At 56.5% G+C, this 115,343-nt stretch carries 97 protein-coding genes, 1 tRNA gene and 3 rRNA genes (2 of these 101 running past the window's edge); 29 read left to right on the top strand and 72 right to left on the bottom strand.

Annotated elements, in window-relative coordinates; genetic code table 11:
• Positions 1-1,493 carry the 5' portion of a CoA-acylating methylmalonate-semialdehyde dehydrogenase gene (locus tag MOQ06_RS05170; RefSeq protein WP_242171652.1) on the bottom strand. It extends 13 nt beyond the left edge of the window, so only the first 1,493 of its 1,506 coding nucleotides appear in the window; it begins with the start codon at positions 1,491-1,493; its stop codon lies off the left edge, out of view.
• A gap of 291 nt (positions 1,494-1,784) precedes the next feature.
• Here MOQ06_RS05170 and MOQ06_RS05165 point away from each other — a divergent pair, with 291 nt between their 5' ends.
• On the top strand, positions 1,785-2,615 hold the full coding sequence (locus tag MOQ06_RS05165; RefSeq protein ID WP_242171650.1) for a MurR/RpiR family transcriptional regulator: 831 nt from the start codon (positions 1,785-1,787) through the stop codon (positions 2,613-2,615).
• Positions 2,616-2,643: 28 nt separating this feature from the next.
• Here the strand turns inward: MOQ06_RS05165 and MOQ06_RS05160 are convergent, their stop codons facing one another.
• Positions 2,644-3,480 (bottom strand): MipA/OmpV family protein, encoded by an 837-nt coding sequence (locus MOQ06_RS05160; protein WP_242171648.1) that lies wholly within the window; start codon positions 3,478-3,480, stop codon positions 2,644-2,646.
• 205 nt (positions 3,481-3,685) lie between these two features.
• Here MOQ06_RS05160 and MOQ06_RS05155 point away from each other — a divergent pair, with 205 nt between their 5' ends.
• The 3 genes from MOQ06_RS05155 to MOQ06_RS05145 all read left to right on the top strand — a co-directional run bounded on the left by MOQ06_RS05155 (position 3,686) and on the right by MOQ06_RS05145 (position 6,401).
• Positions 3,686-4,363 carry a response regulator transcription factor gene (locus tag MOQ06_RS05155; protein WP_242171646.1) on the top strand — a complete coding sequence of 226 codons (678 nt, stop codon included), beginning with the start codon at positions 3,686-3,688 and terminating at the stop codon, positions 4,361-4,363.
• Positions 4,363-5,751: an ATP-binding protein gene (locus MOQ06_RS05150; protein ID WP_242171644.1), complete on the top strand. Its 1,389-nt coding sequence runs from the start codon at positions 4,363-4,365 to the stop codon at positions 5,749-5,751. The genes MOQ06_RS05155 and MOQ06_RS05150 overlap by 1 nt, the downstream gene beginning before the upstream one ends.
• Positions 5,752-5,921: 170 nt before the next feature.
• Positions 5,922-6,401 carry an Rrf2 family transcriptional regulator gene (locus MOQ06_RS05145; RefSeq protein WP_148420680.1) on the top strand — a complete coding sequence of 160 codons (480 nt, stop codon included), beginning with the start codon at positions 5,922-5,924 and terminating at the stop codon, positions 6,399-6,401.
• Positions 6,402-6,466: 65 nt separating this feature from the next.
• Here MOQ06_RS05145 and oqxB read toward each other — a convergent pair whose 3' ends face one another.
• Positions 6,467-9,619 (bottom strand): multidrug efflux RND transporter permease subunit OqxB, encoded by a 3,153-nt coding sequence (oqxB, locus tag MOQ06_RS05140; RefSeq protein WP_242171642.1) that lies wholly within the window; start codon positions 9,617-9,619, stop codon positions 6,467-6,469.
• A gap of 23 nt (positions 9,620-9,642) precedes the next feature.
• A complete protein-coding gene (locus tag MOQ06_RS05135) occupies positions 9,643-10,818 on the bottom strand; it encodes an efflux RND transporter periplasmic adaptor subunit (RefSeq protein ID WP_242171633.1) in 1,176 nt (391 codons plus the stop codon).
• 335 nt (positions 10,819-11,153) lie between these two features.
• Here MOQ06_RS05135 and MOQ06_RS05130 point away from each other — a divergent pair, with 335 nt between their 5' ends.
• Entirely contained in the window at positions 11,154-11,507 is a 354-nt protein-coding gene (locus MOQ06_RS05130) for a helix-turn-helix domain-containing protein (RefSeq protein ID WP_148420677.1), read from the top strand.
• Positions 11,508-12,003: 496 nt separating this feature from the next.
• Here the strand turns inward: MOQ06_RS05130 and MOQ06_RS05125 are convergent, their stop codons facing one another.
• Positions 12,004-12,210: a hypothetical protein gene (locus MOQ06_RS05125; RefSeq protein WP_242171630.1), complete on the bottom strand. Its 207-nt coding sequence runs from the start codon at positions 12,208-12,210 to the stop codon at positions 12,004-12,006.
• Positions 12,211-12,574: 364 nt separating this feature from the next.
• Between MOQ06_RS05125 and MOQ06_RS05120 the strand changes: the two genes are divergently transcribed.
• Positions 12,575-13,090 (top strand): DUF2778 domain-containing protein, encoded by a 516-nt coding sequence (locus tag MOQ06_RS05120; protein WP_242171628.1) that lies wholly within the window; start codon positions 12,575-12,577, stop codon positions 13,088-13,090.
• Positions 13,091-13,341: 251 nt separating this feature from the next.
• A complete protein-coding gene (tssD, locus tag MOQ06_RS05115) occupies positions 13,342-13,833 on the top strand; it encodes a type VI secretion system tube protein TssD (RefSeq protein ID WP_242171626.1) in 492 nt (163 codons plus the stop codon).
• Positions 13,834-13,986: 153 nt separating this feature from the next.
• On the opposite strand, the gene guaA is transcribed toward tssD, so the two are convergent.
• Together guaA and guaB are read right to left on the bottom strand one after the other, a co-directional pair.
• Positions 13,987-15,564 (bottom strand): glutamine-hydrolyzing GMP synthase, encoded by a 1,578-nt coding sequence (gene guaA, locus MOQ06_RS05110; protein WP_006811514.1) that lies wholly within the window; start codon positions 15,562-15,564, stop codon positions 13,987-13,989.
• Positions 15,565-15,632: 68 nt separating this feature from the next.
• A complete protein-coding gene (gene guaB / locus MOQ06_RS05105; RefSeq protein ID WP_148420675.1) occupies positions 15,633-17,099 on the bottom strand; it encodes an IMP dehydrogenase in 1,467 nt (488 codons plus the stop codon).
• A 159-nt stretch (positions 17,100-17,258) separates the two neighbouring features.
• Here guaB and xseA point away from each other — a divergent pair, with 159 nt between their 5' ends.
• Positions 17,259-18,632, top strand: coding sequence for an exodeoxyribonuclease VII large subunit (gene xseA / locus MOQ06_RS05100; RefSeq protein ID WP_148420674.1), 1,374 nt, complete (start codon positions 17,259-17,261; stop codon positions 18,630-18,632).
• Here xseA and MOQ06_RS05095 read toward each other — a convergent pair whose 3' ends face one another.
• The gene (locus MOQ06_RS05095) at positions 18,633-19,766 is read right to left on the bottom strand and encodes an MFS transporter (RefSeq protein WP_148420673.1); all 1,134 of its coding nucleotides are present in this window, start codon (positions 19,764-19,766) and stop codon (positions 18,633-18,635) included.
• Between the two features lie 162 nt (positions 19,767-19,928).
• Here MOQ06_RS05095 and MOQ06_RS05090 point away from each other — a divergent pair, with 162 nt between their 5' ends.
• The gene (locus tag MOQ06_RS05090) at positions 19,929-20,948 is read left to right on the top strand and encodes a M4 family metallopeptidase (RefSeq protein ID WP_148420672.1); all 1,020 of its coding nucleotides are present in this window, start codon (positions 19,929-19,931) and stop codon (positions 20,946-20,948) included.
• Positions 20,948-21,298: a protealysin inhibitor emfourin gene (locus MOQ06_RS05085; RefSeq protein WP_242171624.1), complete on the top strand. Its 351-nt coding sequence runs from the start codon at positions 20,948-20,950 to the stop codon at positions 21,296-21,298. The genes MOQ06_RS05090 and MOQ06_RS05085 overlap by 1 nt, the downstream gene beginning before the upstream one ends.
• On the opposite strand, the gene MOQ06_RS05080 is transcribed toward MOQ06_RS05085, so the two are convergent.
• The 16 genes from MOQ06_RS05080 to MOQ06_RS05005 form a co-directional block, all read right to left on the bottom strand.
• Positions 21,295-21,516: a zinc ribbon domain-containing protein gene (locus MOQ06_RS05080; RefSeq protein WP_148420670.1), complete on the bottom strand. Its 222-nt coding sequence runs from the start codon at positions 21,514-21,516 to the stop codon at positions 21,295-21,297. The genes MOQ06_RS05085 and MOQ06_RS05080 overlap by 4 nt on opposite strands.
• A gap of 58 nt (positions 21,517-21,574) precedes the next feature.
• Complete coding sequence (locus MOQ06_RS05075) at positions 21,575-23,116, bottom strand: peptide MFS transporter (RefSeq protein WP_148420669.1); 1,542 nt, start codon at positions 23,114-23,116, stop codon at positions 21,575-21,577.
• Between the two features lie 300 nt (positions 23,117-23,416).
• Positions 23,417-24,889, bottom strand: a complete 1,473-nt coding sequence (gene der, locus MOQ06_RS05070) for a ribosome biogenesis GTPase Der (protein WP_022648998.1) — start codon at positions 24,887-24,889, stop codon at positions 23,417-23,419.
• A gap of 112 nt (positions 24,890-25,001) precedes the next feature.
• Complete coding sequence (gene bamB / locus MOQ06_RS05065; protein WP_148420668.1) at positions 25,002-26,180, bottom strand: outer membrane protein assembly factor BamB; 1,179 nt, start codon at positions 26,178-26,180, stop codon at positions 25,002-25,004.
• A gap of 10 nt (positions 26,181-26,190) precedes the next feature.
• Positions 26,191-26,811 (bottom strand): YfgM family protein, encoded by a 621-nt coding sequence (locus MOQ06_RS05060; protein WP_148420667.1) that lies wholly within the window; start codon positions 26,809-26,811, stop codon positions 26,191-26,193.
• Positions 26,812-26,824: 13 nt separating this feature from the next.
• Positions 26,825-28,099 (bottom strand): histidine--tRNA ligase, encoded by a 1,275-nt coding sequence (gene hisS, locus MOQ06_RS05055; RefSeq protein WP_148420666.1) that lies wholly within the window; start codon positions 28,097-28,099, stop codon positions 26,825-26,827.
• 81 nt (positions 28,100-28,180) lie between these two features.
• Complete coding sequence (gene ispG / locus MOQ06_RS05050) at positions 28,181-29,299, bottom strand: flavodoxin-dependent (E)-4-hydroxy-3-methylbut-2-enyl-diphosphate synthase (protein WP_148420665.1); 1,119 nt, start codon at positions 29,297-29,299, stop codon at positions 28,181-28,183.
• A gap of 26 nt (positions 29,300-29,325) precedes the next feature.
• Positions 29,326-30,330, bottom strand: coding sequence for a cytoskeleton protein RodZ (gene rodZ / locus MOQ06_RS05045; protein WP_242171614.1), 1,005 nt, complete (start codon positions 30,328-30,330; stop codon positions 29,326-29,328).
• A gap of 291 nt (positions 30,331-30,621) precedes the next feature.
• On the bottom strand, positions 30,622-31,788 hold the full coding sequence (locus MOQ06_RS05040) for a bifunctional tRNA (adenosine(37)-C2)-methyltransferase TrmG/ribosomal RNA large subunit methyltransferase RlmN (protein WP_003860623.1): 1,167 nt from the start codon (positions 31,786-31,788) through the stop codon (positions 30,622-30,624).
• Positions 31,789-31,935: 147 nt separating this feature from the next.
• The gene (ndk, locus tag MOQ06_RS05035; protein ID WP_045326029.1) at positions 31,936-32,367 is read right to left on the bottom strand and encodes a nucleoside-diphosphate kinase; all 432 of its coding nucleotides are present in this window, start codon (positions 32,365-32,367) and stop codon (positions 31,936-31,938) included.
• Between the two features lie 124 nt (positions 32,368-32,491).
• On the bottom strand, positions 32,492-33,367 hold the full coding sequence (locus MOQ06_RS05030; protein ID WP_242171612.1) for a 4Fe-4S binding protein: 876 nt from the start codon (positions 33,365-33,367) through the stop codon (positions 32,492-32,494).
• Complete coding sequence (locus MOQ06_RS05025; protein ID WP_242171603.1) at positions 33,367-34,155, bottom strand: DmsC/YnfH family molybdoenzyme membrane anchor subunit; 789 nt, start codon at positions 34,153-34,155, stop codon at positions 33,367-33,369. The genes MOQ06_RS05030 and MOQ06_RS05025 overlap by 1 nt, the downstream gene beginning before the upstream one ends.
• A complete protein-coding gene (locus tag MOQ06_RS05020) occupies positions 34,148-34,777 on the bottom strand; it encodes a DMSO/selenate family reductase complex B subunit (RefSeq protein WP_148420661.1) in 630 nt (209 codons plus the stop codon). Before MOQ06_RS05020 ends, MOQ06_RS05025 begins: the two co-directional genes overlap by 8 nt.
• Positions 34,774-37,152, bottom strand: coding sequence for a DMSO/selenate family reductase complex A subunit (locus MOQ06_RS05015; RefSeq protein ID WP_242171601.1), 2,379 nt, complete (start codon positions 37,150-37,152; stop codon positions 34,774-34,776). Before MOQ06_RS05015 ends, MOQ06_RS05020 begins: the two co-directional genes overlap by 4 nt.
• Before the next feature lie 88 nt (positions 37,153-37,240).
• Positions 37,241-39,568 (bottom strand): peptidoglycan glycosyltransferase PbpC, encoded by a 2,328-nt coding sequence (gene pbpC / locus MOQ06_RS05010; RefSeq protein ID WP_242171593.1) that lies wholly within the window; start codon positions 39,566-39,568, stop codon positions 37,241-37,243.
• A 1-nt stretch (position 39,569) separates the two neighbouring features.
• Positions 39,570-44,522: an alpha-2-macroglobulin gene (locus tag MOQ06_RS05005; RefSeq protein WP_242171591.1), complete on the bottom strand. Its 4,953-nt coding sequence runs from the start codon at positions 44,520-44,522 to the stop codon at positions 39,570-39,572.
• A gap of 286 nt (positions 44,523-44,808) precedes the next feature.
• Here MOQ06_RS05005 and MOQ06_RS05000 point away from each other — a divergent pair, with 286 nt between their 5' ends.
• From MOQ06_RS05000 to MOQ06_RS04985, 4 genes are all read left to right on the top strand, one after another.
• Positions 44,809-46,353 carry a PTS transporter subunit EIIC gene (locus MOQ06_RS05000; protein WP_242171589.1) on the top strand — a complete coding sequence of 515 codons (1,545 nt, stop codon included), beginning with the start codon at positions 44,809-44,811 and terminating at the stop codon, positions 46,351-46,353.
• A 12-nt stretch (positions 46,354-46,365) separates the two neighbouring features.
• Positions 46,366-47,733, top strand: coding sequence for a 6-phospho-alpha-glucosidase (locus tag MOQ06_RS04995; RefSeq protein ID WP_242171587.1), 1,368 nt, complete (start codon positions 46,366-46,368; stop codon positions 47,731-47,733).
• Between the two features lie 90 nt (positions 47,734-47,823).
• Positions 47,824-48,669, top strand: a complete 846-nt coding sequence (sseA, locus tag MOQ06_RS04990; RefSeq protein WP_148420655.1) for a 3-mercaptopyruvate sulfurtransferase — start codon at positions 47,824-47,826, stop codon at positions 48,667-48,669.
• Positions 48,669-49,448, top strand: a complete 780-nt coding sequence (locus tag MOQ06_RS04985; protein ID WP_242171585.1) for a MurR/RpiR family transcriptional regulator — start codon at positions 48,669-48,671, stop codon at positions 49,446-49,448. Before sseA ends, MOQ06_RS04985 begins: the two co-directional genes overlap by 1 nt.
• A gap of 17 nt (positions 49,449-49,465) precedes the next feature.
• Here MOQ06_RS04985 and sseB read toward each other — a convergent pair whose 3' ends face one another.
• From sseB to trmJ, 11 genes are all read right to left on the bottom strand, one after another.
• Positions 49,466-50,242: an enhanced serine sensitivity protein SseB gene (sseB, locus tag MOQ06_RS04980; protein WP_148420653.1), complete on the bottom strand. Its 777-nt coding sequence runs from the start codon at positions 50,240-50,242 to the stop codon at positions 49,466-49,468.
• Positions 50,243-50,353: 111 nt separating this feature from the next.
• A complete protein-coding gene (pepB, locus tag MOQ06_RS04975) occupies positions 50,354-51,640 on the bottom strand; it encodes an aminopeptidase PepB (RefSeq protein WP_242171583.1) in 1,287 nt (428 codons plus the stop codon).
• A 53-nt stretch (positions 51,641-51,693) separates the two neighbouring features.
• The gene (iscX, locus tag MOQ06_RS04970; protein WP_003860650.1) at positions 51,694-51,894 is read right to left on the bottom strand and encodes a Fe-S cluster assembly protein IscX; all 201 of its coding nucleotides are present in this window, start codon (positions 51,892-51,894) and stop codon (positions 51,694-51,696) included.
• 1 nt (position 51,895) lies between these two features.
• Complete coding sequence (gene fdx / locus MOQ06_RS04965; RefSeq protein ID WP_061709977.1) at positions 51,896-52,231, bottom strand: ISC system 2Fe-2S type ferredoxin; 336 nt, start codon at positions 52,229-52,231, stop codon at positions 51,896-51,898.
• 1 nt (position 52,232) lies between these two features.
• Positions 52,233-54,083, bottom strand: coding sequence for a Fe-S protein assembly chaperone HscA (gene hscA / locus MOQ06_RS04960; protein WP_193355485.1), 1,851 nt, complete (start codon positions 54,081-54,083; stop codon positions 52,233-52,235).
• A 14-nt stretch (positions 54,084-54,097) separates the two neighbouring features.
• Positions 54,098-54,613 carry a co-chaperone HscB gene (gene hscB, locus MOQ06_RS04955; protein WP_148420650.1) on the bottom strand — a complete coding sequence of 172 codons (516 nt, stop codon included), beginning with the start codon at positions 54,611-54,613 and terminating at the stop codon, positions 54,098-54,100.
• Between the two features lie 76 nt (positions 54,614-54,689).
• Positions 54,690-55,013, bottom strand: a complete 324-nt coding sequence (gene iscA, locus MOQ06_RS04950; protein ID WP_003860659.1) for an iron-sulfur cluster assembly protein IscA — start codon at positions 55,011-55,013, stop codon at positions 54,690-54,692.
• A gap of 13 nt (positions 55,014-55,026) precedes the next feature.
• Complete coding sequence (gene iscU / locus MOQ06_RS04945; protein WP_003860661.1) at positions 55,027-55,413, bottom strand: Fe-S cluster assembly scaffold IscU; 387 nt, start codon at positions 55,411-55,413, stop codon at positions 55,027-55,029.
• Positions 55,414-55,437: 24 nt separating this feature from the next.
• Positions 55,438-56,652: a cysteine desulfurase gene (gene iscS / locus MOQ06_RS04940; RefSeq protein WP_176609740.1), complete on the bottom strand. Its 1,215-nt coding sequence runs from the start codon at positions 56,650-56,652 to the stop codon at positions 55,438-55,440.
• A 117-nt stretch (positions 56,653-56,769) separates the two neighbouring features.
• Positions 56,770-57,261: a Fe-S cluster assembly transcriptional regulator IscR gene (gene iscR / locus MOQ06_RS04935; protein ID WP_022649018.1), complete on the bottom strand. Its 492-nt coding sequence runs from the start codon at positions 57,259-57,261 to the stop codon at positions 56,770-56,772.
• A 220-nt stretch (positions 57,262-57,481) separates the two neighbouring features.
• Positions 57,482-58,207: a tRNA (cytosine(32)/uridine(32)-2'-O)-methyltransferase TrmJ gene (gene trmJ, locus MOQ06_RS04930; protein WP_242171581.1), complete on the bottom strand. Its 726-nt coding sequence runs from the start codon at positions 58,205-58,207 to the stop codon at positions 57,482-57,484.
• 132 nt (positions 58,208-58,339) lie between these two features.
• On the opposite strand from trmJ, the gene suhB reads away from it, so the two are divergent.
• Positions 58,340-59,143, top strand: a complete 804-nt coding sequence (gene suhB, locus MOQ06_RS04925) for an inositol-1-monophosphatase (protein ID WP_028014077.1) — start codon at positions 58,340-58,342, stop codon at positions 59,141-59,143.
• A gap of 4 nt (positions 59,144-59,147) precedes the next feature.
• Here the strand turns inward: suhB and MOQ06_RS04920 are convergent, their stop codons facing one another.
• Complete coding sequence (locus MOQ06_RS04920; RefSeq protein WP_148420648.1) at positions 59,148-60,140, bottom strand: nickel/cobalt transporter; 993 nt, start codon at positions 60,138-60,140, stop codon at positions 59,148-59,150.
• Positions 60,131-60,769 (bottom strand): DUF1007 family protein, encoded by a 639-nt coding sequence (locus MOQ06_RS04915; RefSeq protein ID WP_242171579.1) that lies wholly within the window; start codon positions 60,767-60,769, stop codon positions 60,131-60,133. Before MOQ06_RS04915 ends, MOQ06_RS04920 begins: the two co-directional genes overlap by 10 nt.
• A 125-nt stretch (positions 60,770-60,894) precedes the next feature.
• On the opposite strand from MOQ06_RS04915, the gene csiE reads away from it, so the two are divergent.
• Complete coding sequence (gene csiE / locus MOQ06_RS04910; protein ID WP_148420646.1) at positions 60,895-62,172, top strand: stationary phase inducible protein CsiE; 1,278 nt, start codon at positions 60,895-60,897, stop codon at positions 62,170-62,172.
• Here the strand turns inward: csiE and MOQ06_RS04905 are convergent, their stop codons facing one another.
• Complete coding sequence (locus MOQ06_RS04905) at positions 62,173-63,312, bottom strand: 3-phenylpropionate MFS transporter (protein WP_242171577.1); 1,140 nt, start codon at positions 63,310-63,312, stop codon at positions 62,173-62,175. It abuts the gene before it with no gap.
• A 172-nt stretch (positions 63,313-63,484) separates the two neighbouring features.
• Between MOQ06_RS04905 and MOQ06_RS04900 the strand changes: the two genes are divergently transcribed.
• Positions 63,485-63,907 (top strand): DoxX family protein, encoded by a 423-nt coding sequence (locus tag MOQ06_RS04900; RefSeq protein WP_242171575.1) that lies wholly within the window; start codon positions 63,485-63,487, stop codon positions 63,905-63,907.
• Positions 63,908-63,961: 54 nt separating this feature from the next.
• Here MOQ06_RS04900 and glyA read toward each other — a convergent pair whose 3' ends face one another.
• Positions 63,962-65,215 (bottom strand): serine hydroxymethyltransferase, encoded by a 1,254-nt coding sequence (gene glyA, locus MOQ06_RS04895; protein ID WP_119915341.1) that lies wholly within the window; start codon positions 65,213-65,215, stop codon positions 63,962-63,964.
• A 303-nt stretch (positions 65,216-65,518) separates the two neighbouring features.
• Here glyA and hmpA point away from each other — a divergent pair, with 303 nt between their 5' ends.
• Positions 65,519-66,709 (top strand): NO-inducible flavohemoprotein, encoded by a 1,191-nt coding sequence (gene hmpA / locus MOQ06_RS04890; protein WP_242171573.1) that lies wholly within the window; start codon positions 65,519-65,521, stop codon positions 66,707-66,709.
• Positions 66,710-66,782: 73 nt separating this feature from the next.
• Here hmpA and glnB read toward each other — a convergent pair whose 3' ends face one another.
• The 5 genes from glnB to purL all read right to left on the bottom strand — a co-directional run bounded on the left by glnB (position 66,783) and on the right by purL (position 75,134).
• Positions 66,783-67,121, bottom strand: coding sequence for a nitrogen regulatory protein P-II (gene glnB / locus MOQ06_RS04885; RefSeq protein ID WP_003860685.1), 339 nt, complete (start codon positions 67,119-67,121; stop codon positions 66,783-66,785).
• An 80-nt stretch (positions 67,122-67,201) separates the two neighbouring features.
• Positions 67,202-68,539, bottom strand: coding sequence for a two-component system response regulator GlrR (glrR, locus tag MOQ06_RS04880; RefSeq protein ID WP_242171563.1), 1,338 nt, complete (start codon positions 68,537-68,539; stop codon positions 67,202-67,204).
• On the bottom strand, positions 68,526-69,287 hold the full coding sequence (gene qseG / locus MOQ06_RS04875; RefSeq protein ID WP_148420641.1) for a two-component system QseEF-associated lipoprotein QseG: 762 nt from the start codon (positions 69,285-69,287) through the stop codon (positions 68,526-68,528). Before qseG ends, glrR begins: the two co-directional genes overlap by 14 nt.
• Positions 69,284-70,717: a two component system sensor histidine kinase QseE/GlrK gene (gene qseE, locus MOQ06_RS04870; RefSeq protein WP_242173212.1), complete on the bottom strand. Its 1,434-nt coding sequence runs from the start codon at positions 70,715-70,717 to the stop codon at positions 69,284-69,286. Before qseE ends, qseG begins: the two co-directional genes overlap by 4 nt.
• A 529-nt stretch (positions 70,718-71,246) precedes the next feature.
• A complete protein-coding gene (gene purL, locus MOQ06_RS04865; protein ID WP_242171550.1) occupies positions 71,247-75,134 on the bottom strand; it encodes a phosphoribosylformylglycinamidine synthase in 3,888 nt (1,295 codons plus the stop codon).
• Between the two features lie 267 nt (positions 75,135-75,401).
• Between purL and mltF the strand changes: the two genes are divergently transcribed.
• Positions 75,402-76,952 carry a membrane-bound lytic murein transglycosylase MltF gene (mltF, locus tag MOQ06_RS04860; RefSeq protein WP_242171547.1) on the top strand — a complete coding sequence of 517 codons (1,551 nt, stop codon included), beginning with the start codon at positions 75,402-75,404 and terminating at the stop codon, positions 76,950-76,952.
• On the opposite strand, the gene tadA is transcribed toward mltF, so the two are convergent.
• From tadA to murQ, 4 genes are read right to left on the bottom strand one after another with little or no spacing between them, the layout of a single operon-like run.
• The gene (tadA, locus tag MOQ06_RS04855) at positions 76,840-77,346 is read right to left on the bottom strand and encodes a tRNA adenosine(34) deaminase TadA (protein ID WP_047050325.1); all 507 of its coding nucleotides are present in this window, start codon (positions 77,344-77,346) and stop codon (positions 76,840-76,842) included. The two genes, mltF and tadA, sit on opposite strands and share 113 nt — an antisense overlap.
• Positions 77,347-77,403: 57 nt before the next feature.
• On the bottom strand, positions 77,404-78,039 hold the full coding sequence (gene yfhb, locus MOQ06_RS04850; RefSeq protein ID WP_176609728.1) for a phosphatidylglycerophosphatase C: 636 nt from the start codon (positions 78,037-78,039) through the stop codon (positions 77,404-77,406).
• A 3-nt stretch (positions 78,040-78,042) separates the two neighbouring features.
• Positions 78,043-79,407 (bottom strand): PTS transporter subunit EIIC, encoded by a 1,365-nt coding sequence (locus MOQ06_RS04845; protein WP_242171545.1) that lies wholly within the window; start codon positions 79,405-79,407, stop codon positions 78,043-78,045.
• A 9-nt stretch (positions 79,408-79,416) separates the two neighbouring features.
• Positions 79,417-80,313: an N-acetylmuramic acid 6-phosphate etherase gene (murQ, locus tag MOQ06_RS04840; protein WP_176609727.1), complete on the bottom strand. Its 897-nt coding sequence runs from the start codon at positions 80,311-80,313 to the stop codon at positions 79,417-79,419.
• A gap of 118 nt (positions 80,314-80,431) precedes the next feature.
• Here murQ and MOQ06_RS04835 point away from each other — a divergent pair, with 118 nt between their 5' ends.
• Both MOQ06_RS04835 and MOQ06_RS04830 read left to right on the top strand, forming a co-directional pair.
• Complete coding sequence (locus tag MOQ06_RS04835; RefSeq protein ID WP_148420634.1) at positions 80,432-81,280, top strand: MurR/RpiR family transcriptional regulator; 849 nt, start codon at positions 80,432-80,434, stop codon at positions 81,278-81,280.
• Between the two features lie 56 nt (positions 81,281-81,336).
• A complete protein-coding gene (locus MOQ06_RS04830; protein WP_148420633.1) occupies positions 81,337-81,597 on the top strand; it encodes a YfhL family 4Fe-4S dicluster ferredoxin in 261 nt (86 codons plus the stop codon).
• Here the strand turns inward: MOQ06_RS04830 and acpS are convergent.
• From acpS to rseD, 12 genes are all read right to left on the bottom strand, one after another.
• Complete coding sequence (acpS, locus tag MOQ06_RS04825; protein WP_148420632.1) at positions 81,594-81,974, bottom strand: holo-ACP synthase; 381 nt, start codon at positions 81,972-81,974, stop codon at positions 81,594-81,596. The genes MOQ06_RS04830 and acpS overlap by 4 nt on opposite strands.
• A complete protein-coding gene (gene pdxJ, locus MOQ06_RS04820) occupies positions 81,974-82,705 on the bottom strand; it encodes a pyridoxine 5'-phosphate synthase (protein WP_242171524.1) in 732 nt (243 codons plus the stop codon). Before pdxJ ends, acpS begins: the two co-directional genes overlap by 1 nt.
• Before the next feature lie 75 nt (positions 82,706-82,780).
• Complete coding sequence (recO, locus tag MOQ06_RS04815) at positions 82,781-83,488, bottom strand: DNA repair protein RecO (RefSeq protein ID WP_148420630.1); 708 nt, start codon at positions 83,486-83,488, stop codon at positions 82,781-82,783.
• A gap of 17 nt (positions 83,489-83,505) precedes the next feature.
• Positions 83,506-84,411, bottom strand: a complete 906-nt coding sequence (era, locus tag MOQ06_RS04810) for a GTPase Era (protein ID WP_148420629.1) — start codon at positions 84,409-84,411, stop codon at positions 83,506-83,508.
• Entirely contained in the window at positions 84,408-85,088 is a 681-nt protein-coding gene (gene rnc, locus MOQ06_RS04805) for a ribonuclease III (protein WP_003860711.1), read from the bottom strand. Before rnc ends, era begins: the two co-directional genes overlap by 4 nt.
• A 223-nt stretch (positions 85,089-85,311) precedes the next feature.
• On the bottom strand, positions 85,312-86,286 hold the full coding sequence (gene lepB, locus MOQ06_RS04800; protein ID WP_148420628.1) for a signal peptidase I: 975 nt from the start codon (positions 86,284-86,286) through the stop codon (positions 85,312-85,314).
• A gap of 15 nt (positions 86,287-86,301) precedes the next feature.
• Positions 86,302-88,107: a translation elongation factor 4 gene (lepA, locus tag MOQ06_RS04795; protein ID WP_148420627.1), complete on the bottom strand. Its 1,806-nt coding sequence runs from the start codon at positions 88,105-88,107 to the stop codon at positions 86,302-86,304.
• Positions 88,108-88,292: 185 nt separating this feature from the next.
• Positions 88,293-88,769, bottom strand: coding sequence for a SoxR-reducing system protein RseC (rseC, locus tag MOQ06_RS04790; protein WP_148420626.1), 477 nt, complete (start codon positions 88,767-88,769; stop codon positions 88,293-88,295).
• Positions 88,766-89,719, bottom strand: coding sequence for a sigma-E factor regulatory protein RseB (rseB, locus tag MOQ06_RS04785; RefSeq protein WP_148420625.1), 954 nt, complete (start codon positions 89,717-89,719; stop codon positions 88,766-88,768). The genes rseC and rseB overlap by 4 nt, the downstream gene beginning before the upstream one ends.
• Positions 89,719-90,369 (bottom strand): anti-sigma-E factor RseA, encoded by a 651-nt coding sequence (rseA, locus tag MOQ06_RS04780; RefSeq protein ID WP_148420624.1) that lies wholly within the window; start codon positions 90,367-90,369, stop codon positions 89,719-89,721. The genes rseB and rseA overlap by 1 nt, the downstream gene beginning before the upstream one ends.
• 31 nt (positions 90,370-90,400) lie before the next feature.
• Positions 90,401-90,976 (bottom strand): RNA polymerase sigma factor RpoE, encoded by a 576-nt coding sequence (gene rpoE, locus MOQ06_RS04775; protein WP_006176728.1) that lies wholly within the window; start codon positions 90,974-90,976, stop codon positions 90,401-90,403.
• Positions 90,973-91,038: a rpoE leader peptide RseD gene (gene rseD / locus MOQ06_RS04770; protein ID WP_227009630.1), complete on the bottom strand. Its 66-nt coding sequence runs from the start codon at positions 91,036-91,038 to the stop codon at positions 90,973-90,975. The genes rpoE and rseD overlap by 4 nt, the downstream gene beginning before the upstream one ends.
• A 364-nt stretch (positions 91,039-91,402) precedes the next feature.
• Between rseD and nadB the strand changes: the two genes are divergently transcribed.
• Positions 91,403-93,022: an L-aspartate oxidase gene (nadB, locus tag MOQ06_RS04765; RefSeq protein ID WP_242171522.1), complete on the top strand. Its 1,620-nt coding sequence runs from the start codon at positions 91,403-91,405 to the stop codon at positions 93,020-93,022.
• Here nadB and MOQ06_RS04760 read toward each other — a convergent pair.
• The gene (locus MOQ06_RS04760; RefSeq protein ID WP_242171520.1) at positions 93,007-93,744 is read right to left on the bottom strand and encodes a tRNA1(Val) (adenine(37)-N6)-methyltransferase; all 738 of its coding nucleotides are present in this window, start codon (positions 93,742-93,744) and stop codon (positions 93,007-93,009) included. The genes nadB and MOQ06_RS04760 overlap by 16 nt on opposite strands.
• Before the next feature lie 132 nt (positions 93,745-93,876).
• On the opposite strand from MOQ06_RS04760, the gene srmB reads away from it, so the two are divergent.
• Entirely contained in the window at positions 93,877-95,205 is a 1,329-nt protein-coding gene (gene srmB / locus MOQ06_RS04755; RefSeq protein ID WP_148420621.1) for an ATP-dependent RNA helicase SrmB, read from the top strand.
• Between the two features lie 53 nt (positions 95,206-95,258).
• On the opposite strand, the gene grcA is transcribed toward srmB, so the two are convergent.
• Entirely contained in the window at positions 95,259-95,642 is a 384-nt protein-coding gene (gene grcA / locus MOQ06_RS04750; protein ID WP_006176733.1) for an autonomous glycyl radical cofactor GrcA, read from the bottom strand.
• 315 nt (positions 95,643-95,957) lie between these two features.
• Here grcA and ung point away from each other — a divergent pair, with 315 nt between their 5' ends.
• Positions 95,958-96,647: a uracil-DNA glycosylase gene (gene ung, locus MOQ06_RS04745; protein ID WP_242171518.1), complete on the top strand. Its 690-nt coding sequence runs from the start codon at positions 95,958-95,960 to the stop codon at positions 96,645-96,647.
• Positions 96,648-96,695: 48 nt separating this feature from the next.
• Here ung and MOQ06_RS04740 read toward each other — a convergent pair whose 3' ends face one another.
• A complete protein-coding gene (locus MOQ06_RS04740) occupies positions 96,696-97,781 on the bottom strand; it encodes a tRNA/rRNA methyltransferase (protein ID WP_242171516.1) in 1,086 nt (361 codons plus the stop codon).
• A 204-nt stretch (positions 97,782-97,985) separates the two neighbouring features.
• On the opposite strand from MOQ06_RS04740, the gene trxC reads away from it, so the two are divergent.
• The 5 genes from trxC to MOQ06_RS04710 all read left to right on the top strand — a co-directional run bounded on the left by trxC (position 97,986) and on the right by MOQ06_RS04710 (position 103,706).
• Entirely contained in the window at positions 97,986-98,405 is a 420-nt protein-coding gene (gene trxC / locus MOQ06_RS04735; RefSeq protein ID WP_148420618.1) for a thioredoxin TrxC, read from the top strand.
• A 70-nt stretch (positions 98,406-98,475) separates the two neighbouring features.
• Positions 98,476-99,174: a tRNA-uridine aminocarboxypropyltransferase gene (gene tapT, locus MOQ06_RS04730; RefSeq protein WP_242171507.1), complete on the top strand. Its 699-nt coding sequence runs from the start codon at positions 98,476-98,478 to the stop codon at positions 99,172-99,174.
• A 35-nt stretch (positions 99,175-99,209) separates the two neighbouring features.
• Positions 99,210-101,873, top strand: coding sequence for a protein lysine acetyltransferase (gene pat, locus MOQ06_RS04725; protein WP_242171499.1), 2,664 nt, complete (start codon positions 99,210-99,212; stop codon positions 101,871-101,873).
• Positions 101,874-101,982: 109 nt separating this feature from the next.
• The gene (gene pssA / locus MOQ06_RS04715; protein ID WP_148420615.1) at positions 101,983-103,338 is read left to right on the top strand and encodes a CDP-diacylglycerol--serine O-phosphatidyltransferase; all 1,356 of its coding nucleotides are present in this window, start codon (positions 101,983-101,985) and stop codon (positions 103,336-103,338) included.
• 44 nt (positions 103,339-103,382) lie between these two features.
• The gene (locus MOQ06_RS04710) at positions 103,383-103,706 is read left to right on the top strand and encodes a YfiM family lipoprotein (RefSeq protein WP_148420614.1); all 324 of its coding nucleotides are present in this window, start codon (positions 103,383-103,385) and stop codon (positions 103,704-103,706) included.
• Here the strand turns inward: MOQ06_RS04710 and MOQ06_RS04705 are convergent.
• The 9 genes from MOQ06_RS04705 to rluD form a co-directional block, all read right to left on the bottom strand.
• Positions 103,703-105,010 (bottom strand): MFS transporter, encoded by a 1,308-nt coding sequence (locus MOQ06_RS04705; protein ID WP_148420613.1) that lies wholly within the window; start codon positions 105,008-105,010, stop codon positions 103,703-103,705. The genes MOQ06_RS04710 and MOQ06_RS04705 overlap by 4 nt on opposite strands.
• Before the next feature lie 150 nt (positions 105,011-105,160).
• The gene (locus tag MOQ06_RS04700) at positions 105,161-105,613 is read right to left on the bottom strand and encodes a DUF4385 domain-containing protein (RefSeq protein WP_193355514.1); all 453 of its coding nucleotides are present in this window, start codon (positions 105,611-105,613) and stop codon (positions 105,161-105,163) included.
• A gap of 128 nt (positions 105,614-105,741) precedes the next feature.
• A 5S ribosomal RNA gene (rrf, locus tag MOQ06_RS04695) occupies positions 105,742-105,857 on the bottom strand.
• 187 nt (positions 105,858-106,044) lie between these two features.
• A 23S ribosomal RNA gene (locus tag MOQ06_RS04690) occupies positions 106,045-108,950 on the bottom strand.
• 182 nt (positions 108,951-109,132) lie between these two features.
• A tRNA-Glu gene (locus MOQ06_RS04685) sits at positions 109,133-109,208 on the bottom strand.
• Between the two features lie 85 nt (positions 109,209-109,293).
• Positions 109,294-110,835 (bottom strand): 16S ribosomal RNA (locus MOQ06_RS04680).
• The 16S, 23S and 5S rRNA genes sit together here with 1 tRNA gene alongside, the layout of an rRNA operon.
• 427 nt (positions 110,836-111,262) lie before the next feature.
• A complete protein-coding gene (clpB, locus tag MOQ06_RS04675) occupies positions 111,263-113,836 on the bottom strand; it encodes an ATP-dependent chaperone ClpB (RefSeq protein ID WP_193356633.1) in 2,574 nt (857 codons plus the stop codon).
• Between the two features lie 129 nt (positions 113,837-113,965).
• On the bottom strand, positions 113,966-114,697 hold the full coding sequence (gene yfiH, locus MOQ06_RS04670) for a purine nucleoside phosphorylase YfiH (protein ID WP_148421517.1): 732 nt from the start codon (positions 114,695-114,697) through the stop codon (positions 113,966-113,968).
• Positions 114,694-115,343, bottom strand: partial view of a 23S rRNA pseudouridine(1911/1915/1917) synthase RluD gene (gene rluD / locus MOQ06_RS04665; protein ID WP_148421515.1) — the 3' portion only. 331 nt of this gene lie beyond the right edge of the window; 650 of the gene's 981 nt are visible here — the last part of the coding sequence; its start codon lies beyond the right edge, outside the window — the gene reads right to left on this strand; the stop codon is at positions 114,694-114,696. Before rluD ends, yfiH begins: the two co-directional genes overlap by 4 nt.

Here is a 115,343-nt window from a genome sequence, read left to right as displayed (position 1 = left end):
GGCATGGAAAACGCGGCGCCTGACTCCTGCTGCATTTCCGGCCAGCGCGCGGTGATGGTTTTCATGCGGGTGTAGAAGCGCACGCCGTCGTTGCCGTGGACGTTGAGCGCGCCAAAGATGGAACGCTTCCAGCCGCCGAAGCTGTGGAACGCCATCGGCACCGGGATCGGCACGTTGACGCCCACCATGCCCGCCTGCACCTCTTCGCAGAAGCGGCGCGCGCAGCCGCCGTCGCGGGTGAAAATGGCCGAGCCATTACCATATTCATGGCGGTTAATCAGATCCACCGCGCTGGCGTAATCTGCTACGCGCACCACAGAAAGCACCGGGCCGAAAATCTCTTCCTTATAGATGGTCATCTCCGGGGTAACGTTATCGAACAGCGTCGGCCCGACAAAATAGCCCCTCTCGTGACCCTGCACGCTAAAGCCGCGGCCGTCCACGCGCAGATTCGCCCCCTGCGCCTCGCCGCTGTCGATGTAGCCCAGCACCTTGCTGCGGTGGGCGGAGGAGATAAGCGGCCCCATTTCGTTTTCCGGCGTCTGGTCCAGGCCCGGCCCAACGCGCAGCGCGGCAATCTGTTTTTCCAGCCGGGCGCAGAGGTCGTCGGCGGTATTATCGCCCACCGCCAGCACCACCGAGAGCGCCATGCAGCGCTCGCCCGCCGCGCCGTAGGCCGCTCCCATAATGGCGTTGGCCGCCATCTCCATGTCGGCATCCGGCATTAAAATGCAGTGGTTTTTCGCCCCACCCAGCGCCTGACAGCGCTTACCGTGGGCGGAGGCGGTCTGGTAAATGTATTCCGCAACCGGCGTGGAGCCGACAAAGCTCACCGCCTGCACGCGCGGGTCGGTCAGGAGCACGTCAACGGACTCCTTATCCCCCTGCACCACGTTGAACACGCCGTCCGGCAGGCCGGCCTCTTTCAGCAGCTGCGCCAGCGCCAGCGCCAGCGAAGGGTCTTTTTCCGACGGCTTCAGCACGAAGGTATTCCCGGTTGCCAGCGCAATCGGGAACATCCACATCGGCACCATCGCCGGGAAGTTAAACGGCGCGATCCCGGCGCAGACCCCGAGCGGCTGCATCAGCGAGTGGCTGTCGACGCCGGTACCCACGTTCGCAGAGTGTTCCCCCTTTTGCAGATGCGGAATGCCGCAGGCAAATTCCACCACTTCCAGACCGCGGGTCAGTTCCCCCACCGCGTCGGAGTAGACCTTGCCGTGCTCTTCGCTGATGAGGCGGGCCAGGCGCGCCATGTTCTCCTCCAGCAGCGCCTTAAAGCGGAACATTACGCGCGCGCGCTTAAGCGGAGCCTGACGTGCCCACGCGGGAAAGGCCTGCTGCGCGGCGGCAACCGCCTGCTCCGCCTCCTGCGCCGTACTCATCACCACCTGGCGGATCTGCTCGCCGGTGGCCGGGTTGAAGATCGCCTGAACGCGCTGGCCTGAACCGGTGACACATTCGCCGTGAATAAAATTCGCTACCGTCTCCATCCTTAACCTCTCGCTGTTGATACGTGACCGTTACCTGAACGCTTTGTACTCACACTATATATGAAACAAATATTCCATTTTAAGTTGAAATAAAATAAATGATGATTATTGTGATCAAGGATGGATTTTTATGTTAATAGCCAGCAACACTGACGCCGCGTGCGCTATTAAGGCATTTCGGGCGAGGAAATGGCTGAAGCTTCTGTTTCATTTTTGCTGCCAGATGGATGGCCGACATTTAAAAGACGCGGCTTTGCGTTTAGAATCATAAAACTGTATTTGGGGGATAACATGACGACAGCAACCAGCCTGAACGAACTGCAGCAGCAAATCCGCGATCGCTACGATAGCCTGAGCAAGAGGCTGCAGCAGGTCTCCCGCTATGTACTGGATAACACCAACAGCGTGGCCTTTGATACGGTTGCCGTCATTGCCGAGCGCGCCGACGTGCCGCCGTCAACGCTGATCCGCTTCGCCAACGCCTTTGACTTCACCGGTTTTAACGAAATGAAACAGCTGTTTCGCATGAACCTGGTGGAGGAAACCGCCAGCTACAGCGACCGTGCGCGGCTGTTCCGCGAAATGGAGAGCGAAGCCGTGCCGGAAACGCCGCTCGATATTTTACAGGAGTTCGCCCGCTCAAATGCCCAGGCGCTACAGCAGCTCGCCGCCCGTGCCGAACCGGAGATGCTGGAGCGCGCCGTTCAGCTGCTGGCCGACGCCGACACCATCTACATCGCCGGACTGCGCCGCTCCTTTAGCGTCGCGGCCTATCTGACCTATGCCCTGAGCCACCTTGAGTGCCGCCCTGTTCTGCTCGACGGCATGGGCGGCATGCTGCGCGAGCAGATTAGCCGCATCAAGGCGCGCGACATTGTGGTGTCGATCAGCTTCTCGCCGTACGCGGAAGAGACGGTGATGGTCAGCGAAACCGCCGCCAGCGTCGGCGCGCGCCAGATTGTGATCACCGACAGCCAGATCAGCCCGCTGGCGACGTTCAGCGACCTCTGTTTCGTGGTGAAAGAGGCGCAGGTAGATGCGTTTCGCTCTCAGTCGGCGACGCTGTGCCTGGTGCAGTCGCTGGTAGTGGCGCTGGCATATCGGCTGGGCGAAGGAAAGTAGGCTACCACTCCTTCGCCTGCAACACCGGTCAGAAGCTGTACGTCACCTTCAGGCTTCCCGTGGGCGACGTTTTTTTCTGAACGACTGGGCTATCGCCCGCCTCTCCCGTCAGCTGCGTAACGCCGGCAGCGGCAAGCACGCTCCAGCGGGAGGTGAGCTTATGGGTCCAGTCCAGGTTCAGCGAATAGGCGTATATTCCCGATCCGGCATCATGTCGGGCAAATCCCGATGCTGCCGACTGGGCGGCGCTGACCCCGTAGTACGTTTGCATGTACTTGCTGGATCCCCAGCTGCCGGTCAGCGCCAGCGTCAATGAGTTTTCAGGAGAGGTGTAGAGCGGGCTGGCAATGCCAAAGTGCACAGCCTCACCGTTGTCTCTTTCCGAAACCGGGACCTCAGCCTGCAGCTGCACGTTAAGCCAGTCAGTTACCCTGTACCCCAGCCCCGGCACAACGACGGCTGAGCCTTTGACGTCACCCATCCCCCGCAGGTAGTCGCTGCCGGAGGCGATTGAATCGCTGCTTACGTCGCGATCCTTACGCCCTGCGCGATAGCTCAGCGCAGCGCTGTAATCCAGGTTGCCGACGCGGTTGCCGTAGCCGAGCCCGCGGGTAGTGCTGATAAAGAACCCATTTTCCATCGCGTAATCAACCACCTGGGCCGCAGCAACGCGGCTCTTATCCGAACCGGAATAGCGTGGCGCAACATCCACGCCGCCCCCCAGGGTTAACACGTTGCCCTGGCGCTGCCCCGCCGCCAGCGTCGGGGTAGCCAGTAACGCCAGGACGGCCCCCGACAGGATGCTTTTCGCGCTGCGACCGATGAGTGAACGGGGGAACCTGTGACGCAGTTTGCTGTTTCTCATTAAAGAAGCCCTTTTGGATTCAGATGGTTACGATTCAGGCGGTGTTAAACGCCAGCGCGCTCATTCTGAATACCCACCCTAAGGTTCTTATGAGCCGAAAATGAAGAAACGCTGAAGCACGTGCTGGTTCTGTAAAGCTGAATGATTTCCTGATACCGTTTTTTTCTTAAGCTGTTCTTCATCCACTGCTGATACCGTTACCTTTGTGAAAATTCTACTAATTGAAGACGACCTGGATCTCGGCAACGGCGTACGTATCGCCCTTGCAGATCAAGGATTTGATGTCATATGGGTACGCCGGAAAGAGGATGCGCTGCATCAGCTCGATCTCTGCGCGCCGGAGCTTATCCTGCTCGACCTGGGGCTGCCGGATGGCGATGGTATGAGCCTGATGACGCGCCTGCGTCAGCAGCTCCGGGGGATCCCCGTCATTATCCTGACGGCGCGAGGCACGCTGCAGGACCGCCTGTGCGGGCTGGACGCGGGCGCGGACGACTATCTGGTCAAACCTTTTGTGCTCGCCGAGCTGCTGGCGCGCGTGAGAGCCCTGGCGCGGCGCAGCTACGGTTTTGAGAATGAGGCGATAGACATTCGCGGCTTATCTCTCCACGTACCGACGCGTCGCGTGACGGTGAGCGCGCGCCACGTTGAGCTGACGGCAAGTGAATACGCGCTGCTCGAAACGCTAATGCTGCGCGCTGACCGCGTGCTTACGCGGCGGTATCTGGAAGAGAGGATCTTCGGCACGAAAGAAAATCTCAGCAACGCGCTCGACGTGCATATGGGTAACCTGCGGCGAAAAATTGGCGATGGCTTTGTGCGAACGGTGCGGGGCGTGGGGTACGTCATTGATACCGTACCGGTTCAGAAGGCGGCGGGCTGATGCGTAATTTTTGGTACCGCCTCAGGCTTCCTACGCTGGTCAGGCGAATGATGGTCGCCCAGATGCTGCTGCTTACGCTGCTGTGGTGTCTTTTTTTAACCTTCATTTTGCTGGAGGACCTGCGCAGCCCTCCAATACTCACGGGCAGTGAGACTTACGAAACCCTCTTTTCCCTGGTTGAGAGCATGGAGGATAGGCCGCAGGCACGTAAAGAGGTGCTGGCCGCGTTCAGCAAGGCGCTGCGGGAGGGGTATGGCGGCGGTGAAGATCCGGAGCTGGCCATCAACCTGATCGTTCGCAAGCATAATGAGATTATTTTTTCTTCGCGTGGCGCGCCAACGGAGGTGAAAAATAGCCGTCTGGGGGAAATGCAGCGCGTCCGGACTGGAGACCACACCTGGACGAGCCGCACCCTCAAATCCGCGCGCTCCGACGTGGAGGTCACCCTTTTCACCCCTGCCGGCAGCTGGAATTTCTTTATCTACCTGAACTCGCGCGGCTATTACGTCATGCCGCTGCTGGTATGCATCCCTTTCCTTCTGTTTCCCGCGTGGCTGTCAATCCGCATCGCGATGCGCCCCTGGAACAGGGTAGTGAATGAAATTTCATTGCGCACGCCAGACGATCTCTCTCCCTTAAAAGCCGTTCCCAGGCACAGGGAGCTGCGCCAGACGGTGGACGCAATTAATGACTTTCTCGCAAGGGTGCGGGAAAGCGCCGAAAGGGAAAGGGTGTTTATTGCCGATGCCGCGCACGAGCTGCGTACGCCGCTGGCCGCGATGCGGATCAACGTCGAGGCGCTGCAGTCCTGGGTCATCAGCGAAAGCCAGCAGGAGCTGCTTGCAGGCATTGTTCGGAGCAATAGCCGTGCCGCTCGTCTCGTCAATCAGCTTCTGCTGATGAAGCACAGCGAAGCGCACATCGACACGGTAACGGAGCCTGTGCCGCTGACAACGCTTATTCAGGAGCGAATGGCCGCGCTGGAGCCGCTGGCGTCGGCGCGCGGGATTGAGCTTGAATTCTTCGCCGACGATGAAATCCGGGTCGCGGGCATCCGGGAACGTCTGGTGTCGCTGATCGACAATTTGATTGAAAATGCCGTGAAGTACAGCCCTGAGGGGGGACGAATTGAGGTACAGCTGCAATCGACAATGACGTCCGCCCGGCTGCGCGTCTCAGACGCGGGCCCCGGCATTCCGGTTGAATTGCGCGAGCGGGTGTTCGACAGGTTTTTCCGCGATCCTAATCAAACCCAAAGCGGGAGCGGCTTAGGGCTTGCCATCGTCAAAGCCGTTACCCAGCAGCACAACGGCAGAGTCAATCTGAGTACGTCAGCAGAAGGTGGCCTGATGGTGACCGTTGACTTCCCGCATCCCGCGCTTGCATGAACGGAAACGCGGCGCTACCCGGCCTGACGTTTGCCGGTACGGCAGCGTTATTTCACGCATGCCGCAGATTGCTTCAATAAGATTACCGTATTTGTTATATTGTTACTTATTGATTATTCACCTCTGCGGTGCCAAAAAGAACAAGATTCACCGCGACCCAGGACAGAAAAATGCTAGATTACCGCTTCCCGACAGCTTTGCAGATGGTTCTCAGCGTAGCGATGGCGGAGCAGTCGGGTGAACGTTCGACGAGCGCAATCCTGGCCTACGGCCTGGAAGCGAATCCGAGCTTCATCCGTAAACTAATGGTTCCTCTCGCCCGTGACGGCATTATCGTCTCCACGCTTGGCCGCAACGGCTCTATACACCTTGGCCGCCCGGCGGACGAGATTACCCTGCGCGATATCTACCTTTCCGTTACTGAAGATAAAAAGCTATGGGCGTCCCGTCCTGACGTTCCGGCACGCTGCGTGGTGAGCGCCAACGCCTGCTGGTACTTCAAATCCATTGCTGATGAAGCGGAGCAGGCTTCGCTGGCGGTTCTGGCGCGCCATACCGTCGCCAGCGCGCTGGAAGAGGTGAAAAAAGCCGACACCAGCGGGTGCGATCCGGTCCCGGAAATCTGCACGCAGCATAAAAAAGCGCCTTAATCCTTTACGGATTGCGAAAAAAAACCGCCTTCACTGTGAAGGCGGTTTTTATTGTCTGCGACGTCCTACGCAGGCAGCACGTCTCTTTCCGCTTTACCGCGCGTCACGAACTTACGCAGCGTCACGTAAAACACCGGCGTCAGGAACAGGCCAAACAGGGTCACGCCCAGCATGCCGGAGAACACCGTGATCCCGGTGACGCCGCGCACCTCGGCACCCGCGCCGTGGCCGAGGATGAGGGGGATCGTCCCGGCAATAAAGGCGATAGAGGTCATCACAATCGGGCGTAAACGCAGGCGGCACGCCTCCAGCGCGGCCTCCATGATACCTTTCCCCTGGATTTCCAGCTCGCGGGCAAACTCCACGATAAGTATCGCGTTCTTACAGGCCAGCCCCATAAGCACGACCAGACCCACCTGCACAAACACGTTGTTATCGCCCCCGGTCAGCCAGACGCCAAACAGCGCGGACAGCATCGTCATCGGAACGATAAGGATCACCGCCAGCGGCAGCGTCCAGCTTTCATACAGCGCCGCCAGCACCAGAAACGCCAGCAGAACCGCGACCGGGAAGACGATCAGCGCCGTATTGCCCTGCGTGGCCTGCTGGAAGCTCAGGTCCGTCCATTCGATATTCATCCCGTTCGGCAGTATCTGCTTAGACATTGCGTCCAGCTGCGTCATCGCCTGCGCGGAAGAGAGCACGCGAGGATCGGCATCGCCAATGAGATCCGCCGCCGGGTAGCCGTTGTAGCGGATCACCGGGTCCGGCCCGTAGGTGGTGCTGATGGTGACCATACTGCCAATCGGCACCATTTCGCCCTGGTTGTTACGGGTGCGTAAGTTCGCAATATCCTCCACGCTGTCGCGGAACTGCCCGTCGGCCTGGGCCATTACGCGCCAGGTGCGGCCAAACTGGTTAAAGTCGTTCACATAGGACGAGCCCAGGTAGGTTTGCAGCGTGCCGAACAGATCGGTGAGCGACACGCCCTGCGCTTTCGCCTTATCGCGGTCGACCTGAACGTCCAGCTGCGGAACGTTAGCCTGGTAGGTTGAGATGGGGAAATGCATCCCCGGCGTCTGCATGATTGCACCGGACATGGTGTTCACCGCGTTTTGCAGCGCGCCATAGCCCAGACCGGCGCGATCCTGAATGTACAGGGAATAGCCCGATCCCTGACCCAGCCCTAAAATCGGCGGCGGCAGAATCGAGAAGCCGAAGCCCTGCTGGATTTGCGCGATTTTCGCGTTGATCTCCGCGTTAATTTCCGCCGCAGTGTGTTTACGCTGGTCGAACGGCTTCAGGCCAAAAAATACCGTCCCGGTGTTCGGCGTGTTGGTAAACTGGAGCGCATTCAGGCCGGGAAACGCAACCGCATAATCCACGCCTTCGGTATTCATACCGATTTCGCTCATTTTGCGGATCACCGCATCGGTACGCGCCAGCGACGAGCCTTCCGGCATTTTCACGCCGCCAATCAGGTACAGCTTATCCTGCGTCGGAATAAACCCGCCGGGTACGGCTTTAAACATCACGCCGGCAGCGCAAAGCAGCAGCAAATAAACCGCAAACACCGCGCCGCGTCGGCCGAGCGTTTTGCCCACCAGCCCCTGATAGCCGGTCGAGCTGCGGTGGAAAAAGCGGTTAAACGGACGGAAGATCCAGCCGAACAGACGATCGATAAGCCTGGTCGGGAAATCTTTCGGTGCGCCGTGCGGCTTCAACAGCAGGGCAGCCAGCGCCGGCGAGAGCGTCAGCGAGTTAATGGCCGAAATCACCGTTGATATGGCTATCGTGACCGCAAACTGTTTATAAAACTGACCGGTCACGCCGGAGAGGAACGCCATGGGAACGAACACCGCGCACAGCACCAGTGCGATGGCGATAATCGGCCCGGAAACTTCACGCATCGCCTGATGCGCCGCCGCAAGCGGGGCGAGCCCCTCTTCGATGTTTCGCTCGACGTTTTCCACCACCACGATGGCATCGTCCACCACGATACCAATCGCCAGCACCAGCCCGAACAGGCTCAGGGTATTAAGCGAAAAGCCCAGCAGGTAGAGAATGCTGAACGTGCCCACCACCGATACCGGCACCGCGATCAGCGGAATGATCGACGCGCGCCAGGTTTGCAGGAACAGGATCACCACCAGCACCACCAGCACCACCGCTTCCAGCAGCGTTTGCACGACCGCGCGGATAGAATCGCGCACAAATACCGTCGGGTCGTAAGGTGCCGCCCACTTCATATCGTCCGGGAAACGCGTGGACAGTTCGTCCATTTTTGCACGCACCGCGTTAGACAGATCGATGGCGTTCGCCCCCGGCGACTGGAAAATACCAATCCCGACCGCGTCTTTATTGTTGAGCTGCGAACGCAGCGCATAGCTGCCGGAACCCATCTCTACGCGCGCCACGTCGCGCAGGCGGACGACCGTACCGTCCTGCGTCGTTTTCAGGACAATATTGCCAAACTCCTCTTCGGTATGCAGACGGCCCTGGGCGTTAATAGAGATCAGGAAATCGCTCTCTTTTGGCAGCGGCTCGGCGCCAAGCTGCCCGGCGGAAACCTGAACGTTCTGCTCCTGCATCGCCGTCACCACGTCCGATGCCGTCAGCCCGCGCGCCGCCACCTTGTTTGGGTCCAGCCACACGCGCATCGCGTATTCGCCCGAGCCGAAAATCTGAATCTGCCCCACGCCGGGCAGGCGCGCCAGCTCGTCCTTCACCTTCAGCGTGGCGTAGTTTCGCATGTACAGCGAGTCGTACTTGCCGCCTGGCGAAAACAGATGCACCACCAGCGTCAGCGTTGGCGATTGTTTCTGCGTGGTGATGCCCAGACGCCGCACGTCTTCCGGCAGGCGCGCCTCGGCCTGCGATACCCGGTTTTGCACCTGAACCTGCGCCTGATCGGGATCCGTACCCGGACGGAAGGTGACGGTGGTGACCAGCACGCCGTCCGATCCCGCGACGGACTTCATGTACATCATGTTCTCAACGCCGTTGATCGCCTCTTCCAGCGGCGTTGCGACGGTCTCCGCAATCACCTTCGGGTTGGCGCCGGGGTACTCCGCGCGCACCTGCACGCTTGGCGGTACGACGTCAGGATATTCGCTGACCGGCAGCAGCGGGATGGCGATTAATCCTGTGATAAAAATCAGAATCGACAGTACGGCGGCAAAAATCGGCCTGTCGATGAAAAAACGGGAAAAGTCCATGGGTTGGATTCTCAGGTAAGGGATCAGTTGAGGGCGGCGCTGGCGGTCATGGCGACGGTTTTCGCGTTAACTGGCATGCCCGGCATAAACACCTTTTGTAAACCATCGACGATGACTTTATCCCCGGGATTCAGCCCCTGCTGTACGATGCGTAAACCGTCGGCCAGACGACCCGGCGTGATATCGCGACGCTGTGCTTTCCCTTCTTTATCAACAATATAAACATATTTACGATTCTGATCGGTCAGCACCGCCTTATCGTCTACAAGCGTGGCTTTAAATTCCGCACTGCCCGGCAGGCGCACGCGGGCAAAGAGTCCCGGCGTGAACTGACGCTGCGCGTTATCTAACAGCGCGCGCATGCGGATCGTTCCGGTACTCGGCGTGAGCTGGTTATCAAGAAAATCCACTTTGCCCTGATGGGGATAGCCCTCCTCGCCGGTAAGGCCAATCTCCACCGGCAGCGCCAGGTGATTACTGGACGCCCCCTGCCCGCTGCGGGCCAGGTTTTGATAGTGAAGGTAGGTTGACTCGTCCACGTCGAAGTAAACGTAAACCGTCTTCAGCGAGACCAGGGTGGTGAGCACGCTGGCGCTGTCGCCGGCGGTGACCAGATTACCGCTGGTGATCAATGCGCGGCTGGCGCGGCCATCGATGGGCGCGGTCACTTTGGTGAAGTCCAGGTTAAGCTGCGCGGCGTCAACCGCCGCCTGCGCTGCGCGAATGTCGGCCTGCGCCTGGGTGGCTGCGGAACGGCGCTGCTCCCACTCTTCACGGGATACCACGTTGGTATTGACTAATTTATCGGTGCGGTTAGCCTCGCTTCGCGCCAGGCTGGCCTGCGTTTTGGCTCTCGCCAGCGTCGCCTGCGCCTGTTCCAGCGCGGCGCGATAGGTTCTGTCATCAATAGTGAACAGCACCTCGCCCTTTTTCACCTCCTGGCCGTCGGTGTAGTTCACTTTATCAATGTAGCCGGAGACGCGCGGGCGCAGCTGAACGCTCTCCACCGCCTCAATGCGACCGTTGAAGCTGTCCCACTGGCTTATGGATTTTACGACCACGTCAGCAGCGCTGACGACGGGCGCTTGCGGCGCGGCATTTTGCGCGACGCTGTCATCGCACCCGACCAGCAGCGCGGCGAGTAAAATCGCGCCCAGCGTTTGCAGATGAAAGTTACCCCAGGTTTTTTGCAGGCTCATTATTTTTATTCCGGTTATTGTAGCCGCCGGGCAAGACGCAGCGGGAGGTGCCGCGCCACTTCCTTTGTCCGGGCTGGCTTAAGGCCATTTGTGTCGTTCATCGCCACAAAACTGTAACAGTTGCGAATACACTATCGCGGCGATTGTAGGAAGGCGCTTAATTAAGTGCAAGAATAATTGTTGCACTTTATGTGCTATTTGCGTCAAAGGTAAATAACCTGTTTCGAGCAGGGTTTTAAATGTAACAATAAAACTTGCAATTAGTGGAAAAAAGGGCCACCTTTAAATGCAACAAACAAAGATGCTTTTTGACGCGTAGCGTAGGGGGAAGCAAGATGAACACCGGTGCATTCATTCACGATTTACTCGACTGGATCGACAACAACCTTGACAGCCGTCTGGACATTGAAACCGTCTCCAGGCGAGCCGGCTATTCGAAATGGCACCTCCAGCGGATCTTCAAGGAACATACCGGCTCCCCTCTCGCAGAATATATTCGCGCGCAAAAGCTGCAAAAATCGGTCGAGCGTTTAGCCCAAAGCGATGAACCAATTTTGAACGTGGCGATCGCGCTGGGCTTTGACTCTCAGCAGTCCTTCAACCGCAGCTTTAAGCGTCAGTACGGTCAGGCGCCAGGCGCATGGCGGCGCAGTATCGGCTGCCGTGAATCGCGGCAGATGAGCCAGTAACTCGCCTCCGGGACGGATATCGGCCAGAAAAAAGCCCTCTGTAAACAGAGGGCTTTTTTCAGTTTTACCTGTTTATGACGATACAGGCCTGGTGGCTTATTCCTGTCGATTATCAATTAAAATAAAATTAATCTATATAACAATTAGTTAGTAAATCGATCTTTCTCGATACCACAATCTATACCATGCAGAGATTTTTTTCTGCTCCTCGACGTTTATTCAGTTCAGGCTCATGCTGAGAAGACTCTCGCACAACGTGAAATTAATTTTTGATTTAATATGAAAATCAGTTTATTTCATAAAATCACCTCTCATCCCACTTTGAACTGATGGCACATTCTGGTCACCCGTGCTGGCTCATTTTACCGACCATGCCTTCTCTTATATTTCATGCCGCTACCACATGGACAACGATGGCCAATCTTTTTGCTCTTGCGACCAAAGCGGATTTGTTTTTCCCGTTCAAGATTGACCTTACGCGCAGGATTGGCCATTCTCACCGCATCTTCATAAATGTGAACGTTTCCTGGTCTTGCTTTTCGCCCCCAATTTGGTTTCCCGATGTTTTCATCATGTGCTGAACGTAGATGCACCCGTTCAAATCATGCGAAGGCATTTTGACAATCAACTCACGCATTCGGTCAGCAATGGATTCCATGTCCTTCAATAAAGAAGCTACAGCCTTCTTTCGATCTTCTTCCATATTCTTTCTTATCACCTCATTTTGAACTACTGATCTTTCGAGCTCCATAATAACCACTCGTCAATCATATCGGCTTAGTCCTGCTTCCTGGCTTTACGCTGTACACGATATCGGAATTATCAGTGATAATTCACGCTATGTTTTTATAGTAATTGTTCTGGCCTTGCAATTATCACCGCATCCCTTAAAAGGATCTACTATCAGGTATAGCTGCGAAGTTGATATAGATCTATTTCCTAAAGGAAGGCTAACCTTTTTCAGAGTAAAATATTTAAATGCGCACTTTTTGTATAGTTTATTATTTTTAATAAACGCACTATTTGCAGATATTTTTCTTAAGTATCTAAAAAGGAAAGGGAGATACATGACTTTGCATGGAAAGTTTATAATAAATGATGCTGATTACTCACCACTTTCATTTGATGGTGTTGGTGTCTTTATGGCTTTTTCTGGCAACGGTGCATACAGAAACAAAGGCGCATGCAGTATCATTCCTAACGTTGGCCCTTTACCAAAGGGTAAATATTATATAGTAGACAGGCCTAAAGGAAGTATGGCTAACAGGTTTAGAGCCTGGGGAGTAGATACGTATAAAAGCATTTTTAGTTATCATGTTGATCATTCTGAATGGTTCGCATTATTTCGTGATGATGGGAATCTGGATGATTCAACATTTTACGAAAGCGTAGCCAGAGGTGGATTTAGGTTACATCCGGGTCAGATTTCAGAGGGGTGTATAACGCTACCTTGCCAATCAGATTACAATAGGCTAAGAGATGCACTGTTAAGAACAAAGAAAGAAAAGATAAAAGGTCTTGATTTAGAATCCTATGGAACAATTGAGGTACTTATTGGTGGTTATCAAAAAAATTGCTCTTAGTTCCTTTAGAATGATTCTACTCATCGTGATATTCACTATTGTGTCATGGTTAGATGTTTGTTACTTAACTGAACATCCTTTAATAAGTAATGAAACAGCCATTAAAATTTCTTATTTGTTGAGCAACAACCCAGCGCCCGAAGATATTTACTATAGTTATGATTATACATTAATTGCATTTAACATCCTTATCTCTCTAGTTTTATACATCATAACAATGAAGTTAATTAAATTAACAAGGAGTATATAAAATGCCTATCCCTCCCTATCTATGGCTAAAAGATGATGGTGGTGCAGACATCAAAGGTTCTGTAGACGTTCAGGATCGTGAAGGCTCTATAGAAGTAATCAGTATGGGTCATGGTGTTAACCTTCCCGTCGATACAGCCAATGGAAAGATCACCGGAACACGCCAACATTCATCATTTAATTTTGAAAAGGAAATAGACAGTTCTAGCCCCTATCTCTACAAAGCAGCAGCCACAGGACAAACATTAAAAAGTGCTGAAGTGAGGTTTTATCATATCAATGATGCTGGTCAGGAGGTGTGTTATTACACTGTAATAATGGAAAGTGTAAAAATAACGGGTGTCAATTGTGGCGTTCCCAATGTTAAATTATCAGGCAATGATAAGTTAAATCATATGGAATCCGTTTCTATGCAATATGAAAAAATCACATGGCACATTGTAGATGGAAATATCCAATTTTCTGATTCATGGTATGAGAGGCCTACAGTATAAATTTCAGTCCCCTTCTGTGCCACATTGCATTGTAGTAACTTTCGTTTCGTTGCTAACAGCTGCCAATAAGTGTCAAAAACAAAAAAGCCCGCAGCTACGCGGGCTTAGAGGTATTTTACTGCTTTTACGAGCAGGCTGTTGCCAGACGTAAAATCATTCCCACTCAATCGTCGCCGGTGGCTTACCGCTGATGTCATACACCACGCGGGAAATACCGTTAACTTCGTTGATGATGCGGTTAGACACGCGGCCTAAGAAGTCATACGGCAGGTGCGCCCAGTGCGCGGTCATGAAGTCAATGGTTTCAACCGCACGCAGGGAGACAACCCAGTCGTACTTGCGGCCATCGCCCATCACGCCGACGGAGCGAACCGGCAGGAACACGGTGAACGCCTGGCTAACCTTGTTGTACAGGTCAGCCTTGTGCAGCTCTTCAATGAAGATCGCGTCCGCGCGACGCAGCAGGTCGCAGTACTCTTTCTTCACTTCGCCCAGCACGCGTACGCCAAGGCCCGGGCCCGGGAACGGGTGACGGTAGAGCATGTCGTACGGCAGACCCAGTTCCAGACCAATCTTGCGCACTTCGTCTTTAAACAGCTCGCGCAGCGGCTCAACCAGGCCCATCTTCATCTCTTTCGGCAGGCCGCCCACGTTGTGGTGAGATTTGATGACGTGTGCTTTACCGGTTGCGGAGGCGGCGGATTCGATCACGTCAGGATAGATGGTGCCCTGCGCCAGCCACTTCACGTCTTCCAGCTTCAGCGCTTCTTCGTCGAACACTTCAACGAACACGCGGCCGATGATTTTACGCTTCGCTTCCGGATCGTTCTCGCCCTTCAGCGCGTCCAGGAAGCGCTGCTCGCCTTCCACGTGAACGATGTTCAGACCGAAGTGGTCGCCAAACATGTCCATCACCTGCTGGGCTTCGTTCAGACGCAGCAGGCCGTTGTCCACGAAGACGCAGGTCAGGTTTTTGCCGATAGCGCGGTGCAGCAGCATCGCGGTGACGGAGGAGTCCACGCCGCCGGAGAGGCCGAGGATCACCTTGTCATCGCCAACCTGCTGGCGGATACGCTCAACGGCGTCGTCGATGATTTTAGCCGGCGTCCACAGCGCTTCACACTGGCAGATATCGCGCACGAAGCGCTCCAGCATGCGCATGCCCTGACGGGTGTGGGTTACTTCCGGGTGGAACTGCACGCCGTAGAAGCGTTTTTCTTCGTTCGCCATGATGGCGAACGGGCAGCTCTCGGTGCTGGCAACGGTCACGAAGTCGGACGGGATGGCGGTAACTTTGTCGCCATGGCTCATCCATACGTCCAGCAGCGGCTTGCCGTCTGCGGTCAGGGAGTCTTCGATACCGCGCACCAGCGCGCTGTCGGTTACCACTTCTACCTGCGCATAGCCAAACTCACGCTCGTTAGAGCCTTCTACGTGGCCGCCCAGCTGCATTGCCATGGTCTGCATGCCGTAGCAAACGCCGAATACCGGCACGCCAGCTTCGAACACGTACTGCGGTGCGCGCGGGCTGTTCTCTTCGGTGGTGCTTTCCGGGCCGCCGGACAGGATGATGCCGCTTGGATTGAATTCGCGAATCTGTGCTTCCGTGACATCCCACGCCCACAGTTCACAGTAAACGCCCAGTTCACGCACGCGACGCGCCACCAGCTGAGTGTACTGAGAACCAAAGTCCAGGATGAGAATGCGATGTTTATGAATGTTTTCCGTCATTGACGCTAATTCCGAGGCAAGTGAAACAGATTAAATAAATCGCCCGACACAAGGTCGGGCGAAGAAAATCAGGAGCCCAGACGATAGTTCGGGGACTCTTTGGTGATCGTCACGTCGTGAACGTGGCTCTCCTGGATACCCGCACCGCTGATGCGTACGAATTCCGCTTTAGTACGCAGCAGGTCGATGGTACCACAGCCGGTCAGACCCATACAGGAGCGCAGGCCGCCCATCTGCTGGTGAATGATCTCTTTCAGACGGCCTTTATAGGCAACGCGACCTTCGATACCTTCCGGCACCAGTTTGTCAGCCGCGTTATCGGTCTGGAAGTAACGGTCGGAGGAACCTTTGGACATCGCACCGAGAGAGCCCATACCGCGGTAGGATTTGTATGAACGGCCCTGGTAGAGTTCGATTTCGCCCGGGGATTCTTCGGTACCGGCCAGCATGGAGCCAACCATCACCGCGGAAGCACCTGCGGCGATCGCTTTTGCAATGTCGCCAGAGAAGCGGATACCGCCGTCAGCGATAACCGGAATACCGGTACCTTCCAGCGCTTCTACCGCGTCGGACACCGCGGTGATCTGCGGAACGCCCACGCCGGTCACGATACGTGTGGTACAGATGGAGCCAGGGCCAATCCCCACTTTCACCGCGCTGCAGCCGGCGTCAGCCAGGGCGCGAGCGCCTGCGCCTGTCGCCACGTTGCCGCCAATGATCTGCAGATCCGGGTATTTAGCGCGGGTGTCGCGAATGCGTTGCAGAACGCCTTCGGAGTGGCCGTGAGAGGAGTCAATCAGCAGTACGTCTACGCCCGCGGCAACCAGCGCGTCAACACGCTCTTCGTTACCGGCACCTGCGCCAACCGCAGCGCCTACGCGCAGACGGCCATGCTCGTCTTTACAGGCGTTCGGTTTACGTTCTGCTTTCTGGAAATCTTTAACGGTGATCATGCCGCGCAGGTGGAAGTTCGCATCCACAACCAGCGCTTTCTCAACGCGTTTTTCGTGCATTTTTGCCAGCACGACGTCGCGGGTTTCACCTTCACGCACGGTAACCAGACGCTCTTTTGGCGTCATGTAGACGCTGACAGGCTGGTTCAGATCAGTCACGAAACGCACGTCACGACCGGTAATGATGCCCACCAGCTCGTTATCTTCGGTCACAACCGGGTAACCCGCAAAGCCGTTACGCTCGGTCAGCGCTTTCACTTCGTGCAGGGTGGTGGTTGGCAGAACGGTCTGAGGGTCGGACACGATACCGGATTCATGTTTCTTCACGCGGCGAACTTCTTCCGCCTGACGCTCGATAGACATGTTTTTGTGGATAAAGCCAATGCCGCCTTCCTGTGCCAGGGCGATAGCCAGACGCGCTTCCGTTACGGTATCCATTGCTGCGGAGAGCATAGGAATGTTCAGACGAATGGTTTTCGTCAACTGCGTGCTGAGGTCGGCAGTATTCGGCAGAACGGTGGAATGAGCGGGAACGAGGAGGACGTCGTCAAACGTCAGTGCTTCTTTAGCGATACGTAGCATGGGCAATATCTCTGACCTGGGTGGTTAAATATTGCCGTGGCATTATACAGAGCGTAACCGATTGCATCCACACTTTTTTGAAAAAAATGCTTGCGCTCACCTCTCAGCAGGTTACTATCGACTGAATAACTTGCTGATTTAGAATTTGATCCCGCTCACATGTTATCCTCTCAATCCCCCTCAATTTATACTGTCAGCCGCCTTAATCAGACGGTGCGTTTGCTGCTTGAGCAGGAAATGGGGCAGGTCTGGATCAGCGGTGAAATATCTAACTTCACGCAGCCCGCTTCCGGCCACTGGTATTTTACGCTAAAAGACGACACCGCCCAGGTGCGCTGCGCGATGTTCCGCAACAGCAACCGTCGCGTGACGTTCCGTCCTCAGCACGGCCAGCAGGTTCTGGTGCGTGCCAATATCACCCTGTACGAGCCGCGCGGCGACTATCAGATTATCGTCGAAAGCATGCAGCCTGCCGGCGAAGGCATGTTGCAGCAGAAGTATGAACAGTTAAAGGCAAAGCTGTCTGCCGAGGGACTGTTCGACCAGCAGCTCAAAAAACCGCTGCCCTCCCCTGCCCACTGCGTTGGGGTTATCACCTCGAAAACCGGGGCGGCTCTGCACGATATTCTGCACGTGCTTAAGCGCCGCGACCCTTCGCTGCCCGTCATTATTTATCCTACCGCCGTTCAGGGTGACGACGCGCCGGGGCAAATCGTACGCGCGATTGAGCTGGCAAACGCGCGCCAGGAGTGTGATGTATTAATCGTCGGGCGAGGCGGCGGCTCGCTGGAAGATCTGTGGAGCTTTAACGACGAGCGCGTGGCGCGGGCTATCTTTGCCAGTCTTATCCCCGTGGTAAGCGCCGTCGGTCACGAAACGGACGTGACCATTGCCGATTTTGTCGCGGACTTACGCGCGCCTACGCCGTCCGCGGCGGCAGAAGTGGTCAGCCGCAATCAGCAGGAGCTGCTGCGCCAGATCCAGAACGGCCAGCAGCGCCTGGAGATGGCGATGGACTACTTCCTCGCCAACCGTACCCGCCGCTTTACGCAGCTTCATCATCGTCTGCAACAGCAGCATCCGCAGCTGCGTCTGGCGCGTCAGCAAACCGTGCTGGAGCGCCTGCGTCAGCGGATGAACGTCGCGGTTGACGCCCAGCTTAAGCGTGCGGGCTCACGCCAGCAGCGCGTGACGCAGCGTCTGAACCAGCAGAACCCGCAGCCGACGATTTACCGTGCGCAAGCGCGTATTCAGCAGCTGGAATATCGTCTGGCGGAGAATATTCGCGCCCGCCTCAGCACTACCCGCGAGCGTTTCGGCAACGCGGTCACCCATCTGGAGGCCGTCAGCCCCCTCTCCACGCTGGCGCGCGGCTATAGCGTTACCACCGCGACGGACGGCAACGTGCTGAAGCAAACCGTGCAGGTAAAAGCCGGAGATATCCTCACCACGCGGCTTTCAGACGGCTGGGTGGAAAGCGAAGTGAAAGGCGTAACGCCGGTAAAAAAACCTCGCGCCCGTAAAAAGGCGTAATCAGCGATGGCCGTCCGGCGTGACGGCCAGCATCAGCCAGGACAGGCCTGAAAAAATCGCCAGTGCAGCCGCTGCGCTCGTTAACCCCAGCAGCAGGCCAAAAAGGATAGCGCCCAATACCTGCCCGCCTGCCAGCATCAGAAAGGCCAGGCTAACTCCAGCCGCCGGAGAAGGATGAGCGATCTCCGCCCCCTTCACCAGCAACACACCCGACAAAATCACATACCCCGCCCCACTCATCGCCACCACCGGAATAAGCCACCAGGAAAAACCGTGGCTTACCGCCAGAATCGCCAGAGAGATAGCCATGAAGATCTGGGATAAACGATAAACCCCCCGCATGCCGATACGCCTTGCCATAGTTCCGGTAAATATGGCAACGATCCCCGCCCCGCCGCTTATCAGCCAGAGAACGTTGGTCGCTGCGCTATCCAGTTCCGTGTGACGCATAAGTATCTCCGGGCCAAAGCTCCACCATGCGGCGCTGGCAATACCGCTGATAAATGCAATCCCCAGCAGCCGAAACATGCCGGGTTTACGTACGATAAATGATGCCTTAGGCGAAGGCGTGCGGGGTTTCGCCGCCGACGGCGGCAGATGCCGCCACAACGCCGGCAGGCACAGCAGCGCCATCATGGCGAACACAACGCAGGCTGCCCGCCAGCCGCCGGGCATGAAAAACAGAACGGGCACCGAGAGGATGATCCCGCCGCTCGTTCCGGCATTGATGGTGGTATTCACATGGAGCTGACGGTCGGGAGCGATCCTGTCATCTACCGCCCCGGCAAGGGCCGGCGAGGCCAGTCCCGAGCTCAGCCCGGCAATAAACAAACCTATCGCCAGCGTCGTCGGCTGTGCCGAAGACGCGAGAATGAATAACCCCGCGGCAGCGGCGATGGCAGCCAGCAAGGCGGGCAGGCGAGGCCCAGCGCGCGCAATAAGGTAAGAGGCCAGAAATATCGACAGGCAATACGCCGCATAACTACAGGACGCTATAAACCCCGCCACCTGCGGGGTGAAAGGGATGGCCTGACGGATATCAGGCAGCATCAGACCCCACGAAAACCTTGCCATACCATAGGTCACCGCGATGATTGAAAATCCGGTTATGCTCAGCGAAGTCTGTCTGTTCATTGCGCTCCTCTCACTTAATGGCGTTTAAAAAACCTAAACGGTGGTGGAGCGTTGCGCCAGTTTTTAAGGAAACGAATTGTCCGACTTACCTCCGGTCCCGGTTTAATGATTTACACTTAAGTAGATTCTTTTTTCGGCATTGCCAGAAAACAGGAGAACTGCATGACCCGAATTCACAGCGTGATCCCCCCCTATATTCTTCGTCGTATTATCGAGAGCGGTTCAGAGCCACAGCAGCGCTGCGCCCGCCAGACGTTAACCCATGTGCAAACCCTGATGGCGCATATGCCGGGCAAGCCTGCCGCGCCGCACGTGAATAAAGCCGGCCAGCTTGAGCGTGACATCTACGACGCAAAGCAGACTCAGGAGCTGCCGGGTACCCAGGTACGCTATGAAGGCCAGCCCTCCAACGGCGATGTGGCGGTGGATGAAGCGTACGATTATCTGGGCATCACCCATGATTTCTTCTGGAAGGAATATCAGCGCGATTCGCTTGATAACAAAGGGCTGATCCTCACCGGCACCGTACACTACGGCCGGGAATACCAGAACGCCTTCTGGAACGGTCAGCAGATGGTCTTTGGCGACGGCGACGGCGACATCTTCAACCGCTTCACCATTGCCATCGACGTGGTGGCGCATGAGCTGAGCCACGGCGTGACGGAGACCGAAGCAGGGCTAATCTACTTTGAACAATCGGGCGCGCTGAACGAGTCGTTATCCGACGTGTTTGGCTCGCTGGTGAAGCAGTACCACCGTAAGCAAACCGCCGATAAAGCGGACTGGCTGATTGGCGAAGGGCTGCTGGCGGAGGGCATCAACGGCAAAGGGCTTCGCTCCATGTCTGAACCCGGCACCGCCTACAACGATCCCCTGCTCGGCAAAGATCCGCAGCCCGGGCATATGAAAGATTTCATTAAAACGCGCGAGGACAACGGCGGCGTACACCTCAACTCCGGCATTCCCAACCGGGCGTTTTATCTGGCCGCAACGGCGATTGGCGGTTATGCCTGGGAAAAAGCGGGCTATGCCTGGTACGACACGGTTTGCGATCGCAGCCTGGCGCAGGATGCGGATTTTGAGGCTTTCGCAAAACTGACGATCGCCCACGGCGAAAAGCGCTCGGGGAGCGACGTTGGGGCGGCCATTAAACAAGCCTGGGAACAGGTGGGAGTACTGTAATGCAGGTTCCGGAACTGACGGATGACGCCGTGGTTGAGCTGGCCCGGGAAGGCGGCGTCACCTTTATTCCAAAGCTGAGCGGCCAGCGCACCATCGCGCTTTCCACTCTTAACGAGGCGCAGCGTCAGCGCGTGGTCAGTATTCTGCAACAGGCTATCCCGCGCGGGCAGCCGCCGGGTCAGCCGTCGTCACCGGGCAGCGGCGATCAGCGCTATTTTCGCATTCAGATAATCTGGACCCGGCACAATCAGGCGCAGTACGCCGACATCATTGTGCTGGTTCCGGAGCAGGAAGCGCCGGAATCGCTGATCGAGCTGTGGCGAAAAGGCGAAGGCTGCGTGTGCGATTAAGCCTCAGCCCTGACGAATTCTACCCGTTTTTTTGAGATCAGCCCGTGGCCGTTCTGACAGAAGTAGTCCACCGCGCCGCAGGCTTTGAGTACCTGAAGCGGCTGGTGACAGTCAGGGCAGCGCGCTTCGAGGGGAATATCTTTATTGCAGCTGTCGCAGTGCGCAATACCGTTTTGCGGCTCCAGCGCTGCGTGGCAGTCCGGGCAGGTAATCGTCATGCTCTCTCCTGTTGCGTATGGCCGGGGCAGATGCGCTGCCCCGGCAGGCTGAATGTTATCAGGCTTCAGTAGCCGGTTTAGTCTGCACATTTTCCAGCATGCGGCGTACCGGAACAATGAGAACGATCAGCACCGCGGCACAGATCAGCAGCGCGATGGAGCAGCGTGCAAAGAGATCCGGCAGCATATCCAGCTGGTCGGCCTTCACGTGTCCGCCAATCAGGCCCGCAGCCAGGTTACCCAGCGCGCTGGCGCAGAACCACAGCCCCATCATCTGGCCGCGCATTCTCTCCGGCGCCAGCAGGGTCATGGTCGCCAGCCCAATCGGGCTCAGGCACAGCTCACCGAGCGTAAGCATCAGGATACTGCCCACCAGCCAGAACGGAGATACGCCTGCCCCACCGTTGCTCAGCACGTTCTGTGCCGCCAGCATCATCAGGCCAAAGCCCGCCGCGGCGCACAAAATACCGATGACGAATTTAGTGATGCTGCTCGGGCGAATGTTGTTGCTCGCCAGCTTCGGCCAGGCCCAGCTGAATACCGGCGCCAGCAGGATGATGAACAGGGCGTTGATCGACTGGAACCATACCGCCGGGATTTCAAAATCACCGATCATACGGTTAGTGTAGTCGTTGGCAAACAGGTTGAAGGAGGTTGGCTTCTGCTCAAACGCGGACCAGAAGAACGCGGCGGAGACCAGCAGAATAAAGCACACCAGCAGCCTGGCGCGCTCTTTGCGGTTCAGACCCGCGAAGATGAACAGGTAGATAAAGTAGAGCGCGACGGAGGCGGCAATAACGTACACCAGCACGCTGGCGACCGCGACCGGGTTAATCACAATCACGCCCTGGGCAATCAGCGTAACGATGATTGCAACACCTGCCGCCAGCGCCAGCAGCCAGGCACCCACGCCGTTGCGTTTCACAACCGGGCTGTTCCAGGTGGAATCCAGCCCCACCTCGCTGTCGTAGCGCTTCATGGCCGGAACGGCAAACACGCGGAAGATGATCAGCGCAACCAGCATCCCGATGCCGCCGATGCCAAAGCCCCAGTGCCAGCCGTGCGTTTTAATCAGCCAGCCGGAAATCAGCGGCGCAATGAACGAGCCCATGTTGATGCCCATATAGAACAGCGAAAAACCGCCGTCGCGACGCGCGTCGCCCTTTTTGTACAGGGTGCCGACCATTACCGAGATACAGGTCTTGAACAGGCCAGAGCCGAGCACGATGAACATCAGGCCGATAAAGAACAGGTTATCGCCCATGATGGCCGACAGCGCAATCGACAGGTGACCAAGGGCAATCAGAATCGAACCGTACCAGACGGCTCTCTGCTGGCCGAGCCAGTTATCCGCCAGCCAGCCGCCCGGCAGCGCGGCCAGGTACATGGTACCGGCAAAGATGCCGACAATCGCCGAGGCGTTTTCCCGCGCCAGCCCCATTCCGCCGTCGTAGACGGTGGCGGCCATAAACAGGATCAGTAACGGGCGAATACCGTAAAACGAGAAACGCTCCCACATCTCGGTGAAGAACAGCGAGCCGAGCGGATAAGGGTGGCCGAAGAAGGTTCGGCTCTCTTTTTGATTAACAGAGGATTGCATAATTCTCCCGAAAAGGTATGTGTCGTGCCTGTAAACACCAGCATGTACGCCGAGCGGTTACGTATCCGATCGATTTTTTACATGCGGCGAAAAGTTGGTTAACCATTTGATAACCAGGCGCTAGTTTTGTCTAGTACCGAACCCTGGACTTTAAGACGAAAATTCGACGATTGTCTACTTTCTTAGATATATACATGGTTAAAAGCGAATAGTGATTGACATCACACAGACACAATAATGGGCCGCCAGCGGGCATAAAAAACCCGCGACGGGCGCGGGTTTTCGGGGGAAGATCGAAGCTTACTTGCTTTTCTTAATGTGCTTAATCAAACGCTTACGCTTACGCATCTGGTTTGGCGTCAGGGTGTTGCGCTTATTCGCAAACGGGTTTTCCCCTTCCTTAAACTGAATACGGATAGGGGTCCCCATCACGTCCAGCGACTTACGGAAGTAGTTCATCAGGTAGCGTTTGTAGGAATCCGGCAGATCTTTTACCTGGTTGCCGTGGATCACCACGATTGGCGGGTTGTAACCACCGGCGTGGGCGTATTTCAGCTTCACGCGACGGCCACGCACCAGCGGTGGCTGGTGATCTTCTGCTGCCATATTCATGATACGGGTCAGCATAGCGGTGCTCTGACGTCGGGTAGAGCTGTCATAGGCTTCACGTACGGATTCAAACAGATTACCTACGCCGCTGCCGTGCAGGGCAGAGATGAAGTGAACGCGGGCAAAGTCGATAAAGCCCAGACGGAAGTCCAGCGTCTCTTTCACCTGCTCGCGCACTTCATTGCTCAGGCCGTCCCACTTGTTGACGACGATAACCAGCGAGCGTCCGCTATTGAGGATAAAGCCGAGCAGAGAGAGATCCTGATCGGAGATACCTTCACGTGCGTCGATCACCAGCAGCACCACGTTGGCGTCTTCAATCGCCTGCAGGGTTTTGATAACCGAGAATTTTTCCACCACGTCGGTGATTTTCCCGCGCTTACGCACGCCCGCGGTGTCGATAAGTACGTACTCACGTTCATCGCGCTGCATGGGGATGTAGATACTGTCGCGGGTGGTGCCCGGCATGTCGTAGACCACCACGCGCTCTTCACCCAGAATACGGTTAGTAAGCGTAGACTTACCTACGTTTGGACGGCCAACGATAGCCAGCTTAATAGGCAGATCCTGCGGGTTAAAGTCGTCTTCCGGCTCTTCCTCGCCCTCTTCACCGGCTTCGAACTGCGCCCAGTATTCTGCGTCTTCATCCACTTCTTCCGGCGGGTTTACTTCGTCAACCCACGGCAGCAGAACGGTTTCCAGCAGGCTGGTGACGCCGCGGCCATGCGAAGCCGCAATTGGGTAAATATCGCCAAGGCCTAAAGACCAGAAATCCGCAACGGCCTGATCGGCATCGATACCGTCAGTTTTGTTCGCCACCAGGAAGGTTGGCTTTTCGCGTGAACGCAGATGTTTGGCAATAGCAGAGTCCGCAGGCATCAGGCCAGCGCGAGCATCAACCATAAACAGAACTACGTCCGCCTCTTCGATAGCCAGCAGAGACTGCTCTGCCATGCGGGTTTCTACGCCGTCTTCCGTACCGTCGATACCGCCGGTATCAATACAGATGAACTCGCGTCCTTCCACCTCTGCACGACCGTACTTACGGTCACGCGTCAGCCCCGGGAAATCCGCAACCAGCGCATCACGGGTGCGTGTTAAACGGTTAAAAAGAGTGGATTTTCCAACGTTAGGGCGCCCGACAAGCGCGACCACAGGTACCATGTTTGAAGCCTCATAAAATTCAAAATAACGTCGCTTTCGCAGCGTTTTTAAAAATGTCAAAACGGCTCCTGAGTGAACAGGAGCCGTTTAGTATACTACAACCGCCGTGTAATTAACGCGTGATCGCGTACAGCGTGCCGTCTTTTGCCTGAATCAGCAGCTTGCCGTCAGCAACAACCGGATCCGTCAGGAAGCCTGAGCCGTCCACTTTCTGCTGCGCCACGAAGCGGCCGTTCTCTGGATCGACCCAGTGCATATAGCCTTCGCTGTCGCCCACCACCAGGCTGCCGTTATACAGAGCCGGTGCGGTCAGCAGACGGTGCAGCAGATCGCTCTGCGTCCACAGCGTAACGCCACCTTCGGTGCTCAGCGCCAGCAGACGGTCGTTCTGATCGACCATATAAATGCGGTTGCCTTCCACGATGAAATCGTTCACGGAGCCCAGCTCACGTTTCCACATGATCTGGCCGCTGCGCAGATCGAGCGCGGTCAGGTTGCCGTTATACGCCAGCGCGTAAACCACACCGTCAACGATAACTGGCGTCGTGTCTACGTCGCTCAGACGATCGATTTCAGTAGAGCCGGTCGCCTGAGAGATGCGCTGCTGCCAAATCATCTGGCCCTGCTGCATCAGGACTGCACTCACGCGGCCGTTATCGCCGCCCACAATGGCAGCACCAAACGCCGTTGCCGGCGCAGACTCACCGCGCAGAGAGAGCGCTGGCATATCCAGGTTAACGGTCCATTTTACCAGACCATCCGCTTCGTTCAGCGCCTGAAGCTGGCCGTTGCTGGTATGGATGAGCACCAGACCGTCGCTGACAACCGGACGAGATAAGGATTCACCGGCAACGGTAGTCTGCCAGGCAACGCTGCCGTCGCTGGCATTCAGCGCGTAAACCTGCGCTTTTTCGCTGCCCACATACACGTGACCACCGGCTACGGTCAGGCCGCCAGAAAGCAGCGCAGGCTTATGGGAGAACCAGCCGTCTTTTTCCGCCAGGTTGACGGACCAGACTTCTTTTCCATCACCAGCGTTCAGCGCTTTAACGGTGCCTTTGCGATCGGCCGCATAGACCACGCCGTCAGCAAACGCCGGGTGCAGGTTGGAATAGAAATCACCGATACCGTTGCCCACGGAAACGTCCCAGGCGGTAGATGGGGTAAACTGGTTTTCAACCGTCGGCAGCGGGGACATTTTGACAACGTCTTCTTCGCCACTGAACAATGAACAACCGCTCAATAACGTAACAGAAAGCAGTCCTGGCAGAAGTAATTTACGCAATTGCATTGGGTCCCTCTCAGACGGACAAATTATTTATTTTCATCTGCATCATTTCGCTCAGCGCAGGTGAAGCTTTACTATCCACGCCAGCTTGCCACGCTTTACGCGCGCCCGCTTTATCACCCTTGCTCAGCAGTGCTTCACCGCGCAGATCGGCAACGATGGCGGCAAAGCCTTCGCCTTTAATGGTATCAAGCGTTTTCAGCGCGTCGTCGGCTTTATTCTGCTGAACCTGGATACGGGCCAGACGCAGATTAATTACCGCTTTCAGGTTTTCATCACTGGCAGCAGCAAGCCCCTGAGACAGTTGCGCAGCGGCTTTGTCCAGTTCGTTCTTATCGACATACTGCTGGGCCACTTCCAGCGCGGCCAGCGCACCGTAGGTGTTTTTGTTGTCAGCGGCAAATTTCTCCGCCGCCGTCAGCGTTTGCGGCCGATCGGCACGGATTGCGCTAACGGTATTTTCGTAGTTCAGGGACGAACCGCGAGCAGAGTCAGCCTGATGATTGTTCCAGTAACGCCAGCCAACCAGCGCACCTACACCTAAAATAACCCCAACAACCAGCGCTTTGCCGTTTTCAACAAAGAAGCGTTTAACCGCATCAACCTGGTCGTGTTCGTTCTCGTAAATTTCCACGCAGTCCTTCTCCTTAGCCCAATAGAGTGCGCAAGTGCGCCGCAACGCCGTCCTGCGTTACCGTAGTTTGCTCACCAGAGCGCAGGTCTTTTACCACCACCTCGCCGTTAGCCACTTCGGACTCGCCCAGCACCAGTGCGATACGTGCGCCCCACTTATCGGCACGAGCAAACTGTTTTTTAAAGTTGCCGCCGCCATGGTTGGTCATCAGCTTAACGTCCGGCAATGCATCACGCAGGCGTTCGGCAAGCTGCATCGCCGCAGGCTGCGTATCCGCACCTGAGGCCACCAGGTATATATCGACAACAGAATCGGCTTTAAATTCCGGATTAACTGCCTGAACCAGCAAAACAAGTCGCTCAAGGCCCATCGCGAAGCCAACGGCTGGTGCCGCACGGCCACCAAGCTGCTCAACCAGACCGTCGTAACGGCCGCCGGCACAAACGGTGCCCTGCGAACCGAGGCTGGTGGTGACCCACTCAAACACGGTACGGTTGTAGTAGTCCAGACCGCGCACCAGACGCTGGTTAACGGTATAGGCGATGCCCGCCGCTTCCAGCAGCCTGCACAGGCCGGCAAAGTGTTCGCGGGAATCGTCGTCCAGGTAATCGCCCAGCGCAGGCGCATCGTTCAGCAGCGCCTGCACGTCAGGGTTTTTGGAATCGAGCACGCGCAGCGGGTTGCTGTACATACGACGCTTGCAGTCTTCGTCCAGCTTCTCTTTGTGCGCTTCCAGGAATGCCACCAGCGCATCGCGGTAGTTAGCACGCGCTTCCAGCGAACCGATAGAGTTGAGTTCCAGGGAGACGTGCTCAGAAATACCGAGCGCGCGCCACCAGCGGGCTGTCAGCATAATCAGCTCGGCGTCGATATCCGGCCCTTGCAGACCAAACACTTCCACACCCAGCTGGTTGAACTGACGATAGCGGCCTTTCTGCGGACGTTCGTGGCGGAACATCGGGCCGATATACCACAGGCGCTGCTCCTGATTGTACAGGAGACCATGTTCGATGCCGGCGCGCACGCAACCCGCCGTCCCTTCAGGACGCAGGGTCAGGCTGTCGCCGTTGCGGTCCTCAAAGGTATACATCTCTTTTTCAACCACGTCGGTCACTTCGCCGATCGCGCGTTTGAATAACGGGGTCTGCTCTACAATCGGCAAACGAATTTCGCTGTAACCGTAGCTGCCGAGCACCTGCTTCAGTGTGCCTTCAATGCGCTGCCAGATGGCGGTTTCGCCAGGCAGATAATCGTTCATGCCGCGGATGGCTTGAATGTTTTTTGCCACGTTTATTCTCTTTCTATATACAAAAAAGAACCCAAAGAATGGGCTCAATCATACATGGGAAGCAGCCTGCTTCCCATCACGTTATTTTTCAACCTGCTGAACGCTGATGCGCTGCGCTTCATCCATCATTGTCGCTTTAGCGCGAATGCGGGCTTCGAGCTGGTCGATCATGTCGCTATTATCCAGACGATCTTTACGAACGCCATCTTCATAGAGACCACTTTTCTTGTTACCGCCGGTAACGCCCAGCGTTGACACCAGCGCTTCACCCGGACCGTTAACCACGCAACCAATGATGGAAACGTCCATCGGGGTGATGATGTCTTCCAGGCGCTGCTCCAGAGCATTCACGGTACCAATCACGTCAAATTCCTGACGTGAACAGGTTGGGCAGGCAATGAAGTTGATCCCGCGCGCGCGGATGCGCAGTGATTTCAGGATATCGAAACCTACCTTGATCTCCTCCACCGGATCGGCGGCCAGAGAGACGCGTAACGTGTCGCCAATGCCTTCCGAGAGCAGCAGGCCAAGACCAATGGCGGACTTCACCGAACCGCTGCGCAGACCGCCCGCTTCGGTGATCCCGAGGTGCAGCGGCTGATCGATCTGTTTTGCCAGCAGCCGATAGGATTCAACGGCAAGGAAAACGTCGGAGGCTTTCACGCTCACTTTGAACTGCTCGAAGTTAAGACGATCCAGATGATCGACGTGACGCATCGCGGATTCAAGCAGCGCCTGCGGCGTTGGCTCACCGTACTTTTCTTGCAGATCTTTTTCCAGCGAACCGGCATTAACGCCGATACGAATTGGAATGTTTTTGTCGCGGGCGCAGTCAACAACCATGCGAATACGCTCTTCGTTGCCGATGTTGCCTGGGTTGATACGCAGGCAATCGACGCCGTATTCAGCGACTTTAAGCGCGATACGGTAGTCGAAATGGATATCGGCAACCAGCGGCACGTTCACCTGCTGCTTGATCAGTTTGAACGCTTCAGCGGCATCCATGGTCGGGACGGAGACGCGGACGATGTCCGCGCCTACGCGTTCTAATGCTTTGATTTGATTGACCGTTGCTTCCACATCCGTGGTGCGCGTGTTGGTCATCGACTGGACGGCGATAGGCGCCCCATCGCCGATTGGCACGTTCCCAACGTAAATCCGTTTTGATTTTCTACGTTGAATAGGAGCCTGGTTATGCATGTAAAATCTCCCGCATTGCCCGTCTGTTACTGTGCTGCTGATTGTTCGGCATTAACGGTAAGACGCGCAACCTGGTTAGTTCTGATAAAGCGGCTCAGATCGACAGGTTTTCCTTGATACTGGATCTGTACCGCTGCCGGTGCGCCGATTTTAAGCTTGTAGGGTGCCTGCCCCGTTAGATTTAACGTGCCATCTTTACGCTGCAGGCCGCTGAAAAGTTTTTTACCCGTTGCGTCAGTGACTTCCAGCCAGCAATCCGCCGTAAAGTTCATCACCAGCGCATTCGGGTCAACGGCAGGTGCCGCCGTGCCGGCCGGATCCGTTGGCAGCGTCGCCGCAGGATTTTCCGCAGATGCCGTTGCCGCAGGTGCGGTATCAACATTTGCCTGGGAAGGTGACACTACCGCGTCCTGATCCTGTGCCTGGTTCGCTGGCGCGGTGTTAGCCGTCGCCTCTGGCGCTGGAGCAGGTTCGCTTGCAGGCGCGCTCGTTGCCACCGTCTGAGGTTCACTGGAAGATGCAGCCCCTTCCGTGCTCAGCGGCACGCTTTGCGCACCGTTGGTTTGATTAAGCTCAGCGGAGGACTGATCGGCCATGGTGGTGATCTCTTCCTGCTGCGCTTTGTGGTTTTGCCACCACCATGCGCCCGTCAGGCCCACAACCACGAACAGGACCAGCCAGGTAAAGCTCATCAGCCAGCCATCGCGTTTTTTACGACGTTTACCCAGAGAGAAGCTTTGCATAGGCGCAACTTTTGCAGCACGCACGGGCGCCTGCTTCTCCATCATCGGCAGTAATTCGTCTTCAGGAATATGAACCAGTTTGGCGTAAGAACGGATATAACCGCGCAGAAACGTTGAAGCCAGATCGGCTGGTGCCTTATCTTCTTCAATATCGCGAACGGTGGAAACCTTCAGGCACAGGCGTTCTGCAACGGCTTGCTGGCTGAGTCCGAGTTGTTCACGGGCGTTGCGAAGACGAACGCCAGTGGAGAGTGCTGCATTTTGATCGTGAGTGGCTTCAGTATTCATTCGCTACAACTACTGGTACGTGAAAATAAGGGTTCAGGTGCCGGTGAGTCACAATGCCACCCGCACCGCGAAACTTCAGGTCAGTTAACCTTGAACAAACAGTATAAGACTGTCGGGCCGCAGATGACAGCGCTGGCAGGCCTTCACGCTAAACTGTTGTTACGTCGTTACATACTGCCCGAAAGTCGTATGAAACGCACCGTAATTATTAATCAATCGTGATGATTGTGACTGATTATTCAGTAAATTTATGCTTCACGGCGCAAAAAACGCGCCGTGTCTGCATAATAATCAAACGGTTTTGACCGCGATTGACTCACCCTGCATACGCTTACGCAGCGTACGTTTGGTACGGTCAATAACGTCACCCGCCAGCTGGCCACAGGCGGCATCAATATCATCACCACGGGTTTTACGCACGATAGTGGTGAAGCCATACTCCATCAGCACCTTGGAGAAACGATCGATACGGCTGTTCGAGCTGCGGCCATACGGCGCGCCCGGGAACGGGTTCCATGGGATCAGGTTGATCTTACATGGCGTATCTTTCAGCAGTTCAGCCAGCTCATGAGCATGCTCGGTGCCGTCGTTAACATGATCCAGCATCACGTATTCGATGGTCACGCGGCCCTGGTTAGCGTTGGATTTCTCCAGGTAGCGACGCACGCCGGCCAGGAAGGTTTCGATATTGTACTTTTTGTTGATAGGCACAATTTCGTCACGAATCGCATCGTTTGGCGCGTGAAGGGAGATCGCCAGCGCGACGTCAATCATGTCACCCAGCTTGTCCAGCGCGGGAACCACGCCTGAAGTAGAGAGCGTTACGCGGCGCTTGGACAGGCCAAAACCGAAATCGTCGAGCATGATTTCCATCGCCGGCACCACGTTGGTCAGGTTCAGCAGCGGTTCGCCCATCCCCATCATAACCACGTTGGTGATTGGACGCGTACCGGTCACTTTTGCCGCGCCCACGATTTTCGCGGCGCGCCATACCTGGCCGATAATTTCCGACACCCGCAGGTTACGGTTAAAGCCCTGCTGCGCCGTGGAGCAGAATTTGCACTCCAGCGCACAGCCCACCTGAGAAGAAACGCACAGCGTGGCGCGATCGTCTTCCGGGATATATACGGTTTCAACGCGCTGATCGCCCACCGCAATGGCCCATTTAATGGTGCCATCCGACGAGCGCTGCTCTTCCACTACTTCCGGTGCGCGGATTTCCGCGACTTCTTTGAGCTTATTGCGCAGCACCTTGTTGATGTCCGTCATATCATCAAAGTTGTCGCTGCAATAGTGGTACATCCATTTCATGACCTGATCGGCACGAAACGGCTTCTCGCCCATCTCTTTAAAGAACTCGCGCATCTGCTGACGGTTCAGGTCCAGCAGGTTAATTTTTCCATTTTTATTGGGAACCGCAGGAATGGCGACTTCGGAGGTATTCACTAATTCAGACATAATGTTTTCCGGCCTCGTTGTTACACGTTGTGGCCCTTGGTGGGTTGAAAAGAAACGCCCCGGTAAGCGGTCTGCTCGTCCGGGGCGTTGCATTGTACAAAGTCTGGCGCAGGGATGCCACGTTTGCACGCGGCATTTACGAAATTATTAGCGAGTGCGAGGGCACACTTCGCCTTCTGCGAAGAAGAACGCGATTTCGCGTGCAGCAGATTCAACGGAGTCGGAACCGTGGGTGCCGTTCTCGGTGAAGCTGTCAGCGTAGTCGGCGCGCAGAGTGCCTGCCAGCGCGTTGTCCGGGTTGGTTGCACCCAGCAGGTCGCGGTGACGCTGTACCGCATTTTCACCTTCCAGTACGGATACAACGATTGGGCCAGAAGTCATGAACTCAACCAGACCGTCAAAGAATGGGCGACCTTCGTGCTCGGCGTAGAAACCGCGAGCCTGTTCAACGGTCAGGTGCAGCATTTTGGTGCCAACGATCTTAAACCCTGCTGATTCAAAGCGAGAGAAGATGCTGCCAATAACGTTTTTTGCCACCGCGTTTGGTTTGATGATGGAAAAAGTACGTTCAATAGCCATTGATAACCTCTGTAAAATGTTCTGTTGTTTTTGCATACCTGAGTATGGTGTGGCGCGGATTATAAAGAGCAATAGCGCCATTGCCTATGGTTATGCATAACATTTTTTTAAAATGAGACGAAGATTAGCAACAGGCCTGATTTCGCATCCCGTAATGATGATGAAAACAGAGCGGGCACTGCTTTTCATCAGGCGTAAATGACCAGAACTGGCGGTGGCACGACTGGCAAACCGCCTCATATGCGGGCCTGGCAATGGTTCTTGCAGTTCCCTCTGCTTGCGTCACGCTTATCGCCGCATGCTGGCAAACCGCTTCACACCCCCCGCAACCGGTGCAATGCCCGGATTCCACCTTCAGCACGGCGTTTTCAAAGCGAATCGCCTTTTCCTGGCAGCTTCGCCAGCATGCCCCACACAGCACGCACTTTCCGGCATCGAGCGTTATCTCTGCCTCGCTAAACGCGGGAAAAGCCCTTCGCAGCTCGCGCAGGCCGGGCATTACGCTACAGGATTGAACGGCCTCACGGGGAACGTGCATCAGCGCACGACGGGCGAGATTAACCTCGTTGTGCGGGATAAGCCTGAACGTCCACGCCGCCTCACCGCGTCGGCGAAGCGCAAGATTAAGCCGGGCAAGCGCCAGCAGCCATGCAGGGTAACGCTCTGCTTCAATACTGATAAAACGAACGTGGTATTGCGCGTGCCAGAGCAGCAGCTCATTCACGCCGGGCGCGCGCTCAGTAAACGGCCCGACAAGCGTATCTCCACGCAAAAAGCGCTTTCGCGGCATGATGCCGGTAATGGCCCCGGCAGGACAGACAAACAGGCAGTCGCCGCATTCAATACAGCGGCTGTCATCAATCAGGATGCCCGCGTCCGTAACGGAGAACGCCTGCGCGGGACAAGCGTCCGCACAGGCGCGGCAGGAGGCGTGGCGAAAGCGGCGACGAACGCACGCGTGCGTCACGTCCATCGCCGGGATAAGCGTTAATCCGCCCATCAGCCAATACTGAAGAAAACGAAGCGCAGCATCAGTTCACCCACAATCAGCAACGCGCTTCCGAGAAGAACAGGGCCTCGCGCTGCCTTCAGACCGCCCGCGGCAAAGCACAGCATGCCGGCAACGGAAACGCACCAGCTCAGCAGATGCAGCGTGCGCAGCTGCTCCAGCATCCGTAACGGAGCGTGCGGGAACGTCACCACGGTGTTGTCCACGGCAGTAATGTCAGCCAGCCAGACGGGCTGCATCAGCAGACGCACAAGCACCAGCAGCATAACGATCGCAACCGCCGCACGCAGGGTCGCCCGGGAAGGCATTCCAGCGGCCATGCAGGCTGAGCCGATAATGCCCACCGAGCCGATAAACAGCACCAGCGTGTTTATGTGCTGCCAGGTCACCACGGACGCATGCATATAAATCTGCGCCATGCAGAAGACATCCACCAGCCCGACAAGACCCGCCACGGCCAGAAGCGGCTTCCAGCCCGGCTTTTTCGCGAACATCAGCAGCGTCGCAAGACCAAGCGCCGCAAGGTAAAGGCTGGCAAAGACAATCTCGCGGCTCAGCCAGGAGCTGGATACGTGGCGCAGCGCGTTAAGGGCATTCAGCGGATAACCCATGTGCAGCGCCGAGGCGAGCAGCCCCAGGCAGGCCAGCACGAACGCCCCGGCAGCAGGCAGCAGCGCGCTACGCTGCGAATCATGCGCGCCCCCGAACGCCAGCCAGAGCGTAACGCCTACCGACCCCTGAAGGAACAGCGTAAAAATCAACAGCGGTAACTCATGCATGACGTTTCCCCTCTTTCTCTGCGCCCTGATGTGCTTTGATCACCAGGTTCGGTTTTGTGATGGAGGAATCAGGCAAGCCCTTCACGTCACAGACCGCACCGTATTTCGCCCGAAGCTCATCAATCGGCCCGAATTTGATCGCTTCGAGAGGACAGGTTGCCACGCAGACAGGCTGTTCGCCTTTTGCCTGCAGATCCACGCAAAAATCGCATTTTGACATCTGCCCGGTCTGCTCGTTGAGCTGTGGCGCGCCATAGGGGCATGACCACGCACAGTATCCGCAGCCGACGCACTTGTCCGTATCGACACGCACGATGCCGTCGCCAGGACGCTTGTGCATCGCGGTGGTCGGGCAGTTTTTGGTGCAGATAGGATCCGCGCAGTGGTTGCAGGAGACAGAGAGCGTGTAGGCAAAAACGTTATTACTGACGCCGCCCTGCCCGGTTGGGATGAAATTCCCGCCGTTGACTTCGTACACGCGACGAAAACGACGCCCGACCTCAAGGTTGTTTTTATCTTTGCACGCCACCTGGCAGGCCTTGCAGCCCGAGCAGCGGGATGAGTCGATAAAGAAACCCAGCTGCTTGTCGCTCACCGGCGCATAGTGTTTGAACTGACTCATGCTTTCGCTACCTCCACCAGCATGGTTTGATGGGAATTTCCTTTCGCAAGTGCGGTAATACGGGCTGAACTGAGCACGTTCGCGCAGCCGCCTTTATCAATGCCCCGCTCGTCCGGCTGCCACCAGGCGCCTGCCTGCATGGCAACAACGCCGGGAATAATGCGCGGCGTGACCTCCGCCGGGACCTCACAAATGCCGCGCGCGTTGTGAATGCGTACGGTGTCTCCCTGCGCAATACCGCGCTTTTGCGCATCCTGCGGGTTAATCCACAGCTTTTGCTGCTGGACTTCAATCAGCCACGGGTTGGCGTACTGGGTAGAGTTGGCGCGGTTTTTCCCTTTCCAGGTGATCAGCTGGAGCGGGAAGGTTTTCGCCAGCTCGTCTTCCGGGCCCTCATGGGCGGGAACGTAGTGCGACAGCGCCGGGATTTCCGGGTGATGCATGTCGTACAGGCGCTTCGAGAAGATCTCAATTTTTCCGGAAGGCGTCGGGAACGGATGATTTTGCGGATCGCGGATGTTGTCCTCAAAGGCAACGAACGGCGCGCTTTTGAAGAGATGCTGACGCGTTTTCTGTAGCGTCGCGAAGTCCGGCAGGTTTTCGTCCGGCATGGACAGCCGCGTCTGCTCCCAGATGTGTTCAATCCACGCTTTTTCGTCACGGCCTTCGCTGAATGCGGGTTCGACGCCAAGCTTAGCAGCGACTTCCCGCAGCCAGTCGTAATCTGAGCGGCGCTCAAACTCAGGTTCAATCAGCTTCTCAGACAGGATCAGATAGCTTGCCGTGCCCCAGGTTTCACCGATATTCCAGCGCTCCATAAAGCTGGTTTCCGGCAGGAGAAGATCGGCATATCTGGCGCTCGGCGTCATAAACAGATCGCTTGCGACGATAAATTCAATTTTTGACTCATCTTCCAGCACGCGGACCGCCTGATGAAGATCCGGGTTCTGGTTAGCCAGATAGTTGCCCGCCAGCGAGAACAGGATGCGGATATTGCTGTCGAGCTTATCCACATCCTTCAGGCCGACTTCTGCCGTTACTTGGGAAGCATCATCGGCGGCCTGCACCCAGTTCATTACCGATATTTTGGCTTTTACCGGGTTATCCGGCATCTCTGGACCTGCCGCAAATTTCCGGTTTGCGCAGCCGCCATAGCCAGCCGCCCAGCCGCCTTTCACCCCGACGTTGCCCGTCAGCGTTGCCAGTATCGTCGAGCCGCGCGCGGTGCGTTCGCCGCAGTTATGGCGCTGCGGCCCCCAGCCCTGGATCAGCGCGGCGGGCTTGGTGGTTGCGTAGTCGCGCGCCAGCTGACGAATGGTCTGCGCCGGCACGTGGGTGATTTTCTCTGCCCACTCAGGCGTTTTCGCCACGCCATCTTTTGCACCGCTAAGGTAAGCCATCAGGGATTCATTCGCCGGAACGCCCTCTGGCATGGCGTCTTCGTCAAAGCCCAGGGTATAGCGCTGAAGGAAATCGCGATCGTGCAGGTTCTCCGTGACGATCACGTACATCATGGCGTCCATCAGGGCGTTATCGGTTGCAGGAAGCAGCGGGATCCATTGATCGGCAAGGGAGGAAACCGTGTCCGAATAGCGCGGATCGACAACGATAAAGCGGGTGCCGTTTTGCTTCATCTTCTGGAAATAGTGGTTACTGTGGCCAAAGATCGTCTCTGTCGGGTTGTGCCCCCAGAGGATGACCAGCCTGGTGTCCTGCAGCGTGTCCAGCGAGCTGCCGCTGGCGGCAGTGCCATAGGTATACGGCGTTGCCGCCGCCGTGTTGCCCATGCTGACCGAGTGATAGCTTTCGAGATAACCGCCGGTTAGGTTAAGCAGGCGACGAACCATCTTATCGCCAGAAAACGTGCCGCCGGAAACTGCGGTGCCCACATGCACATAGCGCGAGGCGGGGCCGTATTTTTGCGTAATGGTTTTTAACCGATCCGCAATAAGCGTGGTGGCTTCATCCCAGGTAATACGCTCGAATTTTCCTTCGCCACGTTTACCTACGCGTTTCATGGGATATTTAAGCCGATCCGGGTGATAAACGAATTTCCGATAAGCGCGACCGCGAACGCAGGCGCGCATAACTGGCATCTGCGGATCAAGGGCATCATCCGGGCGGGTGGAAATTCGCGTGACAACGCCTTCACTAACGTGCGCACGAATATCACACTTGCCGCCGCAGTCAAACGTACTACAGGTTTGCACGACTTTCTCTTCAGGCGTGGCGCTGGTCTTTGCCGGGCCCTGGGCACGTGCTTTGCCGGTTGTGGCGACAAACGGCAGGGCGGCCAGCGCCGATCCTGCCTGAATAAAGTGACGTCGGGATAAGGCTGGAATAAGCCCCTCTCCCGGATTTTTATTTTTTTTCATTGCTCATTCCTTAAAATAAAAACGCATTCTCGTTTTTTTTCAGGAATGAATATTGATAATTATCAAGCTAACCCTTCAGGGGTAACGCTTAACGATCTAATTCAAAATTCACCGTCGCCGTTTGCCCTGTTTCATCCATTACAATTAATTGATAATTACCCGGCAAATATAATTGCAATGAATAATTCCTCTGCCGTCCCTCCAGCGGTTCACCGTTTAAAAACCACCAGCGCTGCCCTTCGCCACCGCTGGTTGAAACGAAGAGCGTCATATTTTTCTCGCCCGGAAGGCGCTTAATTACCGCTCCTTCTCTGACGCCTGATAACATCAGCGGTGCCGAATTATGATTATCCAGCGGCGGGCAAACCGTTGAACGGGCAGGAAGACGAGCGGCACGTCTTTCGGCAACGGGCAGCCAGGGCTCCAGCGGCAACGGCCAGACATCCAGCACTTTTTCTGTCGCATCCGGGCAATCCGCCGCAACGCGTTGACCGTCTTTATTCAGCCAGACCGGGAAACGGATCCCGCGAATTCCCTCCTGCTCCGGCAATAGCAGCGTAGGCGGTTCACTGCCCTCAAGCAGCCAGGTTGACAGACGACGCCGACAGTTTTCGCTCCCTTCCGGCAGCGACTGGCCGCCCGGCCAGCAAATCACACCCCGCCCCACGCTGGCAGGACGCGGATCGCGCGGCAAACGAGCCTCATCCACCATCGAACGAGACTGAAGCAGGTTATTCACCTGATTCAGTAGCGGAACCGCGCTGGCGAAACCAAACTGCCCCGCGACGGGCGTGCCGTCCGGGCGTCCGGTCCAGATACCAATGACATACCGGGCGTTAAGCCCAATAGCCCAGGCATCCCGGTAGCCGTAGCTGGTGCCGGTTTTCCACGCCAGCGGCGCAACCTGCGGCAACGCGCTGTCCGGCAGGGGCTGGGCTTCACCGGCGAGAATGCGACGAATAATCCACGCAGCGCCCTGCGACAACAGCGGACGTTCAACTAGCGGATCGCCCGGCTGTAAACGCAGCCGACCGGCCTTACCCTGCCTTGCAAAGGCGCTATACGCGGCAGCTATATCAGCCAGACGTGCGCCTGCGCCCCCCAGAATCAGGGAGAGGTTGGGCTGCGCGCCCGCCGGGAGAATCAGCGGTAACCCCGCATTGCCCAGCATCCCGGCAAAACGTTTAGGGCCGTACGCCTCCAGCACCTGCACCGCAGGCAGATTGAGGGAGCGTACGAGGGCTTCACTCATGCTGACCGGCCCATGAAAGCCGCTGTCAAAGTTGCCGGGGCGATAATCCCCGGTTTTTCTTGGCACATCCTGAAGCAAGGAGGCGGGATGGATCAGCCCATCGTCCAGCGCCATCCCGTAGACGAAGGGCTTGAGAACCGATCCCGGGGATCGAATTGCATTGACCATATCCACGTGGCTAAAACGGCTGTCATCATTGATATCCACCGAGCCGACCCAGCCGCGCACTTTCATATCCGTGTGATCTACCACGATCATTGCCAGCGAACTGCGGGCAGGCAGGCGAGACTTCCAGTTCATCGCCAGCTCTTCAAGCTGTCGCTGCAGCGTGGCATCAAGCGTGGTGGCTATTTTTGTCTCGCGGCTTTTACCGAGCATCATGCGCGAAAAGAGCGGTGCCAGCTGCGGCATCTGGCGGGGAGCCAGCCACACCGGTTCTTCCCGGGACTCTTTCACCTGCTTTTCTGACCAGACGCCCTGAGCCATCATGCGGTCGAGGACTTTGTTACGCGCCGCCTCCGCGCGTTCCGGCCAGCGGTCCGGGCGCAGGCGGCTTGGTGCCTGCGGCAGTACCGCCAGCAGCGCCGCGTCGGAATAGCTCAGCCGTGATGGCGGCTTTCCAAGGTAGGTCCAGCTTGCTGCCCCCACTCCCTGCAGGGTGCCGCCAAACGGGGCTCGGTTGAGATACAGCGTGAGAATTTCACGCTTGGAGAGATGCCACTCCAGCTGCATTGCCCGCCACAGCTGACGAATTTTACCGCCAAAAGTGCGCGGATGCGGATCCAGAAGGCGCGCCACCTGCATGGTAAGCGTGCTTCCGCCAGAAACGACTCTCCCGGAGGTAAGATCCTGCCAGGCAGCGCGCAGTACAGAGAGCGGATTGACGCCCGGGTGCTCCCAGAACCAGCGGTCTTCATACTGGATCAGGGCCTCCAGATAGCGCGGGGAAACCTCCTCAATGGTAACCGGATAGCGCCAGATGCCCTCGCTGTCGGCAAAACGCCACAGCGGTACGCCCTGCTCATCCACAACCACGCGCGAGGGGTTAACCTCTTTCAGAGGCAGCGGCCACAGGCGGTCGGCGGCGACAATCAGCGCCACTGAAACGAAAAGCGCTCCCGCCAGCCATAGCCAGCGGGAGCGTATCAGTCGTTCTGGCAGCATCTTAAGGAACAACGATCAGCGGGCCACTGGCCGCCCCTGTTGCCCGCCACTGCGGAACGTACATGGATTCCACCATCGGAACCGGCACCTGGTAGGTTCCCGGCGTGACGGCTCGGGCCAGGTAGACCAGCGTAACCGGCTGACCTTCATTGACCGGCACAGCGGCCACAAAGCGATCGTCGCGGAATTCCATATGCTGGATATCAGACTGCTGCATCTGATTCAGCAGATTCTGCACTTCGCTGCCGCTGTCCTGGAGGCTGGCGCTGCTGCTCGCCAGATTCTGGTTTTCAAGTTCCAGACCTGCCGGGAGCAGATCCACCACCAGCGCATCCGGCACGTTCTGGCTGGCCTTCACTTCAAGCCACACCAGCACCAGCTCACCACTCTTCAGGGAAGAGAGTGACTTGCTGCTGCCGTCTGTCGCCAGAACGTGGCGTTCAATCTGCAATACGTTAGAGGTTCGCTGAGGCGCATACTCCGGATACCCCGTACTGTCCAGACGAACCCACAGCGGCGTAGTGCCGGTATTGGTTACCTGCAGCGCGCTAAGCTGGGCGCCGTTCAGGTTTTCTACCCGCGGTTTGTCACTACTTTGTGCCTGCTCAGAGAGGCTCGTGGTCGCCTGCCATGCTCCGGAGAGCGTTTGCAGCGAACGTCCGGCCATGAACAGGGCGTTGCTTTCCTGGGTTGAGAGCCAGCGCTGGCTAAAGGCTTCCTGCGACAAGGCGTTCAGCAGCGTATTTTGCGCATCCGGCAGCAGCTTGTACTCTTCCAGAAGGGAGAGCATCAGGGCATTATCGCGAAGCTGGCTACCGTAATCCGCCATCCAGCTTCGGCGGTCAGTACGCGGCGTTTTGATAGCCAGATCCAGCGCCTGCTGGCTGCGCGGCGCATCCCCCATCAGCTTCAGCGCCATCCCCAGCTGCATCAGCGGCAGCCCGGAAGCAGCCTGAGCGTGACGCTCCCAGACTTCACGCAGCGCGCCGAGCGGCGCTTTTTGCTGACGCGCCAGAACCAGCGAGGCATAAGCCTGTACGGCAAACTTACTGGCCTGAGCGTTGTCGCTGTAGCGGACAGACATCATGCCCGGATCCTGTAAGTAACGCAGCAGGCGGTTATTCGCTTTATTTACCGCATCGGCAGGAACGCTATAGCCCTGTTCCCCTGCGCGCACGAGGAAGTCAGTAACGTACGCGGTCAGCCAGTACTCTTCCGGACCGTTTTTATCCCAGAGCGCAAACCCCCCGTCGTCACGCTGCATTTGCAGCAGGCGGGAGATACCGAGATCGATAGCCGCACGGCGCTTGTCGTCAGTATCACCCTTAATGCCGAGAGCCTTGAGCTGCGCGGAATTGGTGTATAGCGACGGGAAGAGGCCGCTGGTGGTTTGCTCCAGACACCCGTACGGATAAGCCTGCAGCTCACGGATGTAGCGCGCCAGGTTCAGTGGCGCTTTTCCGCTGAGCAGCAGCTGCCCCTGTAGCGTCGCAGGAGAGAAACCGGCAATGTGCTGCGCTGGGGCAGTCCAGGATTCGCCAGGGTTGAGCATCGTGCCCGTATTCACCGTTTGCGCCGGGAATGCGGGGCGCACGCCAATTTTCCAGCTCTTCTGCTGGGGAGTATACGTCTCGCCCGGAAGCTGTAGCCCGGCAATCTGAGCGGTAATTTCGCCATCACCGTATCCTTCCAGCGCCCGCACCGGAATAAACAGGGTGCTGCGTGCGCCAGGCGGCAGCTGAACCGGCGCTGGCTGAGCGCCTTCCAGCGACAGCTTGCCGGTTGAGGTTAGCGTGACGTTCAGCGTTTGCGGCCGATCGGTGAGGTTAGTCAGGTCCAGCGTCAGGCGGGAGGTGTCACCGCTTGCCAGGAAACGCGGCGTGTTAAGTTCGGTAATGACCGGCGCGGCTACAACGATCTTGCTCTCGCTACTGCCGAAATCGTCTTCCGTCCACGCCTGTGCCATCAGACGCAGCTCGCCGTTGAAATCACCAATCGGCAACGTAACGGTGCCTTCACCGTTAGCATCCAGCGTAACCGGCTGCGCCTGCTGGGCAATAATAGTGACGTGATTAACCGGTGGCTTACCGCCACGCTTCAGCTCATCGCCGTCACCGCCGAAGCGCAGTGCGGCCATGCGCCCCTGGCCTTCAATAACCTGGCCGTAGATATCGTAAATATCCGCGCCATAACGCTTCTGACCGAAGAAGGCTTCCCACGGATCCGGCGTAACGTAGTCGGTAATGTTCAGCACGCCGCTATCAACAGCCGAAACCAGCACGTTCACCTTCTGTGGTACCGCGCCCTCCTTCACGCTGGCTTTCACTTTCACAGAAAGCGTCTGGTTAGGACGCATTTTCTGCGGATTATCAAGCGCAATGTTCAGGCGGCGATTTTCGTCACCCATTGGCAGATGCAGCAGCCCGACCGCGCGCTTTGGCGTGGCGGATTTGGATTTATCGCCGGGACGTACCACCAGCGTGCTGAGGTAGAGATCGTGACGCTTCCAGGCTTTATCCACCGGAATGGAGAGATCCAGACCGTTTGCCGGGACGTCGATCTCTTTCCACCACAGCGGCCCTTCGCTGGATTCAATCATGGCATAGCCTTTGCCTGCGGCCGGTGCGGCGATATGCAGGTTGATGGTATCGCCAGGCTGATAAGCTGGCTTATCAAGCTTCATCGTCACGCGGTCGGGGCGCGCCGCCCCCGTGCCGTCGCTGTTATCCTGCCAGCTGTAGCCTGCCCAGAAGCGCACGCTGCTGACCATGTCATCAGGCGCTTTCACTTCCAGACGGTATGAGCCCCACTCCACCGGGAAAGAGACTTTGCCGGTTTCATCAGCCTTGAGGTTAAGTTCCTGCTCGCCCTCAACAAGATCTTTCTGGTCAAACTGCGACTGCCAGCCCTCACTCTCTGACCAGTTCCAGAAATAGTCCCGGCGCTCGCGAATCAGGCGCACCTGCAAACCGGACACCGCTTTTTTCGCCCCGCCGGCATCGGCATAAACGATGTCAAAGCTGGCGTTGCCGTTTTCATCGACAATCGGCTGGTTGACGGTGGTATCGGTACGGTAATCGTAAACGGCCTTACTGGCGAACTGAGGACGGATCCCCGGTAGCGTGGACGCAGGCCAGATAGCCTGCTCGGCGCGACGCGTCACCGGGCGACCGCCCGACTCAAGCAGGCTGGCCTGCAAAATCAGCTGCAGCGGCGAGTGCACCTCTTTCCACTGGCTTTCAGTGGTCACCTGTCCGCGACCCTGCTCATCAAGCGTAAGCTGCACTTCATCCAGGCTACGGCTCAGGTTCTCTTCCGCAATATCACCGAACTGGAAGCCCGGCAGCGCAGTCACCGCCTCACGCAGCGGGCGCAGGAAAAGCTGGCCTTGCAGAGCGTTGCCGTTAGCCGGTGCGCCATACAGGTAATAACCCACTACGTTAAAGTCCACGTCATCCCGTGGAGAAACCGGTGTTTTTTGCCCCGTCAGATTCAGCGCCATGCGTTCAGGCATGAAATCTTCGACGTGGAAATCCCACATGCGCTGCTGGTTGTCTCCCGTATTCGCGCGAACATGCCACATGCCTGTCTGCGCGCCGCTATCAAGCGGGTAGTTGAAGCGGTAAAGACCGTTCTCGGGCTGCACAACAACCGTGCGCGCCACCTGACCGTCCGGGCGCAATACGTCAAGCTTCACAGGCTGATCGGGAAGCGGTTTTCCGTCGCTGTCGCGCAGCAGGCCGTTGAGGAGCACCGTTTCACCCGGACGATAGAGATCGCGCGGGCCAAACATAAAGAATTGTTTGCTATAACCCGGCTTGCCGGCGATATCAAACTCCGCCAGGTCGAGCGCCGGAAGTGTGAGATCGAGCAGCGTGGTCTGCCCGTCTTTGCTGGCGAGGATCAGCGCGGCTTCTTTATTCGTCTCCAGCTTCGCATGACCGTCCGCGTCGCTGTTCGCCTCGGCCAGGGTCTGGCCTTTATCGTTCAGAAGGGTAAGGGTAACGCCTGACTGCGCCGCACCGTTTTCCAGGCTCTGGGTGAAGATGTCCAGGCGGTTATGATAGCGGTGAGCGGAGAGTCCAATATCACTTAAGGTGAAAAGCGTCGCGGCATTGCTGTAGTTGTAGTGCCCGGCCTGATTCATGACGGCTATGTAAACGCCCGACTGCTGGAGCGGCTTAATATCCTTCAGCGGCAGCAGCAGTTTCTCGCGGGTGTTGCGCGCCGGGTTAAGGTCAAAGCGGCCGGTATAGACCAGTTCCGCCATCTTCAGCAGCGTGTCGGACTCCCAGTTGGTCAGTGAGTTCCGGTACTCCCACTGGCTGACAAACGAGGCCAGCGACTCCGGCTTAACGCGGTAGAAGTTCACGTCCACGCTGTTAACGTTAAGCGCCATCACCGGCAGCCCTTCCACCACGCTGCCCGGCAGCAGCGAACCGCGGCTGGCAAATCCGACCGTCGGTTCAATATCCCGGGTGGTGATGGCTTTTTCATAATCAATGCCAAACGTCGCGCTGTTCAGCGCCTCCAGACCACGTTCGACGGTGACGACCAGGTTACGATTTGGCTCCAGGTGGCGCAGGCGCAGCTCTTTCAGATTGGGCGCCAGCTCCCAGGCGCCGTCCACCTTGCCGCTTTTCTTATCCACCACGTGCACGGTTTTGGCGAAGTCCTGCTCCGGCTTCAGCGGCACCGAAAAGGTCAGCACCAGCGTCGCAGCGCCGTCTAGCTGTACCTCTGAGGCATCCAGCAGCGTCAGCGCCTTACCCTGGCTCTGTGCAGCCAGCGCAGCCAGCGTTTTTGGGTCCGGTTTTTCCGGTGCTTTCTTTTCTGAAGCGGTTGACGCTGCGGGCGCAGCAGCCTGTGTTTTGTCGTCGCTGTTATCGCAGCCGACAAGCGTAAACGTGGTGAGCAGCGCGAGAGAGATCGCGGCTAAGCGAAACGGTTTCATCCTTAGTCCCTGGCCTGTGAGGCCTGTTGGTCGTCGTCCGGATAAGTATTATCCGCAAGTTTCGTTAATACAAAAAGTCCAATTTAGTATTGTGGAAAGCGCCTCGCAGAATGACATCACCCTGCCATACGGTGTTGGAACCACGATCACAGCCCTTAACGTAACATGTTACCTTTCACGTCATTTGTTTTTAAAACAAGAAGATAGCTGGATAAGATCCTTCCGGGCCTGCTAGTTTTATGACCATGACGCACGCCGAGTGCGCGGTTCAATAAGAGAGAAAGCCATGAAACGAGCCGTGAACGCCCTACAAAATTTCGGTAAATCACTTTACGGACCGGTACTTATCTTACCTATCGTCGGTCTGTTTATTGCCTTTGGCAACGTGCTGGGCAACGGTAATCTGGCCGAGTACCTGCCGTTTCTCGGCCATCCGCTGATCCAGAATATTGGCCAGCTGATCGCCAAATCTGCCGTGTCGGTGCTGGTTAACCTGGCGCTGGTGTTTGCCGTCGGGATCCCCATTGGCCTGGCCACGCGGGACAAAGGCTACGCGGCACTGATTGGGCTGGTGACCTTTGTGGTATTTATCAACGCCATGAACGTGACGCTACAGCTTCAGGGTGAACTGGCCCCAGTTGACCAGATGAAAGCCGCGGGTCAAAGCATGGTGCTTGGCGTTCAGGTACTGGAGATGGGCGTGTTCGCCGGGATCCTGACCGGGGCGCTCTCCGGTTATCTGTACAACAAATACTCCGGCGTGCAGTTTAACGGCGCGATGGCGATCTATTCCGGCCACTGCTTTGTTGCCATTGTGATGCTGCCCGTCTCAATGCTGCTCGGCGTGGTGATGAGCGAGCTGTGGCCATACGCTCAGCACGGCATTAGCGCGCTGGCGCTGGCGATCAAAGGCTCCGGTCCGTTCGGCGTGGCGATCTACGGCTTCCTTGAGCGCATCCTGGTGCCGACGGGCCTGCATCATCTGGTCTACACCCCGTTCCTCTATACCGAACTGGGCGGTACGCAGGAGGTGTGCGGCACGGTTTACCAGGGCGCGCGCAACATTTACTTCGCCGAGATGGCCTGCCCGGACGTGAAGCAATTGAGCAGCACCGTAGTGTGGGATGCGCGCGGCATCAGCAAAATGTTCGGCCTGCCTGCCGCCGCGCTGGCGATGTACATGACCGCAAAGCCGGAGCGTAAAGCCATTGCGAAAGCCATTCTGATCCCGGCGGCGCTAACCTCGCTGCTGGTGGGCGTCACCGAGCCGATTGAGTTCTCCTTCCTGTTTGTCGCCCCGCTGCTGTTCGTGGTGCATGCGGTGCTGACCGGCATCGGCATGATGCTGTTCTCCCTGTTCGGCGTTCACGCCATCGGTGCCAACGGGGTTATCGACTTCATTCTCTACAACCTGCCGCTTGGCACGGAGAAGTCCAACTGGCCGATGTACATCGTGGTCGGACTGATTATGTTCGCCCTTTACTTCGTGGTGTTCCGCTTCCTGATCCTGCGCTTCAGCATGAAAACGCCGGGCCGTGAAGATGAGGAGCAGGAGACGCGCCTTTACAGCAAGCAGGAGTTCCAGGCGAAGGGGAATAACGACGGGCTGGGCGAATCCATCGTGGTGGGCCTGGGCGGCCGGGAAAATATTGAAGTCGTGGATAACTGCTACACCCGCTTACGCGTCACGGTGAAGGACGTCGCCATCATCGACGAACCGCGCCTGAAAGCGACCGGCGCGAAAGGGGTTATCAAACAAGGCAACAACGTTCAGGTGGTCTACGGGCTGCATGTCAAAAAAATGCGAGAAGCCGTTGAGACGTTTCTCTGAAAGGAGCTAAAGATGTTTACACCCCCATTCATTCTGTCCATTGCCGGCGGCGGCAGCACCTATACGCCGGGTATTGTGAAAAGCCTGATGGTGCGCCTGCAGGATTTCCTGCTGGCGGAGATTCGCCTTTATGACATCGACGAGGCGCGTCAGGACACTATTGCGCCGGTGGTGGAAAAGGTTATTCGCGACCACAGCCAGAGCATCAAATTCACCGTCACCAGCGACCCGGAAGTGGCCTTCAGCGGCGCGCATTTTGTGTTTGCCCAGATGCGCGTTGGTCAGTACAGGATGCGCGAGCAGGATGAGAAGATCCCGCTGCGTCACGGCGTGGTTGGCCAGGAAACCTGCGGCCCCGGCGGGCTGGCGTACGGGCTGCGTACGATCCTGCCGATGGTGGAGCTTATCGATCTGGTGGATCGCTACGCGCATGAGAAAGCGTGGATCGTTAACTACTCCAACCCGGCGGCTATCGTCGCTGAAGGCGTACGTCGTCTGCGCCCGAATGCGCGCGTGCTGAACATCTGCGATATGCCGGTTGCCGCGATGCGTAATATGGGCGCCATTCTGGGCGTGGATCGCCGCAAGCTGGAGGTGGACTACTTTGGTCTGAATCACTTCGGCTGGTTTACCCGCGTGCTGGTGGACGGCGTAGACAGGCTGCCGGAGCTGCGTAAGCATATCGCGAAGTTTGGCCTGCTGACGGAAGATGCCGCCAAAACGGATCCGCAGCATTCTGATCCGTCGTGGGTGAAAACCTGGCGCAACATCAAGCCGATTATGGATAACTTCCCGGAGTACCTGCCGAACCCGTATTTGCAGTACTACCTGATGCCGAACCAGATTGTGGAACATCAGGATCCGGAGTACACCCGCGCTAACGAAGTGATGAACGGGCGTGAGAAAAAACTTTTCGCCGCCGCGGAAGAGTACAAGCGCACCGGGATTTTACCGGATGCCTTCCACGTAGGCGTCCACGGTGAGTTTATCGTCGATGTCGCCTGCTCGCTGGCCTTTAACCTGCGGAGCCGCCATCTGGTAATGGTGGAAAACCGCGGCGCGATAACCAATCTGCCGTACGACGCGGTAGTGGAAGTGCCCGCCTATATCACCTCCGAAGGACCGGAGCCCGTCCGCGTGGGCCAGGTGCCGCTGTTCCATCAGACACTCCTGCAACAGCAGCTCGCTTCTGAACAGCTGCTGGTGGAGGCAACCATCGAAGGCAGCTATGAGAAAGCGCTGCAGGCGTTCACCCTGAACCGTACCGTGCCGACCATGGCGCACGCGAAAGCGATTCTGGATGACATGATTGAAGCCAACCGCGACTACTGGCCTGCGCTGCAAAAAGCCTGGCAGGACGGCGAAACGGTGAAAAAATAGGGGCTTGCTCGCGAGTTGAACGCGGTTTGCTTGTCGGTGTCAGAAAAAACACCGACAATCCTTTTTTACGGAAAAGAATGGAGGCAACCCATGTCCACCTCATATTTTGTCGCCGCCGACTGGCTGATTGAGCACGGCGACGATCCGGAAGTCCAGATTATTGACGCGCGCATGGCTCCTCCGGGCCAGGAGCATCGTGACGTTCCCGGTGAATACCGTGCCGGACATCTGCCCGGCGCGGTATTTTTTGATATCGAAGCCCTTTCCGATCACACCTCTCCCCTGCCGCACATGTTGCCACGCCCGGAAGCGTTTTCCGTCGCGATGCGCGAACTTGGCGTCAGCAAAGATAAACACCTTGTTGTTTACGATGAAGGTAACCTCTTCTCGGCACCGCGCGCGTGGTGGATGCTGAAAACTTTCGGCGTGGAAAACGTTTCGATTCTGGCAGGCGGCCTTGCGGGCTGGAAGCGCGATGCGCTGCCGCTCCAGCAGGGTGACGTGACGCTGCCGGAAGGCGATTTCGACGCGACGTTTGACGCGCACGTGGTGAAGCGACTGACTGACGTTCTGGTTGTTAGCCACGAAAGAACAGCGCAAATCGTCGACGCCCGCCCTGCGCCACGTTTTAACGCCGAAGCGGATGAACCGCGTCCGGGCCTGAAGCGTGGACATATTCCGGGCGCGCTGAACGTGCCGTGGGGCGATCTGGTGTTCGAGGGGGAGCTGAAAACCACCGACGAGCTAAAGGCAATTTTTGACCGTGCGGGTGTTGATTTGCATCGTCCGATCATCGCCAGCTGCGGTTCCGGCGTGACGGCCTGCGTGGCGATCCTTGCGCTGGCGACTCTGGGCGTGAATGACGTCACGCTGTACGACGGCGCCTGGAGCGAATGGGGTGCGCGAGACGATCTGCCGGTTGAACCGGCGAAATAATGGATAACCGCCTGGCCACGCTGTTAACGCGCGGGGCGTCCCTGACCCGCGCGGAGTATCGCGTTCTCGCCCACCTCACGGAGCATCCGCTGCTGGTGGGCAACATCACGGTGCGCGAGCTGGCGCAGGCGACGTTTGTCTCCACCGCGACCATTATGCGGCTGTGCCAGAAGCTGGGATTCAGCGGCTTCAGCGAGTTTATCTGGCACTGCAAGCAGCTGCTTACAGACACGCCGCATATCGCCGTGCAGCCCGAGCAGCCCGAGCAGCATGCTGAATTACCGACGCTTTTTAATCAGTTTATCGCCAACTATCAGCAAACCTTTCAGTGGGTTACGCAGAACAAACGCCAGCAATTTTCCAGCCTGCTGCGCCAGAAAGAGAGCTTTTTTCTCTACGGCGCCGGGTTTTCCTATCTTTTTGCCGAGTACCTGACCAAGAAGCTGCAGGTGCTGGGTAAAACGGCGTTTATCTCCGGGCCGGGGGACAGCCGGAATATTTTCCTCAGCAACGCCGCACGCTATCAGGTATTTATTGCCGTCTCCCGCAGCGGTGAAACGGAGCAGGTGCTGGATAAAGCGCGGATCGCCAAAAACGTGGGTATGACGGTCGTCGCCTTTACCCGTGCCTCCGCCAATACGCTGGCGGGCATGGCGGATCTGCATTTCGCGCTGTATGACGAGGCGGTACACTTCGCTGCCGAAGCCGCAGGCGTGACGTCGTTTGAGTCGAATCTGGTCCTGCTGATGGATTTACTGCTGCTGGAAGCAACGGGGTGAAACTCACCCCGCTGTAATCAGATAATGCGGTTGGTTTTGAGATCGCGCAGGAAGCCGCCCCAGCGACGCTCGTAGAACGGGGTAATGTGCTCGGTAATAAAGTGGCTGATGCCCTTCTCCCCTTTCTTGACCTGACAGATATCAATGGGCTCATCGCCAGGCAGCGTGTCGGTAGCAACGCTTCCCGCCGCCTGAATGATGTCGTCGATATCCCCGTCCGCTTCAATACCAATCAGCAGCACCGGCTGTTCGTCAGCCTGCTCTTTGATGGAGCAGAGAAACGCGCGCTTTACCGGCTTGATGGTTTTAAACAGCGTGGTCAGGGAATCAATCATCTGCGCGGGCGGTTCGGCCACTTCAGAGAGCAGCAGCGTTTCGCCCCCTTCCAGCACCTCCTGGGTGCTGAGCGGGTTACCCTCTTCGCCAATCAGATGGCTGATTTCGCGCGGGGTGAACTCTTTTCCTGTCGGCAGCTTCGCGTTAAGGAACAGCGTCTGCCCCAGCGTCATTTCGAACAGCGTGCGCACCGGCATCACCACGAACGCCTGTTCCTCTTCGACCGCTTCCTGTAACGCTTCCAGCGAGGTAAAGAACGGGATCACCGAAGTGCCGTCGTCCTTCTCCCAGTGGAGCAGATCCAGCGCGCTGTCTTCGACAACCTGCTCGCCTTCCGCCGCCGTGCCCGGCACCCAGACGGTGGATTCCAGCAGCGTGCGGAAAAATGCCGGACGGTGGGCGGGCTCGGTAGCCGCCTGCTCCAGCAGAGTTTCTAATTCATTTTTGGTTTCGGACATAACAGTTCCAGATAATGCATTTCCCCTCACCCTAACCCTCTCCCCACAGGGGAGAGGGAATTTGAACCCCCTCTCCCCTGTGGGGAGAGGGCCGGGGTGAGGGGCCAATAATTACTCAGCCGTCAGCAGGTTCGCCACGGTACGCACGCCCAGACCGGTCGCGCCCGCGGACCACTGCTCAACCGCCGCCTTACGGTACGTTGCGGAGCAGTCGATGTGCAGCCAGCCTTCCTGATAGTTCTCGACGAAGTGGGACAGGAAGCCTGCTGCGGTGCTTGCCCCCGCCGGGTACGCCGCGCTTGCGGTGTTGTTCAGCTCGGCAAAGTTAGACGGCAGCTGGCTGCGGTGGAACTCGGCCAGCGGCAGGCGCCAGAACGGCTCGTTTTCCGCCGTGGCGCTTGCCAGCAGGCGCGCGGCCAGCCTGTCGTCGAAGCTGAACAGCGCATGGTAGTCGTTACCCAGGGCAGTCTTCGCCGCACCGGTCAGGGTTGCCATGTCGATAATGAGCTCCGGCTTCTGGGCTGACGCGTCGATCAGGCCATCGGCCAGAACCAGGCGGCCTTCGGCGTCGGTGTTCATCACTTCGACGTTTTTACCGTTGCGGTAGCGAATGATGTCGCCCAGCTTGAAGGCGTTACCGCTTACCATGTTGTCCGCGCAGCACAGGTACAGCTTCACGCGCTTTTTAAGACCGCGGGTGATGGCGAACGCCAGCGCGCCGGTAATGGTCGCCGCGCCGCCCATGTCGGACTTCATGGAGTCCATGAACGCGCTCTGCTTCAGGCTGTAGCCGCCGGTGTCGAAGGTGATGCCTTTACCGACCAGGCACGCAAATACCGGCGCGGCTTTATCGCCGGTTGGGTTGTAGTCCAGCGCCAGCAGCACAGGAGGACGCTCAGAACCGCGGCCCACGGTGTGGATGCCCATATAGTTCTGCTCGCGCAGATCTTCACCTTTGGTGATGCGGTAGGACATGCTGTCCCCCGCCACGCCGGACAGCAGGTCAACGGCGCGCTGTGCCAGCTGCTCCGGGCCTAACTCTTCCGCCGGGGCGTTGATGGTATCGCGCACCCAGTCGATGATTTGCAGGCGGCTTTCAAGCTCTTTCTGCCCGGCTTCGTCGAGGCTGGCCCACTCAACTTTGCGGGTCCCTTTCGGGCCTTTGTAACCGGCCCAGAACGCCCAGCTGCGGTCGGTGTCCCAGCCTTCACCTTCCAGAGACACATGCTTAATGCCCAGGCCGTCAATTTTACGCGCGGCGCGCTGGATCAGCCCTAAATCATCTTTGCCGGTAAGGTGCAGGGTAATACCGTCGTTATTGATGCTCCAGGTGGCTTTCTCGCCCCAGCGCGCGTCGGCTGGCTGCGTGGTGAGCGTAATCTTCATCGCTTCGGTCATTTTATTTATCCTTATTAGCAAACGGGCCGCCAGAAGGCAGCCCGTTAAGTGATTTACTCTGCTTCATCTAACCAGACTAACAGAATCGCCTCCAGAATTTTTTCATTGGATGCGTTTGGATCGTCGTCAAAATCTTCCAGATCGCAGATCCACTGATGCATATCGGTGAATCGCACGGTCTTCGGATCGAGATCCGGGTTCGCGTCGTACAGCGCTTCGCCGATCTCGCGGCTGTCGGTCCACTTCAGTCCCATATCAATGCTCGCGTGCGTGGTTGATAGTATAGCGTGGGAACTCCACGACCAGATCTTCATCGGTTACCGCGGCCTGGCAGCTTAAGCGGCTGTCCGGCTCCAGACCCCATGCTTTATCCAGCATGTCGTCTTCATCTTCGGTGCTCTCGGCGAGAGAGTCGAAACCTTCACGCACGATGCAGTGGCACGTTGTGCAGGCACAGGATTTTTCACAGGCGTGTTCCACTTCGATACCGTTACGCAGGGCAACGTCGAGAATGGTTTCACCGGTCTTCGCTTCCAGAACAGCGCCATCCGGACAGAGGTCCGCATGAGGCAAAATAACAATCTTTGGCATATTAAACCTCGTCCACGGACTGGCCTTTCAGCGCGACGCGGACAGATTTGTCCATGCGGCGAGCAGCGAAGTCCTGGGTTTGTTTATCAACGTTTTTAATGGCTTCTTCTATTGCGTCAGCATCATTGCCTTCTGCTACTGCGCTTAAGCGCGCGGCAGCCTCGTCAATCACCTGGCGCTCGGCGGCGCTTAACAGCGCGGCATCGGCAGCGAGCGCGCCGTTCAGGCTTTCCAGCACGCGTGCGGCTTCAACTTTTTGTTCGGCCAGCATACGCGCCTTCACATCCTGCTCGGCGTAGCTCATTGAGTCCTGAATCATGGAGGCGATTTCGCCATCGGTCAGGCCGTAGGACGGCTTCACCTGAATGGACGATTCGACGCCGGTGGATTTTTCCATCGCCGTCACGCTCAGCAGACCGTCCGCATCCACCTGGAAGGTGACGCGAATATGCGCCCCGCCCGCGGGCAGTGCCGGAATACCGCGCAGCGCAAAGCGCGCCAGAGAACGGCAGTCCTGCACCAGTTCGCGTTCGCCCTGCATCACGTGAATGGACATCGCGGTCTGGCCGTCTTTGAAGGTGGTGAACTCCTGCGCGCGCGCCACCGGAATGGTCGTGTTGCGCGGGATAACCTTCTCCACCAGGCCGCCCATGGTTTCTAAACCAAGCGACAGCGGGATGACGTCCAGCAGCAGCATTTCGCTGTCCGGCTTGTTGCCCACCAGAATATCGGCCTGGATGGCCGCGCCAACGGCAACGACTTTATCCGGGTCGATGGAGGTCAGCGGCGTGCGGCCAAAGAATTCGCCCACGCGTTCACGCACCAGCGGCACGCGCGTTGAGCCACCCACCATGACCACTTCCAGCACCTCGCTGGCTTCAACGCCCGCATCCTTCAATGCGCGACGGCAGGCCATCAGCGTGCGTTTCACCAGCGGGGCAATAAGTTCATCGAACCGGGCGCGGGTGATGTCACCCTGCCAGCCCGCGACGTTAATGCTGACGGACTGCGCATCGCTCAGCGCGATTTTTGCCTCAACGGCAGCGTCCAGCAGCTCACGCTGTACGCGCGCATCGCTGCGATCGCTGATGCCCGCCTGCTCGCGGATGTAATCGGCCAGCAGATGGTCGAAGTCATCGCCGCCAAGCGCGGAGTCCCCGCCGGTCGCCAGAACTTCGAACACGCCGCGGCTCAGGCGCAGAATGGAGATATCAAAGGTGCCGCCGCCGAGGTCGTAAACTGCAATCACCCCTTCCTGACCGGAGTCGAGGCCGTAGGCAATCGCCGCCGCCGTCGGTTCGTTCAGCAGGCGCAGCACGTGCAGGCCCGCCAGACGCGCGGCGTCTTTGGTGCCCTGACGCTGTGCGTCGTCAAAATAGGCCGGAACGGTGATCACAACCCCGTCCAGATCGCCGCCGAGCGTCGCCGTAGCGCGCGCCGCCAGCGCCTTGAGAATATCCGCGGAAACGCGAATCGGGTTCAGCAGACCGGCAGCCGTGGCAATCATCGGCAGGCCGTTTTCACTGGCCTGCAGCTGATACGGCAGATGCGGGTAACGGGTCTGGATATCGGCCAGCGAGCGGCCCATCATGCGCTTAACAGAGCTGATGGTGTTCGCCGGATCGCGAGAGGCGTTAGCGCGGGCATCAAACCCAACCGCGTGACCCTGCTGCTGGTAGTGGACCACGGAAGGCAGCAGATGGCGGCCCTGCTCGTCAGCCAGCGTTTCCGCCTGGCCGCTGCGCACGGTCGCCACGAGGGAATTGGTGGTGCCAAGATCGATACCTACCGCCAGACGACGCTGGTGCGGTGCGGCACTTAAACCGGGCTCACTAATTTGTAATAAGGCCATAATTGCTTCCGAAATTAAAAATCGAGCAGCTTTTCTTCGAGTTGTTCAGCACTGCTTCGCAGTTTATCGAGAAAACGGAGTTTGCGCACAGTGTCTGCCGCCACGTCCCAGGTCTCGTTGTTCAGTTGCTCCACCATCTGCTGATGGCGGGTATCAAACATGCCCTTCACGCGCGCGATGAAGCTTTCCAGACGCGCCTCGTCTTTGGCCTGTTCAATCTCATCCAGCTCTTCGCGAAGCTCCAACTGTTCCATCAGAAACGCGGTATCGCGCACGGTATGCTGTTCGCTCGCCAGATCAAAACCGTGGAGTGAGAGCAGATATTCGGCACGCGCCAGCGGATGGCGCAGCGTCTGCCAGGCCTGGTTGATGGTCGCGGAGTGCGACACCGCGGCCAGCTGCTCTGCCTGCGTCCCGCTGGCGAATTTATCCGGATGGTACTGACGCTGCAGATCCTGAAAACGGACCGTCAGCGCCTGCAGATCGATCGGGTATTGAGCGGGTAGTCCGAAGAGAGTGAAGTAATCCATAACAATCTCAGGGGTAGCCTGTTAGAACAAACCCCACGCGCAGCAAAGCCACGGTGGGGTTTCGGATGACGCGCGGTTAAACGTGGAAGCTTTCGCCGCAACCACACTCGTCTTTAACGTTCGGGTTCGTGAATTTGAACCCTTCGTTCAGGCCTTCCTTTACGAAGTCCAGCTGAGTGCCGTTGAGGAATTGCAGGCTTTTGCCATCGACCACCACCTTCACGCCCTTGTCTTCAAACACGGTGTCATCAGACGCCGGCTCGTCAACAAACTCCAGTACGTAAGCCATACCAGAACAGCCGGAGGTACGTACGCCCAGTCGCAGGCCAAAGCCTTTACCACGGTTCGCCAGAAAAGAGCTTACTCGCGCGGCAGCGCTGTCGCTAAGGGTAATCGACATACTCAAACCTCAATTATTTTGCTTCACGTTTGCTTTTGTAATCCGCAATGGCGGCTTTGATCGCGTCTTCTGCCAGGATAGAACAGTGAATTTTCACCGGCGGCAGTTCGAGTTCTTCAGCAATATCCGTGTTCTTGATTGCCTGTGCTTCGTCCAGAGACTTGCCCTTCACCCATTCGGTGACCAGGGAGCTGGAGGCGATAGCGGAACCGCAGCCGTAGGTCTTGAAGCGCGCGTCTTCAATGATACCTTCATTGTTGACTTTAATCTGCAACTTCATCACGTCGCCACACGCCGGTGCGCCAACCATACCGCTACCGACAGATTCGTCGCTGTTGTCAAAAGAGCCAACGTTGCGCGGGTTCTCGTAATGATCGATAACTTTTTCGCTGTATGCCATGATTGAATTCTCCTTATGTACCGATTAGTGATGTGACCATTCAATGCTGTTCAGATCCACGCCCTGCTTGAACATTTCCCACAGCGGAGAAAGGTCGCGCAGACGGCCGATGGAGTTACGAACCAGCTTGATGGTGTAGTCAATCTCTTCTTCGGTAGTGAAACGACCTAAAGAGAAACGGATGGAGCTGTGTGCCAGCTCGTCAGTCATACCCAGCGCGCGCAGCACGTAGGATGGCTCCAGGCTTGCGGACGTACAGGCAGAACCGGAAGAAACGGCCAGGTCCTTCAGCGCCATGATCAGCGATTCGCCTTCAACATAGTTGAAGCTGACGTTGAGAATGTTTGGTGCGCCCTGCTCGAGATCGCCGTTCAGATAGACTTCTTCCATATCCTTCACGCCGTCCCACAGACGGTTACGCAGCGTGCGCAGGCGTGCCATCTCGGTTTCCATCTCTTCTTTCGCAATGCGATACGCTTCGCCCATGCCCACGATCTGGTGAACAGGCAGCGTACCGGAACGCATGCCGCGCTCGTGACCGCCGCCGTGCATCTGTGCTTCGATGCGGATACGCGGCTTACGACGAACGTACAGCGCGCCGATGCCTTTCGGGCCATAGATTTTGTGGCCGGAGAAGGACATGAGATCCACCTTCAGCTGGCTCAGGTCGATTGGCAGTTTGCCCACGCTCTGAGTCGCGTCCACGTGGTAGATGATACCGCGGGCGCGGCACATTTCGCCGACGGTCGCAATGTCCTGTACCACGCCGATTTCGTTGTTAACGTGCATGATGGAAACCAGAATGGTGTCATCACGCATCGCCGCTTCGAGTTCTTTCAGGTCAATAATACCGTTGCTCTGTGGCGCCAGGTAAGTCACTTCGAACCCTTCACGCTCCAGCTGACGGCAGGTGTCCAGCACGGCTTTGTGTTCGGTTTTGCTGGTGATGATGTGCTTGCCTTTTTTCTGATAAAAGTTGGCTGCACCTTTAATCGCCAGGTTGTCGGATTCGGTCGCACCGGAGGTGAAAACAATTTCACGCGGGTCGGCGCCTACCAGGTCAGCAATCTGATTACGGGCGATATCAACCGCCTCTTCAGCATGCCAGCCAAAACGGTGTGAACGGGAAGCTGGGTTACCAAAGTTTCCGTCCAGGGTCAGACACTGCATCATTTTCTCGGCAACACGCGGGTCCACCGGCGTGGTTGCGGAGTAGTCGAGATAAATCGGTAATTTCATTGCTCTATAAACTCCGTACATCGCTTCAATGCAAGGAATCAGGCAACCGGCTGGATGTACGACCGAGTACGCGGGGTGTGACCACCCCGGCCTGATTCAGAATACTTATCTTTTTAGTTACGCGCGCAGCTTAACGTCGATGGCGTCCTGCGAGCGGGTGCTGCGTTGTGAATCCTGACTGTGCTGACGACCAGAGACGTCCAGAACTTCCTGATTATTTACCAGCTCACCCAGGGTGATGTTGTTCAGGAAGCCGGTCAGACGGTCGCTCAGATCGCGCCACAGCGCGTGGGTCAGGCATTTATCGCCGCCCTGGCAGCCGCCTTTACCCTGGCAACGGGTCGCGTCAACGGATTCGTCAACCGCGCTAATGACTTCGCCAACCGCAATACTGCCCGCGTCTTTACCCAGCAGATAACCGCCGCCCGGGCCACGAACGCTGGACACCAGTCCATTTTTACGCAGTCTGGAGAACAGCTGTTCCAGGTAAGAGAGGGAGATCCCCTGTCGTTCAGAAATATCAGCCAACGGAACCGGGCCCGCTTCGGAGTTGAGCGCAACGTCCAGCATCGCGGTCACGGCATAACGCCCTTTAGATGTCAGTCTCATGTCTTACTTAACCTCAAACTCGCCCCTGCCCGGGGTTTTTTATTGTAAAATGGGGGTATTGCATAGCAGGGCCAAGTCTGACATTCCTGACTAAATTGGTCAACTATTTACTTGACTGTTTTAGTCAGGTATTTAACCTTCTGTGCCTTCATAACAAAGGTGCGGCCTGATGCCCTCACCCCGGCCCTCTACCACAGGGAGAGGGAGAAAACACGCTGCACTACTCTTTATGCTTCTGCTCAATCGACGCCAGGATCCCGCGCAGGATATTCAGCTCCTGGCTTTCCGGGCGGGCGCGGGTGAACATTCGGCGCAGCTTGTTCATGACCTGGCCCGGATGACCTTCACGGATAAAGCCGGTTGAGAGAAGCGTCTGCTCCAGGTGGCCGTAGAAGCGCTCAAGGTCGTCCACCAGCGGGTAGGCCGTCTCTTCTCTTGGTTCTACCGGTTTTTCCTGCGTCGCCAGCCACGCCATACGCACTTCGTAGGCAATGACCTGTACCGCCATCGCCAGGTTCAGCGAACTGTATTCCGGGTTCGCGGCAATTGCGACGTGGTAGTGGCACTTCTGTAGTTCGTCATTGGTCAGGCCAACGCGCTCGCGACCAAACACCAGCGCCACCGGCGCCTGTTCGGCCTCTGAGACGCTTTTCAGGCCGCATTCGCGCGGATCCAGCATCGGCCACGGCAGCGTGCGGGAGCGCGCGCTGGTGCCCACCACCAGGCTGCAACCGGCCAGGGCTTCATCCAGGGTGTCCACGATTTGCGCATTGCCGATCACGTCGCTGGCACCGGCCGCCAGAGCAATAGCCTGAGAGTCTGGTTTCACCAGAGGATTAACCAGCCACAGGTTTGTTAAGCCCATGGTTTTCATAGCGCGGGCCACGGAGCCCATGTTGCCGGTGTGCGATGTTTCGACCAGCACGATTCGAATGTTTTGCAGCATAATTTTTAGATGTCTGGATTCAGTGTCTGAAGAATATTCAGGCATATTATCATAAACGAGAGACATAATCCGATCCCGCTGCTATACTCTGCGCCGATTTTCCTGTTCTTTAACATCCAGTGAGAGAGACCGATGCATCCGATGCTGACCATCGCCGTGCGCGCAGCGCGCAAGGCGGGTAATGTAATTGCCAAACACTACGAAACCCCAGACTCCGTAGAAACCAGCCAGAAAGGCAGCAATGATTTCGTGACTAACGTCGATAAAGCCGCAGAAGCGATTATTATCGAAACGATCCGCAAATCTTACCCGCAGCACACCATCATCACCGAAGAAAGCGGTGAACATGAAGGTACCGATCAGGATGTTCAATGGGTTATCGATCCGCTGGATGGCACCACCAACTTCGTTAAACGCCTGCCGCACTTCTCCGTATCTATTGCCGTACGCATCAAAGGCCGTACTGAAGTCGCCGTTGTGTACGATCCAATGCGTAACGAACTGTTCACCGCTACCCGCGGTCAGGGCGCTCAGCTGAACGGCTACCGTCTGCGCTGCAGCAACGCGCGCGATCTGGACGGCACCATTCTGGCGACCGGCTTCCCGTTCAAGGCGAAACAGCACGCGACCACCTATATGAATATCCTGGGCAAACTGTTCACCGAATGCGCGGACTTCCGCCGCACCGGCTCTGCTGCACTGGATCTGGCCTACGTTGCGACCGGTCGCGTTGACGGTTACTTCGAGCTGTCGCTGAAGCCGTGGGACTTTGCGGCGGGCGAGCTGATCGCGCGTGAAGCGGGCGCCATCGTGTGCGACTTTACCGGCGGCCACAACTACATGACCACCGGCAACATCGTTGCAGGTAACCCACGCGTTGTTAAAGCCATGCTGGCCAACATGCGTGACGAACTGAGCGACGCGCTGAAGCGCTAGTCCCTCACCCCAGCCCTCTCCCAAACGGGGAGAGGGTGTTAAACGGCACCGCGCTCATCCACATCGTCACCGCCGCTCCCAGCAGAATCACGCCCCCCGCCAGCGCAAGCGTTGCCCACCCTATCTGTCGCCACAGCACCGGCGTTTTGCTGCCGCTGAGTTTTACCGCCAGCTGACGGAAGCTGTGCACCAGCAAAGCCAAAGACGAAATGGTGACGGACGTTCCTGCCGCCATCGCCAGCGCCGAGAGCATGCCCCAGCCGAATACGCCAATCACCTTGCTGAACAGCAGCACCACGATTGCCCCCGAGCACGGGCGCATCCCCATAGAGAGCACGATAGCCAGGCGCGCGCGCCAGTCGTCACCGCTCTGCAACTGTTCCTGCGTTGGCAGATGCTGATGCCCGCAACCGCAGCTGTCATCGTGAACGTGATGCGGCGTAAAGGCTTTAAATTTCGGCTTTTGCAGCAGCGCGCGCAGCTTTTTCAACGCCCGCCAGCAGAGGAGCAGCCCGAGCACGCCCACCAGCGCGTAACTGCCCTTCTCCAGCCAGAAGCTGCTCATGTGCAGCTGTCGGGCAGGTAGCTGTAGCAGCAAAAGCACAACCGCCACCAGCGCAATCGCCACGCCGCCCTGAAGCAGCGAAGAGGCCAGCGTGAGGCCAATGCTCGATTTCAGCTTAGACGGGTGAGTGGCAAGCCAGGTGGTGATAACGATTTTGCCGTGCCCCGGCCCCAGCGCGTGCAGCACGCCATAGATAAAGCTGAACGCCAGCAGGGAGCCGCCCGCTTTGGTCGGGTTTTCCGCCACCGCCTTAAGCAGCCCGCTCATCTGCTGGTTAACCTCGCGCTGCCAGAGGATGCTTTTCATCATCACCTGCGGCCAGGCCTGCCATAGCCAGAGCGCGCCGCCCGCGGCTAACAGCAAAAAGAGCGCCAGCGGCCAAAGCTGAAGCCAGCGGCGTGATGTTCTGACGGGGGAAGCTATCACTGACATTGCAACGTCACCTCCTGCGCAAACTGTTTACCTAACTCCATATCCTCAGGGGGAGCATCTTCTTTATCGAGGGAAACGGCAAAATTCAGCGTTTCTTCGCTGGGCGTCGGCGTGCGCAGGGTGATTTTGCAGTTCTTTTGCAGTGCCGCCGGTAGCTGAACGTCGCTGTCCCCGGCGTAGCTCATGTCGACGTAGTACGTGGGATCGAAGGTGGAGAAGGTGTACTTCTGCCCTGCCAGCGGCTGCGGGTGCGCCAGCGGAAGGATAAACGTCAGCACCGCCTGATGGCCGTCGCGGGTCATGCCGTACTCCGTGGGGCGGTTAAGAAATTTGACCTTTTGCCCGTTGTGCCAGAACTCGGTGAAGTAGTGTTGGCCGAGCACGTTGGCCATCACTTCCGCCGCCAGTTTTTTCCAGATCTCATCGCCGGGCTTTGCGTTTCCGGCATCGTAGAGCAGATCGGCGGAGGTCATTTCATCCATCGTCCAGCGCATTTTAAGGCCGCTGAGCTGCGTTCCGTCCGTTACCAGCTCCGTTTTCAGGCTGATAAAGCTGTGAGGGTGCGCGCTGGCGGTGAAAGTGAAAACCGCCAAAAATAACGCTACCGCGCTTTGTTTAACTATTTGCATCAATTCCTCACGTCAAAAATTCTGTGATGTTCGCCCGCAATCCTGAGTGAAAGGCCCGCCGGTGCGCTTTTCAGCGCCCATCCTTTAGCTATTCTTATCAAACATTCACACTGGATACCCGACAGATGATGCCGACGCTTGAAATTCCATCTGTGCTTTCCAGTTCGCAGCGCCGCTGCCAGGTGCTTTTGATGCTTTACCTGCCCGACGCTGCCGTCACCGCACAGAGCATAATCGCTGCCAACGGCGTGGATGACGTCGTGGCACGGCAAGATATAGCCGAGACGCGCGATGAAATCCAGCGCTATCATCGGCTTGATATCGTCACGCACCTCGATGGCTGCTACCGAATAGAGGGTACCGCCCTGAACCAGCGCTTGTGCCTGCTGCACTGGCTGCGCAGGGCGCTCCGGCTGTGTCCGCATTTTGTTTCACAACAGTTTACCCCGGCCTTAAAAACCGCGCTTAAACAGCACGGCGTTTCCCGCCCGCTTTATGACGATGCGAATCTTCGGGCGCTTATCAGCTTTTGTTCGCGCAAGCTGCAGCGTCAGTTTGAGCCCCGGGACGTGCAGTTTTTACAGCTCTACCTGCAATACTGTCTGATTCAGCATCATCTGGGCAATACGCCGCAGTTCTCCCCCGCTCAGCGCAGCTGGACGCAGTCCAGAGGGGAGTATTTTACGGCGCAGGACATTGTCCGCCACTGGAAGCGGCGCGTTCCCCAGGGCACGCACAGCGAAGAACAGCTGTTCCTGGCGCTGCTGTTTATGATGCTGCGCACGCCGGATCCGGTGCTTGACAAGCACCAGCAGGACCAGCGTTTGCGCCGCGCCATTGTGCGCATGGTGGCCCGTTTTCGCTCGCAAACCGGCATGAAGTTCAGCGATGAGCAAGGGCTGACCGATCAGCTTTACATCCATCTGGCCCAGGCGCTGGATCGTTCCTTATTTGAAATTGGCATCGACAACAGCCTTCCGGAAGAGGTTCACCGCCTTTATCCCCGGCTACTTCGCACCACCAAAGCGGCGCTGGCCGAGCTGGAAGCCGAGTTTGAGCTGCAATTCTCCGATGAAGAGATGGCGCTCGTGGCGGTAATTTTTGGTGCCTGGCTGATGCAGGAGACCGATCTGCACGAAAAACAGGTGGTGTTATTAACCGGGGAGGATAAATCCTGTGAGGAGGTGATTGAACAGCAGCTGCGCGAGTTAACGCTGCTGCCGCTCAATATTCGCTATCTCAGCCTGGAGGCCTTCAGGAAAGAGGGCGCGCCCCGCGAGGCGGCGCTGGTCATTACGCCTTACCCAACCGCGCTGCCGCTGTTCTCGCCGCCGCTCATTCATGCCGTTGAGACCCTGAACGCGCAGCAGCAGGAACATATTCGGGTTATGCTTGAATCGTAATTAACTACGAGCAGTTACTTTTGGGCGGATGACGATCGCCGGTAAAGCGACCAGCGCCATCACCCAGAACACGCCGTGGCCGAGATGCTGATAGAGGAAACCAGCAAAAACGGTCATTATCGCAATGCTGCCGCCCATCGCCACCGCTGAATAAACAGCCTGCAACCGGATGACGTCCCCGCCCTCTCGCGCGGCAATATAGCGCATCGCCGCCAGGTGGCACACGGTGAAGGTGCCGCAGTGCAGGATCTGCGCCACAATCAGCCACGGTAATTCTGTCGTCCAGCCCATAATGCCCCAGCGCGCCACGCCGCATACGGCGGAAAGCAGCAGCAGATCCCGCGCCCCGAAACGGCTGAACAGTTTTTTGCTGAGCGCAAAGATAATCACTTCGGCCACTACGCCAAGGGACCATAAATAGCCGACGGCGGAAGCGGAATACCCCGCGCCCTGCCAGTAGATGGCGCTGAAGCCGTAATACGCCGCGTGCGCTCCCTGAAGCAGGCAGACGCAGGCCAGAAAACGCCAGCTTTGCGCAACCAGGCTTCGCCAGGCGGGCCAGCCCGCGCTGTCCCGATGGCGGCTTTCCCCTTGCGGCATCACCGACGGGCGCAGCAGCATCCCCAGCAGCATGGAGGCGATCCCGATGCTCAGCAATGCCAGGATCGCGCGGTAATCGTAGAGGCTGACCAGCTTGCCCACCAGCGCAGAGCCGATAACAAAGGCAATCGATCCCCACAGGCGCACGCGGCCATAGTCCATAGTGATCTGCTTTTGCCAGGTGTTCGCCAGCGCATCCGTCAGGGGAACCAGCGGGGAGAAGAACAGGTTAAAGCCAACCATCACCACCATCAGCCAGGCAAACTGGTGGCTGACCCAGAAACACGCCGCAAAGACCAGCGTCAGCAGGGCCAGAATACGCACGGCTTTAATCAACAGAGAGGGATCGCTGACGCGAGGCGCAATCAGCAGGCTACCGAGGAAACGTGCCACCAGCCCCGCGCCCAGCAGGATGCCGATAGTTTCTGGCGTAAGGCCGATTCCTTTGAGCCAGACGCTCCAGAAAGGCAGAAAAATACCGTAGCTAAAGAAATAGGTGAAATAGCTGAGCGCCAGCCAGCGCGTGGAATGCAAGACCATGAATCCCTCCCGAAATGGAGGCGATAGTCTCGCGTTTATCCGGCGCTTTAGCAAGCCGTTAGCGCGCTATAAATTAACGAAAAATTAACATCATCGCTAGCCGGACGGCGTATGGCGGGAGCGGTAAATCTGTATTACGTTTAAAGTACATCGCCTGAAGAGGTTGTTTACCATGAACAGCTTACGTTATTTCGATTTCGGCTCCTCCCGTTCTCTCCTGCTTTTGATTGCCCGTATTGCCATCGTCGTTCTGTTTATTATTTTCGGTTATCCAAAGCTGACGGGCTTTAGCGGCACCGTACAGTATATGGCCTCGCTTGGCGCCCCCATGCCCACGCTGGCGGCCATTATTGCCGTTGTGATGGAGGTTCCTGCCGCGTTCCTGATTGTGCTGGGCTTCTTTACCCGCCCACTCGCCGTACTGTTTGTGTTCTACACGCTGGGCACGGCGGTTATTGGTCACCATTACTGGGATATGACCGGGGATGCGGTTGTGCCAAACATGATCAATTTCTATAAAAACGTCAGCATAGCGGGGGCATTTATACTGCTGGCCATCGTGGGTCCGGGAGCACTCTCTCTCGACCGGCGTTAGCCCATAAAAAAAGGCCGCGGATGCGGCCTTTTTTATTTCTGCAAAGCAGAGGTATTACGCGTATACCGGGAAGCGCGCGCAGATATCCAGAACTTTACCTTTAACGCGCTCGATAACCGCATCGTCGTTGATGTTGTCCAGAACGTCGCACATCCAGCCCGCCAGCTCTTTCACTTCCGCTTCTTTAAAGCCGCGGCGCGTTACGGCCGGAGAACCGATACGGATACCGGAGGTCACGAACGGGCTCTTCGGATCGTTTGGCACGCTGTTTTTGTTCACGGTGATGTTGGCGCGGCCGAGGGCGGCGTCAGCTTCTTTACCGGTCAGGTTCTTATCAACCAGATCCAGCAGGAACAGGTGGTTTTCAGTACCGCCGGATACCACCTTGTAGCCACGGTTCAGGAACACTTCCACCATCGCTTTGGCGTTTTTGGCAACCTGCTGCTGGTAAACCTTAAACTCGGGCTCCATCGCTTCCTTCAGCGCTACCGCTTTCGCAGCAATAACGTGCATCAGCGGGCCGCCCTGTGCGCTTGGGAACACAGCGGAGTTCAGTTTCTTGTACAGCTCTTCGTCACCGCCTTTCGCCAGGATCAGGCCGCCGCGCGGGCCTGCCAGGGTTTTGTGGGTGGTGGTGGTCACAACGTGAGCGTGTGGAACCGGGTTAGGGTAAACGCCTGCGGCAATCAGACCGGCAACGTGCGCCATGTCAACAAACAGGTATGCGCCGATGCTGTCTGCGATTTCACGCATTTTAGCCCAGTCAACGATACCGGAGTATGCGGAGAAGCCGCCGATGATCATCTTCGGCTTGTGCTCTTTGGCCTGCTTCGCCATGTCTTCGTAGTCAATTTTACCGGACTCATCAATACCGTAAGGAATGATGTTGTACAGTTTGCCGGAGAAGTTAACCGGGGAGCCGTGAGTCAGGTGGCCGCCCTGTGCCAGGTTCATACCCAGAACGGTATCGCCCGGCTGCAGCAGCGCGGTGTATACAGCGAAGTTAGCCTGGGAGCCAGAGTGCGGCTGGACGTTAGCGTAGTCAGCGCCAAAGAGTGCTTTCGCACGGTCAATGGCCAGCTGCTCAACGATATCAACGTATTCGCAACCGCCGTAGTAGCGCTTGCCCGGATAACCTTCAGCATATTTGTTGGTCAGCTGAGAACCCTGCGCCTGCATCACGCGCGGGCTGGTGTAGTTTTCGGAGGCGATCAGTTCGATGTGCTCTTCCTGACGTACTTTTTCCTGCTCCATAGCCTGCCACAGTTCGGCATCATAATCGGCAATGTTCATTTCACGCTTTAACATCCGCATCTCCTGACTCAGCTAACAAGTAAATTTTGGCCTGAAAAGGCAGTCCTGTTGGACAACGGGCAACAGTATAACTGAATCGTTCTGTGATAACAGGTCTTGACAAACGATTTTACGCAAACGTTTTCCTTCGCGCCACGCAAGGGTTTGAGGAATAAAGCGTGCGCTGCGTTGAACGGATTTCTTTTCAGGTTTGTGATGCATATTTTTCACGATGCAAAGAACCATTTACATTGCAGGGTTATTTTTATAAGATGTATATAAAATACATCATTAAAGTAACATCAGAAGGAAGCTGCTATGCTCGACGCCCAAACCATCGCTACCGTGAAGGCCACTATTCCACTGCTCGTTGAAACGGGTCCTAAGCTGACCGCCCATTTTTACGATCGCATGTTTACGCATAACCCGGAGCTCAAAGAGATTTTCAACATGAGCAACCAGCGTAACGGCGATCAGCGTGAAGCGCTGTTCAACGCCATTGCCGCCTATGCCAGCAACATCGACAACCTGCCCGCCCTGCTGCCCGCGGTGGAAAAAATCGCGCAGAAGCACACCAGCTTCCAGATCAAACCAGACCAGTACAACATCGTCGGTAGCCACCTGCTCGCCACGCTGGACGAAATGTTCAGCCCGGGCCAGGAGGTGCTTGACGCCTGGGGTAAAGCCTACGGCGTGCTGGCAAACGTCTTCATCAACCGTGAAGCGCAAATCTACAGCGAAAACGCCAGCAAGAACGGCGGCTGGGAAGGCACGCGCGCGTTCCGTATCGTAGAGAAAACGCCGCGCAGCGCGCTTATCACCAGCTTTGAGCTTGAGCCGGTTGACGGTCAGCCGGTTGCCGATTATCAGCCCGGCCAGTACGTGGGCGTGTGGCTGAAGCCGGAAGGTTTCCCGCACCAGGAGATCCGCCAGTACTCCCTGACCCGTAAGCCAAACGGCAAAGGCTATCGCATTGCGGTGAAACGCGAGGACGGTGGCCAGGTCTCAAGCTGGCTGCATAACGTCGCCCGCGTGGGTGATATCGTCCATCTGGCTGCGCCGGCAGGCGACTTCTTTATGGCGGTTGAGGCCACTACCCCGGTGACGCTGATCTCCGCAGGCGTTGGTCAAACCCCGATGCTGGCAATGCTGGATACGCTGGCAAAATCAAACCACAGCGCGCAGGTAAACTGGTTCCACGCGGCAGAGAACGGCGACGTTCACGCCTTTGCGGATGAAGTGAAAGCGCTGGCGGCGGGTCTGCCCCACTTTACCGCCCATACCTGGTATCGTCTGCCGACCGAAGCTGACCGCGCGGCGGCACGTTTTGACAGCGAAGGCCTGATGAATTTAGGCGAGCATGAAGGGGCGTTCAGCGCGCCGGAAATGCAGTTCTACGTTTGTGGTCCGGTGGCGTTTATGCAGTATGCCGCGAAGCAGCTGGTTGAGCTGGGCGTAAATAAAGACAACATTCATTACGAATGTTTTGGCCCGCATAAGGTGCTGTAACGCAAAAAGCCCCTCTTTCGAGGGGCTTTTTTTGTCGGGCGTCGGCGCGCCACGCCCGACCAGGAAGCTCTGCTTAAATCGCCGCGTCGTCTTCTTCGCCGGTACGGATGCGGATCACGCGCGCCACGTCAAAGACGAAGATTTTCCCGTCGCCAATTTTACCGGTCTGCGCCGTGCGGATAATGGTGTCCACACAGGTATCGACGATATCATCGCTCACCACGATCTCGATTTTCACTTTCGGCAGGAAGTCCACCATGTACTCTGCGCCACGGTATAGCTCGGTGTGGCCCTTCTGACGACCAAAACCTTTCACTTCAGTTACGGTCATCCCGGTGATGCCCACTTCTGCCAGCGCTTCACGTACATCATCCAGTTTGAAAGGTTTAATAATCGCATCAATCTTTTTCATGGTGTGTCCTTAAACTCATGCCTGTAAGCTGCCTCGTAATCGATTGCTCACAGTATCATATTCAGGCGAATTTTGCGGTACTACTCTTTAAAATCGTTCGCTTCCAGCTCGTGGCGCGAGAGTAACTTGTAGAACTCGGTGCGGTTACGCCCGGCCATGCGCGCCGCGTGGGTCACGTTGCCTTTGGTGATTTGCAGCAGCTTGCGCAGATAGTTCAGCTCGAACTGGTTTCGCGCTTCCGCAAAAGTCGGTAAGGCCGTGTTCTCCCCTTCCAGCGCCTGCTCCACCAGCGCATCGCCGATCACCGGCGATGAGGTGAGCGCCACGCACTGCTCAATCACGTTAACCAGCTGGCGCACGTTGCCCGGCCAGCTCGCCGTCATCAGGCGCTTCATCGCATCGGTGGAGAACGCGCGCACAAACGGCTTGTGGCGGTCTGCGGCCTGGCGCAAAAGATGGTTTGCCAGCAGCGGGATATCTTCCGCGCGCTCGGCCAGCGCCGGGATTTTCAGGTTTACGACATTAAGGCGATAGTAGAGATCTTCACGAAACTCGTTGCGCGCCATCACCTTGGGCAAATCACGGTGGGTGGCGGAAATAATACGCACGTTGATGTCAATATCGCGGTTGCTGCCGAGCGGACGCACTTTTCGCTCCTGCAATACGCGCAGCAGCTTGACCTGCAGCGGCGCGGGCATATCGCCAATTTCATCGAGGAACAGCGTGCCGCCCTCAGCCGCCTGGAACAGCCCTTCACGGCTGCTTACCGCGCCGGTAAAGGCGCCGCGGGCATGCCCGAAGAGCTCAGACTCAAGCAGCTGTTCCGGCAGCGCGCCACAGTTAATCGCGATAAAGGCATTTTTACTGCGCGGGCTGGCGTTGTGGATCGCCTGGGCAAGGATCTCTTTCCCGGTCCCGCTCTGGCCGTTAATCAGCACGCTAACGTCTGATTGGGCCACCATCCGCGCCTGTTCCAGCAGGCGCAGCATGGCGGGGCTGCGCGTGACGATGGATTCGCGCCAGGTGTCGTCACCGGACGGCGCCGCGTGCTCAAGCGCGCTGTCGATCGCTTTATAAAGGGCATCTTTATCCACCGGTTTGGTGAGGAAGCTGAACACCCCCTGCTGGGTCGCGGCAACCGCATCCGGAATCGATCCGTGAGCGGTGAGGATGATGACCGGCATGCCGGGCTGCTGCTTCTGGATCTCCGTGAACAGCTGCAGGCCATCCATTTCATCCATCCGCAGGTCGCTGATCACCAGATCGATTTTCTCGCGGCTGAGCACCTTCAGCCCCTCCTGCCCGCTTTCCGCGGTGACCACGCTGTAGCCTTCGCTGACCAGACGCATCCCCAGCAGCTTTAACAGCCCGGGATCGTCATCCACCAGTAAAAGATGGGCAGGTTTACGGCTCGTCATGCTTCACATCCTCTTGTTTCGGCGTCTCACCGTCTGGCGTCGTGGCAGGGCTGCCTTTCGACCCATCAGGCAGATAACTGCCGGCCGGTTTACGCGTCGAGAGCTGTCTTTCAATATCGGTCAGATTTTCAAGCTTGCGCGTGGTGGTCTCAAGCTGCTCGCGCAGCGATTCCTGCTGCTGGCGAAGCGCATCAAGCTCGCTGTCGCTTGACTGCTGCAGCTTGCTGTAGCGAAAACGCTCTTCAGATAGCTGTAGCTGCAGGGTTTGTCCGTCCCGCCAGAGCTGATAAATCGGGCGCACCTGGGGCGGAATGTTGATAACAAAGGTATCCAGCCGCGTGACGTTGGCGCGCCGTTCGACGGGCGTGATTCTGGCATCGGCCATTACGATGCCGCGCTTAAACGCGTCCTGCCAGGTATCGTCCACCAGCATCGCAGCCTGCGCACGCGCTTCGGCTGGCGCCAGCCGCTGGGCGCAGTCGATTCCGCGCAGCCAGAACAGCGGGTTTGATTCGACATCGTGCCCCGATAAATTCCAAATATCATCGCAGCCCGTTGAAAGGAAATCGGCCAGCTGCTTTTGGGGCCACTTATCTTCTTGTTTATGGCTTATCGCACTTTGCGGTGCATGTGAAACACACCCTGCCAGCAGTAAGCAGGGCAGGCTCAGGCGCACATTTTTGCAGGAAAACACCGCGCGCAGTGCGCGGTAAAAGACGTGTGACATACTCACCAGGTTGTTATTCATTTCATTGATTTTTCCGGCTCAAGAGGCAGTTCGATACGAAAACAGACATCGGAGCGTTCGTCACTAACGATGTTAAGCTCCCCCTGCATGCGTCGTATGCAGTCGCGGGCAATACTCAGCCCCAGACCACTTCCTTTTACCGCACCTTTTCGCTGATGACTCCCCTGGAAGAAGGGTTCAAATATCATCGTTTTTTCTTCATCCGGAATCGGGCTTCCCGTATTCGCTACGTCAATAAATACCCGCGAACCGTTGCTATTGCTTCTGATATAAATGGTACCGGATTCAGTACCATAGTGCACTGCATTGGAATAGAGATTATCCAGCACGCTCATGAACAGCATCGGCTCTGCCAGGCAGGACGACACGTTGAGTTCCACCTGGGTATGCATCATTTTAGCTCTTGCTGGAAGGCTATGGGCGGAGATAACCATGTCTACTATCGGTTCAATCTCCACGCGCTCAAGCACCACAGCACCATCCGCCAGCTTGCGGTTATAGTCCAGCAGTTGTTCAATAAGTTTTTGTAAATTGCGGCTGCTGGCATCCAGAATCGCGACGATCTCTTTTTGCTCGGGGGTTAACGCCCCCGCCACTTCGTCAGCCAGCAGTTCCGTGCCTTCACGCATACTCGCCAGCGGCGTTTTCAGCTCGTGGGAGATATGGCGCAGAAACTGGTGGCGCTGCGATTCCAGCCACGCCAGGCGCTCTGAAAGCCAGATGATGCGCTGGCCTACCGAACGCAGCTCGCGCGGGCCTTTAAAAATAACCGTATCGCCGAGGGATTTGCCCTCCCCCAGCCGGTTAATCATCCGCTGGATCCCCTTCACGGGGCCGATGATCATACGGGTAAAGAGCAGTACCAGGCCCAGGCTGACCATGAACAGCACCAGGGCCTGCCAGCCGAAGAACTGGCCGCGCTCGGCAATTTCCTGCTGAAGCTGCTGCCCGCGGGAAAAGATAACCGTACGGGTGGACTGAACCATCTCCGTATTGGCATTCGCGAAGGCTTCAAGCCGGGCGGCCGCGGCGGCATCGGGACCACTGTTTTTGCACTGTAGCTGCGCCAGATCGTTTAGATCCTGACGTAGCGCCTGATAGAGTTTGTCATCCGGCAATACCCCCGCATGGGCGTCCAGCATTTCGCTGTAGCGCTTGCGCTGATTCTGGTACACCTTTTCCAGCGTACGGTCGTCCAGCACGCAGTACTGGCGATAGCTCCGCTCCATCTCCAGCGCGGCGTTAGTCATGGCCTCGCTACGGCGGGCATCAATCAGCGTGGTGCGGTTAGTCAGGGCTGCCTGGGCGCTGAGCGCATTGAGGCTTTGCCATGCCTGCCACGCCAGGACCAGCAAAGGCAGCAGGATCAGCAGGAAGGCCATCATAACGAGCTGTCGCAGGGAGCGAGGGAAAGCGGGCCAGCGTTTCAACACATTACTCTCTTCATCCGGGTTTGAGGAGAGCGTAACTGAGTCTGCCCTTCAGATACAACAAAGCCGGGTAAAAACCCGGCTTTGTTGTGGAATAAGGCGGTGCCTAACTCGACGTTTCGCCCTGGCCTGATAAAGCAATGCAATAATCAGTAGTTGGACGGCAGGCACCTTTTTGTGCGTCATTCGAAGTTTATGTAGCACGTCCCGAAGGGGCTGACATAAGAAGGTGAATGAGCCACTGGTTAATATTATGCAACAGGCGTGCCACAATGCAAAACAATATATTAACTTACTGAATAGCAATACTTTTATGCATTCAGCCCGTTGTATGTCTGCTGAATGATTTCCAGGCTAAGTGTCGCAAATTAACAACACCTTAGCAGCGGCATCTCATTGTCCATATAAAACAACGAGTTATATGTCTCCGTTTGGAGACAGTAGCATTAACGGTTTGTCGCGAATTTGCGACACAAATAAAAAAGCCCGGTGGCGATAACGCCTACCGGGCCTGGAGGAGCACTACCGATTAACCCAGCTGTTTACGCGCGTTGCGGAAAATACGCATCCACGGGCCGTCCTCGCCCCAGTTTTCCGGGTGCCAGGAGTTGCTCACGGTGCGGAAGACGCGCTCCGGGTGCGGCATCATGATGGTCGCACGGCCGCTTTCGCTGGTCACCGCCGTAATACCGTTAGCGGAACCGTTCGGGTTAGCCGGGTAGGTTTCGGTGACTTTGCCGAAGTTATCGACAAAGCGCAGCGCCACGAGGCCTTTGCTTTCAAGCTGGGCCAGATGCGCCGCGTCGCGCACCTCAACCTGACCTTCACCGTGGGAAACGGCGATTGGCATCCGGGACCCCACCATGCCCTGCAGCAGCAGTGAAGGGCTTTGGGTCACTTCAACCAGGCTGAAGCGCGCTTCGAAGCGGTCGGAGTGGTTACGCACAAAGCGCGGCCACGCTTCACTGCCCGGGATCAGCTCGCGCAGGTTAGACATCATCTGGCAGCCGTTACACACGCCCAGCGCCAGCGTTTGCGGACGGTGGAAGAAGGTTTCGAACTCGTCACGCACGCGGCTGTTGAACAGGATGGACTTCGCCCAGCCCTCACCCGCGCCCAGCACGTCGCCGTAGGAGAATCCGCCGCACGCCACCAGCGCCTGGAAATCATCCAGGACGGTGCGCCCTGCCAGCAGGTCGCTCATGTGAACGTCGATGGCGTCAAAGCCTGCACGGTGGAAGGCTGCCGCCATCTCAACGTGGGAGTTAACGCCCTGCTCGCGCAGCACGGCCACCTTCGGACGCGCGCCGGTCGCGATGTACGGCGCGGCAACGTCTTCGCTGATGTCGAAGGAGAGCTTCACGTTCAGGCCAGGATCGCTGTCGTTCGCCTTAGCGTTGTGCTCCTGGTCGGCACATTCCGGGTTGTCGCGCAGGCGCTGCATCTGCCAGGTGGTTTCCGCCCACCACATACGCAGCGTGGTGCGGCTTTCGCTGAACACCGCGTGGCCGTCGGCCTCAATGACGAAGCGGTCGCCCTGAACGGCTTTACCCAGATAGTGCACGCAGTCTGCCAGGCCATGCTGCGCCAGTACGGCTTCAACCGCATCGCGATCTGCCGCACGCACCTGAATAACCGCACCCAGCTCTTCGTTAAACAGCGCCGCCAGGCGGTCTTCGCCCAGAGAGGCAATGTTTGCCTCCACGCCACAGTGGCCGGTAAAGGCCATCTCCGCCAGGGTAACCAGCAGGCCGCCGTCGGAACGGTCGTGGTAGGCCAGCAGCTTACGCTGAGCCACCAGCGCCTGTATCGCGTCGTAGAAGCCTTTCAGCTGCGCCACGTCGCGCACGTCGGCTGGCTTATCGCCGAGCTGACGGTAAACCTGCGCCAGCGCGGTCGCGCCCAGCGCGTTGTGGCCAAGACCCAGGTCAATCAGCAGCAGGGCGTTGTCGTCGGTCGACAGCTGCGGCGTGATGGTATGACGCACGTCCTCCACGCGCGCAAACGCGGTGATCACCAGCGACAGCGGAGAGGTCATTTCGCGCTGCTCGTTACCTTCCTGCCAGCGGGTTTTCATCGACATAGAGTCTTTACCCACCGGAATGGTCAGGCCGAGCGCAGGACACAGCTCTTCACCTACCGCTTTCACCGCTTCGTACAGGCCAGCATCTTCGCCAGGGTGTCCGGCTGCGGCCATCCAGTTTGCGGAAAGTTTAATGCGTTTGATGTCGCCAATCTGCGTCGCGGCGATGTTAGTCAGCGCTTCACCGACCGCCAGACGGGCAGACGCGGCGAAGTCCAGCAGCGCCACCGGGGTACGTTCGCCCAGCGCCATCGCTTCGCCGTAGTAGCTGTCGAGGCTCGCGGTGGTCACGGCGCAGTTAGCGACCGGGACCTGCCACGGGCCGACCATCTGATCGCGTGACACCATACCGGTGACGGTACGGTCGCCGATGGTCACCAGGAAGGTTTTCTCTGCCACGGCCGGCAGATGCAGTACGCGGTTTACCGCGTCGGCAACGGTGATGTCCTGACGATCCAGCGCTTTGCCCGCCGCCTTACGGGTCTGCACGTCGCGGGTCATCTTCGGCGTTTTGCCCAGCAGCACGTCCAGCGGCAGATCGATAGGCTGGTTGTCGAAGTGGGTGTCGCTTAAGGAGAGATGCTGCTCTTCGGTCGCTTCACCAATGACGGCATACGGCGCGCGCTCGCGGCGGCACAGCTCGTCAAACAGCGGCAGCTGGTCGGCGGCAACCGCCAGCACGTAGCGCTCCTGAGATTCGTTACACCAGATTTCCAGCGGGCTCATGCCCGGCTCATCGCTCAGGATGTCGCGCAGGTTGAAACGGCCGCCGCGACCGCCGTCGCTCACCAGCTCCGGCATAGCGTTGGAGAGACCGCCCGCGCCCACGTCATGGATAAAGAGGATCGGGTTAGCGTCGCCGAGCTGCCAGCAGCGGTCGATCACTTCCTGACAGCGACGCTCCATTTCCGGGTTGTCGCGCTGCACGGAGGCGAAATCAAGATCCGCGTCAGACTGGCCGGACGCCATAGAAGACGCCGCACCGCCGCCCAGACCGATGTTCATCGCCGGGCCGCCCAGTACGATCAGCTTCGCGCCAACCACGATCTCGCCTTTCTGCACGTGATCGGCGCGGATGTTGCCGATCCCGCCCGCCAGCATGATCGGTTTGTGGTAACCGCGCAGCTCTTCGCCGTTGTGGCTGTCCACTTTCTCTTCATAGGTACGGAAGTAACCGTTCAGCGCCGGACGACCAAATTCGTTGTTGAATGCCGCGCCGCCCAGAGGGCCTTCGGTCATGATATCCAGCGCGGTCACGATGCGTTCTGGCTTGCCGAAATCCTCTTCCCACGGCTGCTCAAAGCCCGGGATGCGCAGGTTGGAAACGGAAAAACCGACCAGGCCCGCTTTTGGCTTAGCGCCACGGCCGGTTGCCCCTTCATCACGGATTTCACCGCCGGAACCGGTCGCTGCGCCCGGCCACGGCGAAATTGCCGTCGGGTGGTTATGGGTTTCTACCTTCATCAGGATATGCGCAGGCTCCTGATGGAAGTCATAGCGCCCTGCTTCGCGGTCGGCGAAGAAGCGGCCTACCTCGGAACCTTCCATTACCGCCGCGTTGTCTTTATAGGCAGACAGCACGTGGTCAGGGGTTTGCTCCATGGTGTTTTTGATCATCTTAAACAGCGATTTCGGCTGCTGTTCGCCGTCGATAATCCAGTCGGCGTTGAAGATTTTATGGCGGCAATGCTCTGAGTTGGCCTGCGCGAACATGTACAGTTCAATATCGTTCGGGTTGCGGTTCAGCTTAACGAACGCATCCTGAAGGTAGTCGATTTCATCTTCTGCGAGCGCCAGACCAAGACGCAGGTTCGCGTCGATCAGCGCCTGACGGCCCTGCCCCAGCAGATCCACGCTCTGTACCGGCGCAGGCTGATGGTGGGCGAACAGCTTCTGCGCATCATCCAGAGAGGCAAACACGCTCTCCATCATACGATCGTGCAGCCCGGCCGCCACGGCCTGCCACTGCGCGTCGCTCAGGGTGGACGCTTCAACATAGTACGCCACGCCGCGCTCCAGACGGTTAATCTGGCTCAGGCCGCAGTTGTGCGCGATATCGGTGGCTTTGGAAGACCAGGGGGAGATGGTGCCCGGACGCGGCGTGGCAAGGATCAGTTTGCCGGTCGGCGTATGGCTGCTCAGGCTTGGGCCATACTTGAGCAGGCGTTCCAGCTGTACGCGCTCCTCTGCATTCAGGGGGGCATTCAGGTCAGCAAAATGGACATACTCAGCGTAAATATTGCTTACCGGAAGGTCGGCCGCCTGAAAACGTGCCAGCAGTTTGTTAATACGGAAGGCAGACAGTGCAGGCGAACCACGCAGAATTTCCATCATAAGTCTCTCGTCTTCGAAGCGCCGGGGCGCTTACAGTGTGCGCAAGGGGGGAAAACGGGCGTCATTATAGAGAATCCTGAGCGCCGACGAAACCGTTTGCGTCGAAATAAAATCAACCTTTATGTTTAACAATAGATGTGACCTGTCTCTCTAATTGGTTGCCAACTGGCGCTACTTTGCGCAAAATGCCGCTCAATCAATGGCAAACCTTCTTCATAACATGACTACAGCACACTGAGGCATCCGGCGTCGCAGAGAATTAACTAATTGAAAAAATTAAAGATTAATTATCTGCTCATCGGCATTGTTACGTTGCTGCTGGCAGTGGCCCTCTGGCCTTCTATTCCCTGGTTCGGCAAAGCCGAAAACCGTATCGCCGCCATTAAGGAGCGGGGGGAGCTGCGCGTCAGTACCCTTTCCTCCCCGCTGATTTACGGCGACATCAACGGCAAAACCATTGGTCTGGACTATGAGCTGGCTCAGCTGTTCGCGGACTATCTGGGCGTGAAGCTGAACGTGACCGTGCGTCAGAACATCAACCAGCTGTTTGACGACCTGGATCATAACCGCGCCGATATCCTCGCCGCCGGGCTGGTTTACAACAGCGAGCGGAGCAAAAACTATCAGCCCGGCCCAACCTACTACTCCGTTTCGCAGCAGGTGGTTTATCGTGTGGGGAGCCTGCGCCCGCGCTCGCTGGCCGACGTCACCGCTCAGCAGTTAACCATCGCCCCCGGTCACGTGGTGATCGACGACCTGCGGGAATTAAAAGAGAAAAAATACCCGAATCTCAGCTGGAAGGTAGACCCGAAGCTGGGCACCAATGCGCTGCTGGAGCAGGTAAAAGATAAGAAGCTGGCCTATACCATTGCTGATTCGGTGGCAATCAGCCTTTTCCAGCGAGTCCACCCTGAAATCGCCGTGGCGCTGGATGTCACCGATGAACAGCCGGTGACCTGGTTTACCCAGCTGGACGACGATCAGACCGTCTCTGCGGCCATGCTCGATTTCTTTAACTCCATCAATGAAGACGGCACCCTGGCGCGCCTGGAAGAGAAATATCTTGGTCACGGGGATGACTTTGACTACGTTGATACCCGCAGCTTCCTGCGCGCGGTGGATAGCGTGCTGCCGGAGCTGCAACCGCTGTTTGAGAAGTACGCCCGGGAAATTGACTGGAAGCTGCTGGCGGCCATTTCGTACCAGGAATCGCACTGGGATGCCCAGGCCACCTCGCCGACGGGCGTGCGCGGCTTGATGATGCTGACCAAAAATACCGCCCAGAGTCTCGGCATCAGCGATCGTACCGATGCGGAACAGAGCATCAGCGGCGGCGCGCAGTATTTACAGGATATGATGGCTAAAGTGCCGGAGACGGTACCGGAAGGGGAACGGATCTGGTTTGCGCTCGCCGCCTATAACATGGGCTACGCGCATATGCTCGACGCGCGAGCGCTGACGGCAAAAACCAAGGGCAATCCGGACAGCTGGTCTGATGTGAAACAGCGTCTGCCGCTGCTCAGCCAGAAACAGTGGTACAAAAAGCTGACGTACGGCTATGCGCGCGGGCACGAAGCCTATGCCTACGTGGAGAACATTCGTAAGTATCAGATAAGCCTGGTGGGATATCTGCTGGAGAAAGAAAAAGAGGCGACAGAAGCGCAGCAGCTGGCTGAAAGCTATCCGGTAGTCGCACCGGATGAGCTTAGTCACCCTGCGGCTTCAATTCTGCCTTTTGTTGCTTTTTCTGCTGCCGACGCATTCGAAAAAAGTCACTTAACAGACCCGAACATTCCGGTGCAAGTACCCCACCGATAGTTTTCACCTGGTGGTTCATGCCCGGGTGTCCAAGCACGTCCATCAGCGAACCGGCGGCCCCGGTCTTTTCATCTCGCGCACCAAACACCAGCGTACCGATTCGGCTGTGCACCATCGCGCCGGAACACATCACGCACGGTTCAAGCGTGACGTACAGGGTAGTATCCAGCAGACGATAGTTTTGCAGCACCAGCCCGCCCTGGCGTAGTGCCATGATTTCGGCATGTGCGGTAGGATCGTGACGGCCAATTGGACGGTTCCACCCTTCGCCAATCACCTGATTGTTATGAACCAGCACCGCACCCACGGGCACTTCGCCCTCTTCCCAGGCGCGCTGAGCCAGCGCCAGCGCATGGCGCATCCAGTATTCATGATTGTGTTCAGGGTTGGACAAGGGCTAATACTCCACTCGAAAAGCGGGCGGCATTATACACACCCTCAATAGATAAGACTATTCGAGTTGCTGAAGTTCACCCAGTGGCGTAACGCGCCAGCGGTGCTGGCAAAAATAGAGCAGCGGGTTGTCCTGCTTGCTGTCGCTGTAGCCGCTGTACAGACGCAGCGGCGTGCCGATGCGTTTTTCCAGCTGCACGACTTTTTCATGCCCCAGGCAGCGCATCGTCAGCACCCAGCCGCCGTAACCACGGCCAATCTGCGTGGCGATGAGATTCACGCGCGGTAGCCAGGGCGTGTCAAAGTAGACCTGCTCCACCAGCGTCTGCGGCGAGCCGGTGATTAACCAGATATCGGCGTCGTTTGCGTCGAGGTAGCTGGTGAGGCGCGCTTGTACGACAGGGAACGCGGCCACATGACCGCGAAACCAGCGCGCAAAATCCTGCTCCAGCCGTTTAAGGCGCGCGTCGCTATGGCCAAACGTGCATCCCCAGAGCAACAGGCTCATGGGCCAGCGCGCTGCACGGCCCTTCACCAGCAGCGCGATGCCAATAACGGGTAAGAGGGGCAATACCAGCAACGCGTTAAGGGGCTGGCGCCGCAGCAGGTAGCGCATAAAGGTGCCGAACATATCCTGCTGATGCAGCGTTCCATCCAGATCGAAAAAGACAACGCGACGCTCGTGATTTGCCAAACCTTACTCCTCTGGGTCGTTGAATCCTAACAGCCAGGTAAACAGGAACCCGGCGATCACCGCTACCAGATAGCCTAACAGATAGAGCATCACTTTTCCGGTCACGATGGTTAATGCCAGCGGTAAACCGGAGATCCCAAAGGTGATAACGGTCGCCACTTTCCAGTAGCTGATCAGCGCCCCGCCCACCGCGCCGCCGAGACAGGCTGCCAGGAACGGCTTGCCGAGCGGTAGCGTAACGCCGAAAATGAGCGGCTCGCCGATGCCGAGTAATCCGACCGGCAGCGCCCCTTTAATGACCTTTTTCAGACGCGCGTTGCGGGTTTTCATCAGTACAGCGATAGCCGCGCCCACCTGCCCCACGCCGGCCATCGACAGGATCGGCAGCAGCGCGTTATAGCCATGCGCCTGCACCAGTTCGACGTGGATCGGCACCAGCCCCTGATGCAAACCTGTCAGCACCAGCGGTAAGAAGGTTCCGGAAAGCACCGCCCCCACCAGTAATCCACCGCGATCGATAGCCAGCGACGCGCCGTGGGCGATAGCTTCTGAGATCGTCCCGCCTAACGGCTGCAGCGCCACAATCGCCACGCTGCCGGTAATCAGTGTGGTAAGCAGCGGGTTGAGGATAAGCTCAATGGAGCCGGGCAGGACCGCACGTAGCTTTTTCTCGATCCAGCACATCAGAATCACCACCAGCAGCACGGCAATCACCCCGCCGCGGCCAGGCTGAAGCGCCTCGCCGAACAGCGTAATGTTTGCCAACTGCGGGCTGGAGAGGATGCCCGCCATCACGCCGCCCATCGCCAGCGAGCCGCCAAACACTTTGGCGGTGTTCACGCCCACCAGGATGTTCATGATGGCAAACACCGCGCTGCCGAATATCGCGAGGATACCCAGCAGGTTTGGGTACTGCGTCGCAAAATCCCCGACGATATCCGGACGCTTGAGGATATTAATGATGCCGGTAATTAAGCCCGAGGCGATAAACGCCGGGATCAGGGGAATAAAGACGTTTGCCAGCTGGCGCAGCGCATCGCTCATGGGGGCTTTATATTTGGCTTTCGCCTGCGCTTTGGTGCGTTCGGCGTCGTCAAAGGGTGCAGAGGTTTCGCCGCCCGTCATCAGGGCGCGCATGGCATCAACCACCTGCGCCGCTTTGCCCGGACCGACAATCAGCTGGTGCTGTTGGCCCTGCTTAACGTACCCGCTTACGCCGGAGAGCTGCTTAAGGCGCGCGATATCAAGCTTTTCGTCGCTGTGCACCTCGACGCGCACGCGCGTCATGCAGTTTTCCAGACGCTGAATATTTCTTTCCCCACCGATCCCAAGCAGGATGTCGCTGGCGAGCGCTGCTGTTTTGTCCATAAACGCCTCTTATTCGTTCTCTAACGCCGCCCGTAAGAACCCGTGATGGGCATCGAGTCTGGCTCTGGCCGCGGCTGCATCCAGCCCGGTTAATATCATCAGGATGGCCGGTTTGACATCATGATCGGTTTGCTGAAGCACTCTTTCAGCCTCTTCACGGCTGGCTCCCGTCGCCTCCATCACCATACGACACGCTCTGTCCACCAGCTTGATATTGGTGGCCTGCATATCCACCATCAGGTTTTGGTAGACCTTGCCGAATTTCACCATCGCGCCGGTGGAGATCATATTGAGCACCAGCTTCTGCGCGGTGCCCGATTTCAGACGCGTCGATCCGGTCAGCGCCTCAGGCCCGACAACCGGAGAAATGGCAATGGCCGCCACCTGCGCAATCGGCGAGCCAGGGTTACAGGAGATGGCGACCGTGGTACACCCCGTTTTTCTGGCGTATTCCAGACCGCCAATGACGTAAGGGGTACGGCCGGAGGCCGCCAGCCCGACGACCAGATCCTGCGCGGTAAGGTTCAGGGCCCTGAGATCGTCCTCACCGAGCTGCTTGTTGTCTTCCGCCCCTTCAACCGCTTTCAGCAGCGCACCGGGGCCGCCGGCAATCAGGCCAACGACCAGGCCGTGCGGAACCCCAAAGGTAGGCGGACATTCCGAGGCATCCAGCACGCCGAGGCGCCCGCTGGTTCCGGCACCCATATAAATGATGCGTCCTCCCGCTTTCAGGGCATCGGCTGCGGCGTCCACCGCTTTTGCCACCTCGGGCAATGTCTCTTTGACTGCCAGCGCGACGAGGGTATCCTGTTGATTAAAGCGAGTTACCAGCTCGAGCGTAGAGAGTGCATCCAGATCCATGGTTTGCGGGTTACGCGTTTCAGAAACAAGTGAGCCAAGATTCATGTTAAGTACCTCAGGAATTTTTAATTCATAATAAACGCACTATGATGGAATATAAAATTCATTCAGGCGAGCAAAATCCGTATTTGCGCAGGCAATCACACTTTCGCCAGGAGACCGTATGAACTGTTTAATTCGCATTCGTCAGCGCTACGCAGGCTTTGCCCAGAGTGACAAGAAGCTGGCGGACTTTTTACTCTCTCAGCCCGATCGCGCGCGGCACCTTAGCTCCCAGCAGCTGGCAGGCGAAGCCGGGGTGAGCCAGTCGAGCGTGGTGAAATTTGCCCAGAAGATAGGGTTCAAGGGCTTTCCGGCGCTGAAGCTGGCGATCAGCGAAGCGCTGGCGAGCAACCCTAATCCGCAGTCCATGCCGGTGCATAACCAGATCCGTGGCGACGATCCGATGCGTCTGGTCGGGGAAAAGCTGATCAAAGAGAACGTGGCGGCAATGCATGCCACCCTGGATGTGAACACCGAAGAGAAGCTGCTGGAAAGCGTAGCCATGCTTCGTCACGCCCGACGCATTGTGTTGACCGGGATTGGTGCCTCCGGGCTGGTTGCGCGTAACTTTGGCTGGAAGCTGACCAAGATCGGCTATAACGCCATCGTGGAGCAGGATATGCACGCGCTGCTGGCGACCGTTCAGGCGATGGATCCTGATGATTTACTGCTGGCCATCTCCTATTCCGGCGAGCGCCGTGAAATTATTATGGCCACCGACGAAGCCCTGCGCGTCGGGGGAAAAATTCTGGCCATTACCGGCTTTAGCCCCAATGCGCTACAGCAGCGGGCAACGCGCTGTCTATATACCATAGCCGAGGAACAGGCCACGCGCAGCGCCGCGATCTCGTCGACGAGTGCGCAGATGATGCTGACGGACCTGCTGTTTATGGCCCTGGTTCAGCAGGATCTGGAGCGCGCGCCAGAGCGTATACGCCACAGCGAAGAGCTGGTAAAAAAACTGGTTTGAGCACAGATTAGGCGTATAATGCCCGCCCTGTTTGTGTTGTTTCTGAGAATTTCCTGATGGCGCTGTTAATCACCAAAAAATGCATCAACTGCGATATGTGCGAACCGGAATGTCCTAACCAGGCCATTTCGATGGGTGACAGCATTTATGAGATTAACAGCGACCGCTGCACCGAATGTATCGGCCACTACGACACGCCAACCTGCCAGAAAGTGTGCCCAATCCCCAATACGATCTTAAAAGATCCGGCACACGCTGAGAGCGAAGAACAGCTGTGGGATAAGTTTGTCCTGCTGCATCATGCGGACAAGCTCTAGCTTTCGATAATCACCGTCGCGCAGGCGTAGTGGCGTTCATCCGCCAGCGTCACGTGCATGTGTTTCACACCCAGCTTCTCCGCCAGCTTTTGCGCTTCGCCCCACAGACGAAGGCTCGGCTTGCCCAGCTCATCGTTAAAGACTTCGAACTGGTTAAACGCCAGGCCGTTTCGAATACCCGTGCCGAACGCCTTCGCCGCTGCCTCTTTTACCGCAAAGCGCTTTGCCAGAAAGCGCACCGGCTGCTGATGCGCCTCCCAGATAGCCCATTCGTTATCGCTCAGCACCCGTCGGGCAAGGCGATCGCCACTGCGGGCGATCGCCGCTTCTATGCGGGCTATTTCAACGATATCGGTGCCTAAGCCCAGAATAGCCATTACTGACGCGCTTCCAGCATCAGGCGCTTCATCTCTGCAACCGCCTCTTTCAGGCCGCTCATCACCGCCCGGCCAATAATAGCGTGGCCGATGTTCAGCTCGTGCATTTCCGGCAGCGCGGCGATGGCCTTCACGTTGTGATAGGTCAGGCCGTGCCCGGCATTGACCTTCAGGCCCAGGCTTGCGGCGTACGTGGCCGCTTTTGCGATACGCTCCAGCTCTTTGGCTTGTTCTGCATCGTTTTTGGCATCGGCATAACAGCCGGTATGGATTTCGATATACGGTGCGCCCGCGTCGGCAGCGGCTTTGATCTGGCTGAAATCAGCGTCAATAAACAGAGAAACCAGAATACCGGCATCCGCCAGGCGCCTGCAGGCATCGCGCATTTTGTCGAGCTGTCCTGCCACGTCCAGACCGCCTTCAGTAGTGACTTCCTGACGCTTCTCCGGCACCAGGCAGCAGAAATGCGGCCTGGTATCGCAGGCGATCGTCAGCATCTCTTCAGTCACCGCCATCTCCAGATTCATGCGGGTGTCCAGCGTCTGGCGCAGGATACGCACGTCACGGTCGGTGATGTGGCGGCGGTCTTCGCGCAGGTGAACGGTAATGCCGTCCGCGCCCGCCTGCTCCGCGATAAACGCCGCCTGAACCGGATCGGGATACGCCGTACCGCGTGCATTACGCAGCGTGGCAATATGATCGATGTTGACGCCTAACAGTAATTCAGCCATGACAATCCTCGGTATTTTGATTCATTTCCCTTCCCCCTCACCCTCCGGGAGAGGGCTGGGGGGAGGGGTAAAACGTTAACGTTTCGGCATAAACTGCCTGAACAATTCGCGGCTCTTCAGGGGCTTGCCCCCAAGATACGGCTTGAGCGCAATTCGGGTAAAGCGTTTTGCCGCACGCAGGGTGTCGGCGTCCGGGAACTCGCGTTCATACAGTGCCCTGAGCTGGCGTCCGGTAAAGGTGCTGTTATCAACGACAACGCTGGCAATAAAGCCCTTTTCCTCACGATAGCGATAGGTCATGGTATCTTCTACCTCGTCCCCGCTTCCCGCACAGTGCAGAAAATCGACGCCGTATCCAAGGTGCCCGAGCAGCGCCAGCTCGAAACGACGCAGCGCAGGCTCAGGGGTGCCGGCTGCGCCCGCAAGCGACTGAATACAGTGCAGGTAATCAAAGAAAAGTTCAGAGAAGCGGGTCTCATGTTCAAGAACCCGTGAGATGAGCTCGTTGACGTACAGACCGCTGTAAAGCGTGATGCCGGAAAGGGGAAGCGCCAGGGAGACGGCTTCAGCACTGCGCAGGGTTTTGACCTCCCCTCGCCCGCCAAAGCGGACCAGCAGCGGCGTGAAAGGCTGGAGGGCACCTTTCAGATTAGAACGTTTTGAACGTGCGCCTTTGGCAACAAGGCGCACGCGACCGGACTCTTCCGTGAAGACGTCCAGCATCAGGCTGGTTTCGCTCCAGGGACGACTATGCAGGACAAAGGCGCGCTGCCATCCATCCATATGCTTGTCGTCTTAGGTTACTGATCTTCGCCGTAACCGAGGCTGCGCAGCGCACGCTCATCATCGGCCCAGCCAGATTTCACTTTCACCCACAGCTCCAGGTGAACGGGCGCTTCAAACATGTCCTGCATGTCTTTACGGGCTTCGATACCGATGGTTTTGATTTTGGCACCTTTGTTGCCGATCACCATCTTCTTCTGCCCTTCACGCTCAACGAGGATCAGGCCGTTGATATCGTAACCGCCACGCTCGTTAGACTGGAAACGTTCGATCTCCACCGTTACCGAGTACGGCAGCTCTGCGCCCAGGAAACGCATCAGCTTTTCACGGATGATCTCAGAGGCCATAAAGCGCTGAGAGCGGTCTGTGATGTACTCTTCCGGGAAGTGATGAATCGCTTCCGGCAGATGCTTGCGTACGATGCCGGCGATGGTATCGACGTTCAGACCCGTTTCCGCAGACAGCGGGACGATGTCCAGGAAGTTCATCTGGCTGCCCAGCCACTGGAGGTGCGGCAGCAGATCGGCTTTTTCCTGCACGTTGTCCACTTTGTTAACCGCGAGGATCACCGGCGTTTTGCCGTCGCGCAGTTTGTTCAGAACCATTTCGTCGTCCGGCGTCCAGCGGGTGCCTTCAACCACGAAAATCACCAGCTCAACGTCACCAATGGAGCTGCTTGCCGCCTTGTTCATCAGGCGGTTAATAGCACGCTTCTCTTCCATGTGCAGGCCTGGGGTATCAACGTAAATCGCCTGATACGCGCCTTCAGTATGGATACCAACGATGCGGTGACGCGTGGTCTGCGCCTTACGCGAGGTGATGGAGATCTTCTGCCCAAGCAGATTATTCAACAGGGTGGATTTGCCAACGTTCGGACGTCCGACGATAGCAATAAATCCGCAATAGGTTTTTTCTTCGCTCATTCCAGCTCCAGCATTTTTAACGCCTGTTCGGCGGCAGCCTGTTCAGCCTTACGACGGCTTGAACCTGTGCCGACCACCGGTTCACTCAGGCCACTGACCTGGCAATGGATGGTAAATTCCTGATCGTGCGCTTCGCCACGCACCTGCACCACCAGATAGGAAGGCAGCGGGAGGTGACGACCCTGCAAATACTCCTGCAGACGCGTTTTCGGGTCTTTTTGTTTATCGCCCGGGCTGATTTCGTCCAGACGAGTCTGATACCAGTTCAGGATCAGCTTTTCTACGGTCTGGATATCGCTGTCCAGGAATACGCCACCGATTAACGCCTCGACCGTATCGGCAAGAATGGATTCGCGACGGAATCCACCACTCTTCAGTTCACCAGGCCCCAGACGCAGGCATTCACCCAGCTCAAACTCGCGAGCGATCTCAGCAAGCGTGTTGCCGCGCACCAGCGTGGCGCGCATGCGGCTCATATCACCTTCGTCCACGCGCGGGAAACGATGATAAAGCGCATTCGCAATCACAAAGCTTAAAATTGAGTCGCCCAGGAATTCGAGACGCTCATTATGTTTGCTGCTGGCACTGCGGTGGGTTAATGCCTGTTGCAACAACTCCTGATGATGAAAAGTGTAGCCCAGCTTCCGTTGAAGCCGATTAATTACGATGGGGTTCATGCGATACCAATAAATGAATGCGTCAAAAATGCAGCACACGAAACCGACCTGAGAAAACCAACGCGGTTTCGTGTGCCGTGGCACCCTTGCAGGGCCAACCTTAAACTTCGGGGGAATATTCTATACACAACGACAGGGGATGTCGTTAGTTCAAAGAGATTTATCGCTGAAATAATTCGCGTAGCGGCGAATAAAAGCCGCTACGCGTTATTTTTCACGAGAATTAATGAATTCCGCCAATACGATTCAGGCGAACGCCGGTCGGCCACTCGCCTTCCTGCTTCTCGAAACTCATCCAGATGGCAGTTGCTTTACCCACCAGATTCGCTTCCGGCACAAAGCCCCAGTAACGGCTGTCCGCTGAATTATCGCGGTTATCACCCATCATGAAGTAGTGTCCCGGCGGCACAATCCAGGTTGCCAGCTGCTGTCCTGGCTGCTGGTAGTACATTGCCAGCTGATCCTGCGCGATGGGCACGGTCAGAATGCGGTGAGTAACATCGCCCAGCGTCTCTTTGCGCTCATCCAGACGAATACCGTTCTCTTTGGTTTCCCCTTTTGGCACCTGGAAGAAACCGCTGGTCGCTTCACCGCCGTTACGACGAGCAAAGGTCTGCACAAAGTCACCAGGCTCAACGTTGGAGTAGGTCACCGGCAGTGCATTCTCGCACGCTGTACCAGAGCTGCAGCCTGGCTGAATCCTCACTTCCTTCGCTACCGGATCGTAGGTTACTTTATCGCCCGGCAGACCCACCGCGCGTTTAATGTAATCCAGACGCGGATCTTCCGGATATTTAAACACCACAATGTCGCCACGCTTAGGATGACCCGTTTCGATCAGCGTTTTCTGGTAGATCGGATCTTTAATGCCGTAGGCAAACTTCTCAACCAGAATAAAATCACCGATCAGAAGCGTTGGCATCATCGAACCTGACGGGATCTGGAAAGGTTCATAGATAAATGAACGTACCACCAGAACAATCGCCAGCACCGGGAATACCGATGCCCCGGTTTCCAGCCAGCCCGGCTTGGGGCCCACTTTTTTCAGGGTTTTCGCGTCAATACCATCGCCAGTGGCTGCCTGCGCGGCAGCCTGACGTTCACGGCGTTTTGGGGCGAAGATAAACTTATCCAGACACCACAGCAGACCTGTTACCAGGGTAGCGATGACCAGGATCAAGGCAAACATGTTCGCCATGCCAGCTCCTTAGGGTTATTTACCGTTACCGTCTTTACCAACGTGAAGGATGGCAAGGAATGCTTCCTGCGGCAGCTCAACGTTACCGACCTGCTTCATACGCTTCTTACCTTCTTTCTGCTTCTGGAGCAGCTTTTTCTTACGGCTGACGTCACCGCCGTAGCACTTAGCCAGAACGTTTTTACGCAGCTGCTTCACGGTTGAACGGGCGATGATGTGGTTGCCGATGGCCGCCTGAATCGCAATGTCAAACTGCTGACGCGGGATCAGGTCTTTCATCTTCTCAACCAGTTCACGACCGCGGTACGGCGCGTTGTCGTTGTGGGTGATCAGCGCGAGGGCGTCAACGCGCTCGCCGTTAATCAGCACGTCCACACGGACCATGTTCGAGGCCTGGAAGCGTTTGAAGTTGTAGTCCAGCGACGCATAGCCACGGGAGGTAGACTTCAGGCGGTCGAAGAAGTCGAGCACCACTTCTGCCATCGGAATTTCATAGGTCAGCGCCACCTGGTTACCGTGGTAAACCATGTTGGTCTGCACGCCACGCTTTTCAATACACAGGGTGATCACGTTGCCGAGGAACTCCTGCGGCAGCAGCATGTGGCACTCTGCGATTGGCTCACGCAGTTCCTGAATGTTATTCAGCGGCGGAAGCTTGGACGGGCTATCGACGTAGATCACCTCTTTCGACGTGGTTTCTACTTCGTAAACTACCGTCGGTGCCGTGGTGATCAGATCCAGATCGTATTCACGCTCCAGACGTTCCTGAATGATCTCCATGTGCAGCAGACCGAGGAAGCCACAGCGGAAGCCGAAGCCCAGCGCCGTTGAGCTTTCTGGCTCGTAGAACAGGGAGGCGTCGTTGAGGCTCAGCTTACCGAGCGCATCGCGGAAGTTTTCGTAATCGTCAGAGCTGACCGGGAACAGACCCGCATAAACCTGCGGCTTCACCTTTTTGAAGCCCGGCAGCGCTTTATCCGCCGGGTTACGTGCGCCGGTCAGGGTATCGCCCACCGGCGCGCCGAGGATGTCTTTAATTGCGCAGACCAGCCAACCCACCTCGCCGCATTTCAGCTCGGTACGGTCAACCTGTTTTGGCGTGAAGATGCCCAGACGGTCAGCGTTGTAGACCTGCCCGGTGCTCATTACCTTGATTTTATCGCCTTTACGCATGGTGCCGTTTTTAATACGCACCAGCGAGACCACGCCCAGGTAGTTATCAAACCAGGAGTCGATGATCAGCGCCTGCAGCGGTGCATCCGGGTCACCTTCCGGCGCCGGAATATCACGCACCAGACGCTCCAGCACGTCCGGAACACCCACGCCGGTTTTCGCCGAGCAGCGCACCGCATCGGTGGCATCAATGCCGACGATATCTTCAATCTCTTCCGCCACGCGCTCTGGATCGGCGGCAGGCAGGTCGATTTTATTCAGAACCGGCACGACTTCGAGATCCATTTCCATGGCGGTGTAGCAGTTTGCCAGCGTCTGGGCTTCAACGCCCTGCCCGGCATCCACCACCAGCAGCGCCCCTTCACAGGCCGCCAGCGAGCGTGACACTTCATAGGAGAAGTCAACGTGCCCTGGGGTGTCGATAAAGTTCAGTTGATAGGTTTCACCATCGGAGGCCTTATAGTCGAGCGTGACGCTCTGCGCCTTGATGGTAATGCCGCGTTCGCGTTCCAGGTCCATGGAGTCCAGAACCTGGGCTGCCATTTCACGATCAGACAGGCCACCGCAAATCTGGATAATACGGTCAGACAGCGTCGACTTACCGTGGTCAATGTGAGCAATGATCGAAAAGTTACGTATGTTCTTCATATAGTTAAATAATTATGCCTTACGAATTCCTGGAGGCCGCTGTTCTTAGCCTGACGTTTTTCAGTGCGAAAACGCAGCATTCTACACTACATCCTCGTCCGCTGGAAATGCACTTAGAGCCAGGTATAGCGCGTAGAGACGAGGTTTTCTTTATCGGGGTGTAAATAATAATAAAGCCCGGCAGATCACCGGGCCTCAGAAGAGAGCGTCTCAACGCGAAGCTGGTTGGGTTCCAGCCCAACGCTGAGGATGACGGGCTGCCACGCTTCCCGGGCGGCAAGCCTCGGGGAAACGCCTTTTGCAAGCCAAAAACCCCCCACGCCGCCTAAAGCGGCACCGCACATGGCGGCCAAATCGGTGCCAAAGAGCATCTGGAAAACGCCGCCCATGACGAACAGGCCAATCAGCGGAGAAAGGTAAACCAGCATGGCAGAGGTGAGCAGGCTGCCTTCAGCGATGCCCAGCTCCACTTTCTGCCCTGCCACCAGCGGCTGCTCGCTCGGCACAGCAATAGTGTGCGACGTCTGCGGCCCCAGCTTATTCAGCACGCGGCTGCCGCAACCGGCTCGCGACGCGCAGCTGTTGCATGACGCTTTAACGTCACAGCTGACCAGCGCAACCCCATCCTGCCAGGATACTACCGTGGCCCACTCTTTAATCATTGCGCAGCCCTGAACTTAATGCTGTCTGAAATGCGTTTTGCCGTTTGCGGCGGTAACTCGCCGACAATGGTAATTTCTGCACCGTCACGCACCGTCGTACTGACCGTCCGGCGTCCGGTTCGGAGCATTTGCTCGGAGCTGTTGGCCGTGGCGCGGTTAATGTTCACCGAGAAGCTGAACAGACCGTCGGAATAGAGTCGCGACTCAACCGGGGTTTCAATGGTAGGTAACTGGCGACGGCTGCTGGACACTTCGCTAAAGCCTTGCGGGATCCAGGAGGGTACCCAGTTGAAATTGACTGAATCGCCGGCAGGTACGGAAAGCAACGGCGGCAGGCTGGCCTTGGCCAGATTCTGCATGCTGTTGCCGACCTGCGTGTTTACGTCGAAAGAGATCACGCGGAACTGTTCCAGCGTTTCACCGTCGCGATCGAGCAGATCGACGCGCATCGGCAGTTTTGTCTCCGCATCGATCCAGACGATATAGCTGTAGCGCGTACCATCCCTCGCGACAACGCGAATCACTTCGCACAGCCTGTCAGCAATGCGCGTGCGCCCTACTGAGATAAAGTCATAGTAAGGGGCGAGACGTTTGAAATCGGTATAAATAAGCGACGGCAGGGAGTCAACGATGTAGTCGCCATTGAGCGTAAACGGCTCAAGGCCCGGCTCGAAATAGCTGATTTCATTCCCACGCTGGACCACTTCCCGACGCGGGCCATCCATCTGTAAAAGCTGGGCGAGCGGCTGATTATCAAGGCGGGCGTGGCGATAGCGTAACGACTCGACACCCTGCTTATTGATGCTGATAAATGCCAACTCGTAGTTGAGTGACTGGCTGGCCAGATTCATTTGCTGCAACAACGCCCCGGATGAAACATCAGCCGAGGCGTTGGCAGAGAAGAACAGGCTACCCGCCATCAAAGACATGGCGAACCAAAGTTGCTTCATTACTGCGATTGCGTTCCTAAAGTTTGGTTTCCTGGCACCTGCACAGCAGCCTGCTGGGTTTGGGCCTGCTCAAACTGAAGCTGCTCGGAGTGCAGACGACGCTGCAGCTCGTAATCCTGCAACATCGCATTAATGCGACGACGCTGCTCCTGTACCTGCTGTTGCTGACCGCCGCTTGCGGACGCATCTGCCGGCACGCCCAGGCTAACCGGGCTGGCTTTACCCATCATCGGCAGCGTATTGAACACTGGCGCTTCAGGCTGCTGACTGGCTTCAGACTGAGTATTATAGTGCTGGACGCCAACGATAACTGCAAGCGATACGCACGCCGCGACACCCATCTGGGTGAGCTGGCTGGCCCACGGACGCACCTTGTGCCAGAACGGCATTTTTTGCCACTGGTGTGGTGCAGGCTGCGCTTCAGGAATCAGCGGCGTGGTCTGATGAACAGGTTCGTTCTCAATGGCCGCCATTACGCGTGCTGAGATATCGAAATGGAGAACCTCGCTGGTATCACCACGCATCGTGTCGCGGATAAGATGATAGCTCTCCCAGGTCTGTTGCATTTCGGGAGAATGAGACAACTCATTGAGCAGCTCACTATCCAGCGTTTCACCATCCATTAAAGCGGAAAGTTTTTCTTTCTGCATGCCTAATACCTTTTCCAGTATCCCGCTATCGTCAACGCCTGATAAGCGGTTGAACTTTATTATCAATGGCTTCTCGCGCACGGAAAATTCGTGAACGAACCGTGCCGACCGGACAATCCATGATGGCGGCTATCTCTTCATAGCTTAGGCCATCCAGCTCCCGTAACGTAATTGCCATGCGTAAATCTTCCGGGAGCGACTCGATCGTGCGAAAAACGATTTGTCTCAGTTCTTCTGACAACATTAAGTTCTCAGGGTTCGAAATTTCTTTCAGCGCGCCGCCACTTTCGAAATTTTCAGCGTCGATAGCATCGACATCGCTTGACGGTGGACGACGCCCCTGAGCAACCAAATAATTCTTAGCCGTATTGACAGCAATACGATACAGCCAGGTGTAAAAAGCACTATCCCCCCGGAATGAATCCAGCGCGCGATAGGCCTTAATAAAAGACTCTTGTACAACATCAGGCACATCGCCTGACGGTACATAGCGGGAAACCAGACTCGCCACCTTATGCTGGTAGCGCACCACCAGTAGGTTAAAGGCTTTCTGATCTCCCTTCTGGACCCGTTCAACCAGGACCTGGTCCGTTAACTGCTCGCTCATCCGAGGTAATGTCTCCCCAAACCTAAATTCCACGCGTTATCGAAACGCCACTCTAACAACATTGCACTTTGAGCAAGCACCGAATTAGAGTGTATGTTCTTCAATAAGTTCCGTTACGCCTTTGTTTTTGTTCATCGCGCCGCAGACCGTTCATTTTCTCTCATTATAAGTCTGTTCACGATACGCACCCACTTTCTGACAAGAATCATCAACTTTATCGTCAGAAGAGTAACGCAACACAGGCTTTATTTCACCACAAAATCTGAAGCTAACGACCTGCTTCGCAAAATATTTCCTGGTATTTAGTGCTTATTTAACTTCGTGCCTTTCGTTTAGTCATTGCAACACGCTTTAAAAAAAACGTGCGACATCTCGCATCACAATGCTATTCTGCCCAAACCATGTTTAGTAAATTAAACAAACATCATGAATACTACGCCTGAACTTCATTGTGATGTACTGATCATCGGTAGCGGTGCTGCCGGCCTTTCTCTCGCGCTGCGCCTGGCGGAACATCAAAACGTAATCGTGCTGAGTAAAGGGCCGATGAGCGAAGGGTCCACCTTTTATGCTCAGGGCGGTATTGCAGCCGTGTTTGATGAGGCTGACAGCATCGCCTCACACGTTGAAGACACCCTGGTTGCCGGTGCCGGGATCGTGGATAGGCATGCCGCAGAATTCGTCGCCAGCAATGCCCGCCACTGCGTGCAGTGGCTCATTGACCAGGGCGTGCTGTTCGATACGCAGGTTCAGCCTAACGGTGAAGCGAGCTATCACCTGACACGAGAAGGCGGACACAGCCATCGCCGTATTTTGCACGCAGCGGATGCAACCGGAAAAGCGGTGGAAACGACGCTGGTCAGCAAAGCGCTCAGCCATCCCAATATTCGCGTGCTGGAGCGCAGCAACGCCGTTGACCTGATCATATCCGACAAGATTGGCCTGCCCGGTACGCGTCGGGTTGTGGGCGCCTGGGTATGGAATCGCAATAAAGAGAAGGTGGAAACCTGTCAGGCGAAAGCCGTCGTGCTGGCGACCGGCGGAGCCTCGAAGGTTTATCAATATACGACTAACCCGGATATCGCCTCCGGAGACGGTATCGCCATGGCCTGGCGCGCGGGCTGCCGCGTGGCGAACCTGGAGTTCAATCAGTTCCATCCTACTGCCCTGTTCCATCCCCAGGCGCGAAACTTCCTCCTGACGGAGGCGCTTCGCGGCGAAGGCGCATACCTGAAACGCCCCGATGGTACCCGGTTTATGCCGGATTTTGATGCCAGAGGTGAACTGGCACCGCGCGATATCGTGGCCCGGGCCATTGACCACGAGATGAAGCGTCTTGGCGTGGACTGTATGTATCTGGATATTAGCCACAAGCCGGCAGACTTTATTCGCCAGCACTTCCCGATGATTTATGAAAAGCTGCTGGGCCTGGGCATTGATTTGACCCGCGATCCGGTACCGATTGTGCCCGCGGCCCACTACACCTGCGGCGGGGTGATGGTTGACGACCATGGTCGAACCGACGTGGATGGTCTGTACGCGATTGGCGAGGTCAGCTATACCGGCCTGCACGGCGCAAACCGCATGGCATCAAACTCGCTGCTGGAGTGTCTGGTGTACGGATGGTCTGCTGCGGAAGACATTACCAGACGCATGCCTTATGCGCGTCCGACAACGCACTTGCCGGCATGGGATGAAAGCCGGGTAGAAAACCCGGACGAACTGGTGGTTATCCAGCATAACTGGCACGAGCTGCGGCTTTTTATGTGGGATTATGTTGGGATTGTACGCACGACGAAGCGTCTGGAGCGCGCGTTACGGCGCATCATGATGCTGCAGCAGGAAATTGATGACTATTACGCCAACTTCCGCGTCTCCAATAACCTGCTGGAACTGCGCAATCTCGTGCAGGTTGCCGAGCTGATTGTGCGCTGCGCGATGATGCGTAAAGAGAGCCGGGGTCTGCATTACACCCTGGATTATCCCGACCAGCTGGAAACGTCCGGCCCGTCGGTATTATCGCCGCAGGTTCACATAAACAGATAAAAGGCCTGGGTCAGGGCAGTGTAATCTTCGGAATAGCGCTGGTCTGGCCCGCGAATGACCATCCTGTCGATAAAGCACTCCCCCTCTTTTGGCGAAAGCGCCAGCAGCACGCGATGCGGCAAGCGGCCTTCCGTATCCGAAATATCGGTACGCAGCCGCAGTTTCCAGCCGATCTCGCGAGCTATCTCAATAAACGTATTGCCCGTGCTTTCCGGCAATACCACGCAGAAAAATCCCTCTTCCGAGATTAGCTCAGCCGCGCTGGTCAGCAGCGCCTTGTGATCGAGCGAAGCGGTGTACCGTGCCTGCTCGCGCTCCGGCGTTCCACACTCCACGCCCGGCTCGAAATACGGCGGGTTGCTGACAATTAAATCGTAACGCGCCGTCTGCTCTGGCGCCCAGGCCAGGACATCAGCACAGATAACCCTGACGCGGTCAGCCCACGGCGATTCAGCGGCATTTTCTCCTGCCTGCGCCGCCGCCTGAGGATCAAGCTCAACGGCATCGATCGTGACGTGTTCTTCGGTTCGCTGTGCAAGCATCAGCGCCTGCAGTCCGCTGCCCGTACCAATATCCAGAATGCGCTTTACACCTGCGACAGGTGCCCATGCGCCCAGTAAAATACCGTCTGTACCGACCTTCATCGCACAGCGATCGTGCGCTACAAAAAATTGTTTAAACGTAAAGCCATCGCGGCGCAGCTGCGCTTTGAGTTGAGACATGTCAGGGCAACCTTCTGAGTGAAACTGGAGTAGCATAGGGGAAAGCGAAGTGGTCGAAAAGCGATATCCATACAAACAGATGAAGATTACAGCCGTAACGTCTATAATCAGCGCCCCACACAGAGGTAGAACATGACTGTAACGACTTTTTCCGAACTTGAACTCGATGAAAGCCTGCTCAATGCACTTGAGAGCAAAGGCTTTACACGCCCGACCGCCATTCAGGCCGCGGCCATTCCGCCTGCGCTTGAGGGCCGCGATGTGCTCGGTTCTGCGCCAACCGGCACGGGGAAGACAGCAGCCTACTTGCTGCCTGTGTTGCAGCATTTGCTCGATTTTCCGCGTAAAAAATCCGGCCCGCCGCGTATTTTGATCCTGACGCCGACCCGTGAACTGGCGATGCAGGTTGCAGAACACGCGCGTGAACTGGCGGCGAACACCCATCTGGATATCGCCACCATCACCGGCGGCGTTGCGTACATGAACCACGCCGAAGTGTTCAGCGAAAACCAGGATATTGTTGTTGCGACGACCGGCCGCCTGCTGCAATACATCAAAGAAGAGAACTTCGACTGCCGCGCGGTTGAAACGTTAATCCTCGACGAAGCCGACCGCATGCTGGACATGGGCTTTGCGCAGGATATCGAACACATCGCGGGTGAAACGCGCTGGCGTAACCAGACCATGCTGTTCTCGGCAACCCTTGAAGGGGATGCCATTAAAGATTTCGCCGAACGTCTGCTGGAAGATCCGGTGGAAGTGTCCGCCACGCCATCGACGCGTGAGCGTAAGAAGATCCACCAGTGGTACTACCGTGCGGACAATCTTGAACACAAGGTTGAATTGCTTAAACACCTGCTGAAGCAGGAAGACGCGACCCGTAGCATCGTATTCGTACGTAAACGCGAGCGCGTGCACGAGCTGGCTGAAATGCTGCGCAACGCTGGCATCAATAACTGCTATCTCGAAGGGGAAATGGCGCAGGTTAAGCGTACCGAAGGGATTAAGCGCCTGACCGATGGTCGCGTGAACGTGCTGGTTGCCACCGACGTTGCCGCACGCGGGATCGACATCCCGGACGTGAGCCACGTGATCAACTTCGACATGCCGCGCAGCGGTGATACCTACCTGCACCGTATTGGCCGTACCGGTCGTGCGGGCCGCAAAGGTATTGCCATTTCTCTTGTAGAAGCGCACGACCATCTGCTGTTGCAGAAAATTGGCCGCTACGTTGATGAGCCGCTGAAAGCTCGCGTCATTGACGGGCTTCGTCCGACCACGCGTGCACCGAGTGAAAAAATGACGGGTAAACCGTCCAAGAAAGCGCTCGCGAAACGTGCAGAAAGAAAAGAGAAAGAAAAAGAGAAGCCGCGCGTGAAGCAGCGCCACCGCGATACCAAAAACATTGGTAAGCGCCGTAAGCCAAGCTCTGCTGCGCCAGAGACAAAAACTGAAGAGTAAAAAAAAGCCGGGACATGTCCCGGCTTTTTTATTCCACCCCCGTGGCTGAAGCCTTACAGGCTTTCAGTAAAGGTACGGGCGATAACGTCGCGCTGCTGTTCCGGGGTCAGAGAGTTGAAACGTACCGCATAGCCAGACACGCGGATGGTCAGCTGTGGGTATTTTTCAGGGTGCTCAACGGCATCCATCAGCGTTTCGCGACGCAGGACGTTAACGTTCAGATGCTGACCGCCTTCAACGCGCACTTCTGGCTGCACTTCCATTGGAATTTCACGGTATTCAATTTCGCCCAGCTTGTTAACCGGAACGATTTCGTCTTCCGCAAAACCAGCTTTCGCTACTACACAGCGCGCTTCGTTTTTCTCGCTGTCCAGCAGCCAGAAAGAGTTCAGCAGGTCGTCGTTTGCAGCTTTAGTAATCTGGATACCTGTAATCATGTGTTGCCTCCCTTAGGCTACATTAACTGATGCTGGCCTTTTGCGGCCAATTGGTAAAACCATTGTTCGTTGTGTGTATATATAACATTCAGCCCCGGGCGATTTATTGATTTAAATCAACAAAAACACTAACCACATAAAGAGTGTGGTCAGGATTTATTGCTTCAGATCAATTTTCACATCTTACCAATTCAACTTACCCCGCCTCTTTTCTAAAATAAATTTAGCCAGTTAGCCCACTTTTCAGCGCGTAATTTTGCTCACCGGGCTTTAGCAGGTAAGCTAGGCACAGAATGAAATTCGCAGGAGAGCGAGATGACCACACCTTTAACCTGGCATGACGTGCTGGCAGAAGAGAAGCAGCAGCCCTATTTTATCCAGACCCTCAGCACCGTTGCGGCTGAACGGCAGGCCGGACAGACAATTTATCCGCCGCAGAAGGATGTGTTTAACGCCTTTCGCTACACCGAACTGAGCGATGTGAAGGTGGTTATTCTGGGACAGGATCCTTACCACGGCCCCGGTCAGGCTCACGGACTGGCTTTCTCCGTTCGCCCTGGCGCGGCTATCCCCCCTTCTCTGCTGAATATGTATAAAGAGCTGGAAGGAACGATCCCCGGCTTTACCCGCCCTACTCATGGTTACCTTGAAAGCTGGGCGCGCCAGGGCGTGCTGCTGCTGAATACCGTGTTAACCGTTCGGGCGGGTCAGGCACACTCTCACGCCAGCCTGGGATGGGAAACGTTTACCGATAAGGTAATCAGCCTGATTAATGAGCACCGAGAAGGCGTCGTATTTTTACTCTGGGGTTCGCATGCGCAGAAGAAAGGGGCGATTATCGATCGTCAGCGACATCACGTTCTGAAGGCACCGCACCCGTCGCCGCTGTCTGCACACCGCGGTTTCTTTGGCAGTAATCATTTTGTTCTGACGAATGAGTGGCTGGAAAAGCGTGGCGAAAAGCCAATTGACTGGATGCCTGTGTTACCGGCAGAAAGTGAGTAATTTGAGTTTGAATGCCCGGTGGACCGGGCATTCAATAAGTACAAATGCTTATGCTTTATTCTGACGCCACCATTCCGCCAGCAGCACGCCAGTCGCAACGGATACGTTCAGGCTTTCAACGTTGCCTGTCCCGTCGATAGAGACGCTCAGATCCGCGCTGGAGAGTGCCGCATCAGACAGACCATCGCGCTCCTGACCTAACACCAGCACCATTTTACGCGGCAGCGTTGCTTTGAACAGCGGCGTAGCGGCACGGCTTGAGGTGGTGACAATGGTGTAGCCCGCTTTACGGAACTGCTCAAGTGCATCCAGCACGCTGTCGCCGGTGATCGGCTGAACATGCTCGGCACCGCCTTCCGCAGTACGGATTGCCGCACCGGACTCCAGCAGCGCGGCATCCTGCAACAGTACGCCTTTCACGCCAAAGTGCGCGCAGCTGCGCATCATGGCACCCAGGTTATGCGGGTTGCCCACGTCCTCCAGCGCCAGCACGCAGTCATCGGCATCCGCCTGGCTGACCCACTGCTCAACGGTGGTGCCGTTACGTTTTTTGATCAGGAAGCAAACGCCGCCGTGGTGTTCGGTACCCGACGCTTTTGTCAGCTCGGCATCGTCAACCACATGATAGGCTTTGCGGTTCGCCGCCATCCAGCGCAGCGCTTCTTTAAAGCGCGGGGTCACGCTCTGGATAAACCATGCGCGAACGATACATTCCGGGCGGCTCTGGAACAGGGCCTGACAGGCGTTCTCGCCGTAAACGCGGGTCTCTTCCGCGCGCTGACGACGCAGCATTTCCGGATCGATAAAGCTTTTACCGCTGATACCGCCGTGATCGGCTTTTTCAGGAGCCTCTTCACCCGGCGCGCGCGAAACGGTGCGCCATGGGGATGCGCCGTCGCGGACATAATCATCGCGTTTGCGATCGTCGCGCTTGCGGTCATCACGTTTGCGGTCATCGCCGCGGTTATTTCTGTCATCGCGGGCGGGGCGACGGCCACCGTCTGCACGAGAAGACGCCGGACGCCCGCCACCTTTTCCGGTACGCGGATTTTGGGTGCGTTTATCAGAGTCATCATCACTGCGGACATACATCACTTTGACCTTGCCGCTTTTGTTTTTCATTTCGTCGTTCATGCTTTTCTCCACCAGCGCTGCGCGAAGCGCGCAGATTACCCGATGTGCAAGCTCATAGCCATAATTTCGTACAAAAGCCTGTGACTATTGTTCCCATCGAATAAAACGCGTTGTCGTTTCATACAGGCTCACTGATAATATGTAACATATCAGAAACATTATCGGCGTTTTGCCGTTGTTCCACGGCTCTATCAGAGGTTAGTTATGAATACCGTATGTGCCAACTGTCAGGCTTTAAACCGCATTCCGGACGAACGGATGGATGACGGTGCCAAATGCGGGCGTTGTGGTCACGAACTGTTTGACGGCGAGGTGATTAACGCGACGGGTGCTACGCTGGACAAACTCCTCAAGGACGATCTGCCTGTTGTGGTCGATTTCTGGGCACCGTGGTGTGGCCCCTGCCGTAACTTTGCGCCAGTCTTTGAGGACGTGGCTGAAGAGCGCAGCGGGAAAATGCGTTTTGTGAAAGTGAATACCGAAGCAGAGCGCGAACTGAGCGCCCGTTTCCGCATTCGCAGCATCCCCACCATTATGATTTTCAAAAATGGTGAAGTGATCGACATGCTTAACGGTGCCGTGCCAAAAGCACCGTTTGAAAGCTGGTTAAACGAATCCCTGTAACATTAACGGGGCACATCTTGTGCCCCGTTCTCTCCTCTGCGAAAATGGGGTTTTCCCTGCCCTTTCGCCCATGACTGATAACGCTGTACTTCAACTACGCGCCGAACGCCTTGCGCGCGCAACTCGCCCCTTTCTTGCACGAGGCAACCGTATTCGCCGCTGCCAGCGCTGCCTGTTGCCGCTGAAAGTTTGCCTGTGCGCAACGCTTTCACCGAGTACGGCGAGAAGCCGGTTTTGTCTGGTCATGTTCGATACCGAACCGATGAAGCCCAGCAATACGGGCCGCCTGATCGCCGATATTTTGCCAGACACCGCCGCGTTTCAGTGGTCACGCACCGAGCCACCTCAGGCGCTGCTCGACGTGGTGGCAAGCCCGGACTATCAGCCAATGGTCGTTTTTCCCGCATCGTATGCAGGCGAACATCGCCAGGTGCTTTCGGCACCGCCATCCGGTAAGCCGCCGCTGTTCATCATGCTTGACGGCACCTGGACGGAAGCGAGAAAGATGTTTCGCAAAAGTCCGTATCTCGACGCGCTGCCGGTGATTTCCGTCGATCTGTCGCGCGTTTCAGCCTATCGCCTGCGTGAGGCCCATGCTGACGGGCAATACTGTACCGCCGAAGTGGCCATTGCACTTCTGGACCTGGCGGGAGACGCCCGGGCAGCAGGCGCGCTGGGTAACCACTTCTCCTGCTTCCGCGAACGTTATCTTGCGGGAAAAACCGTTCATAAGGGCAGTATCACAGCAACAGAGCCAGAAAGCGTTTAAAATCATCAGGTCGCTTGCATTCACGGGAGGCCTGCATGAGCCAGAGAGGGTTAGAAGCGCTACTACGTCCGAAATCCATTGCCGTTATTGGCGCTTCAATAAAGCCGGATCGCGCAGGCTATCTGATGATGCGTAACCTGCTGGCAGGCGGGTTTAACGGCCCGGTGATGCCCGTCACCCCTGCCTATAAAGCGGTACAGGGCGTGCTGGCGTGGCCGGACGTGCAAAGTTTACCTTTTGTTCCCGATCTCGCGGTGCTCTGTACGAATGCCAGACGAAACCTCGACCTGCTGGAATCGCTCGGCCAGAAAGGCTGCAAGACCTGTATTATTCTCTCATCGCCTCCTGAACAGCAGCCTGAGCTGCTGGCCTGCGCCAGCCGTTACCAGATGCGCATCCTGGGCCCGAATAGCCTCGGCCTGCTTGCGCCCTGGCAAGGGCTGAATGCCAGTTTTTCCCCGGTTCCGATCCGCAAAGGCAAGCTGGCCTTTATTTCGCAGTCGGCGGCCGTATCCAATACGATCCTCGACTGGGCGCAACAGCGGAAGATGGGCTTTTCCTACTTCATCGCCCTCGGCGACAGCCTGGATATTGACGTCGATGAGCTGCTGGATTTCCTGGCGCGCGACAGCAAAACCAGCGCTATTCTTCTCTACCTTGAGCACCTGAGCGACGCCCGCCGCTTTGTGTCGGCCTCTCGTAGCGCATCGCGTAATAAACCGATTCTGGTCATCAAAAGCGGCCGTAGTCCTGCGGCCCAGCGCCTGCTGCATTCCCATTCCGGGATGGATCCCGCCTGGGATGCCGCCATCCAGCGCGCCGGTCTGCTGCGGGTACAGGATACGCACGAGCTTTTTTCCGCCGTCGAAACATTAAGCCACATGCGCCCCTTGCGCGGCGAGAAGCTGATGATCGTCAGCAACGGTGCCGCTCCCGCCGCTCTGGCGCTGGACGAGCTGTGGCTGCGCAACGGCAAGCTGGCAACGCTGGGAGAAGAGACGCTTCAGCGCCTGGGTGAGGCACTGCCGGGAAGCGTTGCGCCCGGTAACCCGCTCGATTTACGCGATGATGCCAGCAGTGACCGCTACATAAAGGCGATATCGATTTTGCTGGATAGTCAGGATTTTGATGCACTCATGATTATCCATTCGCCCAGCGCGGTCGCGCCGGGCAGCGAAAGCGCGCGTGCGCTGATTGAGGCCGTCCGAAACCATCCACGCGGTAAATATGTCACCTTACTGACCAACTGGTGCGGCGAGTTCTCCTCGCAGGAAGCGCGACGTCTGTTTAGTGAAGCCGGGTTGCCAACCTATCGTACTCCGGAGGGCACCATTACGGCGTTTATGCATATGGTTGAGTACCGGCGCAACCAGAAGCAGCTGCGTGAAACGCCTGCCCTGCCGGGCAATCTGACGGCAAACTCCGTGGACGTTCACAGGCTGTTGCAGCAGGCCATCGAAGAAGGCGCAACTTCCCTTGATACCCATGAGGTGCAGCCCATTCTTGGCAGCTATGGAATGCAAACCCTGCCAACCTGGATTGCCAGCGATAGCGCTGAGGCGGTGCATATCGCTGAACAGATTGGCTATCCGGTCGCGCTGAAGCTGCGCTCGCCCGATATTCCGCATAAGTCAGATGTTCAGGGCGTGATGCTGTACCTGCGCACCGCGACGGAAGTTCAGCAGGCTGCGGACGCCATTATCGATCGCGTTAAAATGACATGGCCCCAGGCCAGGATCCACGGTCTGCTGGTGCAGAGCATGGCTAACCGTGCGGGAGCGCAGGAACTGCGGGTAGTTGTGGAGCACGATCCGGTTTTTGGTCCACTTATTATGCTGGGTGAAGGGGGTGTCGAATGGCGTCCAGAAGAGCAGGCGGTGGTCGCTCTCCCGCCGCTTAACATGAACCTGGCGCGTTATCTGATTATTCAGGCTATCAAAAGCAAAAAGATCCGCGGACGAAGCGCCCTGAGGCCGCTTGATATCGCCGGGTTAAGTCAGTTTCTGGTGAAGGTCTCTAACCTGATTGTCGACTGCGCCGAGATCCAGCGCCTGGATATCCACCCGCTCCTCGCCTCCGGGAATGAATTTACTGCCCTGGACGTGACGCTGGATATTGCGCCATTCGTCGGAGACCGGGAAAGCCGTCTCGCCATCCGTCCTTATCCTCTTCAGCTTGAAGAGTGGGTGGAGATGAAAAATGGCGAGCAGGCGCTGTTTCGCCCTATCCTTCCGGAAGATGAGCCGCTGCTGCGGGAATTTATCTCGCAGGTGACAAAGGAAGATTTGTACTATCGCTATTTCAGTGAAATCAACGAATTTACCCACGATGATTTAGCCAATATGACCCAGATCGACTACGATCGAGAAATGGCGTTCGTGGCAGTGCGCCGTTCCGGGCAAAGAGATGAAATACTTGGCGTGACGCGCGCCATTTCCGACCCGGACAACGTGGATGCGGAGTTTGCCGTGCTGGTGCGTTCCGATCTTAAAGGTTTGGGGTTGGGCAGGCGGCTGCTCGAAAAGCTTATTGGCTATACGCGCGATCACGGATTGTTACGCCTGAATGGCATTACTATGCCAAACAATCGGGGCATGGTGACCCTGGCGCGGAAACTTGGTTTTGACGTTGATATCCAGCTGGATGAAGGCATCGTCTCCCTTTCGCTCAGCCTGAGTTCCACGGATAAACAGAAGTAAGCTGCTGGAAATGTTACCCACTTTTCACGGCACTGGGGTATCATTGTCCGCTTATGTTGTTTGCCTGGTACAGACAACCCTTCAATGAACAGAGAAGAAACGCACTGTGATGTTGTCAAAATTTAAGCGTAACAAACATCAACAACACCTTGCTCAACTACCGAAGATTTCTCAGTCAGTTGATGATGTAGAGTTCTTTTATGCTCCCGCTCGCTTCCGGGAGACGCTTCTGGAAAAGATTGCCAGCGCGACGCGACGCATCTGCATTGTGGCGCTCTATCTTGAACAGGATGAAGGTGGGCGCGCGATCCTGAACGCGCTCTATGAAGCGAAACGTCAGCGTCCTGAACTGGACGTTCGCGTGCTGGTTGACTGGCACCGTGCGCAGCGTGGCCGTATTGGCGCGGCTGCTTCAAACACAAACGCTGACTGGTATTGCCGCACGGCCCAGGAAAACCCGGGTATTGATATCCCGGTGTATGGCGTGCCGGTGAATACCCGTGAAGCGCTTGGCGTACTCCATTTCAAAGGATTTATCATTGATGACAGCGTCCTCTACAGCGGCGCCAGCCTGAATGATGTTTACCTCCATCAGCTCGATAAATACCGTTACGATCGCTACCATCTGATCCGCAATCCGCAGATGGCTGACATCATGTTTAACTGGGTTGATAAAAACCTGGTGCATGGACGCGGTGTTAACCGCCTTGACGATCCTCATCGCCCTAAAAGCCCGGAAATCAAAAATGAGGTTCGTTCCTTCCGTCAGGAGCTGCGCGACGCGGTGTATCGCTTCCAGGGTGATGCCAATAACGAAGAGCTGTCCGTTACGCCGCTGGTAGGGTTAGGAAAATCCAGCCTGCTGAACAAGACTATCTTCCATTTGATGCCGTGCGCGGAGCACAAGCTCACTATCTGCACGCCGTACTTCAACCTTCCCGCCGTTCTGGTGCGTAATATCATTCAGCTGCTGCGTGATGGTAAAAAGGTAGAAATCATCGTCGGGGATAAAACGGCAAATGACTTCTTCATTCCGGAAGATCAGCCTTTCAAGATCATCGGCGCACTACCCTATCTTTATGAGATCAACCTGCGTCGTTTCCTGAGCCGTTTGCAGTACTATGTGAACACCGACCAGCTGGTTGTACGTCTCTGGAAAGACGAAGACAATAGCTACCACCTCAAGGGGATGTGGGTTGATGATGAGTGGATGCTACTGACCGGTAATAACCTGAACCCGCGCGCCTGGCGTCTGGATCTGGAAAATGCCATTCTTATTCACGATCCTCAGCATGCGCTGGCCGCGAAACGCGATCGTGAGCTGGAGCTTATACGCACCCATACGACCGTTGTTCGTCACTATCGCGATCTGCAAAGCATCGCTGACTATCCGGTTAAGGTCCGTAAGCTGATACGCCGTCTGCGCCGGATCCGTATCGATCGCCTCATCAGCCGCATTCTGTAATATACGGGCCCTGTCAACGACGGGGCTTTTTTATGGAGCCTGTTATGCGTATCCCTCTCCTGTTAATTCCCCTTTGCCTGACCGGCTGTAGCCATATGGCCAATGATAACTGGTCAGGTCAGGATAAAGCTCAACACTTTCTGGCCTCTGCAATGTTGTCCGCAGCGGGCAATGAGTATGCGCAGCATCAGGGATATAGCCGGGATCGAAGTGCCGCAATTGGCCTGATGTTCTCTGTAAGCCTGGGGGCATCGAAAGAACTATGGGACAGCCGACCCTCGGGAAGCGGCTGGAGCTGGAAAGATTTCGCCTGGGACGTAGCCGGTGCAACAACCGGCTACGCCGTCTGGCAGATGGCGCATTATTAAAGGCGAATACCTTTTCCTTTGCGATGCAGCATCAGCGAGACAATGAATGCCAGCGCCCCCATGATGGTGACATACCAGAAGAAGGTTGTTTCACTGCCCCATGACTTAAGCGAAAGCGCGACGTACTCAGCCGATCCGCCGAACAGGGCGTTAGCGACTGCGTAAGAGAGCCCAACGCCTAGCGCCCTCACCTGTGCCGGAAACATCTCTGCTTTCAAAATACCGCTAATTGCCGTGTAAAAACTGATAATAATCAGTGCCACCATGATCAGCGCAAAAGCGACATACGGAGAGGTGGTATGCTGGAGGGCAGTCAGAAGCGGAACGGTGCCAAGGGTAAGCAAGCCGCCAAAGATGAGCATTGACGTGCGGCGACCTATTTTGTCCGACAGCGCACCCACAATCGGCTGGATCAGCATAAAGACAAGTAACGCCACCGTCATGATGACGCTCGCAACGTTGGCATGCATGCCCGTCGTGTTAACGAGATATTTTTGCATGTAGGTGGTGAAGGTATAGAAGCTCAACGAGCCTGCGGCGGTAAAGCCTAATACCATCAAAAATGCTTTGCGGTTTCGCCAGAGGCCTTTCATCGAACCGGCTTCTTTCAGCGCCCTGACCTCCTGTTGAGAGGTTTCATCAAGCTGACGGCGTAACCATAGCGCCACGACCGCCAGGGCAGCCCCCATGGCAAACGGGATACGCCAGCCCCAGGCGCGTAAATCTTCATCGCTAAGGATCTGTTGGAGGATCACCACAACCAGTAACGCCAGCAGCTGCCCGCCAATGAGGGTCACATACTGGAAGGACGCATAGAAACCTTTTCGTCCTTCTACGGCCACTTCACTCATGTATGTCGCACTGGTGCCGTATTCTCCACCGACTGAAAGTCCCTGGAACAGACGGGCCAATAGCAGCAGCGCGGGTGCCCATGTTCCGATAACGTCATACCCTGGCAAGCAGGCAATTACCAGCGAGCCGACGCACATCATACAGACAGAGATAAGCATGGAGGTCTTGCGCCCTTTTCTGTCCGCGATCCTGCCGAACAGCCATCCACCAATAGGACGCATCAGGAACCCGGCAGCAAAAACGCCAGCGGTTTGCAGAAGCTGAGTAGTGGTATTCCCGGACGGGAAAAAGATATGCGCGAAGTAGAGCGAGCAGAATGAATAGACGTAAAAATCAAACCATTCTACCAGGTTCCCCGATGAGGCCCCAACGATTGCCCAAACCCGACGGCGAGTATCCTTGTCTGCTAAATTTGTATTATCCGTATCTGCACTGGCTACGGTTTCTGTCATTTTAAATCCCCTGTATCACATTGCGGGCCATTGCCCACAAACAGTAAAACCGGATTTAAAACGAATCGTTAGGTAAATAAAATGTTTCGAATATGTTTCATTGCGTTTTGTGAAGTCGATCAGGTATCGAATTATTAGCGAACGTAGTAATTAGCCCCACGCCTGCTGGTGCGCCTTCTTTCGCTGCAAATAATCTTCATCCGCCCGAATCTTATCCCACCAGGTTTTGAATACCGCAGCGGCTTCAGCTTTTACAGGATCGTGGTCGAGGGGTTTGACCTGGCGTTTCTCATCATACTTTTTACCGCCTTTATGATTTGCATATCGCCGGGCGCGCGTGTAGCCCATTTGAATGAACTTGCGTGCCATATCCATACCCACAAAATCATTTTGCTGACGGTATTCTTCAAACAGGGCATATATCGCTTTTGCCGAGCGCGCTGCGACTTCAGCATTTTTGTAGCGCCAGTGCGGAAGGATTTCGCTTTTATAAGGTTCGACCATCAATACGCCCTGTTCACCCCGACCTACCTGATACAGTTCGGGATGCTCGCGAAAATTAATGGTGGCAAAATCTTGTTGGTAATCAAAGGGACGTGTCAAAGCGGCACCATTGTTAAGAATCGTTTTAACAATTGTAGGCACGGTCAGGCTGTGCCGCCACCCGGCACTTTCTCGTGCACAAAGCAAAAAACCCCGCACCTTACGGTACGGGGTTCTTCTTGATTGATGCCTGGCAGTTCCCTACTCTCACATGGGGAGACCCCACACTACCATCGGCGCTACGGCGTTTCACTTCTGAGTTCGGCATGGGGTCAGGTGGGACCACCGCGCTAAAGCCGCCAGGCAAATTCTGTGCTCTGTCCTGTGTCTTTTGGGCTGATACTGCGTTGGCTGCTCTCGTAAAGTCAGTCACATACCTCAGTATGCTCCTTCCTTTCCTTCGCTTGCCGCCTTGTCTCAGCGCAAAATCCTTCGGACTCTGAATCAAAGCTGAAAATTCTGTCTCTTCGCCAAAACATCTTCGGCGTTGTAAGGTTAAGCCTCACGGTTCATTAGTATCGGTTAGCTCAACGCATCGCTGCGCTTACACACCCGACCTATCAACGTCATAGTCTTTAACGTTCCTTCAGGAGACTTAAAGTCTCAGGGAGAACTCATCTCGGGGCAAGTTTCGTGCTTAGATGCTTTCAGCACTTATCTCTTCCGCATTTAGCTACCGGGCAGTGCCATTGGCATGACAACCCGAACACCAGTGATGCGTCCACTCCGGTCCTCTCGTACTAGGAGCAGCCCCCCTCAATTCTCCAGCGCCCACGGCAGATAGGGACCGAACTGTCTCACGACGTTCTAAACCCAGCTCGCGTACCACTTTAAATGGCGAACAGCCATACCCTTGGGACCTACTTCAGCCCCAGGATGTGATGAGCCGACATCGAGGTGCCAAACACCGCCGTCGATATGAACTCTTGGGCGGTATCAGCCTGTTATCCCCGGAGTACCTTTTATCCGTTGAGCGATGGCCCTTCCATTCAGAACCACCGGATCACTATGACCTGCTTTCGCACCTGCTCGCGCCGTCACGCTCGCAGTCAAGCTGGCTTATGCCATTGCACTAACCTCCTGATGTCCGACCAGGATTAGCCAACCTTCGTGCTCCTCCGTTACTCTTTGGGAGGAGACCGCCCCAGTCAAACTACCCACCAGACACTGTCCGCAACCCGGATTACGGGTCTACGTTAGAACACCAGCCATTAAAGGGTGGTATTTCAAGGTTGGCTCCACGCAGACTGGCGTCCACGCTTCAAAGCCTCCCACCTATCCTACACATCAAGGACCAGTGTTCAGTGTCAAGCTATAGTAAAGGTTCACGGGGTCTTTCCGTCTTGCCGCGGGTACACTGCATCTTCACAGCGAGTTCAATTTCACTGAGTCTCGGGTGGAGACAGCCTGGCCATCATTACGCCATTCGTGCAGGTCGGAACTTACCCGACAAGGAATTTCGCTACCTTAGGACCGTTATAGTTACGGCCGCCGTTTACCGGGGCTTCGATCAAGAGCTTCGCGTTGCCGCTAACCCCATCAATTAACCTTCCGGCACCGGGCAGGCGTCACACCGTATACGTCCACTTTCGTGTTTGCACAGTGCTGTGTTTTTAATAAACAGTTGCAGCCAGCTGGTATCTTCGACTGATTTCAGCTCCACCCGCAGGGGCTTCACCTACATATCAGCGTGCCTTCTCCCGAAGTTACGGCACCATTTTGCCTAGTTCCTTCACCCGAGTTCTCTCAAGCGCCTTGGTATTCTCTACCTGACCACCTGTGTCGGTTTGGGGTACGATTTCGTGTTACCTGATGCTTAGAGGCTTTTCCTGGAAGCAGGGCATTTGTTACTTCAGCACCGTAGTGCCTCGTCATCACACCTCAGCGTTAAAAAGGTACCGGATTTACCTGGAACCTCCGCCTACATGCTTAAACCGGGACAACCGTCGCCCGGCTAACATAGCCTTCTCCGTCCCCCCTTCGCAGTAACACCAAGTACAGGAATATTAACCTGTTTCCCATCGACTACGCCTTTCGGCCTCGCCTTAGGGGTCGACTCACCCTGCCCCGATTAACGTTGGACAGGAACCCTTGGTCTTCCGGCGAGCGGGCTTTTCACCCGCTTTATCGTTACTTATGTCAGCATTCGCACTTCTGATACCTCCAGCACCCCTCACAGGACACCTTCAACGGCTTACAGAACGCTCCCCTACCCAACAACGCCTAAGCGTCGCTGCCGCAGCTTCGGTGCATGGTTTAGCCCCGTTACATCTTCCGCGCAGGCCGACTCGACCAGTGAGCTATTACGCTTTCTTTAAATGATGGCTGCTTCTAAGCCAACATCCTGGCTGTCTGTGCCTTCCCACATCGTTTCCCACTTAACCATGACTTTGGGACCTTAGCTGGCGGTCTGGGTTGTTTCCCTCTTCACGACGGACGTTAGCACCCGCCGTGTGTCTCCCGTGATAACATTCTTCGGTATTCGTAGTTTGCATCGGGTTGGTAAGCCGGGATGGCCCCCTAGCCGAAACAGTGCTCTACCCCCGAAGATGAGTTCACGAGGCGCTACCTAAATAGCTTTCGGGGAGAACCAGCTATCTCCCGGTTTGATTGGCCTTTCACCCCCAGCCACAGGTCATCCGCTAATTTTTCAACATTAGTCGGTTCGGTCCTCCAGTTAGTGTTACCCAACCTTCAACCTGCCCATGGCTAGATCACCGGGTTTCGGGTCTATACCCTGCAACTTAACGCCCAGTTAAGACTCGGTTTCCCTTCGGCTCCCCTATACGGTTAACCTTGCTACAGAATATAAGTCGCTGACCCATTATACAAAAGGTACGCAGTCACCCCATAAAGAGGCTCCCACTGCTTGTACGTACACGGTTTCAGGTTCTTTTTCACTCCCCTCGCCGGGGTTCTTTTCGCCTTTCCCTCACGGTACTGGTTCACTATCGGTCAGTCAGGAGTATTTAGCCTTGGAGGATGGTCCCCCCATATTCAGACAGGATACCACGTGTCCCGCCCTACTCTTCGAGTTCACAGCATGTGTGCTTTCGTGTACGGGACTATCACCCTGTACCGTCGGACTTTCCAGACCGTTCCACTAACACACAAGCTGATTCAGACTCCGGGCTGCTCCCCGTTCGCTCGCCGCTACTGGGGGAATCTCGGTTGATTTCTTTTCCTCGGGGTACTTAGATGTTTCAGTTCCCCCGGTTCGCCTCGTTAGCCTATGTATTCAGCTAACGATAGTGCAACGAATTGCACTGGGTTTCCCCATTCGGACATCGCCGGGTCAAGGGTTCATATCACCTCGCCGGCGCTTTTCGCAGATTAGCACGTCCTTCATCGCCTCTGACTGCCAGGGCATCCACCGTGTACGCTTAGTCGCTTAACCTCACAACCCGAAGATGTTTCACTTCTGATTGCGAAAATTTGAGAGACTCGAACACACATGAGCTGTGTGTCGTTTCAATTTTCAGCTTGATCCAGATTTTTAAAGAGCAAATATCTCAAACGTGACTCGCAAGTCAGTTTTGAGATATGACGGCAGGTGACTTTCACTCACGAACCAGCAAGTGGCGTCCCCTAGGGGATTCGAACCCCTGTTACCGCCGTGAAAGGGCGGTGTCCTGGGCCTCTAGACGAAGGGGACACTGAAGTCTCAATCGCAAGACGCCTTGCTGTTTACTTTTCATCAGACAATCTGTGTGAGCACTACAAAGGCAGGTTCTTTAAGGTAAGGAGGTGATCCAACCGCAGGTTCCCCTACGGTTACCTTGTTACGACTTCACCCCAGTCATGAATCACAAAGTGGTAAGCGCCCTCCCGAAGGTTAAGCTACCTACTTCTTTTGCAACCCACTCCCATGGTGTGACGGGCGGTGTGTACAAGGCCCGGGAACGTATTCACCGTAGCATTCTGATCTACGATTACTAGCGATTCCGACTTCATGGAGTCGAGTTGCAGACTCCAATCCGGACTACGACGCACTTTATGAGGTCCGCTTGCTCTCGCGAGGTCGCTTCTCTTTGTATGCGCCATTGTAGCACGTGTGTAGCCCTACTCGTAAGGGCCATGATGACTTGACGTCATCCCCACCTTCCTCCAGTTTATCACTGGCAGTCTCCTTTGAGTTCCCGGCCGGACCGCTGGCAACAAAGGATAAGGGTTGCGCTCGTTGCGGGACTTAACCCAACATTTCACAACACGAGCTGACGACAGCCATGCAGCACCTGTCTCAGAGTTCCCGAAGGCACCAATCCATCTCTGGAAAGTTCTCTGGATGTCAAGAGTAGGTAAGGTTCTTCGCGTTGCATCGAATTAAACCACATGCTCCACCGCTTGTGCGGGCCCCCGTCAATTCATTTGAGTTTTAACCTTGCGGCCGTACTCCCCAGGCGGTCGACTTAACGCGTTAGCTCCGGAAGCCACGCCTCAAGGGCACAACCTCCAAGTCGACATCGTTTACGGCGTGGACTACCAGGGTATCTAATCCTGTTTGCTCCCCACGCTTTCGCACCTGAGCGTCAGTCTTTGTCCAGGGGGCCGCCTTCGCCACCGGTATTCCTCCAGATCTCTACGCATTTCACCGCTACACCTGGAATTCTACCCCCCTCTACAAGACTCTAGCCTGCCAGTTTCGAATGCAGTTCCCAGGTTGAGCCCGGGGATTTCACATCCGACTTGACAGACCGCCTGCGTGCGCTTTACGCCCAGTAATTCCGATTAACGCTTGCACCCTCCGTATTACCGCGGCTGCTGGCACGGAGTTAGCCGGTGCTTCTTCTGCGGGTAACGTCAATCGGTAAGGTTATTAACCTTACCGCCTTCCTCCCCGCTGAAAGTGCTTTACAACCCGAAGGCCTTCTTCACACACGCGGCATGGCTGCATCAGGCTTGCGCCCATTGTGCAATATTCCCCACTGCTGCCTCCCGTAGGAGTCTGGACCGTGTCTCAGTTCCAGTGTGGCTGGTCATCCTCTCAGACCAGCTAGGGATCGTCGCCTAGGTGAGCCGTTACCCCACCTACTAGCTAATCCCATCTGGGCACATCCGATGGCAAGAGGCCCGAAGGTCCCCCTCTTTGGTCTTGCGACGTTATGCGGTATTAGCTACCGTTTCCAGTAGTTATCCCCCTCCATCAGGCAGTTTCCCAGACATTACTCACCCGTCCGCCACTCGTCAGCGAAGCAGCAAGCTGCTTCCTGTTACCGTTCGACTTGCATGTGTTAGGCCTGCCGCCAGCGTTCAATCTGAGCCATGATCAAACTCTTCAATTTAAGTTTGATGCTCGTGAATTAAACTTCGTAATGAATTACGTATGTTCACTCAGAGACTTGGTATTCATTTTTCGTCTTGCGACGTTAAGAATCCATGTCACTTTGAGTGCCCACACAGATTGTCTGATAAATTGTTAAAGAGCAGTGCCGCTTCGTTTTTCGCTGCGGCGCGGGGTGTGCATATTACGCTTTCCCGCTTCAGAGTCAAGCGATTATTTCGCTTTTCTCTGCTGACCCGGCGGCTTGCGTGCCGTTGTTCCGTGTCAGTGGAGGCGCATTATAGGGAGTAATTCCGAAGCTGCAAGGATAAAATGAAAATTATTTACTGACTGCTCACTTTCCAGGCAAATCGCATCCCAGACCTCAATTCTCGCCTGGTTTTTAAACAAAAACGAGCCGCAAGCGGCTCGTTTTTGCGTTTTGTGACTTACTGCACTGCCACAATTCGATCGTCGTTGGCTTCCAGTCGGATAACTTTGCCCGGAACCAGCTCCCCGGAAAGGATTTGCTGCGCCAGCGGGTTTTCGATCTGCTGCTGGATTGCACGTTTTAATGGACGCGCGCCATAAACAGGATCGTAACCATTCGCGCTCAGCAGCTTCAGCGCATCATCGGAGATGTGGATTTCATAACCACGCTCTTCAAGACGTTTATACAGACGCTGCAGCTGGATCTGTGCAATCGACGCAATGTGTTTCTCACCCAGCGGATGGAACACCACGACTTCATCAATACGGTTGATGAACTCCGGACGGAAGTTTTGGCTGACTACCCCCAGTACCAGATCCTTCATATGGCTGTAATCCAGCTCGCCGAAGCGTTCCTGAATCAAATCGGAACCCAGGTTCGAAGTCATGATCACCACCGTATTACGGAAGTCAACCGTTCTGCCTTGCCCATCCGTCAGACGGCCATCATCCAGTACCTGCAACAGGATGTTGAACACGTCAGGATGCGCCTTCTCCACCTCATCCAGCAGGATGACGGAATAAGGACGACGACGCACCGCTTCCGTCAGGTAACCGCCCTCTTCATAGCCGACATATCCTGGAGGTGCACCAACCAGACGCGAGACGGAGTGTTTTTCCATAAACTCGGACATATCGATACGCACCATCGCGTCATCGCTGTCGAACATAAAGTTAGCCAGCGCTTTACACAGCTCGGTTTTACCGACACCGGTTGGCCCCAGGAACAGGAACGAACCGATTGGGCGGTTTGGATCGGACAGCCCCGCGCGACTACGACGAATGGCGTTGGAAACCGCCTCAACGGCCTCGTTCTGACCAATCACGCGCTGGTGCAGATCCTGCTCCATGCGCAGCAGTTTCTCACGTTCGCTTTCCATCATGCGGGCAACGGGGATACCGGTCCAGCGCGCCAGCACTTCGGCAATCTCAGCATCCGTCACTTTATTACGCAGCAGACGCATGGTTTTGCCTTCCGACTGCGTGGCAATCTCAAGCTGTTTTTCCAGTTCAGGAATTTTGCCGTACTGCAACTCGGACATCCGCGCCAAATCACCTACGCGGCGCGCCTGCTCAATGGCAATTTTCGCCTGTTCCAGCTCCGCCTTGATCGTCTGGGTGCCAGAAAGCGACGCTTTCTCGGCTTTCCACTCTTCTTCTAACTCAGAATACTGGCGCTCTTTCTCTTCCAGCTCTTCGTTGAGCATATCCAGGCGTTTCTTACTCGCTTCATCAGACTCTTTGTTCAGCGCCTGCTGTTCCAGCTTGAGCTGAATAATGCGGCGATCGAGTCGGTCCAGCTCTTCCGGTTTCGAGTCAATCTGCATACGGATGCTGGACGCGGCTTCATCAATAAGGTCGATTGCTTTATCCGGCAGCTGGCGGTCAGCGATATAACGATGCGAAAGCGTCGCCGCCGCAACGATGGCCGGGTCAGTGATCTGCACATGATGGTGCAGTTCATAACGCTCTTTCAGACCACGCAGGATCGCGATGGTATCTTCAACGCTTGGCTCAGCAACAAACACCTTCTGGAAACGACGCTCCAGCGCGGCATCTTTTTCAATGTACTGACGATACTCGTCCAGCGTGGTGGCACCAACGCAGTGAAGTTCACCACGCGCCAGCGCAGGTTTCAGCATGTTCCCGGCATCCATTGCGCCGTCAGCTTTACCTGCCCCGACCATGGTATGCAGTTCGTCGATAAACAGGATGACGTTACCTTCCTGTTTTGCCAGATCGTTCAGCACGCCTTTCAGACGCTCTTCGAACTCGCCGCGATACTTCGCCCCGGCCACCAGCGCGCCCATATCCAGTGCCAGCACGCGGCGGCCCTTCAGCCCTTCCGGCACTTCACCATTAACGATACGCTGCGCCAGCCCTTCAACGATGGCGGTTTTACCAACGCCGGGCTCACCAATCAGCACCGGGTTATTTTTGGTACGACGCTGCAATACCTGAATAGTACGGCGAATTTCTTCGTCACGGCCGATCACCGGGTCAAGCTTGCCCTGCTCGGCACGTTCGGTCAGATCGACCGTAAATTTCTTCAAAGCCTGACGTTGGTCTTCGGCTCCCTGATCGTTCACGCTTTCACCTCCACGCATTTTCTCAATCGCCTGAGTCACGTTGGCGGTGGTAGCGCCGGCAGATTTCAGCAGGTCGGTCAAGGTACCGCGTGATTCAAGCGCCGCCAGAACAAACAGCTCTGACGAAATAAAATTGTCCCCACGCTTTTGCGCCAGCTTGTCGCAAAGGTTCAGCACGCGCACCAGATCCTGTGACGGCTGCACGTCGCCGCCGGTACCTTCCACCTGCGGTAAACGACTCAGCGCCTGATCGATGGCGGTGCGTAACTGGCCGGCATTAATGCCAGCGGACGTTAATAAAGGACGTACCGATCCCCCTTCCTGATTCAGCAAGGCGCTCATTAAATGAAGAGGTTCGATAAATTGGTTGTCGTGCCCCAGTGCGAGGGACTGGGCATCGGCGAGAGCAAGCTGGAATTTATTAGTAAGACGATCCAGACGCATAACTCCTCCCATAACAGGTCAAATTTGCTACTGGAGATTAAATGAGGTCATCCCTCAATTATTCAAGGTTAATGACCTGAATTATGTGAAAAGAAAACAGCGCGTGCCGGATCGTCTTGATTCTATAGGTTATATCAGCCAAATGAAACTTGCCATACGACCCGTGGTCTTGTCGCGGCGATAGGAGAAGAAATCATCGTTTTCGGTGAAGGTACAGCGATCGCCGCCAAAGATCTGCGTTACGCCGACATTATTTAACCGTTGGCGGGCAAGCTGATAAATATCGGCCAGATATTTATCGCCGGAAGCCACAAACGCATTAGCCGCCTGAGCATCTTTTTCCATAAAGGCTTCGCGCACCTCTGGCCCCACCTCAAACGCGCGAGGTCCAATCGCCGGGCCAAGCCAGGCAATGATGTTAGCGGGATTGTCCTGGAAGCAGGCGACGGTCTCCTCCAGCACGCCTTCGCACAGGCCACGCCAGCCGGCGTGCGCCGCAGCCACTTCCGTGCCCGCCTGGTTGCAAAACAACACGGGCAGGCAATCGGCGGTCATTACCGCGCAAACCGTTCCCGGAATATTACTGTATGAGGCATCGGCACGTTTAGACGCATACGGTTCCCCGGACAGCGTCAGTACCGCTTTACCATGCACCTGCTCAAGCCAGACCGGTTTTGAAGGCAGATTTCCGGCAGCAAAGAGGCGCTTACGGTTCTCTTCAACGTGCTCCGGGTTATCGCCACAGTGTGCGCCAAGGTTTAGAGACGCCCATGCGCCCTGGCTCACGCCACCGATGCGGGTTGAACTACAGGCAGCCACACCCTCAGGCAGCGGCCACTCCGGGACAATCAGCTTGGTCATAACCAGTCCACGTGATCCTTATGTTCTTCGAAATCCGCGCGCATCGCGTCGATAAGTTCCACCATATCCTGCGGGATCGGCGCATGCCATTCCATCTGAATACCGGTAATTGGGTGGTAAAGACGCAGCATGGTTGCATGCAGGGCCTGGCGATCGAATTTGCGCAGCACGGAGATAAATTCATCCGACGCCCCCTTTGGCGGACGGGGACGACCGCCGTACACCGGGTCCCCCACCAGCGGATGGGTAATGTGCGCCATGTGCACGCGGATCTGGTGAGTACGTCCGGTTTCCAGACGCAGACGCAGGCGCGTATGAATGCGGAAATGCTCCATGATGCGGTAATGCGTGACGGCAGGTTTACCCATCGGATGCACGGACATATGAGTACGTTTGGTAGGGTGACGGCTGATTGGCTCTTCAACCGTGCCGCCAGCGGTCATATGACCAATCGCTACCGCTTCATACTCGCGGGTAATTTCGCGCAGCTGCAAGGATTCTACCAGGCGAGTCTGAGCCGGGACCGTTTTCGCCACCACCATCAGGCCGGTGGTGTCTTTATCCAGACGGTGAACGATACCGGCGCGCGGTACGTCCGCAATTGGCGGATAATAATGGAGGAGTGCGTTCAGTACCGTACCATCAG

Source organism: Enterobacter sp. I4 (assembly GCF_022669095.1).
Taxonomy (GTDB): Bacteria; Pseudomonadota; Gammaproteobacteria; order Enterobacterales; family Enterobacteriaceae; genus Enterobacter; species Enterobacter pasteurii.
Note: the sequence above shows the minus strand (reverse complement) of the source record. Positions and strands in the feature narration are given on the sequence as shown.

Coding starts and splice junctions, on each gene's coding strand:
- glnB (WP_003860685.1), bottom strand. CDS start 67,121: ATGAAAAAGATTGATGCGATTATTAAACCTTTCAAACTGGATGATGTA.
- trxC (WP_148420618.1), top strand. CDS start 97,986: ATGAATACCGTATGTGCCAACTGTCAGGCTTTAAACCGCATTCCGGAC.
- MOQ06_RS05030 (WP_242171612.1), bottom strand. CDS start 33,367: ATGGGCGGATTAACGCTTATCCCGGCGATGGACGTGACGCACGCGTGC.
- pat (WP_242171499.1), top strand. CDS start 99,210: ATGAGCCAGAGAGGGTTAGAAGCGCTACTACGTCCGAAATCCATTGCC.
- recO (WP_148420630.1), bottom strand. CDS start 83,488: ATGGATGGATGGCAGCGCGCCTTTGTCCTGCATAGTCGTCCCTGGAGC.
- oqxB (WP_242171642.1), bottom strand. CDS start 9,619: ATGGACTTTTCCCGTTTTTTCATCGACAGGCCGATTTTTGCCGCCGTA.
- MOQ06_RS05125 (WP_242171630.1), bottom strand. CDS start 12,210: ATGGAAGAAGATCGAAAGAAGGCTGTAGCTTCTTTATTGAAGGACATG.
- MOQ06_RS05085 (WP_242171624.1), top strand. CDS start 20,948: ATGCAGGTTCCGGAACTGACGGATGACGCCGTGGTTGAGCTGGCCCGG.
- iscS (WP_176609740.1), bottom strand. CDS start 56,652: ATGAAATTACCGATTTATCTCGACTACTCCGCAACCACGCCGGTGGAC.
- ispG (WP_148420665.1), bottom strand. CDS start 29,299: ATGCATAACCAGGCTCCTATTCAACGTAGAAAATCAAAACGGATTTAC.
- purL (WP_242171550.1), bottom strand. CDS start 75,134: ATGATGGAAATTCTGCGTGGTTCGCCTGCACTGTCTGCCTTCCGTATT.
- bamB (WP_148420668.1), bottom strand. CDS start 26,180: ATGCAATTGCGTAAATTACTTCTGCCAGGACTGCTTTCTGTTACGTTA.
- pdxJ (WP_242171524.1), bottom strand. CDS start 82,705: ATGGCTGAATTACTGTTAGGCGTCAACATCGATCATATTGCCACGCTG.
- suhB (WP_028014077.1), top strand. CDS start 58,340: ATGCATCCGATGCTGACCATCGCCGTGCGCGCAGCGCGCAAGGCGGGT.
- MOQ06_RS05005 (WP_242171591.1), bottom strand. CDS start 44,522: ATGAAACCGTTTCGCTTAGCCGCGATCTCTCTCGCGCTGCTCACCACG.
- der (WP_022648998.1), bottom strand. CDS start 24,889: ATGGTACCTGTGGTCGCGCTTGTCGGGCGCCCTAACGTTGGAAAATCC.
- era (WP_148420629.1), bottom strand. CDS start 84,411: ATGAGCGAAGAAAAAACCTATTGCGGATTTATTGCTATCGTCGGACGT.
- MOQ06_RS05080 (WP_148420670.1), bottom strand. CDS start 21,516: ATGACGATTACCTGCCCGGACTGCCACGCAGCGCTGGAGCCGCAAAAC.
- qseG (WP_148420641.1), bottom strand. CDS start 69,287: ATGAATAACAACCTGGTGAGTATGTCACACGTCTTTTACCGCGCACTG.
- guaA (WP_006811514.1), bottom strand. CDS start 15,564: ATGACGGAAAACATTCATAAACATCGCATTCTCATCCTGGACTTTGGT.
- MOQ06_RS05025 (WP_242171603.1), bottom strand. CDS start 34,155: ATGCATGAGTTACCGCTGTTGATTTTTACGCTGTTCCTTCAGGGGTCG.
- MOQ06_RS04915 (WP_242171579.1), bottom strand. CDS start 60,769: ATGCAAATAGTTAAACAAAGCGCGGTAGCGTTATTTTTGGCGGTTTTC.
- MOQ06_RS04830 (WP_148420633.1), top strand. CDS start 81,337: ATGGCGCTGTTAATCACCAAAAAATGCATCAACTGCGATATGTGCGAA.
- MOQ06_RS04985 (WP_242171585.1), top strand. CDS start 48,669: ATGGATAACCGCCTGGCCACGCTGTTAACGCGCGGGGCGTCCCTGACC.
- glrR (WP_242171563.1), bottom strand. CDS start 68,539: ATGACGAGCCGTAAACCTGCCCATCTTTTACTGGTGGATGACGATCCC.
- MOQ06_RS04835 (WP_148420634.1), top strand. CDS start 80,432: ATGAACTGTTTAATTCGCATTCGTCAGCGCTACGCAGGCTTTGCCCAG.
- grcA (WP_006176733.1), bottom strand. CDS start 95,642: ATGATTACAGGTATCCAGATTACTAAAGCTGCAAACGACGACCTGCTG.
- yfiH (WP_148421517.1), bottom strand. CDS start 114,697: ATGACCAAGCTGATTGTCCCGGAGTGGCCGCTGCCTGAGGGTGTGGCT.
- MOQ06_RS05160 (WP_242171648.1), bottom strand. CDS start 3,480: ATGAGAAACAGCAAACTGCGTCACAGGTTCCCCCGTTCACTCATCGGT.
- MOQ06_RS04920 (WP_148420648.1), bottom strand. CDS start 60,140: ATGTCAGTGATAGCTTCCCCCGTCAGAACATCACGCCGCTGGCTTCAG.
- pbpC (WP_242171593.1), bottom strand. CDS start 39,568: ATGCTGCCAGAACGACTGATACGCTCCCGCTGGCTATGGCTGGCGGGA.
- rnc (WP_003860711.1), bottom strand. CDS start 85,088: ATGAACCCCATCGTAATTAATCGGCTTCAACGGAAGCTGGGCTACACT.
- MOQ06_RS05145 (WP_148420680.1), top strand. CDS start 5,922: ATGCTAGATTACCGCTTCCCGACAGCTTTGCAGATGGTTCTCAGCGTA.
- rodZ (WP_242171614.1), bottom strand. CDS start 30,330: ATGAATACTGAAGCCACTCACGATCAAAATGCAGCACTCTCCACTGGC.
- MOQ06_RS04710 (WP_148420614.1), top strand. CDS start 103,383: ATGCGTATCCCTCTCCTGTTAATTCCCCTTTGCCTGACCGGCTGTAGC.
- tssD (WP_242171626.1), top strand. CDS start 13,342: ATGCCTATCCCTCCCTATCTATGGCTAAAAGATGATGGTGGTGCAGAC.
- MOQ06_RS04845 (WP_242171545.1), bottom strand. CDS start 79,407: ATGGACAAAACAGCAGCGCTCGCCAGCGACATCCTGCTTGGGATCGGT.
- MOQ06_RS05015 (WP_242171601.1), bottom strand. CDS start 37,152: ATGAAAAAAAATAAAAATCCGGGAGAGGGGCTTATTCCAGCCTTATCC.
- MOQ06_RS05135 (WP_242171633.1), bottom strand. CDS start 10,818: ATGAGCCTGCAAAAAACCTGGGGTAACTTTCATCTGCAAACGCTGGGC.
- xseA (WP_148420674.1), top strand. CDS start 17,259: ATGTTATCCTCTCAATCCCCCTCAATTTATACTGTCAGCCGCCTTAAT.
- rseC (WP_148420626.1), bottom strand. CDS start 88,769: ATGATTAAAGAGTGGGCCACGGTAGTATCCTGGCAGGATGGGGTTGCG.
- rseB (WP_148420625.1), bottom strand. CDS start 89,719: ATGAAGCAACTTTGGTTCGCCATGTCTTTGATGGCGGGTAGCCTGTTC.
- rseA (WP_148420624.1), bottom strand. CDS start 90,369: ATGCAGAAAGAAAAACTTTCCGCTTTAATGGATGGTGAAACGCTGGAT.
- acpS (WP_148420632.1), bottom strand. CDS start 81,974: ATGGCTATTCTGGGCTTAGGCACCGATATCGTTGAAATAGCCCGCATA.
- fdx (WP_061709977.1), bottom strand. CDS start 52,231: ATGCCAAAGATTGTTATTTTGCCTCATGCGGACCTCTGTCCGGATGGC.
- sseB (WP_148420653.1), bottom strand. CDS start 50,242: ATGTCCGAAACCAAAAATGAATTAGAAACTCTGCTGGAGCAGGCGGCT.
- iscU (WP_003860661.1), bottom strand. CDS start 55,413: ATGGCATACAGCGAAAAAGTTATCGATCATTACGAGAACCCGCGCAAC.
- MOQ06_RS05150 (WP_242171644.1), top strand. CDS start 4,363: ATGCGTAATTTTTGGTACCGCCTCAGGCTTCCTACGCTGGTCAGGCGA.
- murQ (WP_176609727.1), bottom strand. CDS start 80,313: ATGAATCTTGGCTCACTTGTTTCTGAAACGCGTAACCCGCAAACCATG.
- MOQ06_RS05040 (WP_003860623.1), bottom strand. CDS start 31,788: ATGTCTGAATTAGTGAATACCTCCGAAGTCGCCATTCCTGCGGTTCCC.
- lepA (WP_148420627.1), bottom strand. CDS start 88,107: ATGAAGAACATACGTAACTTTTCGATCATTGCTCACATTGACCACGGT.
- srmB (WP_148420621.1), top strand. CDS start 93,877: ATGACTGTAACGACTTTTTCCGAACTTGAACTCGATGAAAGCCTGCTC.
- clpB (WP_193356633.1), bottom strand. CDS start 113,836: ATGCGTCTGGATCGTCTTACTAATAAATTCCAGCTTGCTCTCGCCGAT.
- ndk (WP_045326029.1), bottom strand. CDS start 32,367: ATGGCTATTGAACGTACTTTTTCCATCATCAAACCAAACGCGGTGGCA.
- MOQ06_RS05090 (WP_148420672.1), top strand. CDS start 19,929: ATGACCCGAATTCACAGCGTGATCCCCCCCTATATTCTTCGTCGTATT.
- hscA (WP_193355485.1), bottom strand. CDS start 54,083: ATGGCCTTATTACAAATTAGTGAGCCCGGTTTAAGTGCCGCACCGCAC.
- pssA (WP_148420615.1), top strand. CDS start 101,983: ATGTTGTCAAAATTTAAGCGTAACAAACATCAACAACACCTTGCTCAA.
- iscA (WP_003860659.1), bottom strand. CDS start 55,013: ATGTCGATTACCCTTAGCGACAGCGCTGCCGCGCGAGTAAGCTCTTTT.
- MOQ06_RS04900 (WP_242171575.1), top strand. CDS start 63,485: ATGAACAGCTTACGTTATTTCGATTTCGGCTCCTCCCGTTCTCTCCTG.
- MOQ06_RS04760 (WP_242171520.1), bottom strand. CDS start 93,744: ATGTCTCAACTCAAAGCGCAGCTGCGCCGCGATGGCTTTACGTTTAAA.
- csiE (WP_148420646.1), top strand. CDS start 60,895: ATGATGCCGACGCTTGAAATTCCATCTGTGCTTTCCAGTTCGCAGCGC.
- MOQ06_RS05165 (WP_242171650.1), top strand. CDS start 1,785: ATGACGACAGCAACCAGCCTGAACGAACTGCAGCAGCAAATCCGCGAT.
- ung (WP_242171518.1), top strand. CDS start 95,958: ATGACCACACCTTTAACCTGGCATGACGTGCTGGCAGAAGAGAAGCAG.
- MOQ06_RS04995 (WP_242171587.1), top strand. CDS start 46,366: ATGTTTACACCCCCATTCATTCTGTCCATTGCCGGCGGCGGCAGCACC.
- MOQ06_RS04740 (WP_242171516.1), bottom strand. CDS start 97,781: ATGAACGACGAAATGAAAAACAAAAGCGGCAAGGTCAAAGTGATGTAT.
- trmJ (WP_242171581.1), bottom strand. CDS start 58,207: ATGCTGCAAAACATTCGAATCGTGCTGGTCGAAACATCGCACACCGGC.
- nadB (WP_242171522.1), top strand. CDS start 91,403: ATGAATACTACGCCTGAACTTCATTGTGATGTACTGATCATCGGTAGC.
- MOQ06_RS05130 (WP_148420677.1), top strand. CDS start 11,154: ATGAACACCGGTGCATTCATTCACGATTTACTCGACTGGATCGACAAC.
- MOQ06_RS05020 (WP_148420661.1), bottom strand. CDS start 34,777: ATGAGTCAGTTCAAACACTATGCGCCGGTGAGCGACAAGCAGCTGGGT.
- iscX (WP_003860650.1), bottom strand. CDS start 51,894: ATGGGACTGAAGTGGACCGACAGCCGCGAGATCGGCGAAGCGCTGTAC.
- MOQ06_RS05075 (WP_148420669.1), bottom strand. CDS start 23,116: ATGCAATCCTCTGTTAATCAAAAAGAGAGCCGAACCTTCTTCGGCCAC.
- glyA (WP_119915341.1), bottom strand. CDS start 65,215: ATGTTAAAGCGTGAAATGAACATTGCCGATTATGATGCCGAACTGTGG.
- pepB (WP_242171583.1), bottom strand. CDS start 51,640: ATGACCGAAGCGATGAAGATTACGCTCACCACGCAGCCAGCCGACGCG.
- sseA (WP_148420655.1), top strand. CDS start 47,824: ATGTCCACCTCATATTTTGTCGCCGCCGACTGGCTGATTGAGCACGGC.
- hmpA (WP_242171573.1), top strand. CDS start 65,519: ATGCTCGACGCCCAAACCATCGCTACCGTGAAGGCCACTATTCCACTG.
- MOQ06_RS05095 (WP_148420673.1), bottom strand. CDS start 19,766: ATGAACAGACAGACTTCGCTGAGCATAACCGGATTTTCAATCATCGCG.
- iscR (WP_022649018.1), bottom strand. CDS start 57,261: ATGAGACTGACATCTAAAGGGCGTTATGCCGTGACCGCGATGCTGGAC.
- rpoE (WP_006176728.1), bottom strand. CDS start 90,976: ATGAGCGAGCAGTTAACGGACCAGGTCCTGGTTGAACGGGTCCAGAAG.
- tapT (WP_242171507.1), top strand. CDS start 98,476: ATGACTGATAACGCTGTACTTCAACTACGCGCCGAACGCCTTGCGCGC.
- MOQ06_RS04705 (WP_148420613.1), bottom strand. CDS start 105,010: ATGACAGAAACCGTAGCCAGTGCAGATACGGATAATACAAATTTAGCA.
- MOQ06_RS04905 (WP_242171577.1), bottom strand. CDS start 63,312: ATGGTCTTGCATTCCACGCGCTGGCTGGCGCTCAGCTATTTCACCTAT.
- MOQ06_RS05000 (WP_242171589.1), top strand. CDS start 44,809: ATGAAACGAGCCGTGAACGCCCTACAAAATTTCGGTAAATCACTTTAC.
- guaB (WP_148420675.1), bottom strand. CDS start 17,099: ATGCTACGTATCGCTAAAGAAGCACTGACGTTTGACGACGTCCTCCTC.
- hscB (WP_148420650.1), bottom strand. CDS start 54,613: ATGGATTACTTCACTCTCTTCGGACTACCCGCTCAATACCCGATCGAT.
- lepB (WP_148420628.1), bottom strand. CDS start 86,286: ATGGCGAACATGTTTGCCTTGATCCTGGTCATCGCTACCCTGGTAACA.
- MOQ06_RS05120 (WP_242171628.1), top strand. CDS start 12,575: ATGACTTTGCATGGAAAGTTTATAATAAATGATGCTGATTACTCACCA.